Source organism: Zunongwangia endophytica, assembly GCF_030409505.1.
Taxonomy (GTDB): Bacteria; Bacteroidota; Bacteroidia; order Flavobacteriales; family Flavobacteriaceae; genus Zunongwangia; species Zunongwangia endophytica.
The window spans coordinates 2,941,616-3,056,958 of the sequence record NZ_JAUFPZ010000002.1 but is presented as its reverse complement, the minus strand read 5'-3'; the positions used below and the strand labels follow the sequence as shown (position 1 = coordinate 3,056,958).

The 115,343-nt window shown below is 35.7% G+C and carries 105 protein-coding genes, 2 tRNA genes and 2 pseudogenes (2 of these 109 running past the window's edge); 65 read left to right on the top strand and 44 right to left on the bottom strand.

The genetic code is table 11. The annotated features are described in order from the left end of the window. The 4 genes from QWY91_RS13350 to recA form a co-directional block, all read right to left on the bottom strand. On the bottom strand, positions 1–519 hold the 5' portion of the coding sequence (locus QWY91_RS13350; RefSeq protein WP_290235882.1) for a porin family protein. Its footprint begins 969 nt before the window's first position; the window shows 519 of its 1,488 coding nt (coding positions 1–519); it begins with the start codon at positions 517–519; the stop codon falls past the left edge of the window. After that, on the bottom strand, positions 516–1,058 hold the full coding sequence (locus QWY91_RS13345) for an RNA polymerase sigma factor (RefSeq protein ID WP_290235880.1): 543 nt from the start codon (positions 1,056–1,058) through the stop codon (positions 516–518). The genes QWY91_RS13350 and QWY91_RS13345 overlap by 4 nt, the downstream gene beginning before the upstream one ends. A gap of 274 nt (positions 1,059–1,332) precedes the next feature. Continuing rightward, complete coding sequence (locus QWY91_RS13340; RefSeq protein ID WP_290235878.1) at positions 1,333–1,839, bottom strand: hypothetical protein; 507 nt, start codon at positions 1,837–1,839, stop codon at positions 1,333–1,335. A 119-nt stretch (positions 1,840–1,958) separates the two neighbouring features. Continuing rightward, positions 1,959–2,978 carry a recombinase RecA gene (recA, locus tag QWY91_RS13335; protein WP_290235876.1) on the bottom strand — a complete coding sequence of 340 codons (1,020 nt, stop codon included), beginning with the start codon at positions 2,976–2,978 and terminating at the stop codon, positions 1,959–1,961. Between the two features lie 266 nt (positions 2,979–3,244). On the opposite strand from recA, the gene trhO reads away from it, so the two are divergent. The 7 genes from trhO to QWY91_RS13300 all read left to right on the top strand — a co-directional run bounded on the left by trhO (position 3,245) and on the right by QWY91_RS13300 (position 10,471). Then, a complete protein-coding gene (gene trhO, locus QWY91_RS13330; protein WP_290235875.1) occupies positions 3,245–4,276 on the top strand; it encodes an oxygen-dependent tRNA uridine(34) hydroxylase TrhO in 1,032 nt (343 codons plus the stop codon). A gap of 213 nt (positions 4,277–4,489) precedes the next feature. After that, a complete protein-coding gene (locus QWY91_RS13325) occupies positions 4,490–5,662 on the top strand; it encodes a PSP1 domain-containing protein (RefSeq protein WP_290235874.1) in 1,173 nt (390 codons plus the stop codon). Further along, on the top strand, positions 5,652–6,143 hold the full coding sequence (locus QWY91_RS13320) for a gliding motility lipoprotein GldH (protein ID WP_290235872.1): 492 nt from the start codon (positions 5,652–5,654) through the stop codon (positions 6,141–6,143). Before QWY91_RS13325 ends, QWY91_RS13320 begins: the two co-directional genes overlap by 11 nt. 5 nt (positions 6,144–6,148) lie before the next feature. Further along, on the top strand, positions 6,149–8,467 hold the full coding sequence (locus QWY91_RS13315; RefSeq protein ID WP_290235870.1) for a penicillin-binding protein 1A: 2,319 nt from the start codon (positions 6,149–6,151) through the stop codon (positions 8,465–8,467). 144 nt (positions 8,468–8,611) lie between these two features. Then, positions 8,612–9,304 (top strand): CoA transferase subunit A, encoded by a 693-nt coding sequence (locus tag QWY91_RS13310; protein ID WP_290235868.1) that lies wholly within the window; start codon positions 8,612–8,614, stop codon positions 9,302–9,304. A gap of 110 nt (positions 9,305–9,414) precedes the next feature. Next, a complete protein-coding gene (locus tag QWY91_RS13305; RefSeq protein WP_290235866.1) occupies positions 9,415–9,864 on the top strand; it encodes a four helix bundle protein in 450 nt (149 codons plus the stop codon). Beyond that, positions 9,818–10,471: a CoA transferase subunit B gene (locus tag QWY91_RS13300; protein ID WP_290235864.1), complete on the top strand. Its 654-nt coding sequence runs from the start codon at positions 9,818–9,820 to the stop codon at positions 10,469–10,471. Before QWY91_RS13305 ends, QWY91_RS13300 begins: the two co-directional genes overlap by 47 nt. Here the strand turns inward: QWY91_RS13300 and QWY91_RS13295 are convergent. Both QWY91_RS13295 and QWY91_RS13290 read right to left on the bottom strand, forming a co-directional pair. After that, positions 10,466–11,188 carry a 3'-5' exonuclease gene (locus tag QWY91_RS13295; protein ID WP_290235863.1) on the bottom strand — a complete coding sequence of 241 codons (723 nt, stop codon included), beginning with the start codon at positions 11,186–11,188 and terminating at the stop codon, positions 10,466–10,468. The two genes, QWY91_RS13300 and QWY91_RS13295, sit on opposite strands and share 6 nt — an antisense overlap. Positions 11,189–11,276: 88 nt before the next feature. Further along, positions 11,277–12,104 (bottom strand): ankyrin repeat domain-containing protein, encoded by an 828-nt coding sequence (locus QWY91_RS13290; RefSeq protein ID WP_290235861.1) that lies wholly within the window; start codon positions 12,102–12,104, stop codon positions 11,277–11,279. Between the two features lie 162 nt (positions 12,105–12,266). Here QWY91_RS13290 and QWY91_RS13285 point away from each other — a divergent pair, with 162 nt between their 5' ends. After that, positions 12,267–14,177: a S9 family peptidase gene (locus QWY91_RS13285; protein WP_290235860.1), complete on the top strand. Its 1,911-nt coding sequence runs from the start codon at positions 12,267–12,269 to the stop codon at positions 14,175–14,177. A 73-nt stretch (positions 14,178–14,250) separates the two neighbouring features. Here QWY91_RS13285 and QWY91_RS13280 read toward each other — a convergent pair whose 3' ends face one another. The 15 genes from QWY91_RS13280 to hemA all read right to left on the bottom strand — a co-directional run bounded on the left by QWY91_RS13280 (position 14,251) and on the right by hemA (position 25,915). Continuing rightward, positions 14,251–15,399, bottom strand: coding sequence for a serine hydrolase domain-containing protein (locus QWY91_RS13280; RefSeq protein ID WP_290235858.1), 1,149 nt, complete (start codon positions 15,397–15,399; stop codon positions 14,251–14,253). Between the two features lie 36 nt (positions 15,400–15,435). Then, a complete protein-coding gene (locus QWY91_RS13275) occupies positions 15,436–15,912 on the bottom strand; it encodes a methylated-DNA--[protein]-cysteine S-methyltransferase (RefSeq protein WP_290235856.1) in 477 nt (158 codons plus the stop codon). Beyond that, a complete protein-coding gene (locus tag QWY91_RS13270; RefSeq protein ID WP_290235854.1) occupies positions 15,860–16,999 on the bottom strand; it encodes a CNNM domain-containing protein in 1,140 nt (379 codons plus the stop codon). Before QWY91_RS13270 ends, QWY91_RS13275 begins: the two co-directional genes overlap by 53 nt. A gap of 127 nt (positions 17,000–17,126) precedes the next feature. After that, positions 17,127–17,609, bottom strand: a complete 483-nt coding sequence (locus QWY91_RS13265) for a hypothetical protein (protein WP_290235853.1) — start codon at positions 17,607–17,609, stop codon at positions 17,127–17,129. A 103-nt stretch (positions 17,610–17,712) separates the two neighbouring features. Continuing rightward, complete coding sequence (locus QWY91_RS13260; RefSeq protein ID WP_290235851.1) at positions 17,713–18,066, bottom strand: hypothetical protein; 354 nt, start codon at positions 18,064–18,066, stop codon at positions 17,713–17,715. A gap of 225 nt (positions 18,067–18,291) precedes the next feature. Then, positions 18,292–19,278 (bottom strand): porphobilinogen synthase, encoded by a 987-nt coding sequence (gene hemB, locus QWY91_RS13255; protein WP_290235850.1) that lies wholly within the window; start codon positions 19,276–19,278, stop codon positions 18,292–18,294. Positions 19,279–19,330: 52 nt separating this feature from the next. Continuing rightward, positions 19,331–19,693, bottom strand: coding sequence for a four helix bundle protein (locus QWY91_RS13250; RefSeq protein WP_290235849.1), 363 nt, complete (start codon positions 19,691–19,693; stop codon positions 19,331–19,333). Positions 19,694–19,784: 91 nt separating this feature from the next. Continuing rightward, positions 19,785–20,687 (bottom strand): oxygen-dependent coproporphyrinogen oxidase, encoded by a 903-nt coding sequence (gene hemF, locus QWY91_RS13245; protein WP_290235848.1) that lies wholly within the window; start codon positions 20,685–20,687, stop codon positions 19,785–19,787. 1 nt (position 20,688) lies between these two features. Next, on the bottom strand, positions 20,689–21,087 hold the full coding sequence (locus tag QWY91_RS13240) for a hypothetical protein (protein WP_290235847.1): 399 nt from the start codon (positions 21,085–21,087) through the stop codon (positions 20,689–20,691). A 3-nt stretch (positions 21,088–21,090) separates the two neighbouring features. Then, complete coding sequence (locus QWY91_RS13235; RefSeq protein WP_290235845.1) at positions 21,091–21,519, bottom strand: DUF6973 domain-containing protein; 429 nt, start codon at positions 21,517–21,519, stop codon at positions 21,091–21,093. Positions 21,520–21,569: 50 nt separating this feature from the next. Next, entirely contained in the window at positions 21,570–22,598 is a 1,029-nt protein-coding gene (gene hemE / locus QWY91_RS13230; RefSeq protein ID WP_290235843.1) for a uroporphyrinogen decarboxylase, read from the bottom strand. A 192-nt stretch (positions 22,599–22,790) separates the two neighbouring features. Continuing rightward, positions 22,791–23,048, bottom strand: a complete 258-nt coding sequence (locus QWY91_RS13225) for an endonuclease domain-containing protein (protein WP_290235840.1) — start codon at positions 23,046–23,048, stop codon at positions 22,791–22,793. Between the two features lie 52 nt (positions 23,049–23,100). Beyond that, positions 23,101–23,745, bottom strand: a complete 645-nt coding sequence (locus QWY91_RS13220; protein WP_290235839.1) for a uroporphyrinogen-III synthase — start codon at positions 23,743–23,745, stop codon at positions 23,101–23,103. Positions 23,746–23,750: 5 nt separating this feature from the next. Continuing rightward, positions 23,751–24,665 carry a hydroxymethylbilane synthase gene (gene hemC, locus QWY91_RS13215; RefSeq protein ID WP_290235838.1) on the bottom strand — a complete coding sequence of 305 codons (915 nt, stop codon included), beginning with the start codon at positions 24,663–24,665 and terminating at the stop codon, positions 23,751–23,753. Beyond that, a complete protein-coding gene (hemA, locus tag QWY91_RS13210; RefSeq protein WP_290235837.1) occupies positions 24,662–25,915 on the bottom strand; it encodes a glutamyl-tRNA reductase in 1,254 nt (417 codons plus the stop codon). The genes hemC and hemA overlap by 4 nt, the downstream gene beginning before the upstream one ends. Before the next feature lie 202 nt (positions 25,916–26,117). On the opposite strand from hemA, the gene QWY91_RS13205 reads away from it, so the two are divergent. From QWY91_RS13205 to QWY91_RS13170, 8 genes are all read left to right on the top strand, one after another. After that, a complete protein-coding gene (locus tag QWY91_RS13205) occupies positions 26,118–27,014 on the top strand; it encodes an AraC family transcriptional regulator (protein WP_290235836.1) in 897 nt (298 codons plus the stop codon). A gap of 164 nt (positions 27,015–27,178) precedes the next feature. Beyond that, positions 27,179–27,886, top strand: coding sequence for a ThuA domain-containing protein (locus QWY91_RS13200; RefSeq protein ID WP_290235835.1), 708 nt, complete (start codon positions 27,179–27,181; stop codon positions 27,884–27,886). A 118-nt stretch (positions 27,887–28,004) separates the two neighbouring features. After that, positions 28,005–29,039, top strand: a complete 1,035-nt coding sequence (gene hemH, locus QWY91_RS13195) for a ferrochelatase (protein ID WP_290235833.1) — start codon at positions 28,005–28,007, stop codon at positions 29,037–29,039. Continuing rightward, entirely contained in the window at positions 29,039–30,394 is a 1,356-nt protein-coding gene (locus tag QWY91_RS13190; protein WP_290235831.1) for an MATE family efflux transporter, read from the top strand. Before hemH ends, QWY91_RS13190 begins: the two co-directional genes overlap by 1 nt. Then, positions 30,391–31,086, top strand: a complete 696-nt coding sequence (locus QWY91_RS13185; protein WP_290235829.1) for a ZIP family metal transporter — start codon at positions 30,391–30,393, stop codon at positions 31,084–31,086. Before QWY91_RS13190 ends, QWY91_RS13185 begins: the two co-directional genes overlap by 4 nt. A gap of 54 nt (positions 31,087–31,140) precedes the next feature. Then, a complete protein-coding gene (locus tag QWY91_RS13180; RefSeq protein ID WP_290235827.1) occupies positions 31,141–31,689 on the top strand; it encodes a CopD family protein in 549 nt (182 codons plus the stop codon). Positions 31,690–31,787: 98 nt separating this feature from the next. Further along, on the top strand, positions 31,788–33,242 hold the full coding sequence (locus QWY91_RS13175) for a sensor histidine kinase (protein WP_290235825.1): 1,455 nt from the start codon (positions 31,788–31,790) through the stop codon (positions 33,240–33,242). A 60-nt stretch (positions 33,243–33,302) separates the two neighbouring features. Then, positions 33,303–34,085 carry an enoyl-CoA hydratase/isomerase family protein gene (locus tag QWY91_RS13170; RefSeq protein WP_290235823.1) on the top strand — a complete coding sequence of 261 codons (783 nt, stop codon included), beginning with the start codon at positions 33,303–33,305 and terminating at the stop codon, positions 34,083–34,085. A 52-nt stretch (positions 34,086–34,137) separates the two neighbouring features. On the opposite strand, the gene QWY91_RS13165 is transcribed toward QWY91_RS13170, so the two are convergent. After that, a complete protein-coding gene (locus QWY91_RS13165) occupies positions 34,138–36,531 on the bottom strand; it encodes an erythromycin esterase family protein (protein ID WP_290235821.1) in 2,394 nt (797 codons plus the stop codon). Between the two features lie 173 nt (positions 36,532–36,704). Here QWY91_RS13165 and QWY91_RS13160 point away from each other — a divergent pair, with 173 nt between their 5' ends. From QWY91_RS13160 to QWY91_RS13145, 4 genes are all read left to right on the top strand, one after another. Beyond that, complete coding sequence (locus tag QWY91_RS13160; protein WP_290235819.1) at positions 36,705–37,781, top strand: PA0069 family radical SAM protein; 1,077 nt, start codon at positions 36,705–36,707, stop codon at positions 37,779–37,781. Positions 37,782–38,179: 398 nt separating this feature from the next. Next, a complete protein-coding gene (locus tag QWY91_RS13155; protein ID WP_290235817.1) occupies positions 38,180–39,145 on the top strand; it encodes a hypothetical protein in 966 nt (321 codons plus the stop codon). 281 nt (positions 39,146–39,426) lie between these two features. Beyond that, positions 39,427–40,218: an Fpg/Nei family DNA glycosylase gene (locus QWY91_RS13150; protein ID WP_290235815.1), complete on the top strand. Its 792-nt coding sequence runs from the start codon at positions 39,427–39,429 to the stop codon at positions 40,216–40,218. A gap of 89 nt (positions 40,219–40,307) precedes the next feature. Then, positions 40,308–42,596 carry a S9 family peptidase gene (locus QWY91_RS13145; protein ID WP_290235813.1) on the top strand — a complete coding sequence of 763 codons (2,289 nt, stop codon included), beginning with the start codon at positions 40,308–40,310 and terminating at the stop codon, positions 42,594–42,596. 54 nt (positions 42,597–42,650) lie between these two features. On the opposite strand, the gene QWY91_RS13140 is transcribed toward QWY91_RS13145, so the two are convergent. The 4 genes from QWY91_RS13140 to QWY91_RS13125 all read right to left on the bottom strand — a co-directional run bounded on the left by QWY91_RS13140 (position 42,651) and on the right by QWY91_RS13125 (position 44,983). Further along, positions 42,651–43,307 (bottom strand): HD domain-containing protein, encoded by a 657-nt coding sequence (locus QWY91_RS13140; protein WP_290235811.1) that lies wholly within the window; start codon positions 43,305–43,307, stop codon positions 42,651–42,653. A gap of 1 nt (position 43,308) precedes the next feature. Then, positions 43,309–44,040, bottom strand: coding sequence for a lysophospholipid acyltransferase family protein (locus QWY91_RS13135; RefSeq protein ID WP_290235809.1), 732 nt, complete (start codon positions 44,038–44,040; stop codon positions 43,309–43,311). A 56-nt stretch (positions 44,041–44,096) separates the two neighbouring features. Then, a complete protein-coding gene (locus tag QWY91_RS13130) occupies positions 44,097–44,474 on the bottom strand; it encodes a hypothetical protein (protein ID WP_290235808.1) in 378 nt (125 codons plus the stop codon). 98 nt (positions 44,475–44,572) lie between these two features. Beyond that, positions 44,573–44,983, bottom strand: a complete 411-nt coding sequence (locus tag QWY91_RS13125) for a BrxA/BrxB family bacilliredoxin (RefSeq protein ID WP_290235805.1) — start codon at positions 44,981–44,983, stop codon at positions 44,573–44,575. Between the two features lie 178 nt (positions 44,984–45,161). On the opposite strand from QWY91_RS13125, the gene QWY91_RS13120 reads away from it, so the two are divergent. Then, on the top strand, positions 45,162–45,899 hold the full coding sequence (locus QWY91_RS13120; protein WP_290235803.1) for a TerB family tellurite resistance protein: 738 nt from the start codon (positions 45,162–45,164) through the stop codon (positions 45,897–45,899). 205 nt (positions 45,900–46,104) lie between these two features. After that, positions 46,105–46,617 (top strand): hypothetical protein, encoded by a 513-nt coding sequence (locus tag QWY91_RS13115; protein ID WP_290235801.1) that lies wholly within the window; start codon positions 46,105–46,107, stop codon positions 46,615–46,617. Positions 46,618–46,629: 12 nt separating this feature from the next. Here QWY91_RS13115 and QWY91_RS13110 read toward each other — a convergent pair whose 3' ends face one another. Both QWY91_RS13110 and QWY91_RS13105 read right to left on the bottom strand, forming a co-directional pair. After that, the gene (locus QWY91_RS13110) at positions 46,630–47,109 is read right to left on the bottom strand and encodes a thioredoxin family protein (protein WP_290235799.1); all 480 of its coding nucleotides are present in this window, start codon (positions 47,107–47,109) and stop codon (positions 46,630–46,632) included. 401 nt (positions 47,110–47,510) lie between these two features. Further along, positions 47,511–49,874, bottom strand: coding sequence for a TonB-dependent receptor (locus tag QWY91_RS13105; RefSeq protein ID WP_290235797.1), 2,364 nt, complete (start codon positions 49,872–49,874; stop codon positions 47,511–47,513). Between the two features lie 100 nt (positions 49,875–49,974). Here QWY91_RS13105 and QWY91_RS13100 point away from each other — a divergent pair, with 100 nt between their 5' ends. The 4 genes from QWY91_RS13100 to QWY91_RS13085 are packed head-to-tail and all read left to right on the top strand — an operon-like array spanning position 49,975 to position 53,828. Continuing rightward, the gene (locus QWY91_RS13100; RefSeq protein WP_290237102.1) at positions 49,975–50,637 is read left to right on the top strand and encodes a metal-dependent transcriptional regulator; all 663 of its coding nucleotides are present in this window, start codon (positions 49,975–49,977) and stop codon (positions 50,635–50,637) included. Next, positions 50,630–52,522, top strand: a complete 1,893-nt coding sequence (locus tag QWY91_RS13095) for an Nramp family divalent metal transporter (protein WP_290235796.1) — start codon at positions 50,630–50,632, stop codon at positions 52,520–52,522. Before QWY91_RS13100 ends, QWY91_RS13095 begins: the two co-directional genes overlap by 8 nt. A gap of 11 nt (positions 52,523–52,533) precedes the next feature. Continuing rightward, a complete protein-coding gene (locus tag QWY91_RS13090) occupies positions 52,534–53,358 on the top strand; it encodes a ZIP family metal transporter (protein ID WP_386270340.1) in 825 nt (274 codons plus the stop codon). 50 nt (positions 53,359–53,408) lie between these two features. Then, a complete protein-coding gene (locus tag QWY91_RS13085) occupies positions 53,409–53,828 on the top strand; it encodes a hypothetical protein (protein WP_290235794.1) in 420 nt (139 codons plus the stop codon). Positions 53,829–54,011: 183 nt separating this feature from the next. Here the strand turns inward: QWY91_RS13085 and feoB are convergent. From feoB to QWY91_RS13070, 3 genes and pseudogenes are all read right to left on the bottom strand, one after another. Further along, positions 54,012–56,116, bottom strand: a pseudogene (gene feoB, locus QWY91_RS13080) (ferrous iron transport protein B). After that, positions 56,113–56,343, bottom strand: a complete 231-nt coding sequence (locus QWY91_RS13075) for a FeoA family protein (RefSeq protein ID WP_270059643.1) — start codon at positions 56,341–56,343, stop codon at positions 56,113–56,115. Before QWY91_RS13075 ends, feoB begins: the two are co-directional and overlap by 4 nt. Before the next feature lie 81 nt (positions 56,344–56,424). Continuing rightward, a complete protein-coding gene (locus QWY91_RS13070) occupies positions 56,425–57,099 on the bottom strand; it encodes an SCO family protein (RefSeq protein WP_290235789.1) in 675 nt (224 codons plus the stop codon). A gap of 153 nt (positions 57,100–57,252) precedes the next feature. Here QWY91_RS13070 and rseP point away from each other — a divergent pair, with 153 nt between their 5' ends. Next, a complete protein-coding gene (gene rseP, locus QWY91_RS13065) occupies positions 57,253–58,572 on the top strand; it encodes an RIP metalloprotease RseP (protein WP_290235787.1) in 1,320 nt (439 codons plus the stop codon). Positions 58,573–58,686: 114 nt separating this feature from the next. Here rseP and QWY91_RS13060 read toward each other — a convergent pair whose 3' ends face one another. The 5 genes from QWY91_RS13060 to QWY91_RS13040 form a co-directional block, all read right to left on the bottom strand. Further along, positions 58,687–59,586, bottom strand: coding sequence for a carbohydrate kinase family protein (locus QWY91_RS13060; RefSeq protein ID WP_290235786.1), 900 nt, complete (start codon positions 59,584–59,586; stop codon positions 58,687–58,689). Further along, a complete protein-coding gene (gene map, locus QWY91_RS13055; RefSeq protein WP_290235784.1) occupies positions 59,586–60,350 on the bottom strand; it encodes a type I methionyl aminopeptidase in 765 nt (254 codons plus the stop codon). Before map ends, QWY91_RS13060 begins: the two co-directional genes overlap by 1 nt. 26 nt (positions 60,351–60,376) lie before the next feature. Then, positions 60,377–61,957 carry a glycoside hydrolase family 32 protein gene (locus QWY91_RS13050; protein WP_290235782.1) on the bottom strand — a complete coding sequence of 527 codons (1,581 nt, stop codon included), beginning with the start codon at positions 61,955–61,957 and terminating at the stop codon, positions 60,377–60,379. Positions 61,958–62,141: 184 nt separating this feature from the next. Further along, positions 62,142–62,215, bottom strand: a tRNA-Asn gene (locus QWY91_RS13045). 56 nt (positions 62,216–62,271) lie between these two features. Then, positions 62,272–62,345, bottom strand: a tRNA-Asn gene (locus QWY91_RS13040). A gap of 536 nt (positions 62,346–62,881) precedes the next feature. Between QWY91_RS13040 and QWY91_RS13035 the strand changes: the two genes are divergently transcribed. Genes QWY91_RS13035 through QWY91_RS13025 form a run of 3 tightly spaced genes read left to right on the top strand, consistent with a single transcriptional unit; the run spans position 62,882 to position 65,512 of the window. After that, entirely contained in the window at positions 62,882–64,291 is a 1,410-nt protein-coding gene (locus tag QWY91_RS13035) for a nicotinate phosphoribosyltransferase (protein WP_290235781.1), read from the top strand. A 5-nt stretch (positions 64,292–64,296) separates the two neighbouring features. Then, positions 64,297–64,899 carry a bifunctional nicotinamidase/pyrazinamidase gene (gene pncA, locus QWY91_RS13030; protein ID WP_290235779.1) on the top strand — a complete coding sequence of 201 codons (603 nt, stop codon included), beginning with the start codon at positions 64,297–64,299 and terminating at the stop codon, positions 64,897–64,899. After that, the gene (locus QWY91_RS13025; protein ID WP_290235778.1) at positions 64,889–65,512 is read left to right on the top strand and encodes a hypothetical protein; all 624 of its coding nucleotides are present in this window, start codon (positions 64,889–64,891) and stop codon (positions 65,510–65,512) included. Before pncA ends, QWY91_RS13025 begins: the two co-directional genes overlap by 11 nt. 3 nt (positions 65,513–65,515) lie before the next feature. Here the strand turns inward: QWY91_RS13025 and QWY91_RS13020 are convergent, their stop codons facing one another. Continuing rightward, positions 65,516–66,274 (bottom strand): THC0290_0291 family protein, encoded by a 759-nt coding sequence (locus QWY91_RS13020; protein ID WP_290235777.1) that lies wholly within the window; start codon positions 66,272–66,274, stop codon positions 65,516–65,518. 201 nt (positions 66,275–66,475) lie between these two features. Between QWY91_RS13020 and gdhA the strand changes: the two genes are divergently transcribed. The 10 genes from gdhA (at position 66,476) to QWY91_RS12970 (ending at position 75,858) form a co-directional block, all read left to right on the top strand. Further along, positions 66,476–67,819: an NADP-specific glutamate dehydrogenase gene (gdhA, locus tag QWY91_RS13015; RefSeq protein WP_290235775.1), complete on the top strand. Its 1,344-nt coding sequence runs from the start codon at positions 66,476–66,478 to the stop codon at positions 67,817–67,819. Between the two features lie 109 nt (positions 67,820–67,928). Beyond that, positions 67,929–68,648, top strand: a complete 720-nt coding sequence (recO, locus tag QWY91_RS13010; protein WP_290235773.1) for a DNA repair protein RecO — start codon at positions 67,929–67,931, stop codon at positions 68,646–68,648. After that, the gene (locus QWY91_RS13005) at positions 68,648–71,044 is read left to right on the top strand and encodes a TonB-dependent receptor plug domain-containing protein (RefSeq protein ID WP_290235771.1); all 2,397 of its coding nucleotides are present in this window, start codon (positions 68,648–68,650) and stop codon (positions 71,042–71,044) included. Before recO ends, QWY91_RS13005 begins: the two co-directional genes overlap by 1 nt. Positions 71,045–71,129: 85 nt before the next feature. Continuing rightward, positions 71,130–71,591, top strand: a complete 462-nt coding sequence (locus QWY91_RS13000; protein ID WP_290235769.1) for a hypothetical protein — start codon at positions 71,130–71,132, stop codon at positions 71,589–71,591. Positions 71,592–71,703: 112 nt separating this feature from the next. After that, complete coding sequence (locus QWY91_RS12995; protein ID WP_290235768.1) at positions 71,704–72,459, top strand: GLPGLI family protein; 756 nt, start codon at positions 71,704–71,706, stop codon at positions 72,457–72,459. Between the two features lie 80 nt (positions 72,460–72,539). Next, positions 72,540–73,250: a GLPGLI family protein gene (locus tag QWY91_RS12990; RefSeq protein WP_290235766.1), complete on the top strand. Its 711-nt coding sequence runs from the start codon at positions 72,540–72,542 to the stop codon at positions 73,248–73,250. A 1-nt stretch (position 73,251) separates the two neighbouring features. Next, positions 73,252–73,917 carry a GLPGLI family protein gene (locus QWY91_RS12985; protein WP_290235764.1) on the top strand — a complete coding sequence of 222 codons (666 nt, stop codon included), beginning with the start codon at positions 73,252–73,254 and terminating at the stop codon, positions 73,915–73,917. 39 nt (positions 73,918–73,956) lie between these two features. Beyond that, positions 73,957–74,367 carry an ExbD/TolR family protein gene (locus QWY91_RS12980; protein WP_290235762.1) on the top strand — a complete coding sequence of 137 codons (411 nt, stop codon included), beginning with the start codon at positions 73,957–73,959 and terminating at the stop codon, positions 74,365–74,367. Continuing rightward, positions 74,364–75,083, top strand: a complete 720-nt coding sequence (locus QWY91_RS12975) for a GLPGLI family protein (protein WP_290235760.1) — start codon at positions 74,364–74,366, stop codon at positions 75,081–75,083. The genes QWY91_RS12980 and QWY91_RS12975 overlap by 4 nt, the downstream gene beginning before the upstream one ends. 34 nt (positions 75,084–75,117) lie before the next feature. Next, complete coding sequence (locus tag QWY91_RS12970; protein ID WP_290235758.1) at positions 75,118–75,858, top strand: GLPGLI family protein; 741 nt, start codon at positions 75,118–75,120, stop codon at positions 75,856–75,858. A 1-nt stretch (position 75,859) separates the two neighbouring features. On the opposite strand, the gene QWY91_RS12965 is transcribed toward QWY91_RS12970, so the two are convergent. Continuing rightward, positions 75,860–75,988: a hypothetical protein gene (locus tag QWY91_RS12965; protein ID WP_290235756.1), complete on the bottom strand. Its 129-nt coding sequence runs from the start codon at positions 75,986–75,988 to the stop codon at positions 75,860–75,862. 229 nt (positions 75,989–76,217) lie between these two features. Between QWY91_RS12965 and QWY91_RS12960 the strand changes: the two genes are divergently transcribed. The 10 genes from QWY91_RS12960 (at position 76,218) to QWY91_RS12915 (ending at position 86,790) form a co-directional block, all read left to right on the top strand. Then, positions 76,218–76,460, top strand: a complete 243-nt coding sequence (locus QWY91_RS12960; RefSeq protein WP_290235754.1) for a hypothetical protein — start codon at positions 76,218–76,220, stop codon at positions 76,458–76,460. A gap of 80 nt (positions 76,461–76,540) precedes the next feature. Then, positions 76,541–77,200, top strand: coding sequence for a GLPGLI family protein (locus QWY91_RS12955; protein WP_290235752.1), 660 nt, complete (start codon positions 76,541–76,543; stop codon positions 77,198–77,200). A 93-nt stretch (positions 77,201–77,293) separates the two neighbouring features. Further along, entirely contained in the window at positions 77,294–77,470 is a 177-nt protein-coding gene (locus tag QWY91_RS12950; protein WP_290235750.1) for a hypothetical protein, read from the top strand. 155 nt (positions 77,471–77,625) lie between these two features. After that, positions 77,626–77,826 (top strand): hypothetical protein, encoded by a 201-nt coding sequence (locus tag QWY91_RS12945; protein WP_290235748.1) that lies wholly within the window; start codon positions 77,626–77,628, stop codon positions 77,824–77,826. A 59-nt stretch (positions 77,827–77,885) separates the two neighbouring features. Next, complete coding sequence (locus tag QWY91_RS12940) at positions 77,886–78,602, top strand: GLPGLI family protein (protein WP_290235747.1); 717 nt, start codon at positions 77,886–77,888, stop codon at positions 78,600–78,602. Positions 78,603–78,645: 43 nt separating this feature from the next. Next, on the top strand, positions 78,646–81,276 hold the full coding sequence (locus QWY91_RS12935; protein WP_290235745.1) for a TonB-dependent receptor: 2,631 nt from the start codon (positions 78,646–78,648) through the stop codon (positions 81,274–81,276). Positions 81,277–81,650: 374 nt separating this feature from the next. Beyond that, complete coding sequence (ileS, locus tag QWY91_RS12930) at positions 81,651–85,055, top strand: isoleucine--tRNA ligase (RefSeq protein ID WP_290235744.1); 3,405 nt, start codon at positions 81,651–81,653, stop codon at positions 85,053–85,055. A gap of 4 nt (positions 85,056–85,059) precedes the next feature. After that, positions 85,060–85,443 (top strand): TraR/DksA family transcriptional regulator, encoded by a 384-nt coding sequence (locus tag QWY91_RS12925; protein ID WP_290235743.1) that lies wholly within the window; start codon positions 85,060–85,062, stop codon positions 85,441–85,443. Positions 85,444–85,510: 67 nt separating this feature from the next. Continuing rightward, positions 85,511–86,146 (top strand): DUF4097 family beta strand repeat-containing protein, encoded by a 636-nt coding sequence (locus QWY91_RS12920; protein WP_290235740.1) that lies wholly within the window; start codon positions 85,511–85,513, stop codon positions 86,144–86,146. A 35-nt stretch (positions 86,147–86,181) separates the two neighbouring features. Next, the gene (locus QWY91_RS12915) at positions 86,182–86,790 is read left to right on the top strand and encodes a lipoprotein signal peptidase (RefSeq protein WP_290235738.1); all 609 of its coding nucleotides are present in this window, start codon (positions 86,182–86,184) and stop codon (positions 86,788–86,790) included. A 328-nt stretch (positions 86,791–87,118) separates the two neighbouring features. Here the strand turns inward: QWY91_RS12915 and QWY91_RS12910 are convergent, their stop codons facing one another. From QWY91_RS12910 to QWY91_RS12895, 4 genes and pseudogenes are all read right to left on the bottom strand, one after another. Then, complete coding sequence (locus tag QWY91_RS12910) at positions 87,119–87,682, bottom strand: 5-formyltetrahydrofolate cyclo-ligase (protein ID WP_290235736.1); 564 nt, start codon at positions 87,680–87,682, stop codon at positions 87,119–87,121. Then, a pseudogene (locus QWY91_RS12905) lies at positions 87,675–88,660 on the bottom strand (succinylglutamate desuccinylase/aspartoacylase family protein). The gene QWY91_RS12910 and the pseudogene QWY91_RS12905 overlap by 8 nt, the downstream one beginning before the upstream one ends. A gap of 8 nt (positions 88,661–88,668) precedes the next feature. Continuing rightward, positions 88,669–89,541 (bottom strand): 30S ribosomal protein S6--L-glutamate ligase, encoded by an 873-nt coding sequence (gene rimK, locus QWY91_RS12900; protein ID WP_290235734.1) that lies wholly within the window; start codon positions 89,539–89,541, stop codon positions 88,669–88,671. After that, entirely contained in the window at positions 89,531–89,977 is a 447-nt protein-coding gene (locus tag QWY91_RS12895; protein WP_290235732.1) for an ATP-dependent zinc protease family protein, read from the bottom strand. The genes rimK and QWY91_RS12895 overlap by 11 nt, the downstream gene beginning before the upstream one ends. A gap of 187 nt (positions 89,978–90,164) precedes the next feature. On the opposite strand from QWY91_RS12895, the gene uvrC reads away from it, so the two are divergent. Genes uvrC through QWY91_RS12880 form a run of 3 tightly spaced genes read left to right on the top strand, consistent with a single transcriptional unit; the run spans position 90,165 to position 94,554 of the window. Then, positions 90,165–91,967, top strand: coding sequence for an excinuclease ABC subunit UvrC (uvrC, locus tag QWY91_RS12890; RefSeq protein ID WP_290235730.1), 1,803 nt, complete (start codon positions 90,165–90,167; stop codon positions 91,965–91,967). 2 nt (positions 91,968–91,969) lie between these two features. Further along, positions 91,970–94,186, top strand: coding sequence for a patatin-like phospholipase family protein (locus tag QWY91_RS12885; RefSeq protein ID WP_290235729.1), 2,217 nt, complete (start codon positions 91,970–91,972; stop codon positions 94,184–94,186). Further along, entirely contained in the window at positions 94,177–94,554 is a 378-nt protein-coding gene (locus QWY91_RS12880; protein ID WP_290235727.1) for a ribosomal maturation YjgA family protein, read from the top strand. Before QWY91_RS12885 ends, QWY91_RS12880 begins: the two co-directional genes overlap by 10 nt. Here the strand turns inward: QWY91_RS12880 and QWY91_RS12875 are convergent, their stop codons facing one another. Continuing rightward, entirely contained in the window at positions 94,555–95,571 is a 1,017-nt protein-coding gene (locus QWY91_RS12875; protein ID WP_290235724.1) for an LLM class flavin-dependent oxidoreductase, read from the bottom strand. It lies immediately after the preceding gene. Between the two features lie 201 nt (positions 95,572–95,772). Between QWY91_RS12875 and QWY91_RS12870 the strand changes: the two genes are divergently transcribed. The 11 genes from QWY91_RS12870 (at position 95,773) to QWY91_RS12820 (ending at position 112,702) form a co-directional block, all read left to right on the top strand. Further along, positions 95,773–96,942 (top strand): homogentisate 1,2-dioxygenase, encoded by a 1,170-nt coding sequence (locus QWY91_RS12870; RefSeq protein WP_290235723.1) that lies wholly within the window; start codon positions 95,773–95,775, stop codon positions 96,940–96,942. An 87-nt stretch (positions 96,943–97,029) separates the two neighbouring features. After that, complete coding sequence (gene hppD / locus QWY91_RS12865) at positions 97,030–98,172, top strand: 4-hydroxyphenylpyruvate dioxygenase (protein ID WP_290235721.1); 1,143 nt, start codon at positions 97,030–97,032, stop codon at positions 98,170–98,172. Between the two features lie 296 nt (positions 98,173–98,468). Then, the gene (locus tag QWY91_RS12860) at positions 98,469–99,245 is read left to right on the top strand and encodes a DUF3108 domain-containing protein (RefSeq protein ID WP_290235719.1); all 777 of its coding nucleotides are present in this window, start codon (positions 98,469–98,471) and stop codon (positions 99,243–99,245) included. A gap of 1 nt (position 99,246) precedes the next feature. Beyond that, positions 99,247–100,206 (top strand): tryptophan 2,3-dioxygenase family protein, encoded by a 960-nt coding sequence (locus QWY91_RS12855; RefSeq protein WP_290235717.1) that lies wholly within the window; start codon positions 99,247–99,249, stop codon positions 100,204–100,206. Positions 100,207–100,215: 9 nt separating this feature from the next. Further along, positions 100,216–101,448: a peptidoglycan DD-metalloendopeptidase family protein gene (locus tag QWY91_RS12850; protein WP_290235716.1), complete on the top strand. Its 1,233-nt coding sequence runs from the start codon at positions 100,216–100,218 to the stop codon at positions 101,446–101,448. A gap of 68 nt (positions 101,449–101,516) precedes the next feature. Next, positions 101,517–103,151: a glucose-6-phosphate isomerase gene (gene pgi / locus QWY91_RS12845; protein ID WP_290235714.1), complete on the top strand. Its 1,635-nt coding sequence runs from the start codon at positions 101,517–101,519 to the stop codon at positions 103,149–103,151. 262 nt (positions 103,152–103,413) lie between these two features. Next, positions 103,414–106,032: a TonB-dependent receptor gene (locus QWY91_RS12840; RefSeq protein ID WP_290235712.1), complete on the top strand. Its 2,619-nt coding sequence runs from the start codon at positions 103,414–103,416 to the stop codon at positions 106,030–106,032. Positions 106,033–106,207: 175 nt separating this feature from the next. Next, positions 106,208–108,754, top strand: a complete 2,547-nt coding sequence (locus QWY91_RS12835; RefSeq protein WP_290235710.1) for a TonB-dependent receptor — start codon at positions 106,208–106,210, stop codon at positions 108,752–108,754. 10 nt (positions 108,755–108,764) lie between these two features. Continuing rightward, positions 108,765–110,477, top strand: a complete 1,713-nt coding sequence (locus QWY91_RS12830; protein WP_290235709.1) for a hypothetical protein — start codon at positions 108,765–108,767, stop codon at positions 110,475–110,477. Between the two features lie 107 nt (positions 110,478–110,584). Next, a complete protein-coding gene (locus tag QWY91_RS12825) occupies positions 110,585–112,231 on the top strand; it encodes an Ig-like domain-containing protein (protein ID WP_290235707.1) in 1,647 nt (548 codons plus the stop codon). Positions 112,232–112,258: 27 nt separating this feature from the next. Next, entirely contained in the window at positions 112,259–112,702 is a 444-nt protein-coding gene (locus QWY91_RS12820) for a hypothetical protein (protein WP_290235706.1), read from the top strand. Positions 112,703–112,741: 39 nt separating this feature from the next. On the opposite strand, the gene QWY91_RS12815 is transcribed toward QWY91_RS12820, so the two are convergent. After that, positions 112,742–113,773 carry an endonuclease/exonuclease/phosphatase family protein gene (locus QWY91_RS12815; protein ID WP_290235705.1) on the bottom strand — a complete coding sequence of 344 codons (1,032 nt, stop codon included), beginning with the start codon at positions 113,771–113,773 and terminating at the stop codon, positions 112,742–112,744. Positions 113,774–113,876: 103 nt separating this feature from the next. On the opposite strand from QWY91_RS12815, the gene QWY91_RS12810 reads away from it, so the two are divergent. Next, positions 113,877–115,343 carry the 5' portion of a TonB-dependent receptor gene (locus tag QWY91_RS12810; RefSeq protein WP_290235703.1) on the top strand. Its footprint extends 1,353 nt past the window's final position, so 1,467 of the gene's 2,820 nt are visible here — the first part of the coding sequence; it begins with the start codon at positions 113,877–113,879; its stop codon lies off the right edge, out of view.

Below are 115,343 nucleotides of genomic sequence, written 5' to 3'. Positions count from 1 at the left end.
CGCTAATTGTTGCTCTTTTTTTGATTGATGTAAATTGTTGTTTTTTGAATTTTTTTCTGTTTTTGCTGAAATGCTATTATCTGAAGATGAGTTTTGATTATTTCTAATAGCATTATTTTGGTTTGCAATTGCGCCTGAATTATTTGTGGAAACCTTATCTTCAGTATTCGAATACTCAGAACTTTCAGAAAGCTCATCAAGCGTTTTATTAGCGCTTCTTAAAGTAGAATCTACTGGCATTTCGATATTTGGTAGCGCTGATTTTTCAATATCAATGGTGATTTGAGGTTCTGTAATATTTGCAACGTTATTTTGGTAAAAATAGGCACCGGTTATAATGAGCGCTAAAATAGCTGCTACACTGCCAAGCTTAAACCAAAATGGTAAAATAACAGGCTTTTTTTCTTCCTTTTCCTGTAATTTCTGCGCGATATTTTTCCATACTTCTTCTCTGGGAGTTTGTTCAAAATCTTTGAACTTCTCCTGAAAAAGGCGATCTATATTCTTTCTCTCTTTCATAGGGTTTTTGCAGAAGAATTAATTTGACTTTTCTCGATATTATCCTTCAAAATATGTCGAGCTCGTGATAAATTAGATTTAGAAGTACCTTCTGAAATCTGAAGCATACTCGCAATTTCTTTGTGGGAATGGCCATCTAAAACATATAGGTTGAATACTTCTCGATAGCGTTGCGGTAGCTGTTGTACAATCTTTAATAAAAAATCTAAGGGTAATGAAGATTCTTCGTATTCCACTGAAGGTTCTTCTACCTGATCTTCGTTTGTGATACTGTATAATTTTTCTTTTCGGTGCTTTTGTAAAGCGGTATTTATTACAATTCTCTTCATCCAACCTTCAAACGATCCTAAATTATTGTATTGACCAATTTTGTCAAATATGGTCATAAAGCCATCCTGCAGATTATCTTCGGCCTGCTGGTAGCTATCAGAATATTTTAAACATAAGCCGAACATCTTCCCCGAGTATAACCGGTAAAGTTCTTCTTGAGCTTTTATATCCTTTTTTTTACATCTTTTTATGAGCTTTTCTAGCGTCAAAAAATCATGTGAGTTTAGTTGGTTACTTATGCGTTGGTTATCTGGTTTTCATCAGATTTTTATACAAACTGTAATTTAATAAAAACAAGCTTACTCTATTCTTCTAGATAGGTTGTTAGGATAAAGATTCTTGCAGTTATTTTTCTTTTTGCTGAATACTTCTATTTATGGTTTATAATGTATAGATACACTGAAATCTAAAAGGTTGCGTAGCTGAAAATAAAAAAAGCTGAAATTATATAATTTCAGCTTTTTAAAATGGACTATTAATCTTTTATTCTGCCGGTTCTTCAGGAGTAGGTTCTGTTTCTGGTTCTCCAACTGGGACATTTACAGTCATAAACTCATATTCATTTGTTGCAGTATTAATGCCGTTTACAAAACGAAATCTAACAGTATCATAGCGATCTTCATTTTGGGTAACAGTATTTAGTTTGAAGCCATTTCTGAATAAAGATTCAGTTTCAGATAAACTAGTTGCTTGCTCTGTACACTCTGTAACATTTGGATCGTAGGATGTTAAAGCCACAATATCATAAACCAGGATATTTTCTTCATCTTCATTTTCGTAAGATTTTCCATCGAATGCATAAAAAGTATGGCAGGCATCAGGTAGCGTAAAAGTTGCTTTTATATCGTAGCTTTCTTCATAATCAATAAAAGCAGGCAAGTTGTGGTTGGTGATTCTGGCGTACTGGTATGCGATGCTTGGACCGTCGTCATCACTATTACAACTAATAAGAGTGATGGCAAGAACTAATAATAAACTAAGCTTTTTCATCTTTGTATTTTTGGGTTTTATGTTGCTTAGATGAAAAAAATTAGAAAGGGTTGCGTGATATATTCATAAAAAAATCCCCGAAGTTGGGGATTTTATATAGAAAATTGATTTTAAGCTGTTTAAGCTTCTTCTTTCGCAACCTTTATAGCATCTTTTATTTTTACTTCTAGCTCATCCATTAAATCTGGATTGTCTTTTAAGATGGTTTTTACCGCATCACGACCTTGACCAAGCTTAGTATCCTCGTAGCTAAACCAAGAACCACTTTTCTTGATGATTTCGTAGTCTACACCGATGTCGATAATTTCTCCAATCTTAGAAACTCCTTCACCATACATAATATCAAATTCGGCAGTTTTAAATGGCGGGGCAACTTTGTTTTTCACCACTTTCACCCTGGTTTTATTACCCATTACTTCACTACTGCTGTTTTTAATCTGGGTAGATCTTCTAATATCTAAACGTACTGAAGCATAGAATTTAAGTGCGTTACCACCAGTAGTTGTTTCAGGATTTCCAAACATCACTCCAATTTTCTCACGAAGCTGGTTAATGAAAATCACTGTACAGTTCGTTTTACTGATTGTAGAAGTTAATTTTCTAAGCGCCTGAGACATCAAACGAGCATGTAGCCCCATTTTTGAGTCTCCCATTTCTCCTTCGATCTCACTTTTTGGAGTAAGTGCTGCAACCGAGTCGATTACAATAATATCGATAGCTCCAGATCTAATTAAATTATCCGCGATCTCTAGACCTTGTTCTCCATTATCTGGTTGAGAGATAATTAGATTTTCTATATCTACACCTAATTTTTCAGCATAAAATCTATCGAAAGCATGCTCTGCATCAATAAAAGCAGCAATACCGCCATCTTTTTGTGCTTCAGCAATAGCATGTAATGTAAGCGTTGTTTTACCAGAAGATTCAGGACCATAAATTTCAATAACCCGTCCTCTTGGGTAACCGCCAACACCTAGTGCTAAATCTAAACCTAAAGAACCGGTAGAAATAGAAGGAACATCAACAACTGCCTGATCTCCCATTTTCATTACCGTACCCTTACCGTAGGTCTTATCCATCTTATCCAGGGTAAGCTTTAGTGCTTTTAATTTCGCTTCTTTTTCTTTATCGTTACTCATGTTATTCTCCTGTTTTTTGCAAGTTGCTAAATTACTATAACTTTTACTAGGTCACAATTAATAATTGGCTAGTAATCATAAATTTTTTGATGCAATAAGATACAAAATCAAGCTACTGAAAACAAACCCTGGCATAGGTTGAGGTATTCAATTTTTTCTTCAATTTTAAAAAAATGGAACTTTAGATTTTTCTTAACGCTTGTTGTTTAGTTTTAAGCTTCTAGTATCTTTGCAAAAAAATCTTTAATTCTTAAAATTAGTATAGCATGCAACTGTACAATAAACTAAGCGCTAAAGAAAGAGAAGCTTTGATCGAGGAAGCCGGTGAAGACAGGCTAACGCTCTCTTTCTATGCCTATGCCAAAATAGGTAACCCTAAACTTTTTAGAGACCATCTTTTCGTTGCCTGGAATGGTATGGATGTTCTAGGAAGGATATATGTGGCTAACGAAGGTATTAACGCACAACTTTCGGTTCCTGCCAAAAAATTCAACGAGTTTAAAACATTTTTAGATAATATTTATTTTCTGGAAGGTTGCCGCTTAAACATTGCGATCGAGCAGGATGCGAAATCTTTCCTGAAACTAAAAATAAAAGTACGTAAAAAAATTGTAGCTGATGGCTTAAATGACGCAAGCTTTGATGTTACAAACAAAGGAATTCATGTTGATGCCGCAACTTTTAACCAGTTGTTAGACGATCCTAAGACAGTTTGCGTAGACATGCGAAACCATTATGAAAGTGAAATTGGTCATTTTCAGGGAGCTGTTACACCAGATGTAGATACCTTCAGAGATTCGCTTCCTATTATCGAACAGGATTTGGAAGAGCATAAAGAAGATAAAAATCTTTTGATGTATTGCACCGGTGGGATTAGATGTGAGAAAGCGAGTGCATATTATAAGCATCGTGGTTTTCAAAATGTTTACCAATTAGAAGGCGGAATTATAGAATATGCCCGCCAGGTTAAGAATCAACAATTAGAGAATAAATTTATTGGTAAAAACTTTGTTTTCGATCATCGTCGATCAGAGCGTATTACCGAAGATGTGATTGCACATTGTCACCAATGCGGTAAGCCTTGCGATCACCATGTAAATTGTGCTAACGAAGCGTGCCATTTACTGTTTATTCAGTGCGATGATTGTGCTATGGAAATGAATAATTGCTGTAGTGAAGATTGTATGAAAGTTCATGATCTACCTTACGAAGAGCAAAAAGAGCTTAGAAAAGGAAAAAGAAACAGCAATAAAATTTTCAAGAAAGGTCGCTCTGAAGTTTTAAAATATAAGAGTTAAGATTTCGTTCTAAATGGTGATGCCAATTAATATTGGTATCTTTACTGTTTAAGAACTGATTTATAAACCTAAAGAAGCTGAATTAGAAAGCAAATTTTTGAAATAGATCTTTGAGGTCCCGCAATTTAGGATAGAATGATGGTCGGGATATCAGATTTTTTCAACTAAATGAACTTGTTTTTTTAAAGCTTCTTATCAAGATATATAACATTTATGGCGTGTAGCAGTTGCTCTACCGGTGAAGACGGTAAGCCTAAAGGATGTAAAAGTAACGGAACCTGCGGAACAGATAGTTGTAACAAACTAACCGTATTCGATTGGCTTTCTAATATGTCCCTTCCTAACGGAGTAGAACCTTTTAATTGTGTTGAAGTACGTTTTAAGAACGGAAGAAAACATTTCTTTAAAAATAATGAAAATCTAACCCTAAGCATGGGTGATGTGGTTGCTACAGAAGCTTCCCCAGGTCACGATGTAGGGATTGTAAGTCTTACCGGAGAATTGGTGCGAATCCAAATGAAAAAGAAAAAGGTAAGCATAGATAGCGAGGAGGTTTTAAAAATCTACCGTAAAGCGACCCAAAAGGATATTGATATTTGGGAAGAAGCTAGAGGCAGAGAAGAAAAAATTAAAACAAGAGCTCGGGAAATTGCAATTCGCTTAAATCTTAGTATGAAGATAAGCGATATTGAATTTCAGGGAGATGCCTCAAAAGCGACATTTTACTACACTGCAGATGATCGTGTTGATTTTCGCCAGTTAATAAAAGAATTTGCGCGAGAGTTTAGTACGCGAATAGAAATGCGCCAAATTGGGCTTCGGCAAGAGGCTGCAAGACTTGGTGGTATTGGTTCTTGCGGGCGTGAATTATGTTGCTCTACCTGGTTAACAGATTTTAGATCGGTAAGTACTAGTGCAGCGCGCTATCAGCAATTATCTTTAAATCCGCAAAAACTCGCAGGACAATGTGGTAAGCTTAAATGTTGTCTTAATTATGAGTTAGATACGTATTTAGAGTGTCTTAAATCTTTCCCCAAAACAGACATCAAACTCTACACAAAAAAGGGTACCGCAGTATGCCAGAAAATCGATATTTTTAAAGGATTTCTTTGGTATGCTTATGAAGGGGAGTGGATGACGTGGCATAAACTAACTGCAGAGCAAGCAAATAAAATTATCGCTGCGAATAAGAAACGAGAAAGTATAGGAAGTCTTGAAGAATTTGAAGTAGTACTTCAGATGGAAGAAGAAAAGCCAGACTTCAATAATGTGGTTGGTCAGGATAGTTTAACTCGATTTGATAAACCACAACAGGGCAAAAAGAAACGTAGAAATAAAAAAAGAAGAAAGAAAAATAATCCATCTTCCTCAAATAATGCGAAGTAATTTTATTCTGATTTTTACCATTTTCAGCTTGTTGTTATGCAGTTGTGACTCCAAAAGGGTTTACGACGAATATAAATCTGTGGACGAGTGGAATAAAGATTCTATAGTTACGTTTAACATTGGAGAATTAGATTCTTTAAAAGCCTATAATCTGTTTATTGATATAAGAAACAATAGCAAGTTTAAGTATAGCAATTTGTATTTAATTACTGAAATTCAATTCCCAAAAGGAAAGGTGATCAGTGATACTTTAGAATATAAGATGGCTGAACCGAACGGAGAATGGCTTGGTACAGGTTTTGGCGATGTAAAAGAAAATAAACTCTGGTACAAAGAAAATGTGAACTTCAAAGAACCAGGGGAATATCAGGTGAATATTAGACATGCCATGCGTAAAAATGGTGATGTTGACGGAATAGACAATTTAGAAGGAATCACAGATGTTGGTTTCAGAATAGAAAAAACGACACAGAATAATTAGAGCAAATGGCTGAATCTCGTAAAAAGCAAACTAAACCCAAGCAAAGTAATCGCAAATATATCGTAGGATTTTGGACCCTCTTTAGTGTCGGAGTTCTTGCGATCGTTTTCTTTTTTCTATTAGCAGGTTGGGGGGTATTTGGTAAAATGCCAACCTTTGATGAACTGGAAAACCCGGAAACGAATCTTGCAACAGAGCTTATCTCTTCAGACGGGAAAACGCTTGGTAAATATTACCGAGAAAACCGTACTCCAATAAAATACGAAAGTCTTCCGCAGCATTTAGTACAAGCGCTAGTTGCTACAGAAGATGAGCGTTTTTACAAACATTCTGGTATAGATGCCCGTGGTACCGCGCGTGCAGCAATCTATATGGGATCTAAAGGTGGAGCAAGTACAATTACGCAGCAGTTAGCTAAGCAATTGTTTACCGATGATTTCTCTACAGAAAGTACTTTTGAGCGTGTTCTTCAGAAAATGAAAGAATGGGTGATTTCTACTCGTTTGGAAAGACAATATACAAAGGAGGAAATTATTACCATGTATTTAAACAAATACGATTTCCTTTATCAGGCGGTAGGTGTGCGATCTGCATCTAGAATTTATTTTGATAAAGAACCTGCCGATTTAAAATTAGAAGAATCGGCTGTTTTAGTAGCGATGCTAAAAAACTCGGCGTTGTACAATCCTGTTCGTCGTCCAGATTTAGTAGAAAAAAGAAGAAATCAGGTGTTTGTTCAGATGTATAAAAATGGATTTTTGACAGAGCAGCAAAAGGATTCTTTGCAACAGGTTGAAATGAAAATTGAATTTTCTCCTGAAGGTCATGATGATGGTATCGCAACTTATTTTAGGGAATATACCCGTCAGTTTTTATCAGATTGGACAGAAGAAAACCCTAAGCCAAATGGTGAAAAATATAATTTATATAAAGATGGTTTAAAGGTCTACACCAGTATCGATTCTAAAATGCAGGAGTATGCTGAAGATGCTGTACAAAGACATTTGACAAAACTTCAAAAGGAATTTGATCGCCAAAACGAAAATCAAAGAACTGCTCCTTTTAGAGATATCGATCAAAGTATGATTGATAATATCATCAAAGGATCCATGAAAAGATCTGCGCGGTACAAAAAAATGAAGAAGGAAGGAAAGTCTGAAGAAACCATTATGGCGTCTTTCGACAAACCTCGCGAAATGAGAGTTTTTTCTTGGAAAGGGGATATCGATACTACAATGACGCCACGAGATTCCATTAGATATTATAAATCTTTCTTTCAGTCTGGTTTAATGTCTATGGATCCAACCACGGGAGAAGTAAAAGCTTGGGTTGGCGGAACAAACTTTAAGCATTTTAAATACGATCACGTAAAACAAGGAAAACGTCAAGTAGGTTCTACCTTCAAACCTTTTGTGTATGCGACAGCGATCGATCAATTAAAAATGTCTCCTTGTGATACCTTACCATTAAATAGGTTTACAATTCCGGCAGGGAAATTCGGGAATATTAAAGATTGGTCTCCTAGAAATTCAGGTAGTGGCGATAAATATTCAGGGATGATGAGCTTGAAGGAAGCGCTGGCAAACTCTGTAAACACAGTTACCGCTAGAGTTATCGATAAGACTACTCCTGGGAATGTGATCAATTTAATTACAAAATTGGGGATTGATACCGATAATTTCCCAACAGGCCCCGCTATTGCATTAGGAACTGCAGATATAAGCCTTTATGATATGGTGGGTGCTTATAGCACTTTCGCAAATAAGGGCGTTCGCGTTAAACCTGTTTTGATTACACGAATCGAAGATAAAAATGGAACCGTTTTATTCCAAAATGTTCCAGAAACGCATGATGTGATGAGTGCAGAAGCGGCGTATGTAACGGTAAACCTGATGGAAGGTGTAACTAGATATGGATCTGGAGCACGTTTACGAGGAACAGGTAGAGAAGTTAGACTAGATTATAAGCGAGCGGTAACAGGTTATCCTTATGACTTTAAAAATCCTATTGCTGGAAAAACCGGAACTACACAAAATCAAAGTGATGGTTGGTTTATGGGAATGGTACCAAATCTCGTAACTGGTGTTTGGGTAGGTGCTGAAGATCGTGCAGTACATTTTCCTGGGATTACATACGGTCAGGGTGCTACAATGGCATTACCAATTTGGGGAATGTATATGAAGAGCGTTTATGCAAATGAAGATCTAAATATCTCCCAAGATGACTTTGAACGACCTGAAAATCTATCCATTTCTGTAGATTGTGATTCTTACGGGAAATCTAACAACGCCGATAGCGGAGTAATAGAAGAATTAGATTTCTAAAAAATATAACTTAAATTCTAAAAGCTCAGATTGGTCATTCAGTCTGAGCTTTTTTTGTTTTACTTCGGAAGTTAATATTGAAGACTTTTTAAAATATTGGAATTATCTTGAAATTTCTTTATTTTTAGAGGAAAATAGTAGTCGATGATTAATAAAACGGTAGATAATGTTGCTGAAGCTTTAAAGGGAGTTCATGATGGGATGACTTTTATGCTTGGTGGATTTGGATTAAGCGGAATTCCCGAGAATGCCATTTCAGAACTTGTTCGGTTGAATACTAAAAACCTAACCTGTATTTCCAACAATGCTGGTGTCGATGATTTTGGATTAGGACTTCTACTTCAGAAAAAACAAATTGATAAAATGGTGTCTTCCTATGTAGGCGAGAATGCTGAATTTGAACGACAAATGTTGAGTGAAGAATTGGAAGTTGAATTAATTCCGCAGGGGACATTAGCAGTACGATGCCAGGCAGCACAACAGGGATTTCCAGCAATTTATACTCCCGCTGGCTACGGAACTGAGGTTGCGATCGGAAAAGAAACTCGTGAGTTCGATGGGAAAATGTACGTTTTAGAAGAAGCTTTTAAAGCCGATTTTGCTTTTGTAAAAGCCTGGAAAGGGGATAAGGCCGGTAATCTGATCTTTAAAGGAACAGCACGAAATTTTAATCCTGTGATGTGCGGCGCCGCAAAAGTTACCGTCGTTGAGGTTGAAGAACTAGTAGAACCCGGCGAACTGGATCCTAATTTTGTACATATTCCGGGGATATTTGTACAACGAATTTTTGAAGGCAAAAACTACGAAAAGCGAATAGAAAAAAGAACAGTGAGGTGATGGGATAATTTGACGATTAGAAAATGTGCTGATGTGTTAATTTGATGATTTGACAATTTGAAAATGTGTTGATAAGATAATTTGAGAATGTATAGACGTTGTAAATTTCTATGGAATCTAAAAAAGAAAATATAATTTTAAATTTATCTGTAGAGTTTGCACTCAGTATAATTGATTATTCTAAAACACTCAGAGTTCAACAGCATTACGATATTGCTTCCCAACTTGTGAGAAGTGGTACTTCTGTAGGAGCAAACATATGGGAAGCACAATCCTCAGAAAGTCGAAAAGATTTTGTTCATAAATTGAAAGTCGCAGATAAAGAAGCAAAAGAAGTTGAATATTGGCTTTTATTATGTAAATCATCAATACATATCACAAATTATGATATTTCTATGGATGACAAATTACTCTCGATCCAAAAATTATTAAGCCGCATCATTTCAACAAATAAGAAAAAAATGTTATTTCTATTCACACATTATCACATTAACAAATCAACATATCAAAAGCATGTTAGACAAAAACGGAATAGCACAACGAATTGCCAAAGAGGTTAAGGATGGATTTTATGTGAATTTAGGAATTGGTATTCCAACCTTGGTAGCCAATTTTGTACGCGATGATATTCAGGTAGAATTTCAGAGTGAAAACGGAATTTTAGGTATGGGACCTTTCCCAATTGATGGTGAAGAAGATGCCGATCTTATCAATGCGGGGAAACAAACCATTACCGCATTGCCGGGTGCAAGTTTCTTCGATTCTGCTTTAAGTTTCGGGATGATTCGCGGTAAACATGTCGATCTTACGATTTTGGGAGCGATGGAAGTTTCCGAAGAAGGAGATATCGCCAACTGGAAAATTCCGGGTAAAATGGTAAAAGGAATGGGCGGTGCGATGGATTTAGTAGCTTCCGCAGAAAATATCATCGTTGCGATGATGCATACCAATAAAGCCGGAGAATCAAAGTTGCTTAAGAAGTGTAGCTTGCCGCTAACCGGTGTTGGTTGCGTTACGAAGATCATTACAAATCTTGCCGTAATTGAAGTTACCGAAAACGGATTTAAACTTTTGGAACGAGCGCCCGGAGTTCCGGTAGAAGAAATAATCGCTGCTACAGAAGGTAAATTAATTATAGAAGGTGAAGTTCCAGAAATGAGTTTATAAAGAAACAGAACTAATTTCTGAGTCTTCTAAGAGCTTGTGCTGCTTCAGTCTTAGAACTATCTGAGCAATGGCTATGACATCACGCTCACAATATTCGATAATTCGCTGTATATTTTTTTCGTGATAGAAAACTTCGTAAACCTGAGAACCACTAATATCGTTTTTGGGAGAAGGAATTCCCAACACGTGCGTTAATAGTTTAAGCGAAGTAAAATGCTTGTAATCGCCAAAGCGCCACAATTCCATCGTATCTAGATGCGGAATTTCCCATGGGCGTTTGCCGGTATTGTTTAATTTCTGCGGAAGTTTTAACTGGTGGATAATCATTCGGCGAGCGATAAACGGAAAATCAAATTCTTTACCATTATGAGCACAAAGCAAATGATAAGCCTTGTTGAAATGGTCATTTAAAAGCTGACTGAAATCTTCTAAAATCGATTGCTCTTCACCAGCAAAAGTTTTGAGTCTAAAATCTCTTTTCTCATCTTTCAAACTTAAAAATCCTACCGAGATACATACAATCTTACCAAACTCGGCCCAAATTCCTGCTCTTGGATAATATTCCTCCGCAGAATAGTCATCTTTCCGAATATACTTGGTTTTTTCAGCCCAAAGTTCTTGCTTAATGTCCTCTAATTCTTCAAAAGAAGCATATTCCGGCACTGTTTCAATATCCAGAAATAATACGTGTTCTAAGTTTAGCTTTTCTAAATTCATTTTAGTCTGAAATTCAGTATTTTAAATTACTATTTTAATGCTGAAATATCAAAATGAACATATAAATTTCTAGAAGATCATCTTTTGCTTATTCAAATAATGCAATTAAAGCATCATTTTTAGTTTCTAAAGCAATATCGTAAGCGGTTTTCTTGTTTTTTAGTCCTTTAATAGTTTGGTCAACTTCAGGATAGCCTAGTAATTGAGCGACTACCGCTGTTTTTTCAAATAGCGTAGCGATCATCAAAGGCGTGTATTGATTTATAGTAAATTCTGTAGGCGTGAAATTCGGGTTGTCTTTCCAGGAAATCGCTTTTATATTCATATCTGCTCCATTTTTATAAAGCAATGAAATCAAATCAGAATTAGCGAAATAGCAGGCTAATATAAGTGCACTGGCACCGGTTCTATCTTTTAAGTTCGGATTCATTCCGTGTTTCAATAATTCTCTAAAAAGCTTAATATTCTTATCATCTTCATTAACTAGAAACGCCGCTTTTACATTCAAGGGGTCCGGATTTTTAACCATCTTATTTTCTACGGAAGCATCAAAACCACTGTTCAATAATAATTCAGCGAATTTAATGCGATCGGTTTCTAAAGCCCAGTGCATTACAGTTCCGTAATTCGAAATGTAATTAACATCGGCTCCATTTTTCAATAGAAATTGGGTAATTTCCAGGTTATTTTTTCCAACAGCTTTAAATAATAATGTTGTGCCGCGATTGGCATGATTGGGTTGAAAGTTACTTTCTTCAAACAGATTTTTAAAAGCAGCAACCGAGTCATTTTCGATAAATGAGAGCAGTTTTTTATGTGTTTCCTGAAGTTGATTTTCATCCACTTTTTCGATCTCGGCAGTTTTACAGGCGGCAAGGGAAATAATAAGAAAGAAGAATATTAATTTTCGAAGCATTACGGGTAGTTTTGAGGCTGCAAAAATATTCTTTTACTATGATCTTTCATCTTCTAAAGCGTTAAATTAGAATTGATCTTTTTACGTAGTAAATTAATAGACGAAGACTTAAATTTGTGACTTGTATCTGGTATTAAGACAGATGTAATAATTTATAAATCTATGAAAAAATTAGTGCTATTTATGAGCTTAGTGGTTAGTGGGTCGATTGGTTTTGCACAACAGAGAATGACTCCCGAGAAATTATGGCAAGTAGAACGAATTAGCGTTTTAGGCCTAGATAAAAATGGCGATCAACTATATTACAAAGTTTCGATCCCAAATATCGAGGAGAATGATATGGCTACCAAATACTACCAAATTCCTGCGGAAGGCGGAACAGCCAAAGAGATTACCAAGGATGAGGTGGCAATTGGGAAAGACAGAAATATTTCCCCAAATGGTGAATATAAGCTCTTTCATAAAGAGGTGCATTTAGAAGATGTAAAATCTAAAGATCTTTACAAGAACCTTGATAAATCTGATGCGTATGTATTTTCAGATTTAGATATTCGTCATTGGGACACCTGGCAAGACGGAAGCTTTACTCATGTTTTTTACAAAAAAGTGACTGAAGAAGATAGTGCTGGTGTAGATATTATGCCTAACGAGCCATATTATAGTCCGCAGAAACCTTTTGGCGGCGAAGAAGATTATTGCTGGTCTCCAGACGGGAAGAGCATTTATTATGTCTCTAAAAAATTGAAAGGTAAGGAGTATGCTACAAGTACAAATACCGATATTTATAAGTATAATTTAGAAACTAAAGAGACCGAAAATATCACCAAAGAGAATAAGGGTTATGATACTAATCCTGCTTTCTCTTCGGAAGGCGCTTCAGCCTGGTTACAAATGAAACAAGATGGCTATGAGGCTGATAAAAATGATATCGTTGTTTTAGACAATAGCGTAAAACAAAATCTTACCGCCAATTGGGACGGTACAGTGAATAGCTTTTTATGGGCTAAAAACGCTAAGGAAATCTATTTTACGGCTTCGGTAGATGGTACCATTCAGTTATTCAAAGTGAATTATCCCGGAAGAACAAGAATGGCAGCGGTAGTTGAGCAACTTTCTGAAGGACAATTTGACGTTACCGGAATTATTGCTGAAAAGAAAAATGAACTATTGGTGACCAGAACCGATATGAATCATGCAGCTGAAGTATTTAGTTTCGATTTGAAGAAGAAAACCTTTAAACAAATAACGAATTTAAATACAGAATTATACGCAGAATTAGATTTACCGAAAGTAGAAAAGCGATACGTGAAAACTACCGACGGCAAAGAGATGTTAGTTTGGGTAATTTTACCACCTAATTTTGATGCTTCTAAAAAGTATCCAACTTTATTATATGCTCAGGGTGGACCGCAATCTCCACTATCCCAATTTTATTCTTTCCGATGGAATTTTCAGGTCATGGCATCACAAGGCTATATTGTAGTGGCGCCAAACCGTCGTGGTATGCAGGGACACGGCGTTGCGTGGAATGAAGAAATAAGTAAAGATTGGGGAGGCCAGGTTATGGATGATTATCTTTCTGCGATCGATGAAGTCGCTAAAGAACCTTACGTCGATAAAGAACGTTTAGCCGCAGTAGGAGCAAGTTACGGAGGATATTCGGTGTTTTATTTGGCCGGAATTCATAATAACAGATTTAAAACTTTTATAGCGCACGATGGTGTTTTTGATACACGAAGTATGTACGGCACCACCGAAGAAATATACTTTGTGAATCACGATTTTGGAGGCCCATATTGGGAAAAAGATAATGCTGATGCGCAGAAGGCTTATAACGAATTCAACCCGATTACTAAAGTAGCCAATTGGGATACCCCAATTTTGATTTATCAGGGAGGAAAAGATTATCGTGTGCCGATAGAGCAAGGTTTAGGTGCTTATCAGGCCGCTCAATTATTAGGTTTAAAAAGTAAGCTGGTATATTTTCCAGATGAAAATCACTGGGTACTAAAACCACAAAATGCTTTAGTATGGCAAAGTGAATTTTTTAAATGGTTAGAAGAAACTCTTTAAATAACTTATAATCTTGATTAAAAAAGCCTTGCAATTTTTGTTGCGAGGCTTTTTTTAGATTTGATTAGAAATTTTATTTTTCTTCCAACATTTTATAAGCTTCATCGATATACTGGTAAAAGTCTGGGCTATGTTTTGCTTCTCCTTCACGCTTTTTTAGCCCTTGTCCCAAACGAACAATAATCAGGTCATCTTCAGGAATTGCTATAACGTATTGCCCTAAAATACCGCGCATATAGAAAATCTCTTTGTCTTTATAATAGCTAAGCCAAAGTCCGTATCCGTAATAAGGAGCATCCTCAAAACGTGGATTTTTCATTTTGCGAACAAAAGATGGATTCATAAGGCGACGACCATTCCATTGGCCATTTTGCATAAAAAGCTTCCCAAATTTTGCAAAATTTCGGGCATTACTGGCGATACAACAATAGGCTTTTTCCATTCCACTTTCTTCGCTGTCCAATTGCCATAAGGCATTGCTTTGCATTCCTAGTGGTTGCCAAAAGCTTTCACTTAAATATTGTGATAAAGTTTTGTTTGTAGCTTCTTCTAGAACCATACCCAACAGCTCTGTATTTCCGCTTAAATATTTAAATTTCTTACCGGGTGTATCTACGACTTCGAGATCTAAGATTAGTTTTCTGATATTATCATCTAAATATGCTCTTGCTGTTTGCCCAAAGGGATTGTAATAACTTTCGTCCCAGTTAAGACCAGAAGACATCGAACCTAAATCGCCAACAGTTAGTCTTATATCAAACTGTGGAAAAAAATGACTCACCGGCTCATCGATGCTCGTAATATACCCATCGCGTATAGCTTTACCTAAAAGTGCTACCACAACACTTTTAGCCATCGAAAAGGAATTTGTTTTACTGTTTGCCGAATATTGATTGTAATATTTTTCGAACCAGATACTATCATTTTTGATAATTAAAAACGCGGCCGTATTCAGTTCTCGATTAAGACTTTCTAAAGAATCACTGGCGCTAACGGAGTTATAAGCGCTGCTTTCTGGCCAAGGTTGCGGATTCAAACTATCTGCTTTTATTAGACGATTATCAAATTCGGTATAATCATCAATATAAGCTGTTTTATGTCCTTTAAGATAAGTAACTCGTATTCCTTTAAAAATATAATTATAATCTAAAGCATAGATTAGAATGACGAGTACGATTATAATTCCGATGAGGTATTTTAGAAAATGTAGTAGTTTTTTCATTTTCTAAAATTAAGAATTATGTAGAAATTATTTCTATTAAAATAAGCTTTGTTGCGGTGCCGGACTTTCTAACTCTAAAAGCCATTTTTTACGATGAAGTCCGCCGGCATAACCGGTTAATGAACCATCGCTTCCAATTACCCGGTGACAGGGAATCACAATCCAAAGCGGATTCTTCCCATTTGCAGCGGCTACCGCTCGTATTGCTTTAGGATCACCAAGTTTTTTTGAGAGTTCTAAATAAGAACAGGTTTTTCCAAAAGGAATTTCAGATAAAGCTTTCCATACTTTTTGCTGAAAAAGCGTTCCGTTCGGATTCATCTTAAAGCTGAAGTTTTGAAGGTTCCGATTAAAATATTCCGCTAATTCAATTTCTGCCTGTACTACACACTCCGGGAGATCGTCGTCAGGATGAAGTTCAGCTTCTTCTGTAATCTTAATTTCAGAAACACCTTCTTCGTTACCCGTTATCTTTGCTGTCCCCAGAGGAGTTTTCAGGTACGTGCTTTTCATTTTCTAATTCTTCTGGTTGTGCTTCTTCTCTTCGTTGGATTAAGCCAATACGTTTTGCTCTTCGCTCCCAGTTTTTACGGGCAAGTTTTTGCATATCCTCAATACTGTCGCTCTCGTCCATAATCTCTAAACCAAGTAAGGTTTCGATAATATCTTCCATGGTAACAAGACCAACAACATTTCCAAATTCGTCGGTTACGATAGAAATATGAGTACGTTTTCTTATAAAAATATCAAACAAGTCGGGGATGGGAACTTCAGCAGTAGTCACAAAAACTTCTCGTTTTAAAGAATCTAGCTTCGATTCACCGTTTTGCTTTATCATTTCTTCCAGCACATCATCCTTCAGAATAAAACCTGAAATATTATTCGATTTCTCCTTATAAACCGGGATTCTGGAAAACTTCAGGTTTTTATGAGAATGATGAAAATCTGCTATGCTCATCGATTCGTCTTCTGTGATCGCTACAGAAAACGGCGTCATAATATCCTTCGCTTCTACAGATTTAAAAACCAACATGTTTTTAATTACCGTACTTTCGTTCTCTTCAAAAACACCTTCTTCTTCGGCAGCCTCGGTAATTGCAGCAAATTCTTCCCTGCTCATGGTATTCACTTTTGCCGATTTACCAATCAATCTTGTGGTAAGCATCAACAACCATAAAATTCCGGTGTATTTCAATGGAGCAATCATCACCCTTAGCGTATTTGCAGTAAACGATCCCATTCGATCCCAATAGGTTGCTCCAAGGGTTTTTGGTATAATTTCAGAAAGAATTAAAATCCCTAAGGTTAATATACCAGATACGATTCCTACCGCATTTCCACCATCACCAAAAGTTTTTTCGGCCTGTACACCTACCAATATAGATCCTACGGTGTGAGCCACAGTATTTATGGTTAGAATCGCAATAAGCGGTTTATCAATATCTTTTTTGAAATTCGCTAAAACCTCGGCATATTTTTTCCCTTCATGTCGTTTCATTTTTATGAAAGAAGGGGTGAAGCTTAGAAGTGCAGCCTCTAAAATAGAGCACATAAAAGAGAAAAATATCGAAAAAGCAGCAAATAGCAGGAGTAATCCCATTTGAAATTTTAGTTTTTAAAAAATCTAAATTAGGAATTAAAAACTTAATTAGTTTGAAAGAAATTATAAAATAAAAAAAGCTGTAATTGAATTCTAAATTACAGCTTTTTCTCAATGGATCAATAAATTATAGGCTGGCCTGGATAAGATCATTCCATCGGGAAGCCGTGAAAAGTCTTGTTTCCATATCATCGTTTTCTACGCCATCCTCGTCGTAAAATAAAATCTCTGTAATCTGTTTTAAGTCACTTTTGGCCTTTAGTTCTACACTAATTTGGATCACCTTATTTTTTCGGGTATCATTTTCCAGAAATGAAACACTGCGTTTAATAATCGAACTTTTAGTAACCTGAGAAAGGTCGATAATTTGATGTTGCATCGCATTAATAGGTTCTAAAACTAAAAGTTGATGTTTATTTTTATCCAAACCTAGCACTAGCGAATTCGAAATCTCGGTGTAATCTAAATTCAAATTGTGCTCTTTGGCTAAAGCTTTTAAGGCTTTTCTATTGCGCATATCTTTAGCGCCTTGTCGGTAAAGTACGAAAAGAATTGGTCCTATAAATAGTACTAAAAGGCCAACTCCGATTATTGTTGAAGAAGTATCCATTTTTATATTGAATTATTAATATTATCGATTTGTGCATCTTTCTCAATTAAGGCACTGCACGTGATTTTTGCTGAAGAACAGCACCGAAGAAGAAAAACTCAACTTATGTGAAAAAATGAAAAGGAAATATCTGAGTGGCTAATTTACTCTTATGATCCTGAAGATAAGTCCAGGAATTCTGAGAAGGAATGATATGAAAATCTGCGGAATCTAACTTAAAATAAGTACCGTAAACCGAAGTAAACGTGATCTGATCTTCCTGATCAAACTGAAGGTTATAATTCCCAGATTCTTCAAATACAAAAGCTTTAGAACTATCGTGTTTTCTAAGATGATGCGAAGTTTTTTGAGCAGCATCATAAATGAAAGCAGAAGCGTTAGGTTGTGAAATTCCTGTAGCGCTTAACAAGGCGATAAGCACCAACGAAAAAGAGATATGTAGTTTATTGAATTTCACAAAGTAAATTTACGAAAAAGTAGAATCTGAATTACAAATGGGATAGCCTATTTTTAAGGTTGGTGAAGACAATTTTAAACTTCTTTTGAGATTAATAATTCGTAAGCATGTTTCGCTTAAAAAAGAAACCCTCACAGATTTTGAGGTCTATGAGGGATTTACTTCTGAATTAAAATATAAGTTGAAATTATATATTCTGAATTATAAAACTATAGCTTACTATACTTACTTCTGAATCACTTGTGCAGCATGTTTTGCAAAGTAGGTCGCAATAAAATCTGCACCGGCTCTTTTAATAGCAGTAAGCTGTTCCATCACCACAGCATCATGATCCAGCCATCCTCTTTCTGAAGCGGCTTTAATCATCGCATACTCTCCACTTACCTGGTAAACCGAAATTGGAACATTCACATTATTCTTAATATCTCTTACAATATCTAAATAGCAAAGACCTGGTTTTACCATAACGATATCAGCACCTTCTTCAATATCCATAAGTGTTTCCTTAATCGCCTCATCTCTATTAGAAGGATCCATTTGATAGGTCTTTTTATCTTTCGGGATGTCTTTAGCGTCTACAGGAGCAGAGTCTAACGCATCTCTAAAAGGACCGTAAAATGCCGAAGCATATTTGGCGCTGTAACTCATAATCCCGGTATTGGTATATCCGTTTTCTTCCAGGATGTTTCGCATGGCCAGAATTCTGCCGTCCATCATATCACTTGGCGCCACAAAATCGGCACCGGCTACCGCGTGTGATAATGCCATTTTTGCTAAAACTTCAACAGAAGGATCATTTAATACTTGCCCTTTTTCAATAATTCCGTCGTGACCAAATTCGCTATAAGGATCCATAGCAACATCGGTCATAACGATCATTTCAGGAAGGATATCTTTAACGGTTTTTACAGCACGCTGCATCAATCCATCTGGATTAATAGCTTCTGTACCTTTATTGTCTTTTAGGTTTTCCTCAACCTTTACAAAAAGCAATACCGATTTAATTCCCAGGCTCCATAATTCCTGAACTTCCTTTTTCAATAAGTCTAAGCTGTAACGAAAGTATCCCGGCATCGAAGCAATTTCTTGCTTTACACCTTTACCTTCTACAATAAATAGCGGCGCCTGAAAGTCGTTAGGAGTTAATTGATTTTCTCGTACTAAACTTCTAATGGAATCATTAGTTCGTAATCTTCGGTTTCTTCTAAGCATAATGTAATAGTTAACGGTTTACAGTTAACGGTTTTCAGCCAACTGCTAACTTTTAATTTATTGTTGAATTTATTTTTCGGATAAGCGAAGCAAGCATTTTTTTGATCTCTACGATCGTTGCTGTCACGCCATCATATTTTTCTTGATTTATATATTTTAAATCCTTCGAGAGGAGGAGTAAGTATTCAAGTTCGTGAGCAGATCCTGAAGAGATATATAAGAATCTAATAAGCTCTTTTTGTGTTTCCCTGCCACAACCTTCAGCTATGTTTGTAGGTATAGAAACCGAAGCACGATTAATTTGGCTAACCAGATTAAATTTTTCAGATTCTGGAAAATTACGCGTAAGCGAATACATTTCAAGAACTAATTGGTGTGACTTCTGCCAAACTTTATATTTTCTATAATCTACCATCTAATCAAAGCTATTTTTTTAAATCTAGCAGCTTTTGACTGTAAGCTGTCAACCGTCAACTGTCAACCGTTCACTATTCACCAACAACTACCTAAACCCAATCTTTTGGTTTCTCGAGCACTTCAATAATTTTAGCTTCTTCGCTGCCGGGTTCTGAATGGTGATCATAAACCCATTGCACATGCGGTGGTAAACTCATTAGAATACTCTCAATTCGGCCATTGGTTTTTAGTCCGAATAGCGTTCCTTTATCATGTACGAGATTGAATTCTACGTAGCGACCGCGACGAATTTCTTGCCAGTTGCGGTGATTTTGGTCGTATTCTAGCTCTTTTCTTTTCTCGACAATTGGCACGTAAGCTTCCAGAAAACTATTACCAACTTCAGTTACAAAATTATACCAGTCGGCAATGCTGTGTTCTTCAGAATCCTTTAAGTAATCAAAAAACAATCCGCCAATACCTCGTGCTTCATTACGATGCGCGTTCCAAAAATATAGATCACACCTTTTTTTGTATTCTAGGTAAAAGTCGGGATCATGTTTGTCGCAGGCATTTTTAGAAACCTGATGAAAATGAATCGCATCTTCTTCAAAAAGATAATATGGCGTAAGATCCTGCCCGCCACCAAACCACTGGTCTAGCGTCGTTCCATCTTTATCGTACATCTCGAAATAGCGCCAATTGGCGTGTACTGTAGGAATCATCGGACTTTTTGGATGAATCACAAGACTTAAACCGCAGGCGAAAAAGTTAACATCGCCAACGCCAAAATATTCTTGCATTGCAGGATTTAAAGGGCCGTGTACCGCCGAGATATTAACGCCACCTTTTTCGAAAATAGCCCCATTTTCAATAACGCGCGTACGACCACCGCCGCCTTCTTCACGTTCCCATAAATCTTCTTTAAAAGAAGCTTTGCCGTCTATTTGCTCCAGTTTAGAAGTTATCGTGTCCTGGAGGTTTTGTATATAGTTGTAAAATTGATCTTTCATGCTATTCATTATTATAGCTTCTTGCTTCATTCATCTTTTGGGTGAGGCTAAATGAAAAGGTTTTATCTATTTGTTGAGCGGTTTGGTAAATGCGCAGCGTTTTTTTAGCAAGATCGTCTTGCTTTTCTTCGGGTTCTAAAGCGATACTTCCAAGCAGAATATCACCCAGCGCTTCGTAATGCGAAAATTCAAGATTAAGATCGGCTAAAAGCTCCATTACCTTTTCTTCAGGTAGATTCTGGATTTCATCAAGACCAATACCTAAAGCTTCTTTTAGTTTTCGATCCAGATCCAACCGAATCGCTTCCCACTCTTCAGGAACGTGTCCCATTTCCATTATAGATCGCAACATGGCGTCGATCCGTTCTTTTTCTTCGTCTCGGTAATTTTTATTCAGCATAACTTAATCTTCTATAAAAACGAGTTGATTTTTATCTAATTTTAATGCTATCGGCTCGCTAATTTTTACTGCGGAAGTCATCATGTATTGAAGTTTAGAAACCGCATTATCTTCAGGATTATTACTGAAGATCTTTCGTCCTACTTCGTTATTATGCAAATCCATAAATTGAGCAAGCTTTTTATTGGGCGCTAAGCGTTCATGTAAATCGGTAATTTTCTTAGTCCAGTTTAGCGATTTTTCAACCGAATTATTTCTTCGGAAAAGCTTTTCAGCAATAAGAAAATTCCAATAGGCATGTCTAAAAGCGTTTTCCTGTGTATCGCGATAATGTTTTTTTCCAAAAAGCCGATCGCAAGATTTTAGAGTTTCTCGAGTAGCTTTATAGATAGGAAAAATATAAGATGGTTTGGGCAAGAATAACTTCAGCAAAATAAAAATTTCTTTAAAATTAAGCTGCCGTATTCTTGCCCCAATTGCCATTATCTAGGGCGATATTCTTTAACAGCATCTACAAATGCCTGTGCATTTCTTACAGGAATGTCTGGTAAAATACCATGACCCAGATTCGCGATATAACGATCTGTACCAAACTCATCGATCATTTGGTTAACCATTTTCTTAATTTCCTGTGGGCTGGAATATAATCTTGAAGGATCAAAATTTCCTTGCAATGTTATTTGCCCGCCACTAAGATATCGTGCATTTGTTGCAGAACAAGTCCAATCTACACCTAGTGCAGCCGCACCAGATTCAGACATTTCTTTTAACGCAAACCAACAACCTTTACCGTAAGCGATCACAGGAATTTCATCCTTCAAAGCATCAATAATTTGCTGCATATATTTCCAGGAATAGATTTGATAATCTGTAGGCGATAATAAACCACCCCAAGAATCAAATAGCTGAACAGCGTCTACTCCTGCTTTTACTTTTCCTTTTAAATAAGCGATCGTGGTATCGGTAATTTTCTGAAGTAAAACATGGGCAGCATCGGGACGCTTAAAACAAAATTCTTTGGCCTTATCAAAGTTCTTAGAGCCTTGTCCTTGTACTAAATAGCATAAAATTGTCCAGGGAGAACCAGCAAAACCAATTAAAGGAACTTCATCATTTAATCGCTCTTTGGTCATTTTTATGGCATCATAAACGTAACCAAGTTCTTCGTTAACATCAGGAACGATGATGTCGTTTACATCAAGCGGACTGCGAACCGGCTTTGGTAAAAATGGTCCTACGCCCGGTTTCATTTCGATTTCTATTCCCAAGGCTTGCGGTACCACTAAAATATCGCTAAAGAGAATAGCAGCATCGGTACCAACCTGTTCGATGGGCATCACTGTAATTTCTGTAGCAAGCTCTGGCGTACGACAGCGAGTAAAGAAATCGTATTTTTCTTTTAGCTTCATAAAATCAGGTAGATATCTTCCTGCCTGGCGCATCATCCAAACTGGTGGGCGCTCTACAGATTCTCCTTTTAAAGCTTTTAAGAAAAGATCGTTTTTAATCATGTTTTTATAGTTTATCCTCTTAATTATCCCCTCTAAAAAGAGGGGAAGATTTTTATAAAATAAAAATCAGGGGTGTGTATTAATTATTTGCTTCAAAATTAATGATATAATTTTCAATGCCACGAATTACATTGGATATATCATTGATAATCATTTCGTCACTAAATCGAAGTATAGCAATCCCTAACTCATTTAATCTTTGTTCTTTTTTACATCTTTTTCCCACACCTCTGGTAATTGATGAGAATATCCATCACACTCGATGGCTAATTGTAATTTATTACAGAAAAAGTCTACGATGTAATTATCGATTGGTTTTTGTCTGTGGAAATCGTAATCATACATCCTTCTACCTTTTAACTGTTGCCAGAGTTTTATTTCTGATTTCGTAGCATTATTTCGCAATTGACGGGCTAACTCTTTTAGTTTTGGATTGTAATAAATTTTCATATTGTAATTTTTACACACCCCTCAATCCCCTCTTTTTTAGAGGGGAGGTTAATTAATTATATTTCTTAACTACCTGTACAATTACATTTTCGATACTGGGCTGGGTAGCAATTTTAATATTTTCAGTATACTTTTTTACGGCTTCTGCTGTGGTAGAACCAATACAAAATGCAATGGCGTTACCAATTTTATTTTTGCTGAAAAAACTTTCTACTCCGCTTGGACTAAAGAACAAAACACCATCAAATTCCTGCTTAAATTCAGCATAATTAAGTTTGGTTTTATAAACGGTAAATTCTTCAAAAGATACTTCTTTTTTTGAAAGCTGAATTGGAAGTTCGTCGCGGCGTTTATTTCCGCAGAAAAAAACAAAATGCTTATTTTGATGATTTTCGATAATTTTTTCAGCTAATTCTGAAGCATTATCCGCAATTTCTAAAACCTGAATGTTATTCTCTTGGAGTAGCGAAGCCGTTTTGCTGCCTACGACAAAAGCATTTGTAATACTAACTTTTTCTTTGATTGCTAAGAATGCATTTTTGCTGGTGATAATGGCGTTCTCTATACATGGTGGAGCAGTAGCAATATCTATTTTTTCAATTTTAATAGCATCGTACTCTACGAAACTCATCTTTGCACCAAGCAATAATTGCTTTTGCGAAACACTGAGTTTTTTAGTGGAAAGTACAGTTGCCATAAGGCTTAGTTTAAAACTTCCTTGATTTTTGCCATTAGCTCTGCGCCTCCATTTTCTAAAACTTCCTGAGCGCAAAGTTTCCCGAAACCTGCAACCTGATCTGCTGCGATTCTTTTTTCTACTCCAATTTTATGTTTGCCGTCCAGGCTAAAAAGAGCGCCTTTAAAATGCACAATATTATCATTATCGATTTTGGCTAATCCACCAATTGGTGCCGTACAGCCGCCTTCTAAAGTTTTTAAGAACTCTCGTTCTACGTGAACTTCAATATCGCTTTTATAATGATTTAAAGCACCAAGTGCGTTTCTTGTAAACTCATCTTCGGCTAAAGCAACGACAAGCATTGCTCCCTGCGCCGGTGCCGGGATCATCCAGTCTAGATCGATAAAATTCTCTGGTTTTATCTCGATACGCTCTAAACCGGCAGCTGCAAAAATAGCTCCGTTCCAGTCGTTATCTTCTAATTTCTGCATTCGAGTATTCACATTCCCGCGAAGATCGGTTACGTTATGTTTAGGATAACGATGTAACCATTGTGATTTTCTACGTAAACTTCCGGTAGCAATTGTACCGTCGCCATCTAGAAAATCGATGCCTTTATGAATAAGAATATCACTTGTATTTGCGCGTGTAAGCACAGCAGCTTCTACAATACCTTTTGGTAAAGCGGTGGGTACATCCTTCATAGAATGCACCGCAATATCTACTTTGCCGGTAAGCATCGCAACATCTAATGTTTTGGTGAAAATCCCTGTAATTCCCATTTCGTAAAGTGGAACATCCAGATTTAGATCTCCAGTAGATTTTACTGGAACAAGTTCGGTCTTATGGCCTAACTTTTCTAGTGCCGATTGTACAGTTTTTGCCTGCCACAAAGCCAGCTCGCTGTCTCGTGTTCCTATACGTATCACTTTATTCATCGTGCTTGTTCTTCTAACTGAAAGACTTTTTGGATAAGCTCAAGACTCTCATCGGTGGTGTTGGAGTCTTCTTTAAGATGATTGGCAAAATGCTTCATGATCTTTTGGATGATCCTGTTGCTTACAATTTCTGCCTGCTCATCATTAAAATCTTCTATTTTTTTACGCTGAAAGTCAAGCTCTGCATCTTTCATCATTCTTAGCTTTTTCTTTAGCGCTTTAATTGTAGGAGCGAATTTTCTGGTTTCTAACCATTTGCAAAATTCTGCCTGAACTTCAGTAATAATAACTTCAGCTTCAGGAATAAACTTTTTACGACGTTGTAATGTTTCGTCGGTAATTTGAGAAAGATGATCTAAATGAACCAATTTCACATTCTCCAATTCCTCTACATCTTCGGCTACATTTTTAGGAATCGAAAGATCCAAAATCAATAAATCCTTTTTACAATATAAAAGTTCTTTACTGATAGTTGGATTTTGTGCTCCTGTGGCGACAATTAGAACATCTGTGTTTCTAATTTCTGCCTGTAGATCTGCATAATCTTTAACCGTTAAACTGAATTTTCCGGCAATTTTTTCAGCCTTATCTTTCGTTCGGTTAATTAGGGTAATGTGTTTATTCTGGGTGTGTTTAATTAAATTTTCACAAGTATTTCTTCCAATTTTACCCGTTCCGAAGAGTAAAATATTTTTGTTAGAAACATCCTCGATATTTTGCAATATGTACTGAACGGAAGCAAAAGAAACAGAAGTAGCTCCTGAAGAAATCTCGGTTTCGTTTTTAATACGTTTACTTGCCTGGATTACCGCATTCACTAAACGCTCTGTAAACGCATTAGCCAATCCCACTTTTTTAGACTGTGCAAAAGCCAGTTTTATTTGACTAATAATTTCAAAATCTCCAAGAATTTGACTGTCTAAACCAGTGCCTACACGAAAAAGATGTGCAATGGCCTGTTTACTTTTATAAACATAAGCCACCTTTTCAAACTCTTCTACAGTACCGTGCGTATGTTCGCAAAGAAGTTTTATAAGTTGGAAAGGGTGTTCTGCAAATCCATAAATTTCAGTTCGATTACAAGTAGAAGTAAGTAAAACACCATCGATGCCTTCTCGCTTTGCCTGATTAAGTATCTTAGACTTCGCATCTTCAGTAAGACTAAAATGTCCTCGAATTTCGGCATCTGCTTTTTTGTAGCTTAAACCAATAGTATAAAAATGTCTTCCTTTAGAAATTGAACTTTCCATGAACTCGTTAGGGATTGCCGGGCAAAATTAAATTATTGTTAACGTAAAAAATAACGCTCAAAGTACTATTTGTGTCGCTCACAGGGATTTTGTATATTTTATCACTGTAAATTAGCCAAATAGCTTATTTTTGTAGTACTGGCAACAGGTTTAAATAGATTAGTTTAGACTGTTTCTAAATAAATAATTAGTTTTTAATATCATGGAAGAGGGAAAAAATATCGCTATAAGTTTATCTGAAGAGACAAAAGTTGAAGATGGATTTCATATCATTAAATTTCAAAATGAAACATCTGATAGTCAGATTGTTGAGCGTGAAATTGATAGTAGTTTTATACAATTTCACTTTAATGTAAAAGGAGAGAGTAAGTTTATTTTTAATGATGGTCGTTACGAATTACCTCTAGCTGAAGAGAAATCGCTATTGCTCTATAATCCGCAGCAAAATCTACCTCTAAATGTTGCGTTGGGACCTAAATCGTGGTTGGTGACATTGGTGATTTCTATTAAGAAGTTTCATGCGTTATTTTCTGAGGAAGCCGATTATATTACCTTTCTAAGTACCGATAATAAAGATAAAAAATACTATAAAGATTCGCCAATATCGCCTTCTATGGCAATTGTGCTGAATCAGGTGATGAATTTTAATTTAACACCAACCATTAAAAGTTTGTATTTTAAGGCAAAAGCTTACGAGTTGTTGAGTCTGTATTTTAATAGAGCGGAAGATGCAAATATTGAGCAATGTCCTTTTTTAAGTGATGAAGAAAATATTCTGAAAATTAGAAAAGCCAAAGACATTGTGATTTCCAGAATGGCAGAACCACCTTCGCTTCAGGAGCTGTCAGATGAGATCAATCTAAGCTTGAAGAAACTAAAAGAAGGATTTAAGCAGATCTATGGCGACTCGGTGTATAGTTTTCTTTTCGATTACAAAATGGAATATGCCCGTAAATTGTTGGACAGCGGAGAATACAATGTAAACGAGGTTGGCCTGCGAGTGGGATATAGTACTTCAAGTCATTTTATTGCAGCTTTTAAGAAAAAGTTCGGCACAACACCCAAAAAGTACGTAATGTCATTACCGGCGGCGCATTAAATCATTTTCAATTGAGAAGTATTCAGAATATAGATCGCTACTTTTTTAGAAAATAGAATATAGAACAAAGGCAGGAAGAAAGAATCAAGAAAAAGAATTTTTGAGATGCTGGAAAAAATCACCTCTAAAAATCTCTAATTTGAATTAAATCTGAAAAAACCAAAATGAAACGAATTCACTTATTATTTCTACTGTTATTTTTGGGAGGTAGCATGCTTCATGCGCAGCAAAATATCTTGATTTTTTATAAAACGGAAGGTTTTAAGCACGAATCAATTCCTACTGGAATCAAAGCTTTAAAAGAAATTGCTGAAGAAAATACCTGGGAGGTTACTGCTACCGATAATGCTGAAATATTTGTTTCAGAATTGTCAAAAATTGATGTTGTTCTATTTCTAAATACAACAGGTGATGTTTTTAACGAATCTCAGCAAAAGGATTTCAGAAATTATATTGAAGAGGGCGGAAATTTCTTCGGAATTCACGCAGCGACAGATACTGAATTCGATTGGCCTTGGTATGGAAAGTTTATAGGCGCTTATTTTGAAAGTCATCCACATATTCAGCAAGCAAAAATCAATATTGAAAAGCCAAACCATCTTACGGTATCTCATCTTCCTGAAAACTGGATTCGAACAGACGAATGGTATAATTTTAAAAATATAAATCCTGAAATCCAGATATTATTAACTTTAGACGAATCTTCTTACGAAGGCGGAAAAAATGGGAATGATCATCCTATTGCTTGGTTTCAGGAATTTGAAGGTGGCGGTAAAATGATATATACCGCTGGCGGTCACTCCAAAGAATCCTATAGCGAAGCTTATTTTCGAGAACATTTAGAACGATGCCTTAAATATTTGATCGATTAGATTATTTCTTCTTTCAGCTAACAAGTAGTTTTAGCTATTGTTTAATAAAAAAGTATAATACTTCTTTACAGGCGAACAAATTTATAGGCTTAACTTTGTAGTGCAAAATGATATAGAAATGAGCAAAGGTGTACTTCTTGTAAACTTAGGATCTCCCGATAGTACAGATCCAAAAGACGTAAAAAAATATTTAGGTGAATTTTTAATGGATGGTCGGGTAATCGATCTGCCTTATTTTTTCCGTGCTTTATTGGTTAAAGGAATTATCCTGAATACCAGACCTAAAAAGTCGGCAGCGGCTTATCAAAAAATTTGGTGGGAAGAAGGTTCTCCTTTAATTGTTCTTTCTGAAAGGTTACAGAAAAAAGTAGACGATCAAACTGCGGTACCAATAGCTTTGGCGATGCGCTACGGCACACCAAATATTTATGATGGTTTAAAAGAATTGAAAGAGCAGGGCGTAGACGAGGTTTTACTTTTTCCGCTATACCCACAATTTGCGATGGCCACTACAGAAACTATTATAGTTTTAGCTGAAGAATTGCGCCAGAAACATTTCCCGGAAATGCAATTTACTTCTGTTCCCGCTTTTTATAATCACCCAGATTATGTGCGTGTTTTAGCGAATAGTATTCAAGAAAAACTGAACGGTTTAGACATCGAGCATTTATTATTCTCATATCACGGTGTTCCAGAACGTCACATCCGTAAAAGTGATATTACAAATTCACATTGTAAAATTGATGGAAGTTGTTGTCAAACAGCATCTTCAGCACATCAATTCTGTTATCGCCACCAATGTTATGAAACCACAAGGTTGGTAGCAGAATATCTTCAGCTTAAAAAAGATTCTTATAGTGTTAGTTTTCAATCTCGATTAGGATTTGATCCATGGTTAAAACCGTACACCGATCGTACGATCGAGCGTTTCGGAAAACAAGGAATTAAAAAAATGGCGGTAGTAACTCCGGCTTTCGTTTCCGATTGTTTAGAAACATTGGAAGAAATAGCCATGGAAGGAGAAGAGATTTTCCACGAAGTTGGCGGAAAAGAATTTACTGTTATACCATGTTTAAACGATCGCGAAGACTGGGTGAAAATGTTATCTCGTTGGGTAGACGAATGGGCGCACCAAAAACCGGTTGAGGCATAATGGCGAAAGTAAGCTCAGAGGCGCTAGGAAATGAGTCTATAGGAAAACTTTTAATTAGGCAGGCGGCACCGGCATCGATAGGGATTCTGGTGATGTCTCTCAATATCTTAGTAGATACCATCTTTGTAGGAAACTGGATTGGTTCTACTGCCATTGCTGCCATCAATGTAGTGTTGCCTATATCCTTTTTTATAGCCGCTTTAGGGATGTCTATCGGTATTGGTGGATCTTCTATTATCTCTCGAGCACTTGGAGCTAATAACGATAAAAAAGCACTAAAAACTTTCGGAAATCAGATCACACTTACACTATTGCTTTGTGTGAGTTTGGTCATTTTAGGCCTTGTTTTTATTAATGAGCTTATTCCGGCTTTTGGCGGTAAGGGCGATATTTTTGAACCGGCTAAAATTTATTATCGTGTTGTGTTATATGGGGTTCCAATCCTCGCGTTAAACATGATGGGTAATAACGTGATTAGAGCTGAAGGAAAACCAACCTTTGCCATGGTTTCCATGATTATTCCTTCTGTAGGGAATATTATAGGAGATTATCTGCTTATCAACGTGATGGATTTGGGAATGTATGGTGCCGCATGGGCAACAACAGGATCATATTTTGTCTGTTTTCTATACGTATTGTGGTTTTTTACATTCTCCGGAAAATCAGAATTAAAAATTGATTTTAGCCATTTTAGGCTGCATTTACCCATTATTAAAGAAATTGGATCTTTAGGATTTGTCACCTTAGCGCGACAAGCGGTAGTGAGTATTATTTATTTATTGATGAATAATATCCTTTTTGATCTTGCTGGTGAAGATGGTGTCGCCGTTTATGCAATTATTGGCCGAATGCTAATGTTTGCGCTATTTCCTGTACTGGGAATTACACAAGGATTTTTACCTATCGCCGGCTATAATTATGGCGCAGAAAAATATCAGCGGGTAAGAAGCGCTATCAACAAAGCGATCTTATATGCTTGTTTAATGGGGGTGGTAATTTTTGGGCTAATCATGGAATTTTCGAGAGAGATTGCCATGGTCTTTACCCAAAATGAAGGAATTATCGAAAGAACACCTTCGGCTATGCGTTGGGTATTTGCTGCAACCCCGATTGTTGCCTTGCAATTAATTGGCGCTGCTTATTTTCAGGCGATAGGAAAAGCTGTTCCGGCGCTATTGCTTACCTTATCTAGACAAGGCTTCTTCTTTATTCCATTAGTGCTTATTTTGCCAAAATATTATGGTGAATTAGGAGTTTGGATTAGTTTCCCAATAGCCGATTTACTTTCTACTATAGTCACCGGTTATTTTCTAAATCGTGAAATAAAAAAGAACTTGAATCTCACAGAGAAATGACAATAATCGTAGTTTTAGTAGTATCCTTCGCTTTAATACTTGGAGCAGTTTGGGGTATTTATGGTAATTTATCTGATAAGCTAGAAGGTTTCCTAGTTGCTTTGGCAGGTGGAGCATTAATTGTTTCAGCAATCATAGAACTTATCGATCCAGCCACCAAAGAAGCTTCTTTAGCTTTGGCATTGGCATTTGTTTTTGCTGGCGCATCTGTATTCGTATTTTTAGATTATTTGGTTAAGAAAAAATGGGGAGCTAACGGTGGTGGAGGTCTGCTTGCTGCAATTACTTTAGATGGTATCCCAGAGAATCTAGCCCTAGGAGTGGCGCTTATTGGTGCGGGTCCCATGCAGGTCGCCGCCCTTGCAGGATCAATTTTTCTATCTAATTTGCCAGAAGCTGCTGGCGGTGCCAAAGGAATGGTAGAAAATGGAAGGTCAACAAAAAGTGTTCTAATCTTATGGGCAGGAACTGCTTTTATTTTGGCGCTTGCGGCCATTCTTGGAAATTATTTTTTGGCAGATGTATCAAATGATATTCTTTCGTATATAAGGTGCTTTGCAGGCGGTGCTGTTGTGGCAAGTTTAGCTACAGAGGTTTTTCCAAAAGCTTTTAAAAAGGACGATTATTTTGCTGGGCTTGCAACAGCCTTAGGGTTAATTCTTGCATTTTTATTAAATAGCCTTAAGAAATAATCTGTTTTCAACTTACTCTTTTTACTTTTGAAAAATAAAATAAAAAAACGCTAATTGGAATATTATAATTATATAAAATCGCTTCATCTTATTTTTGTGATCACCTGGTTTGCAGGTCTTTTTTATATTCCGCGTTTATTTATTTATCAAATCGAAGCTTTCGACAAACCTGAACCAGATAAGTCGATTTTAGGAAACCAGCTAAAGTTAATGGCTAAGCGTTTGTGGTTTATTATTACCTGGCCATCTGCTGTTTTGGCGACTTTGTTTGCTGTGATTCTGTTAATTATGCAGCCGGTTTGGTTGCAGCAAGGTTGGATGCATGTAAAACTTGGGTTTGTTATTTTATTAATAGCCTATCATTTAAAAACGCATCATATTTTTAAACAACTTCAGGTAGATAAAGTAAAATATACATCCTCGCAAATGCGCCTTTGGAATGAAGGAGCTACAGTTATCCTTTTTTCAGTAATATTTCTAGTGATTGTTCGTAGTGCGCTTAATTGGATTTTTGGCGTGCTGGGGATATTTGCACTCGGTATATTATTGATGCTGGGAATTAAATTGTACAAAAAGATCAGATCTAAAAACCCCGATGCTTAATTGGTGTGATAATTGATTCTTCAGTAAAAAATTATTGCGATTAGGATTAGCGATTATTATCCCAATGATTTTAACTAATTTGCAGTAACGGGAAGTTTATGAAGCTTTTAAAATTATCCTTACGTACTCGTATTTTTATCTCCATGATTCTTTTGGTGCTGGGAGCTTCTATTTTGATAGCCGGGGTTACGGTATATCAATATAAAGAAGAAGCCGAAGATTATCACCGCGAGCGTTTAGAACGAAAAGAGCAGGCCATTAGAGAGAATATTAATTTTGTGTTGGCAAGTACCACTTATGTGGTCGATACTGAAAACATTTCTCCTATTTTTAAGCAGAACCAGAAGATTTACGAAATGTCTCAGGTTCACGAAATGCAGATTAATATTTACGATCTTGAAGGGAAATTATTAATAAGCTCAAAAGAAAATTTTTTTAAGGATACCACAGATTATACAATTTCCGCCCCTATTCTTAAAAAGCTTGAAGCTTCTTCTAACAGACGTTATTTATTAAAAGGGGAATCCGATGGCGAGAAGTTTCAGTCATCTTACACCTATATTACCGATCAAAAGTTTAAACCTTTAGCGATACTTTATCTTCCGTACCTTCAGGATGATAGTGTGCTTAATCGTGATTTAAATGATTTTTTAATGCGCTTGGGCGAGGTGTATCTTTTTATGCTGGCGATCGCGATAATCATGTCTTATTTTCTTTCAAAATATATTACAAAGTCGCTTAAGATTATTTCAGAAAAAATTAATCAGACTCGTCTGGATAAGAGAAACCAAAAAATCGAACTGAGCAATGCTTCCGAAGAGATTTATGCGCTTATTTCAGCTTACAATAGTATGATCGACGAGCTCGAAGAAAGTGCGGTGAAGCTGGCGACTAACGAGAGAGAACAAGCCTGGCGAGAAATGGCCAAACAGGTAGCACACGAAATTAAAAATCCGCTTACACCAATGCGATTAAGTGTGCAAAGTTTTGAACGTAGATTTGATAAAGATGATTCTGAAATCGAGCATAAGGTAAATGAGTTTTGCGACACCTTGATAAATCAGATCGATACGATGAGTTCGATTGCTTCAGCCTTTTCCAATTTTGCTAAAATGCCGGCGCAGCAAAACGAGACACTCAATGTGCCTAAAATCACCAAATTAGCGCTGGATATTTTTAATGAAAACTATATTGTATTTCATTCAGAAAAAGAAGAAATCCTTGCGAAGTTCGATCGTACGCAGCTTATTAGAGTGATTACCAATTTGGTTAAAAATGCCATCCAGGCGATGGATGATGTTAGCGATCCAAAAATTGTTGTGGATATCCAGGAAGAGGAAAAAACGGTGTGTATAAGTATTTCTGATAATGGCCACGGAATTACAGAAGAAAATCGCGAAAAGATCTTCGAGCCTAAATTCACCACAAAATCTAGCGGTATGGGTCTGGGCTTGGCAATGGTTAAAAATATCGTAGAAACTTATAAGGGAACTATAAATTTCATCTCAAAACCAGGGAAAGGTACTATCTTCAAAGTTCGTTTTCCTAAGTAACTATCACTGTTCCTTTGGAAGATGAGATTAAAATTTTAACTTTAAGAAAAAACGAAAACGATGAGTTATCAAAATATTTTAGTTGAAGAAGGAGATGCGATTTTATACATCACGATAGATAGACCCTCTAAACTGAACGCTTTAAATAAAGATACCATTCAAGAACTTCACGAGGCTTTTGTTGAGGCTGAAGAAGATGAAGATATCAAAATAATTATTCTTACCGGAAGTGGGGAAAAAGCTTTTGTTGCTGGTGCAGATATTAGTGAGTTTGCTGATTTTTCTCCGGAAGAAGGTAAAAAGCTTGCGGCTGAAGGCCAGGCAAAATTGTTTGATTTAGTGGCTAATTTTCCGAAACCTGTAATCGCAGCGATTAATGGATTTGCGTTAGGTGGCGGATTAGAATTGGCAATGGCAGCACATTTTAGAACGGCTTCAGAAAATGCAAAAATGGGATTACCAGAAGTTTCTCTTGGCGTGATTCCTGGATATGGAGGAACGCAGCGCTTATCTCAAATAGTAGGGAAAGGTCGTGCAATGGAAATGATTATGACTGCCGGAATGATCGATGCCAATCAGGCTCTACGATATAATTTAGTGAATCATGTAACTCCGCAAGGCGAGCTTATAGAATTTACGGAAAAGTTGGCTTCTAAAATTATGAATAACTCGATGGTCGCTATCGAAGGCGCCATTAAAGCTATAAATGCCAGCTGCGAAAAAGGCGTAAATGGATTTGAGATTGAAATTAACGAATTTGGAAATGCATTTGGAACCGAAGATTTTAAAGAGGGAACTTCAGCCTTTTTGAACAAACGGAAAGCCGATTTTCCTGGGAAATAAAGAGATTTTCTAATAGTTATAAACTAAAAGTCCGCATTTAATATGCGGACTTTTAGTTTTTTAGGGTTTTAGATTCAAAATCATTCCAAAACTCAGGATCATAATCTATACGGTTTAAAAGCGTTTGCTCTTCCTTTCCAAAATATTCATAATTTATTTCCTCTACATCCTCAAATTCATAATCGTATAGATAAGATTCGATTTCAAACACGTTACTTACTTTCTTTCCGTTGTTATATTCTCCTTCCTTATAATTACGTCTAAGATATTTGGATGGGTAATGTTTACCATTATAGATTTTATTATAATAAGCTATATTTTCTTCTTTTATAATGAGGCTTTTTTCATCTTGGTGATCTCTCCTATAAGAATAGTGCTTTTCAACTTCTTTTTCATCTAAATGGGTTTCCCAGTTTTCCACCACCTTGATTATGGCAAAACTAGCTTTATCGATATAAACTTTGCCGGAATAGGCGGTAGGATAGCCTCTATTGGTGTAATTCCATTTATTTCGGCTGGTTCTGAATGCAATAATATAATTGCCTTTATCCTCCGCTAATCCTGAGCTTACAAACTCTAAATCGAACTTTTTATATTTTCGTTTATGCAAAATGTTAGCATAACGAATAGGATCTTCTCGAAAACTGAAAAATTGCCATGTATTTTTATAAACATTTTTAGCTAAATTTTTATTCCATCGTATTTGTTCTACTCGTTTAGTAGTTCGGTTTTCAGATTTGAAACCATTGTCGTGATTCGCTGTAATCAGGTCTACATCAATAAAAGTAGTGTCTTTGGCATTCAGTATAATATGGCTATAGCGTTGATAATTAAAGTCCTCTTTTGTATGATTTTTATACTTTGCTTTAACTGCTTTTTTTAATACAGAAATTGGAGTTAAATGAGCTGAAATGACAACTTCAGCTAAACTCTCAAAGCTAGGCTCAAGTTGTATTTCCTTTTGTAATTCTTCTAAAGCAATAATTTTACTTTTATAACCCATTGAAGAAATTTCAACAGAAGATTCTTTAAACATTCTTTCGTTTACGCTAAGCTCAAAATGACCATTCTCATCGGCAACTCTATAAATTTGCTCCTCCTTCATAATCAAGTTTGCAAAAGCTACCGCTTCGTTATTTGTAGCGTCTATAAGTTTTCCTTTTAATGTGATGATTTTACCAGACTTTTCTTTTTCAGCCTTAGGCGAAGCAATTTTACTTTCTGTTATAGTATCTTCTTTAGCCTTAGTTATTGCTTTACTTTCGCTTTTAGGTAAGGTTGCCTGTTTCAAGAATATATAGCCATCATGAAATTCATTTAATCGAAGCTCATAAAAATTTATAAAACTTAATAACCGAGAATCGTAAGATTTATCCATTGCTTTTTGATGAGCATCTATAAACAAATAATCCGCTTGTTTTTTACGAAGTATATCCTCAAAAGAGCCAGTTTTTATAGGTGTTTTTTCCCATTTCCTTCTTCCATCATCATATAGAGAGTCGTTAGCATGAATTGTTGCTAGACTGTAAACGTTGTCTCGAAGTTTTTCCTTGATATAAGTTCCTGCGGAAATAAACCCTCCTATTATTGGTTCATTTATGGAAGAATTATCTAGCATGATATGAATATTATCTGCCCAAACTATAATTTTCTCCTTTGGATTTCTTTCAACATAAGAAATTAGGTTGTCTGCCATTTGAGCATCCCTGAAATTATGTTGTTTATTTATGAAATCTTCGGAAAGAATGGGCTTCGAATTTTCATAAACGTCGTTTGCGGAAGCTAATAGACTTTTAGTGAATTGCACCCAATAATAGTTAGTTTCAGTGTTTGTTCGTTTTTCAATTTGCCGAATTATAGATTCAATTTCTCTTTTAAACTGACTAAAATTTAGGTCTGAATCATCGAAAGTTGAATTTTCTAAAATCCCTTCAATTATAATTCCTAAATCATTTTCATCGAGTTTTAAACGTAGATTATTTTCTTCAATGAAATCAAAAAAATCGTCAGTGAAATTTGAGGTGTTCATGACCTGAGAATCAACTCCGATAACTTTAAGGTCATTCGTTTCAATATAATTTACCAGGCGCTGGAATTCTTCATTATTTCCCCAAACTCCCCATATGGCCTTGTTAAACTTATAGGGTTCAAATCCCGTTTGGTTCATTTTCCAGATATCATAAATTGGAGATTCCATAGCAATGGTATTATAGCCTAATTCCTGATGCAGGTATTCAATAATTCGAATTTTCATTTCGAAGATACTCGCATACATATGGGTTTGTTCCCCCAGCATGACGATATTTTTATCTTGAAGCTTTTCTTTTAGAAAATCTAAATTATCATATGTATTACTTCCGGGCGCTAAAAGCGGAATTGTTTTTAATTGCTGAGCATTTATGATAAATGATAGCATTAAAAGGGCTAAAGTGAATATTCTGGTCATTTAATATGATTAATGATAGTTTCTATTTATTAAGACGCAAGAATGTCTTAAATGGTTGCCTGACTCTAAAATTTAGTAAATATACCTCTCAACGCTTAGGTGTATATATTTATTTTACATTTGATTATTAGTATTATTTCCTTAAATAAGGAAAAATTCCATATTTTTGAAAAATGTCGAATGCACAAGATTACATAAAAGGAAGAGGAGCACAGCGTAATGTTTCCAATCGGTTTGATGCAAATAGTCATGAATTTAGAGATGATTTTTTAAATTACTGCGCTGCGGAAGGGGATGATTTTGAGGAACGCAAGACTACCACGATCGATACTTTTGCAAAAACGATTGTGAATAAAGTTGTAAGTCCAGATGTTGGGATGGAATATTCTTTAAATCCTTATCAGGGTTGCGAACATGGCTGTATTTACTGTTATGCTCGAAATTCTCACGAATACTGGGGATACAGCGCAGGCTTAGATTTTGAACAGAAAATTCTAGTAAAAAGAAACGCTGTTGAATTGCTCGAAAAGAAACTACGAAGCAAAAGCTGGGATGCGGTGCCTATTGTGCTATCCGGAAATACCGACTGTTACCAACCAATAGAAAAGCAACTACAAATAACAAGAAAGTTATTACAGACGTTTTTAAAATATCGTCACCCGGTTGCGATCATCACTAAAAATGCGTTAGTGCAACGCGATTTAGATATTCTAAAAGAATTGGCGCAGGACAATCTAATTACTGTAAATCTTTCGATCACCTCGCTGTCTGAAGAAACTAGAAGAATCCTGGAACCAAGAACAGCCAGTATTAAAAAACGCTTGGAAACTATAGAAAAACTTGCTGAAGCAAATATCCCCGTAAGTGTAATGATGGCACCAATTATTCCGTCGATTAATAGTCATGAGATTATGCCTTTAGTTAAAGAAATAGCCAATCGAGGAGCGCTAAGTGTAGGGTATACTATTGTTCGCTTGAACGGTGCTATTGGTGGAATTTTTACCGATTGGATCAAAAAAACTATGCCTGATAGAGCAGAAAAAGTATTAAACCAAATTGAAAATATACACGGCGGAAGTTTAAATGACAGCCGTTTTGGAACCAGGATGAAAGGAGAAGGCGAATTTGCCAATCAGGTAAAACAACAATTTAAAATTGCTAGAAAACTGTATCTAAAAAATAGAGAAAGAAAGCCGTTAAATTGTGACTTACATGAGCAATACAAAGATGGGCAGATGAAGTTGTTTTAATAATAGGCTGAAAATATTATAGTTGGAGTTTCGTTATTTAAAGGAAAGCTTTTTCATTAAGACTTAAATCATCAATCAAAAATTATGAAACTCAATTCCTTTGGCGAAGAATTGCTGAAATATGTAGTTCTGTTTTTCTTTATTTACTCGGTCCTTTATATTTTCCCGTTTCCGCTAAACTCATTTACTCCTCTATACTTTTTTGAAAGAATATTTGATCGAAATACATGGCATGTTATAGTTCCTTGGTTCTCTGAGACTTTTCTGAATAACTCAGATGCTCTTCATGTTCAAAACACAGGGAGTGGAGATACTTTATACGACTTTGTGAGATGTTTATTGATAGGGATTTTAGTTTTATGCTTTGCACAGTAATTTTCTTACTGTTCCGAAGAAAAATGAATTCAAAGAAACTCATTTATATAGGAGGACAATATGTTCGTTATTACCTAATATTTGTATTAATCACTTACGGAATTATTAAAGTCTTTAAGCTTCAGTTTTGGGAGCCATATTTAATAAGGCTTGTAACTCCTTTTGGTGAAATGTCACCAATGGGGCTGGCCTGGAGTTATATGGGTTTTTCTAAAACCTATACCATATTTGCAGGCTGGTCTGAAACTATTGCTGCTACTCTGCTAATATTCAAACGAACTAGAACATTAGGGGCCGTTTTGAGTTTTGGAGTGATGCTAAATGTTTTTATGATGAATATCTCTTATGATATTCCCGTAAAATTATTTTCCCTGCATTTATGTATTTTTTCAGCCTTTTTGATTTTGATCGACGGCAAAAGATTATTAAATGTTTTTATCCTTAATCGTGATGTATCTAAATTCGAATACGTAAAACCATTTTCAGAAAAATGGAAAAATTATACCATTCAAATTGCCAAGTTTTCATTCTTAATTTTATTTGTTGTTTTAAAACTGATTTCTACAATACGTAGACAAGATACTTATGGTGACCTTGGTCCTAAGCACGAGTTATACGGAATTTATGAGCTAAATGAATTTCAGCTGAATCATAAGAAAAGATCGGTACTATTAGATGATAGTTTACAATTTAAGCGACTTATTTTTGATCAGCCAGAGCTTTTGTATCTTCAAAAAATGAACGATGAAGGTTTTTATTACGTTGCTGAAATAGATACCGTTGACCAAAAGATCTATTTAAAGGAACGTGATTCTAGTAAAGTTGGGTTTTTTGATTATAAAATGAAACCCGAATCGAATGTTTATGAGTTCGAAGGTATTTTTAAAGGTGATAGTATCTATTTTAAAACCGAAAGAAAAGGACGTGAAGATTTCTTACTGAACAATAGAGGTTTCCATTGGATCTCTAAATATCCATTTAATCGATAAATTTATATTTTTCCAAAATTGTAGTTTTTTCAAATAGATTTTTATTGTTCTTGATATGTTGAAGTTTTAAATTTTAGCAGGAATTTAGCGAATTACGGTTTTAGGATTTTTAATTTTAGATTGGTTAGAATTGAGATGTTAGAATTTAGAAAAGAGACAAGATAATTTGAAAATGTGACTAAATTATTTTGAATTCTAATTGCTCAATTTGAATGAGCCAATAGCTGATAGCTGAAGGCTGAACGCTCAACCGAAAACCTTAAATCTTAAACCAAAGCACAATGCCAGAATTACCAGAAGTTTCTTACCAGAAAAAATATGCAGATGCTACGATTTTGCATAAAAAGATTGTAGAGGTAGAAACCGGCGATAAAAAGATCTATCAGTCGCCAAAGACAGATTTTGAGAAAGCATTAAAAAATAACGAATTTGAGTCTACCGATCGATTGGGGAAATATTTATTTCTGAAATTAAAGAATGGCGGTGGTTTGGTAATGCATTTTGGGATGACAGGCAAACTCGATTTTTACCAGCATGACGATACTCCAAAATATACACAATTGAAGCTGATTTTTGAAGATCATTCGAAGCTCGCTTTTACCTGTCCGCGTAAATTTGCAAAACTGTATTTAGCCGAAAGTCTGGAAGAATTTCAAAAAACTCATAAGCTAGGAAACGATGCCTTGAATTTAAAAGAATCTGAATTTTTGGAACTTACAGAGGGCCGCTCCGGAACGATAAAAGGCTTATTGATGAATCAGAGTATAATTGCCGGTATTGGGAATATGTATGCCGATGAGGTTTTATTTCAAACTAAAATTCATCCCAAAACCAAAGTTAATACCCTTAGCCAAAAACAACTAACATCAATTTTTAAAAGTATAATTGAAATTTTAGAACTTGTAAAAGAAGTTAGGATAGAAGGAAAACGAGTTCCGGAATCTTATATTACTTCCATCCGGAAAGAAGGAGAAGGTGCCGATTGCCCACGTAATAATGGAAAAATTGCACAAACCAAAGTTTCAGGAAGAACAACCTATTACTGTCCCGTTTGTCAAAAAGAGACAGTTTAGTTTTTATAATTGTCTAAATATTAAAGTGATATGTTGGTTTGAAGTGTAACAAAAAAATTTTGTTTCTACTAATTAGTAAACCAACTATCATGAAAAAACTAATAACTACTTTATTTATCCTGATCCTAGGAACTTCCTTACAGGCACAAGATCTTAACGGTTCCTATAGCGGAGAACTGGCAGTGCAGGGAATGCAACTGGAACTTATTTTTAATATTTTTCCTTCCGAAGATGGCTATACTGGCACTTTAGATGTTCCTGCCCAGGGCGCTTCAGGAATCGAATTAGATTCGGTAATTTTGCAAGACGATACGTTGACGATCAAGTCGGCTAAAATGAAAATGACTTATACCGGGAAGCTTACCGGCGAAAGCATTGAAGGAACTTATGAGCAAATGGGGCAAGAGTACCCGCTAAAATTAAAGAAAACTTTGAAGACAAAACCAGGAAATACATCATTAGCATCTAGCGAAGAAGCATTAAAAAAACTTGCTGCTAAAGAAACCGGAAATTATAACTATTCCGTAGAAGACTATTTTAGAACACCAAAGGCATTTGCGTTTCAATTATCTCCCGATGGAAAATTTATCGCTTACATGAAGCGTAGAGAATCCGGTGAGCGAGATTTATACTTAATGGATACCGAAACCAGAGACGAACGCCTATTGAAGAAACAAGAGGAAGATTTAATACGCGGATTCTCCTGGGCTAATAATGGCCGTATTTTATATATGCAAGATAAAGGTGGCGATGAAAATTACCATGTTTATGGAGTAGATGTAAATGGTGAGAATGATAAAGAATTAACTCCTTTTGAAGGCGTAAGAGTAAATATTCTGGAATCTTTAAAAGAAGATGAAGCGCATGTAATTGTGCAGATGAATAAGGATAATCTACAGCAAGAAGAACCTTATCGTCTTAATATTAATACAGGTGAAGTTACCAAATTATACACGGTTAAGGAAGGTGAACCACCGGTGGCTGGTTACGATTTTGATCGTAAAGGAAACTTAAGAGCAATTACTCGAATTGTAGATGGAGTAAATACAGAGTTGCTGTATAAAATAGATGGCGAATACAAACAAGTGAAATTAACTGAATTTGGAGATAATTTTGGTATTTCTTCTTTTAATCCAGGTTCAGATAATCCTGATGATGCTTATGTAATCTCGAATTTAGAAGGTGATAAAACCGAGATTCAGCATTACGATTTAAAAAAGAATAAGAAGATTAAAACGGTTTTTAGCAACGACACGTTTGATGTTTCTGGAATGGCACTTTCTAGAAAAAGAAATTACGAAATCGACTATTTCTCGTACACGGGAGAAAAAACAAATATAATTCCGGTAAGTGATACTTATAAAAAGATCTACAATCGATTAGAAAAAGAATTTGGTGACAAACAATTCTTCACTGTAGGCAGAACCGATGATGAATCTAAATATATGGTTGCAGTAACCAGCGATAAAATAGTTGGCGAATATTACCTATACGATGTAGAGAAAGATACGGTTACATTGCTATATAAATTACTACCACATCTTAAGGCTGAAGATATGGCAAGTATGAAACCTATTTCTTTTAAGAGTAGAGATGGGCTAGACTTGCACGGCTATATTACCTTACCACACAATTACGAAGAAGGCAAGCAAGTTCCTTTAGTTGTAAATCCTCACGGTGGGCCACAGGGAATTCGTGATAACTGGGGCTTTAATCCAGAGGCGCAATTATTTGCAAGTCGAGGATATGCTACTTTGCATGTTAATTTTAGAATTTCAGGAGGTTACGGTAAAGAGTTTTTAAAAGCAGGATTCGGGCAAATAGGCCGTAAAGCTATGGATGATGTTGAAGATGGTGTAGATTATGTCGTAAATCAAGGTTGGATAGATAAAGACCGCGTAGCAATTTATGGTGGAAGCCACGGAGGTTATGCTGTTTTACGCGGAATGACTAAAACTCCAGATAAATATGCTTGCGGAGTAGATTATGTTGGAGTTAGTAACCTAAATACTTTTATGGAAACTATTCCGCCGTATTGGGAAAAGTACCGTGAACTATTATACAAGATCTGGTATAATCCTGGAGTTCCAGAAGAAAAAACGATTATGGACGAGATATCTCCTGCATTGCAAGTAGAAAAAATAAAACATCCATTGTTTGTGGTGCAAGGTGCTAATGATCCTCGTGTGAATATTAATGAAGCCGACCAGATCGTAGAAACCCTTCGCGAAAAAGGCGTTGAAGTACCTTATATGGTAAAATACGATGAAGGACATGGCTTTGGTAAAGAAGAAAACCGATTAGACTTGTATAAAGCGATGATGGGATTTTTCGCAGAACATCTGAAAGTAGAACAGGTAGCCCCGGTTAAAGGGTAACTTTCTGTAAATATAATTTTGATAATATGGCCAGTGTAATTTGCACTGGCTTTATTATTTTGAGCCTTCCCACTCCGCATAAAACTGATCTAAAAACTGCTCCATAAATTCATGGCGTTTTTGGGCAATTTCAGCACCTGTTTTAGTATTCATGCGATCTTTCAGTAATAATAATTTTTCGTAAAAATGATTTACTGTTGGGGCGTTAGAAGCTTTATATTCTTCTTTGGTCATGTTTAATTTCGGTTCGATTTCTGGATCATAAAGCGATCTTCCTTTAAAGCCGCCGTAATTAAAGGTTCTGGCAATTCCTATCGCTCCAAGCGCATCAATACGGTCGGCATCTTGCACGATATCCAATTCATCAGAATGAAATTGTTGTTCGATATTTCCACCTTTAAATGAAATATTCTGAATTATATTAACGACATGCTCAATCACTTCCGAAGAAACATTTTGAGAGGCTAAAAATTCAGAAGCTAAATTAGGGCCCACAGTTTCATCGCCATTATGAAATTTCGAGTCGGCTATGTCGTGAAGCAAAGCGCCAAGTTGCACTATAAAATAATTCGCATTCTCGGTTTGAGCGATAAGTTCAGCAGTATTTAACACGCGCTGTATATGAAACCAATCATGCCCACCTTCGGCATTTTTAAGGGTATCTTTTACAAACTGAATGGTATTTTCTATAATTAAATCCTCATTCTTCATATTATCTAATATCAGTAATTATAGTTCGTTCTACCAGAGCGACCAGACTTTCAGGATCGCTAGTATTAATTTCTATTGGTTCGTGAACCTTCATGTGTAGCTTAACACCTGTCGTAAGCGGGAAACTTCCGTTTTTTAGTAGTTGCCAACAATTATTTATAGTGATGGGAACAACCAGTGCGTTCGGCATTTGCTTAAAAAGCATTTGCATTCCACTCGCAGCGAATTTTTTTGGCTGTCCTGTTCTGCTTCGGGTTCCTTCAGGAAAAATTACGGCAGATCGATTCGTTTCTTTCAAATATTTGGCGAATTTGGCCATTTTGAGTAAACTTTCTCTTCTGTTTTTACGATCGATTAGTACAGAACCGCCATGTCTTAAGTTGAAAGAAATACTAGGAATTCCTTTACCTAGTTCTTTTTTACTTACAAATTTTGGGTGGTGATTTCTTAGATACCAGATAATCGGCGGGATATCGTAAACTCCCTGGTGATTGGCCACAAAAATGCAAGGTCGTTCTAGCGGGATGTTATGCTTGTTTTCTACAATGATTCTAGTTCCCAATAAGTTAAGGCAGCGTAAAAGAAAGAAATTAAAAATGTCTACGCTTTTTTTGTGCGCTTTATAACCGCCTAATTTTAATGAAATCCATTGAATTGGATGAAATATTAGTAGGGTTAAAAAGAAGAAAAAATAAAAAATTACCGTTAACGGATAGGATAGTAGTTTTTTCATTATTCATTTTAAAACTACAAAAATAAGTTTTTACAGGGAAATGAGCCGTAGTTTTCTTATTCGATCATCTTAGCACACTTATTATCCAGGCAGCCGGCGATAAAATTGGGACTTACAATACTGCAATCTGAAAAGCTATCGAACCTTTCGAAGTATTCAACTTTAAGCTCATTATAATCCTCAATCATTTCTTGTAAGGCTTCAGTATTAATGCTTGTTGAAAAAACTACGAATCCTTCTGGTCCACCACAAGCTTTTCTTCCATAAGGTAGATAATCACAATCTGTATCTTCGCTGCAATTTCCAGAAATAGCAAATTGCTCAATAGCTTCAAATTGTTCCTGCAATTGCATTTCAAATACAGCTCTATCTGCATCATCATCTGCACAAGAGACCAAACTAAAAAGCGATAGTATACGCACTAATTTTTTCATATATTTTTTAGATGCAGCTCTTAAAAAAGGTTGCGTTATAAACAAAAAAAACCGACATCTTGAATGTCGGTTTTTGATATTTTTAATGTGAATTCTATCTAGCAGAACTCATCGTAAGCACCGGTAAGGTTTTCTGCAATCATTTCAGCAGGACGACCTTCAATGTGATGGCGCTCTAACATGTGCACTAATTCGCCATCTTTAAATAAAGCCATTGATGGAGAAGATGGTGGGAATGGTACCATAAATCCACGAGCTAAATCTGTAGCTTCACGATCTACACCTGCAAAAACAGTAAAAAGATTATCTGGTTTTTTTGCATTTTGTAAAGACATTCTAGCTCCTGGTCTTGCATTCGCTGCAGCACATCCACAAACCGAATTTACTACAACAAGCGTAGTGCCGTCTTTTTTCATTGCCGCTTCAACATCTTCTACGGTATGTAATTCTTCAAAACCTATGCTTGTAAGATCTTCTCGCATTGGTTTTACTAAATCTGCTGGATACATATATTGTAATTATTTATATTAAACGTTATTAGATACAAAGATATTAAATTAAGTTCAGCTTAATGAATATCAATGCTTAAACCTAAATTTCTAATCAAGTTGTCGGGTAGAAAACCTGTGCCTTACAATAAAAGCTTTTAGTTTTGTAAATGTTATCTTTGCTAAAAATTTGCAATCTATGATAAAGTGGCTTCTAGCTGTTTTAGGTTTTATGTACATGCGATTTCCGGGAGCGATCCTAGGATTTATTATTGGGACACTTTTAGATAATTGGAACCGTAATAGCGGTGGTTTTCTACAATCCATGATGGGAAAACAGGAATCTAAGGTATCTCCCGGCGATTTCGAACTCAATTTACTTTCGCTATGTGCACTGGTTATTAAGGCCGATGGGAAAGTCTCTCAAAGTGAACTCGATTACGTACGTTCTTATTTTGTGCGTGCCTATGGGAAAGAGCGTGCCAACGCAACCTTTAGAACTTTTAACGATGTAATTAAAGATAGACAATTATCGGCTTCCCGCATTTCTCAGTATTTAGCCAGCCGCACCCAATATCCAACACGATTACAAATCACTCATTTTCTATTCGGGATAGCTCAGGCCGACGGCACGGTAAGTAGTGCAGAGGCAAATATGATTCAGCAAATAGCCAGTTTTCTAAAAATTGGCGCTAAAGATTTTGAGAGTATAAAAGCGATGTTCTTTAAGCAATCGCCAGAGAATGCTTACAAAATTTTGGAAATCGAGAAATCAGCATCAGATGCCGAAGTGAAAAAAGCTTACCGAAAAATGGTCAAAAAATATCATCCCGATAAACTTTTGGATATGGATGAAGCCTATAAAAAAGGTGCCAGAGAAAAATTCGATAAAGTGCAAGAAGCCTACGAGACCATCCAAAAAGAGCGCGGTTTATAACACGCATTGCGTCTCTTAATATAATTGCTTCAAACTTTCTAAGATAAATAACATTTTTGGGCGTTGCCTGCGGCCGGGCTTTACGCTACAATCTTTTGCTCGTGCCTCCCAAAAGGATTTTCACTGCAATCCCTAACGCAAATTATTTTTGTATAGTTACGCAACCATTTAGTATTTTAGGTATCTATCTATTAAACAATACTTTATGAAGGTTACTTTGCGATATTTATTTTTATTGGTATTTCTGGTAGGTTGCGCAGGTGATGATGATGGGGAAACCGAATGTTCTTCACGACAAGATGTATTACTAGATTCTTATTATTCTCCGCAATGTTTGATACGACTGGTCGATGCTTCGGGAGAAAATCTTATTGAAAACGGAAGTATAGATCCAGAAACTATTAAGATAGAATCAGATTTAGGGGATCCTGGATTTGTTTATATTCCCGAAATCGAATACGCAGAACCTAATTCTAAACTTAGTGAAGCTCAATATTCTCTGGGAGTATTTTTGCTCGGCTATACGGAAACTTTTCAATATCAAATTAGTATTGATGGGTATGAAACAGTCGATCTGGTTTTACAGGCAGAACAAATAGAAGAACCTTGCTATTCTTATATTATTCCGGTGGGAGCATCGGTAAATGGTGAAGTTTTAGAGGAGATAGAGATTTCTGAATTTGAACTTCTTGTTGTTTTACCATTGGCAGCGCAATAGTAAGCACTTAGCTTAATGTGCAATGATCAGTTGCAACATTTTTTTACTCGTCAAATACTCAAATTCGCGTTTTTTAAGGTTAAATTTTTCATCTAAAATCAAAATTGCAGGTAAGCTAAATTCCTTATTTTTTCGACTCGCCAAAAGCAACGGAATTTGATGAATGCCGTTTCGCTGTGTCTCAGCTTGTAGATTGTAGAATTTTTGACCTTCAAAAGTGATCGTATCGGTACTTTCTGCATTCATTTTTACTGCATAGTAATCTGAATTCAATTTTGTAATGATTTCAGGGTTTTTAAACGCATTTCGATCCATTTTTTTGCAATACACACACCAATCTGCATAAAAATAGACAAATGTTTTCTTAGGTTTTACGCTAAGAGAATCCTCCAATTGCTCAAAATTGATCCAATTTATTTTATCGTTTTCCTGACTATGCCCTAGTAAGGGAAGCGCTAGGAATAAGATTAAAATTTGAAGATTTTTAGTCATATTTTGGTTCTATCTATTCAGATTTAATTAGTTAACTATTTTAGGAAAACCATTAGTCTTCATATTTTTTTATTCAAAATTCAGCATTCTCACTCTATTTTCTAATCAGTATGAGATGCTGAATCAAGTTCAGCAAGAAGACAGCAGAGGCATTCAACTGAAATTAACCTATCCACCAGTCAGCATTCAAAATCTCTTACCTCTTCTCTATTTCTAAGAATGCAGCGATCTAAATTCTTATTTCGCATTAACGCATTTTCAAATTATCAAATCTTCAATTTGAATATAAATTAGTCCTATCTCCAGATTCTTCAGTCTATATTCGTCTCTTTAATATCCTAAGCGGTCTAACTTCTTTGCCAACTTGCAGTTGCACATCATCACATTAGCAAGTTTTCAAATTATAGATTATGCAGGTTTCCAAACTTTATTCCGAAGTAAAAAGTACGGGGCTGCGCTGGGCCGTAAACATAATCAGAATCTCGAGTCGCGCCAGTATCAAAGTCATCTTGATACGCATTAAAAATATTCTGAACACCGCCATAAACATTCATCTGAAAATTTTCAGTAATATCGATATGATGACTCAGCTTCAGGTTAATGTCATAAAAAGAATCACTTTCATTCAATTGTAAAAATCCTGAATCGCTCACTACCAAAGGTACCGTCATTGGTCCCGTGTAGGTTCCGGTAAGATCCAGACTTGTTTCTTCAAATAAAGCAATATTGGTGTTCAAATAGCCATAAACATTCGGGTTTCTAACAAATTCTGAAATTACAATATCATTTTCATTTTGGGTGTTTCCATCACTTTCAAACAAAACCTGATCTTCTTTATATTTGGAATTCTGAAGGGTTCCGCCCATTTGAAAGCTAAATTTTGAAGAAGGAGAAATCCCAATTTCAACATTCATACCGCTAACGTAAGCGCCGCTACCATTTCTTACTTCTTCTAAAATCGATCCATTAGGTAGACTCGCTCCGGTACTAATGGTTGTAAAAGGATTTTCAAGATCAGTATAAAAACCTTCTAGCAAGAAGTTTGTTTGCAGTTTATTGAAATTCTTAGAATAGTTAACTGAGGCTGTGTAGGCGTTAGAATATTCAGTTTCCAGATCGTTAGATAAGATCACAAATTGTGGTTCGCCGCCAACCGAGGAAACGTGTAAATCTTCATTAAAAGCTTGCGGAGCTCTAAAACCACGAGCGTACCCTCCTCTAAACTGCCAATCGTCTGACGGTTTATATCGTAATGTTAACCGCGGACTAACAACGGTTTGATCGATTTGAGAATTACGACTTATATTTTGGATAGAATAACTACCGTCAACATCAACATAATCCAATCGTCCACCAATTAATGCGGTAAACTTTTCTGACGGTTTCCATTCGTATTGCGCAAAAGCGCCAACAGAATTTACTTTCTGATCGATATATCGATTATAGCCGGGAATATTATCTTCGGTATTGCTTAGATTATATTCGGTTCCAACAGTTAAAATATCATCATTACTTTTAAAATTCCTGGTAAATTGACCACCAAAAAGTAGCGCAAGGTCATCGGTGTTTCCGTAAGCATTCGCCGCAGAAATTGAATCTTGTCGCGTGCGGCCACCGCCTAAACCGCCGTAAAAGCTTTTACGATCGGTATGCTGCCCAGAGGTATATACAGAGAAATTATTTCTTAAGTCTTTATTGTGAAATTCATAAGTAATTCCGCCAATTACGGTATTATGGTCTAGCTCTTCAGTAATGTCGGTAAGATGCGGTGCTAAATCAAGTCGGTCGCCACCACGACGATATTCTTCTAAAGCTGTAAGATCTAAGGTAATTTTACTGTTTTCATTCGGCTTTAAAAATGCTTTGGCTCCCAGGCTGGTATTGGTAAGTTCGGTAAGTTCAGAAAATCCATCACCGTTGGCATCATAACTATCGCGGTCGCGTTTCATCCCAAAAACCGTGATACCGCTGTTTAAATCTTCACTAACTACCGATGCATTTAGGTTAAGTGTTCGATCTGGCGTCTTTCCTTCGATCAAACCAAGATTAGAAGAAACCTGCCATGAATTCAGCACAGGATCTTTTGTAATTATATTTACCGTTCCTGCGATGGCGTTAGAACCATACAATGCAGAACCACCGCTTCGAACCACTTCTATGCGATCCAGGATTGAGGTTGGTATTTGCTCTAATCCATAAACACTATTTAAAGCTGAAAAAACCGCTCGGCTATTTATCAAAACCTGAGTATAACTTCCGTCTAAACCATTTAAGCGAACCTGAGTAAATCCGCAATTTTGGCAATTGGTTTCTACCCGAACACCGGGTTGGTAATTAAGACTTTCTGCAACCGAGATTGATTGTGTGGCATTAAACAGTTTTGGACTCAAAACATTTACAATTACGGGAGCTTCTTTGATGTTTACTCTATTTCTTGTAGCGCTTACTACAATTTGATCTAAACCTAATTGGTCTTCACTAAGAGTGATATTTAGCGCTTTATTTTGTTCTTCTTCTACAATAAAAGAGATGGTTTCAGTCCTATAACCAATGGCTTGGATTTTCAAAGTTTGTTTTCCTGCGGAAAGATCTATACTGAAAAAACCATTTTTATCTGAAGAAGTTCCCTGAGTCTTACCAACTACTGAGATATTTGCAAAAGCTACACCACGGCTGTCGCTTGTTATTTTTCCATTAATCTCGATTTCCTGTTGGGCTTGTAAAATCATCGGAAAAATAAATAGTAACAGTTTTAAAATCTTCATATTACAAATTAAATTAGTTCGGTTAAATATTATTTTTAGACAAATCTAAAAATTTGTTTTTAAAATAAAAAATGTATTTTTGCATGTAATTAAATTTGAAATGACGCTTTCCGAAGAAAACTATCTAAAATCGATTTATCACTTACAGAAAAAGTATGTTCGTGGTGTAAGTACCAATGCGCTCGCCGAAGAAATGGAAACCAAAGCTTCATCGGTAACCGATATGGTAAAGAAGCTTTCAGAAAAAGAATTGGTAAACTATAAAAAGTATCAGGGCGTAAAGCTTAGCGAGAAAGGGGAGCATATTGCCATTCAGGTGATTCGTAAACATCGCTTGTGGGAATATTTCTTGGTAGAAAAGCTTCAGTTTAACTGGGATGAGGTTCACGATATTGCCGAGCAATTAGAGCATATTAAATCTGATGAGCTTATAGATAAACTCGACAAGTTTTTAGAATATCCTAAACGCGATCCTCACGGTGATCCCATTCCAGATGCTAAAGGTAATTTTGTGAATCTGGAGAAGAAAATTTTAGCTGAATTCGATCAGGGAGAACAAGGCGTTTGTGTAGGTGTAAAAGATTCTTCCGCAGCATTTCTTCAGTATTTAGACCGCAATAAGATTAAATTGGGTAAAACCATAAGTATCCTCGAAAAAGAACAATTTGATGGTTCTATGCTATTGCAGATAAATAATAAAGAGCTTACGATCTCTAAAGTTGCGGCAAATAATATTTACTTAAAACCGGCCAAAGTTGAGTAAAATCAACCAAAATAAATCGCTGGGGGAAGTTCATCATTCTGTAAATACTTCAGGAAAAAAATCGCCATGGAAGCGTATTTTGGCATTTTTAGGTCCGGCATATTTAATTAGTGTTGGTTACATGGATCCCGGCAACTGGGCGACCGATCTTGCTGGTGGTAGCCAATTTGGTTATTCCTTACTTTGGGTGCTTTTAATGTCTAACATAATGGCTTTGCTGTTGCAAAGTTTAAGTACAAGACTTGGCGTGGTTAGAGGTATGGATCTTGCCCAAGCTTCTAGAGAAGAATATCCTCCTTTTGTAAATTTTATACTTTATATTTTTGCTGAAATTGCCATAGCAGCCTGCGATCTGGCTGAAGTTGTAGGGATGGCGATTGGACTGCAGTTATTATTTGATATTCCGTTGCTGTGGGGAGTTTCAATTACAGTATTCGATAGTTTTCTATTGCTTTTTTTACTGAATAAAGGCATGCGAAAAATGGAAGCTTTTATCGTAGCACTTATCGCGATTATTGGTGGATCATTTTTACTGGAAATGTTTTTAGCAAAACCAGATCTTCCTGAAATTGCAAGCGGCTTTATTCCTAAAATACCAAACAGTGATGGTCTTTACATTGCTATCGGCATTATCGGGGCGACAGTAATGCCCCACAATTTGTATTTACATTCTTCGCTGGTACAAACTCGTAAAATTAAAAGAACCAAAAGTGGTATTCGCCAGGCTCTTCGATATAATTTTATCGATTCTGCCATAGCTTTGAATCTTGCTTTTTTTGTAAACGCTGCGATTTTAATTTTAGCAGCTTCGGTATTTTTTAAAAATGGAATGTTTGAAGTTGCCGAAATTCAGGATGCACATCAATTACTAGAACCTCTTTTAGGATCTTCTTTAGCGCCAATTCTTTTTGCGTTAGCACTTATTGCAGCAGGACAAAGTTCTACACTAACAGGAACGCTGGCAGGACAAATTGTAATGGAGGGCTATCTGAATTTAAGAATTCAGCCTTGGGTTAGACGTTTAATTACACGATTACTCGCTATAGTTCCCGCATTTCTAACGATTATTTATTTTGGGGAGCGAGCAACGGGAGAGCTTTTAGTGCTTAGTCAGGTAGTTTTAAGTTTACAACTAGGTTTCGCCATAATTCCTCTTATCCATTTTGTAAGTGATAAAAAGACAATGAATGGTTTTCATATTAAATGGCCAATTATCATTGCTTCCTGGATTATCAGTGTAATCATTGTTTTGCTGAACGCTAAACTTGTTTTTGATGAATTAAAAAACTGGATTGCTTCCTCGAATGATGCTACTTATATCTGGATTTTTGTCGTGCCCATCGTCATAGCTACCGCATTGCTTTTACTATTTATTTCTTTCTGGCCACTTTTTAAAGAGAGAATGGCAAAGGAGTGGATTAAAAATCATGCGCCACATAAGGATCCAGAAACGATCGATGATATTTCAGAAAAAAACTTCAAACATATAGCGATTGCAATAGATTTTTCAGCTTCAGATAAAAAAAGTATTTCCGCAGCTTTGAATCTTGGAGGCAAGTCTTGTAAATATACGCTTTTACATACTGTTGAAACTCCCGGTGCAGTTATCTACGGAAAGCAAATTCAGGACTATGAAACCGATAAGGATACCGAATTTTTGAAAAATTACAAGAAGCAATTAGGAGATTTAGGCTATATCGTTGAAATAAATCTTAGCTTCGGTACGCCTAAAAAAGCTATTCCGCAGTTATTAAATTCTGAAGGGAATACCTGCGATTTATTGGTAATGGGGCGCCATGGTCATAAAATGTTTAAAGATATACTATTGGGAACAACCGTAGATGAAGTAAGACATCGTATAGAAATTCCCATATTTATAATATAAAGATTAGATAAATGATAGAGAATATTATTAGTTATTTAGAAGGTATAGATCCTGTTTTAGCAGCATTATATGCTACACTTTTTACCTGGGGCGTTACTGCTGCAGGTGCCGCTTTGGTTTTCCTTTTTAAGAAAATGAATCGGATGCTTTTTGATGGGATGCTTGGTTTTACCGGTGGAGTAATGGTGGCAGCGAGTTTTTGGAGTCTGTTAGCGCCTGGTATAGAAATGAGTCCCGGCGAAGGTTTTGAAAAGACGATACCTGCGGTAGTAGGCTTTGGACTTGGCGCATTATTCATTTTTGGCTTGGATAAAATTTTGCCGCACCTACACGTTAATTTTAATAGTGAAGAAAAAGAAGGTATAAAAACTCCCTGGCATAAATCGGTATTGTTGGTTTTAGCGATAACATTACATAATATTCCAGAAGGTTTAGCTGTTGGTGTTTTATTTGGCGGTGCAGCTGCAGGATTCGAAGGGGCTAGTATTGCCGGTGCGGTAGCCCTAGCAATAGGAATTGGATTACAAAACTTCCCAGAAGGTTTTGCGGTAGCCATGCCCTTAAGGGGCCAAGGCTTTAGTAGATGGAAGAGTTTTAATTATGGTCAGCTTTCTGCAATTGTAGAACCTGTGGCGGCTGTTTTAGGGGCATGGGCAGTGATGACTTTTCAGCCAATTTTACCTTATGCCTTAGCTTTTGCTGCGGGAGCGATGATTTTTGTAGTGGTTGAAGAAGTTGTGCCAGAATCTCAACAAAGTAAATATACCGATGTAAGTACTTTAGGCTTTATAGGTGGGTTTATGGTGATGATGACTTTAGATGTAGGGCTTGGGTAAGATTTGCAACATTTTTTAATATTAATCGTCTTTAAGTAAAGAAGCCGGTTATGAAGAGACTTTTGCCAGTAATTTTAATCGTATTTTCCATTTTTAGCTTATCAGCTCAAATAGATTCTACTGCCGTGCTTGTAACTCAGGTTGGCTTGAAGATAGGACAGGAATTTGATAATGGTGATTATAAAGTAATTCTGAAAGAAGTGATCTCAGATTCTCGATGTCCTAAAAATGTGACCTGTATTTGGGCAGGAACTGCTGAGGTTTTAATTCAACTTAAAAAGGGAGAAATAAGCTGCGGAGAATATCTTCTCGAAATCGGAAGTTCTGTAGATTTCAATCTTAAAAAGCTACCGCAATTGGCCAATATTAATTTGAAAGTTAAAGGCTTATCCCCTTATCCAGAAACACCTATAAAAATTAAAGAAGAAGATTATAAGTTGTTATTACAAATATCAGAAACGATAAATTAATGACAACCGCAATCGCTCATACCGCAAGCTTTGTCGTTTTTGGGTGTTTTTTTTAGGAAAGCAGGTTTCCATACAAACTTAGTTATCAAATATCCAACAGCGATTAGAAAAGTTAGAAAGACTAAAATATGTTGTATCATTTCCATAGATTTTAAGTCGAAATTTTACAAATTACTTACGTTTTTATTTCAATACCTGAAATGCAATTAGCGCTACTACATATGCAAACACACTCATAATTATAAGTTGTAAAGTTGGCCATTTCCAGCTATTGGTTTCTTTTTGAACGATAGCCAGCGTACTCATACACTGCATTGCGAAAGCATAAAAAAGCAATAAGCTCACACCGCTAGCCAAAGTAAATAGAGGCCCGCCAAGCACAGGGTTGGTTTCTGCAGCCATTCTGTTTTTTATCGTTTCTTCTTCGTCACTACCAACGCTATAAATAGTTGCCAGTGTACCTACAAAAACTTCACGCGCTGCAAAAGAACTTATAATAGCAATACCAATTTTCCAATCGTAGCCTAAAGGAGCTACCACAGGCTCGATACCACGCCCCATAATGCCTATGTAAGAATGTTTCAGTTTATAGCTGGCGATTTCTTGCTCTAATTCGGCATTTTCTGGCGCTGTTTGTTCGGTGTAATTATCACGAACAATTTCTTCAGCTTTATTAAAATTATCCCCGGGTCCATAGCTGGCTAGTACCCATAGAATAATGGAGATTGCCAAAATGATTTTACCGGCACCAAGTACAAAAGATTTTGTTTTTTCAACAACATTAATTCCGATGTTTTTAAGCATAGGAAGTTTGTAGTTGGGCATTTCTATCACGAAATAACTTTTGGTCTTTATTTTTAAAATTGAATTTAATATCCAGGCCGAAACAATGGCAGTTCCAAAACCTAATAAATAAAGGAACATAAGCATTAAGCCCTGTAAGTTGAAACCTAAAAAGGTATCATCGGGAATTACAAGTGCAATGATAATTAGATACACGGGCAATCTTGCCGAACAGGTAGTAAAGGGAACTACCAAGATGGTGATTAGACGTTCTTTCCAGTTCTCTATATTTCTTGTAGCCATTACAGCCGGGATAGCACAAGCTGTTCCCGAAACTAAGGGTACCACACTTTTACCACTTAAACCAAAGCGGCGCATTATTCTATCCATTAAAAATACGACTCGACTCATATAACCGGTTTCTTCCAGAATCGATATAAAGAGGAATAAAAATGCAATCTGCGGAATAAAAATTACGATTCCGCCTAAGCCTGGTAAAATTCCTTCTGAAATAAGATTAGTAAAAACTCCTTCAGGTAGATTAGTTTTTGCCATCTCACTAAGTGAGGCAAAAGTACTATCAATAAGATCCATAGGATAACTGGACCAGTCGTAAATCGCCTGAAATATTAATAAAAGAATACCAAAGAAAATAACATAGCCCCAAACTTTATGAGTAAGCACGCGATCCAGTCTTGATCTTAGATCTTTGGCAGCGTGAGCATTTACGGTTAGTGTTTCTTTTAAAACTCCGTTTATAAATTGATAGCGGTGTATGGTTTCTTTTTGCTGAAGGCGTTTCAGTTCAGAAACGGGCTTCGTACTAAAGCTAGAATTTTTGCTGAGTTCATTTCGGTTTATATTTCCGAAGTTAACATCCTGTGTAATTACCAGCCAGAGTTTATATAACGATTGCTTCGGAAATGCTTTTCTCAAACTATCAAAATAGTCTGGATCGATAACAGAAGCATTTACACAAGGCGTTGTTGAAATATTGCGGTAATTGATAATAAGCTCTTTTAGCTTATCAATTCCCATATTTTTTCTGGCACTTACTAAAGCAATACTCGTATTTAATCGCTCTTCTAAGGCATCAATGTCTAAAGAAATACCTTTGCGTTCCATACGATCGGCCATATTGATAACCAATATTGTAGGAATTCCGAGATCTTTTATTTGGGTAAAAAGAAGAAGGTTTCTTTTAAGATTTTCAACATCACTAACAACTACGGCAACATCTGGATAGTCTTTGTCGTTTTTGTTCAGTAATAATTCAATCACCACATTTTCGTCTAGCGAAGATGCGTTAAGGCTATACGTTCCGGGAAGATCAAGAATGTGTGCTTTTAAACCACGAGGAAGTTTACAGATTCCTTCCTTCTTTTCTACTGTAATCCCGGGTAGTTACCAACTTTCTGGTTTAGGCCGGTTAACTGATTAAACACTGAAGTTTTACCGGTATTAGGATTTCCAATTAGCGCTACATTAATCTGTTTGCCGGTCATTTGATAAGCTCTATTTCAATTTGTAAAGCAGTTTCTTTTCTGATGGCTAAGTGACTTCCGTTGATGTTAAGGTACATAGGGTCTTTGAAGGGTGCGGTTTGTACCAACTCGACCTCGTTACCGGGAAGACATCCCATTTCGAGTAATTTTAACGGTACATTATCTGCGGAAAATTCTTTGATTATCCCGCGTTCGCCTCGATTTAATTGAGCTACTGTAACCTTCAAATTTATTTAGATTGAATTTAAACAACGCAAAAATAGTGGAATTTGAGCAGTAACAAAAGTTTAGGCGTTAAAATGTACTTTTCAGTCTTGGTATTCCTGTTTAAGGATGTTGATATCTGCCATTAAATCTTCAATAGCTTCAGGATTAGTGCCATCGTAAAAACCTCTTATTTGTCGGTTTTTGTCTACTAACACAAAATTTTCGGTATGGACCATATCATATTTACCACCATCGCCTTCACTTTTAGCGGCGAGGTATGATTTTCTAGCCAGATCGTAGATTTGCTTTTTATTGCCAGTAACAAGATTCCATTTTTCATCAATCACTCCTTTTTCTTCAGCATAACGTTTTAATTGCGCCACAGTATCTGTGCGTGGCATCACCGTATGAGAAAGCAATAAAACCTCAGGATCATCCTTAATTCGGTTTTGGATTTTCACCATATGATCGGTCATTATTGGGCAAATCGTTGCGCAGGTAGTAAAAAAGAAATCGGCAATATAGATTTTGTCGTTGTAATTCTTATTGGTAATAGTATCGCCGTTTTGATTGATTAGTTTAAAATCGGCGATTTTATGATACTTGCGAACGTATTGCATCGTAGTATCTACAAGTTCATTATTCACCATATCTGGTTGATAAATGGCTAATTTCTTTTCGGGCTTCAGTAAAGAATAAATAGACCACATGATTACGACGCAGAGTATCCCGAAAGTGATAATGAAAATCTTATATCTGGAAAGAAATTTACGCATAGCAAATTTTTATGCAAAATTAAAGCCTGATGCTGAATTAGCCACAAGAAATAAGCAAAAATTTTGGCAGGATAAATGCGAACTGATATTCAGACTTTTCTAGGTCTTTTGAAAAGACTACTTTTGTGCGATTTTAAATTTGAATTTTAGCGAATGGATCCATTTATTATTAAGGCAATACAACTTCTACTTAGCTTGTCATTGCTTATAGTGCTGCATGAGTTTGGACATTTCATACCGGCAAAATTATTTAAAACAAGAGTTGAAAAATTCTTCTTGTTTTTTGATGTAAAGTTTGCCCTTTTTAAGAAGAAAATAGGAGAGACCGTTTACGGTATTGGTTGGTTGCCTTTAGGAGGTTATGTGAAAATCTCTGGGATGATCGACGAGAGTATGGATAAAGAGCAAATGGCTCAACCACCGCAAGATTGGGAGTTTAGAAGTAAGCCAGCCTGGCAACGTTTAATTATCATGCTTGGTGGTGTTACTGTAAACTTAGTGCTAGGTTTCCTTTTGTTTATGATGATTCTATTTGTTTGGGGTAAAAATTATATTGGCCCAGATGAAATGCCTGAAGGTTTTGCAGTTGTAGACCAATTTAAAGCTTACGGTTTTGAAGACGGTGATCGTGTTCTACAAGTGAATGGCGATGAATTTAAGAATAGCGTAGATATTAACCGAAATCTGTTTATGCGTGATGTGAAAACAGTAACGGTACTACATCAAAATGGTGCTGAAGAAACGATCAGTATTCCAGAGAATATTGGTCAGCAGATGTTTCAGGAGGGTATCATGCAACCTTTTATCCCGATACAAAGACCAATTTTAGACAGTGTAGCTCCAGAAACTGCAGCGCAGATCGCGGGGCTTAAAAAAGGAGACAGTGTCATTTCTATCAACGATCAAGAAACGGGATACTGGCACGAAATGACTAAAGTGACCAAAGAGCATAAAAACAAAGAAATGGAAATTGTTTTTGAGCGCGATGGTGAGATTAAAAGTGTAATGGCTACGCCAGATGAGGATGGGATTTTAGGAGTAACCCCAAGAAGAGATTTTGAAGTTAAAACCAGAGAATATGGTCTTGCAGAAAGCGTTTCAGCTGGTTTTAATGAATGTTACTGGACTTTGCATGACTATGCATATCAATTTAAATATGTGTTCACTAAAAAGGGTGCTACGCAGGTTGGTGGTTTTGGTTCGATTGGCGGACTTTTCCCTGATGCTTGGAACTGGAAGGCATTTTGGCATACTACAGCCTGGATTTCTATAATTTTAGCATTTATGAATATTTTACCGATCCCTGCACTAGATGGTGGTCACGTAATGTTCCTACTTTATGAAATTATTACCGGAAGAAAACCTAACGAGAAATTTATGGAATATGCTCAAATGGTAGGATTCTTTATTTTGATTGCTTTGGTATTATACGCTAACGGAAATGATATCTATCGCGCGATATTCGATAAATAAGACTGAAAATTTATAAAAATAAAAAGCCCGAAATCGTAGAATTTCGGGCTTTTTATTTTTGATAGTATTATAAGTGATATTCCTTTTTTCGGAGCTGAAAAAATATCTACAGTCTTAATCAACTTCGGGAAACATAAATACTTCAATTTCCTCGGAAGAAAATTTAGGGTTGGCACCTTCTTTTGAAGCAACCAGAGCGCCCATTGCACAAGCGTAATTCAGTGCTTTTTGTGGCGCTTCATTCTTCAGTAATTTTGAAATTAATGAAGCTAAAAAGCTATCTCCAGATCCTACGGTATCGGCAACTTTTACTTTGTAACCGCTATTATAATATAACTTTTCTTCAGTAAAAAGAACTGCGCCATGGCTGCCTTTAGTTACACAGATAGATTTGGCATTAGTGATCTTCGCCATATAGCTAAGATTTTGTTCTAAAGAATGGAAAGGTGAATCGAACATTTCAGCAATTTCATATAATTCATCATCATTAAATTTGATGAAATCTGCCTGCATCATTAAATCTTCAATAACCTCCTTGCTATAATGGGGTGGCCGTAAATTAATATCAAAAACGCGGAATTTCGCATGCTTTAAAAGCTGAAGTAAAGTTTCTCTACTCTGTGCATCACGACACGCCAAACTTCCGAAGATAAAAGCATTTGACGCTTTTACAGCTTCCTTCATTTTTTCAGAAATCTCGATTTTATCCCAGGCTGCAGGATGCTCGATAGTATAAGAGGCAGATCCGCTGTTATCGAGAGTGACATTTACCACTCCGGTAGGATAATCGGGGGTTTTAGCAACTAAAGTGTTATCGATGCTTCTAGAATCTAAAAACTCTAGTAGGTTTTCTCCTTTTTTATCTGCGCCAACGCTACTTATCATAGCGGTTGGTATATTGTTAGCGCGAAGCCGAGATGCTACATTTAAAGGTGCGCCTCCAATTTTCTCTGAATTCGGAAAAATATCGTACAATATTTCTCCAAAGCATACTGCGTTTAATTGCTGTGACATTAATTCCAAATTTCGTTAGCAGCGGTTAAAATTACCGGTAGTTTATCGGTAACTAAAATGGTGTGTTCGTGTTGTGTTACAAAGCCTCCTTTATTGCCTACCAGCGTCCAACCATCATTTAGTTCTACGGTCTCAGTCGATTTTGTCGAAATAAAAGTTTCGATAGCTACCGTAGTATTTTTTCTGAAACGCTCTTTATTGGTTTTAATACGATAATTAAGAATGTTTTCAGGTTTTTCATGAAGACTGCGTCCCACCCCGTGGCCGGCTAGATCTCTAATAACTTTAAATCCCGATTTTTTAGCTTCTGTTTCCATTAAATGTCCAATATCTGCGATTTTCACTCCACCACGAATTCTATTAATAGCTTTTTGTAGGATATCTTTAGAAGCATCTACAAGTGGCTGATGGTCATTAAGATCTTGACCAACAATAAAAGAACCACCGTTATCTGCCCAAAATCCATTTAATTCAGCCGAAACATCGATATTAATTAAATCACCTTCTTTTAGAATTTTTTGTGCTGAAGGGATTCCGTGTGCTGCTTCATTATTTACACTAATGCACGTATATCCAGGAAATCCATAAGACTCGTAAGGAGCAGATTTAGCGCCGTATTCTTCCAGAATTTTACCGCCATAATCATCAATTTCTTTTGTAGAAATCCCTGCTTTAGTAAATTCTCTCATTAATTTTAGTGTGGTAGCAACTACCTCACTAATCTTCTTCATTCCTTCTAATTCGGCTTCAGAGCTTATAGACATATCTGTATATTTATGAGTGTGTAAATTTAGTCAAAATTAAATTCAGCAGCTTCAATATCGATTACCGGTACGCCCTCATTAATTTTTAAACTTGTATAAGGTTGCTTCGGAAAAAAGATTTCGGTCATTACTGTTTTTCCATCATCATAGAAAATTTCAACACTCATATTATCCAAAATCATCCTCACTTGTAAAGAATCTGAAGTTGAAATGCGCTGTCCGGTAGACACGGTAGAGGCAAATTCTTTTCCGAAGTCGGTAATCCCAGACGCTGAGCGATCGATATAAAACTCATTTTCTTCCTTTTTGAAGCCAAATTTAAATTGGTCATCTCCCTCGCTTATCAAACTGAAATGAACATCTTTAGTAATTTTAGGAATTAAAAATGATACCTGCGCTTTGGTAAGATCCAGGTCGTTATGATCGACAATAGCATGATCCTCGTCGGTTAATTTCCATTTGGTAATGGTTTCTCCAACATACTTTTCTAATTCTTCAACAGGGTGCGAAGTAATGATATAATCATCATTTTCTTCAATAAGCCGGAGTTCTCTGGCGATAGTCATCGCACTTCTCCAGGTCTCTGTAGGAACTTCTTGGGCATAAAGCCAGTTAGACATCCACCCTACAAATAAGGTTCTGCCATCTTCTTTTGGAATATTAGACCAGGTAACACCCGCATAATTATCTTTACCAAAATCCAGCCAATAGGGATGGTTTATATTCTTACCGTACAAATCGGCTTCGGGGGTAAAATTTTTACCATCCCAATCGCCCACAAAATATTGTGTTCCCGATCCGCCATTATAACCGCCGGGATTTGTACTTTGGATAAGTACCCATTTGGTTTTATTAGTTCCTTCAACCTGCATTTTGAAAAAATCTGGGCATTCCCAAACGCCATCCTGAGCAGCGTAATTTTCGCCAAATTCAGATACTTTTTTCCAATCTTTTAAATTTTTTGAAGAATAAAAATATGCTCGATCTTTTGCCGAAAGCACCATAAGCCATTGCTTATGATCTTCGTTCCAGGTTATTTTCGGGTCCCTAAAATCCTGTAATTTGGGATTTTCGATTACCGGGTTAGCCTCGTATTTAGTCCATGTTTTACCCTCGTCTAAGCTATAAGCAATTGCCTGGGATTGATAATCAATGCGCTTTTCTTCTTCGCCTTTAGGATCGTGATATGTAAACATCGCGACGATTGGCGTGTTTAAGCCATCTCCAAAGCCGGAAGTATTGTCGTGATCTACCACTGCGCTTCCGCTAAATATATAGCCTTTTTCATCTGGATAAAGAGCGATTTCCTGCTCTTCCCAAGTAACCATGTCTTTGCTGGTAGCGTGCCCCCAGTGCATTGGTCCCCAAACATTATCTTCTGGATAATATTGAAAGAAAAGATGATAAGTTCCATTAAGATAAAACATCCCGTTAGGATCGTTCATCCAATGTTCTTTTGGAGAGAAATGGAATGAAGGTCTAAAATCTTCATTTTCTTGTGAAGCTAAAGATGTCGTTTTCTCCGGTTTTTTTTCTTTGCCAGTTTCTTTGCAAGAAAACACGATTAATAATAAAACAAGAAGCGCTGCAGGTTTATAAATCTTCATGGCGTTTACATTTAGCATTAAGTGGCAGCTAGTTATTAGGTTTTATAAAATAATTAAAAATTCAGCGAAAAACCTATTAATATTTTAAACGCATTTGGTTGGCGAAATTTGTTAGGTTGTAGAAAAGGTTTGTTTTTACTTCCAGAAAACAAAAAAGCCACACTAAAAATAGCGTGGCTTTATGCTCCCCCTCTTGGACTCGAACCAAGGACCCTCTGATTAACAGTCAGATGCTCTAACCAACTGAGCTAAGGAGGAATTTATCAATATGTCTTCAGCATTCTCGGCAGCTGAATTTGCCCTAAAAATTAATGCTCCCCCTCTTGGACTCGAACCAAGGACCCTCTGATTAACAGTCAGATGCTCTAACCAACTGAGCTAAGGAGGAATTTGCAATCAATTTTGCGGATGCAAATATAACCGAATTTTTATTTATCGCTAAATAATATTCAAAAAAATGAAAAAGTATTTCAAATAATTTTCAGTGATTGAGAAATATACTCCCTATTCTGTTGAAAATCTACATTTTATAATTCAGTTTTTAAAAAATAAATATTTTAGGAATCTCTAGCTCTCGTGGGCATATTGAATCATGAAAATAGTATTTGGTGGTTTTGAGCAGTTCTTATAATTTCAGTAAAAAGACAGAAATGCTTAATTATTACATTCTCGATTGTTTAAATATATTGTTTTTAAGTCCAAGATTGGAGTTAGGCATGTTGTTTTAATACAATTTTGAGGAATGCGAATGTGCTAAAACATTTTCAAAGCCTTAAATTTGTTGACAAGTCAGGCATATTCAAGAATTGATAAAATAAGCCTGACTTTAAAACGAATGAAATGCCTTAAACATCAATAGGTGTTTTATTTGAAAATTTTTAATTCGGGATTCACAATTTGGATTATCGAGTAAAAACCAAACATATGTTCGATTTTACGGCTACCTATACCGATCAATACCAGCTTGCCATGTCGCAGGTATATTTTAAAAATGGAAAACGAAATTCTAGAGCGGTCTTCGATTATTATTTTAGAAAGATTCCCTACGGAAGCGGTTTTGCCATTTTCGCGGGTTTAGAGGATTTACTTGAAATTATTACCAATCTGCGTTTCAGTAAAAAAGATATTGAGTTTTTAAAGCATTACGACTTCGAAGACGATTTTCTAGAATATTTGGAGAACTTTAAATTTTCGGGAAATATTTACTCAGTACAAGAAGGTGATATTGTTTTTCCGACAAGACCTGTTTTACAGGTAGAAGCCAATTTGATCGAAGCACAGATCATAGAAACTATTCTGTTGAACTTACTCAACTTCCAGACATTAATCGCCACCAAAGCGAGTAGAATGCGATTGGTTTCTGGATCACGAACTTTATTAGATTTTGGTTTACGACGTGCGCAGGGACCGGGCGGATATTACGCTTCCAGAGCGGCAATGATTGGTGGTTTTAATGGAACTAGTAACGTTATTGCAGGTCGTGATATGGACATTCCTGTTTCGGGAACGATGGCTCATTCTTTTATCCAAAGTTACGACGACGAACTAACTGCCTTTCGAGAATTTGCTAAAGGAAGACCAAAAGGTTGCGTGCTTTTAGTAGATACTTACGATACTTTAAAAAGCGGAGTTCCTAATGCGATTATCGTGGCTAAAGAAATGGAAGCGAAAGGACAAAAGCTACTTGCAATACGCCTTGATAGTGGAGATTTGGCTTATTTTGGTAAAATGGCAAGAAAGCAGCTTGATGATGCAGGTTTGGAATATGTGAAAATTGCGGCTTCTAATCAGTTAGATGAATATGTGATTAAAAGTTTACAAGAGCAGGATGCGCCAATCGATATTTATGGAGTAGGAACGAATCTAGTAATCGGTAAACCAGATGCTGCCTTGGACGGTGTTTACAAATTGACCTTTTCTGACGGGCAACCACGGATAAAAATTTCAGAAAGTTTAATTAAAACCACACTTCCGCATCGTAAGCAGGTGTACCGAATGAAAGATAGCCATGGAGAATGCGCCGGTATCGATATGATTGCTATGGAAAATGAAACTGAAACGAATATTTCGAAAGTCTTTCATCCTTCAGAACCTTATAAATTTTTAGATGTTTCTGCATATAAAAAAGAAGCCTTACTAAAGCCTGTAATGGAGGATGGGAAGATGACCATTAAAAGAAGAACACTTACTGAAATTGCCGAATATAGCAAATCAAGATTGGCCGAATTGCCTTTGGAATATAAACGTTTTAATAATCCACATATTTATAAAGTCAGCATTTCAGAAAAACTGAAAGAAGAAAGAGATCGATTGATTAGCGAACACAAAATGTAATTTTTATGAAGGCTTTAGTGCTTATAGATGTACAAAACGACTTTATGCCGGGTGGTGCTTTAGCGGTTTCCGATGGCGATCAAATTGTGCCGATAATTAATAGGCTTCAGGATAAATTTGATTTGGTAATTGCGACTCAGGATTGGCATCCTGCCGGGCACGCAAGTTTTGCTAGTACGCATCATAAAAAAGTTTATGAGGTTATCGATCTAAATGGAATCGATCAGGTAATGTGGCCAGATCATTGCATCCAGGGTAGCGACGGTGCAGCATTTCATGAAGATTTGAAATTGGATAAAATTGAAGCTATTTTTAGAAAAGGAACAGATCCTGAAATTGATAGTTATAGCGGTTTTTACGATAATGCACATTTAAAATCGACCGGATTAAGCGGCTATTTAAAAGAAAAAGATGTTACCGAGCTTTATTTTGTAGGTTTAGCGGGTGATTTTTGTGTTGCTTTTAGTATCAAAGATGCGTTGAATGAAGGTTTTAAAACTTTTTTAGTTGAAGATGCTACTCGAGCGATAGATGCTGAAGGTTTTGGAAAAGCAAAAGCTGAAATTGAAGCAAATGGAGGTAAGATTTTAAATTCAGATGAAGTATAAATTCTCTTTTGTATTAATAGTGTTGTTGGCTATTTTGAGCTGTAAAAATGACGAAACTCAAAAAACACAAACAGCGATTATACCTGAAGAACCTTATATTATTCCGTCTGATAGTATTCCCGAGCGTACAAAGGCTTCAGCTTTAAATCTCGAGAAATATCAGTTATTTATTGATACCACCAAGACTTCAAAATTTTACGAGAATTTAGCTTCAGAAGTCTCTTCAGAAATTAAAAATCAAGCTAAAGCCATTTATCAGTTTATCGAACTAAAGAAATATAATGATCGCTTTGTGATCTATAAGCCCTGTAAGGGAAAAGTGCCTCGCTATTATATTTCAAAAGAAAAGATCGTCAAAAAAGGGAATCTTGAAAATATAGAATATCCTTTAAAGGATTTTATGCTTTCTGCCGGAAACCGTGTGTTGTTTAAAGATGAAGAAAACGTATCAGTAAGCCTGAAAGAAATTAACGAGCAGGTGGTGCGACTGAAATATGATCAGTTTGAAGCTGAGGTTTATTTAACTTCAGTAGAAAACTTAAGGAATTTTGAAATGATGATTAATAATTGCCTGGGTGAAAAAGTAAGAGAATTCGACAATTTTCAGGAATAACTTTTAAAAATTAAGGTAATAAATATAACCGAAGTTAAACCAAATCGACCAGTCATTTGATTGGTTTTGTGGCCCCTGTACGTCTAGCCCTTCAATATAATCGCTACCGTAATATTGCCATTTAATTTCAGCAACTAAATCGCTATTTCTTCCTAAGCGATAACGCGTTCCGCCACCAAAAAGAAGATTGTAGGTAATACCATTGTCCAAATTTAATCCATCAGTAAAAGAGGGGAACAAAACTCCTGGGCGATCGAGGGGACCAAGATCACTATATGCATCGGGCATATAATATGCTAAGTGTGCTCCAACAGTCACGTAAGGTGAAAATCGATAAGAAAAGATAAGGAATTCTCTTATTTGCGTAAAATGCCATTCTAACTGACTTCCAAACTCTATAAGTTGCGCTTCACCGTGCATAGCACGCAACATCTCTCCTCTCGGGTTGTTTTGGTAAGATATAGGACCGTAGTGATCTAGATAAGTGTGGAAATAATCAATTTCTGTACGTACTCTAAAAAAGTCTTTAAAATAGTTGGTTTGGTTGTTATTCCCAGTAAACACAAAGTTCATATAATGCTGAAAACCAATCCCAAAACCAGTGTTTTGATAAAAGTTTCTAAACTCACCGCGCTGTCCATAATCGGTAGTGATAGCAAGTGGGCCTGCTGTTACACCAATTTCGTGCAGCACTTGCCCATATCCAAAATCAGATAAAAGGCATAAAAAAACGATCAAAAAACTAATACGAATCCGCTTCAATACAGGGGTTTATAGAATATTTCAGCAAATATATGAAAAGAAGGTTAGGTACAATTTAATTTGAATTTTTCTTTTTTTTAAGAAATGTCCAGAAAGTTAATATTATATGAAAAACTAAATTTTAAACGCTATTTTTTATATATCTCATATATTTGCACCTCGAAACAACATATTCTTTAAAACAAATTTAAGCGACACCATATGGAAAAAAATATACAAGATTTCTTGGATAAAGTGTCTCAAAGAAATCAAAACGAACCAGAATTCTTACAAGCGGTTCATGAAGTTGCTGAAACTATTATACCTTTTATAGAACAAAATAAGAAATATCAAAATGCTAAGTTATTAGAGCGCATGGTAGAGCCAGAGCGCGTTGTCATGTTTAGAGTAACATGGTTGGATGATAATGGTGATATACAAATAAACCGCGGATATCGTATTCAGATGAATTCTGCAATCGGACCTTACAAAGGTGGTTTGCGTTTTCATCCTTCAGTAAATATAAGTATTCTTAAGTTTTTAGCCTTCGAGCAAACGTTTAAGAATAGTCTTACAACATTGCCTATGGGTGGTGCAAAAGGAGGAGCAGATTTTAATCCAAAAGGAAAATCTGATAACGAGGTGATGCGTTTTTGCCAAAGCTTTATGACAGAGCTTAGCAAACATATAGGATATAATACCGATGTTCCTGCCGGAGATATAGGAGTAGGCGCAAGAGAAGTAGGCTATATGTTTGGACAATATAAGAGAATCCAGAACGAATTTACCGGGATATTAACGGGTAAAGGACTTTCTTATGGAGGATCTTTAATTCGTCCTGAAGCTACTGGTTATGGAAATGTATATTTTACTCAAAATATGCTGAAAACTAAAGGCGAAAAGCTAGAAGGAAAAACAGTTGTAATTTCGGGATCTGGTAATGTTGCTCAATATGCAGCAGAGAAAGCGATCGAACTTGGTGCTAAAATCGTAACCATGTCTGATTCTGGTGGATACATTTATGATGAAAATGGTATCGATTCAGAAAAGCTTCAGTTTATCATGGAGCTTAAAAATGAGAAGCGTGGTAGAATAAAAGAGTATACTGAAGAATATAATAATGCCAATTTTTACGAAGGTAAAACACCATGGGACGTTAAATGCGATGTTGCTTTGCCATGTGCAACCCAAAATGAACTTGAAGAACAAGATGCTAAGAAATTAGTAGAAAACGGTTGTATGTGTGTTGGTGAAGGAGCAAATATGCCATGTACACCAGAAGCTGTAGAAATTTTCCGTGATGCGAAAATCTTATTCTCGCCTGGTAAAGCTTCAAATGCTGGTGGTGTTGCTACTTCAGGATTAGAGATGACGCAAAACTCAATGCGTTATAATTGGACGGCAGAAGAAGTAGACAAAAAACTTCACGAAATCATGAATGATATTCATGAGAAATGTGTAGAATATGGTACAGATAAGGAAGGTCATGTAGATTACGTAAAAGGAGCAAATATTGCCGGTTTTGTTAAAGTGGCCGATGCAATGCTAGCACAGGGAGTTGTATAAACTTCCGTTTAGATAAATATTTAAGAGCCGCTTCTAGAAGCGGCTTTTTTTATACCTTAATCCGCTAAATGCAGTGAACAATTTAGATCACAAGTCTATTTGAAATCCTATGCTGATTAATACAAATGCAATAGTTATTAGTGCGCTAAAATACGGTGAAGCCGATCTTATCGTAAACCTCTACACGTTAGAAAGCGGTTTGCGCACGTATATGCTACGCGGAATTTTAAAATCGAAAAAAGGAAAATTTAAGGCAAGTCAATTTCAGCTTTTAACGCAGCTTGAGATTGTGGCAAACCATAAAAATAAGGGTGCTTTAGAATATCTAAAAGATGCTAAAGTGATCAATACGTATGCTACGCTGCATACCAATATGATTAAAGCGAGTGTAGTCATGTTTATTGCTGAAGTTTTAAAAAGTGCGGTAAGAGAAGAAGAAGCCAATCCTGCTTTATATAATTTCTTAGAAACCGCCTTCAGTTGGATGGATTTACATGATAAGATTGCGAATTTTCATATCATGTTTTTGCTGAAATTATCTGGGTTTTTAGGTTTTCAGCCTGATAATTTAAATACAGAGCAACCCTTTTTCAATTTGTTAGAAGGTACTTTCGAACCTATTAAAACCAACGATTATTGCATACAAGACGAAAATCTTGATATTTTGCGTGCATTTTTAAACGTAGGCTTTAACGATATGGAGCAGGTGAAGTTAAGCAGTTCACAACGATCAGACTTTTTAAAAATGATGCTCTTGTATTACGAACTACATATCGATGGCTTTAGAAAACCAAAATCGCTAACCGTCCTCAACGAAATATTTAATTAATGCGCTATTTAATACTTTTCTTCTTTATTGTTATTAGCCAAAATCTATTGGGACAACACATCATTGTTCTCGATAAAGCTACGGAAGAACCTTTAAGCGACGTCGTAATTTTTAATGCTGAAAGAACCAAAAGCAGTTTAAGTAATTTTAAAGGGCGCATAGATATTTCAAAATTCGATTCAGCTGAAGTACTTTTTTTTCAGCATGTTTCGCATGAATTGTTTGAAATTAGAAAATCCGACATCAAAGATCAGATTGTGTACCTTCAGGAAGATCAAAATAAACTGGATCAGGTAGTGCTTTCCGTAGCGAAATTTCAACTTCAAAAGGATGAAATTCCGCAGAAAATTGTGAGTATGGATCGAGGAGATGTTATTCAAAACAGTCCGCAAACCGCAGCCGATCTTTTAGAAAGCACCGGGCAGGTTTTTGTTCAGAAAAGTCAGTTAGGTGGCGGTAGCCCAATGATTCGGGGTTTTGCTACCAATCGCGTGTTAATTTCAGTAGATGGAGTTCGTATGAATACCGCCATTTTTAGAAGCGGAAATCTTCAAAATGTCATAAATATCGATCCTTTGGCAATTGAAAGATCAGAGGTTATCTTGGGGCCGGGATCGATGGTGTATGGTAGCGATGCGATTGGCGGAGTTATGAATTTTTATATGCTAAAACCTCGATTTTCGTTTGGTGCAGAAACTTCGGTTAGCGGTAATTTCTACGGAAGGTTCTCTTCTGCCAATAACGAACAGACGTTGCATGCCGATGTAAATGTAGGAAGGCGAAATTGGGCATTTCAGACTTCAATTTCTTATTCCGATTTTGATGATTTAGAAATGGGAGAACATGGCCCCGATTCGTATTTGAGGCCGGAATATACTTCAACAGAAAACGGGCAGGATATAATTTTGCAAAATGAAGATCCACTAATCCAGAAACCTACCGCTTATAGGCAGCTTAGTTTATTAGAAAAAGTAAAATATATGCCCAATGAAAACTGGAATTTCAATTTAGGGCTTATTTATAGTGAAACTTCAGATGTTCCAAGATACGATCGTTTATATCGAAAGAGAGGCGGGGAGCTGCGATCGGCAGAATGGTATTATGGGCCACAACGATGGTTTTTAGGTGATTTTAAAATTAATAAAAAAGGAAACGGAGTATTTTACGATAAAGCGCAGTTTACACTCGCATATCAGTATTTTGAAGAGAGTCGTCACGATCGTGATTTTGGCGATGAAATTTTATTTAATACGGAAGAAAATGTAGGCGCTTATTCTGCAAATCTTGATTTTGAAAAAGCATTTGCAGGTAGTAAATTATTTTACGGTTTAGAATATGTAAATAATCAGATTACTTCTGAAGGTTTTCAGGAAAATATTGATTCAGGTGCTCGGCAGCAAACCACTTCTCGTTATCCCGATAATTCCAGCTGGCAGTCGTTAGCGGCTTATGCTACTTACCAGTGGAAAATACAAGAGGCACTCAATTTTCAGTCTGGATTACGCTATAATCACGTTATTTTAAATGCGAGCTTCGATGAAAATCTCTATAATTTTCCGTTTCAGGATGCCGATAGTAATAGCGGAGCATTAACGGCAAGTGCTGGAATAAACTGGAAACAAAATCAATTTTTGCAATGGCGCGTTAATGCATCGACAGCTTTTAGAGCACCAAATATCGATGATACGGGGAAGATATTTGATTCTGAACCCGGCTCGGTTGTAGTCCCCAATCCCGATCTAAAATCCGAATATGCTTACAATGCTGAAGTTGGCGTAAATTGGACACCAGCTGAAAATATTAGGTTTTGTTTTACAGGATTTTACACCTGGTTAGAAGATGCGATGGTACGCCGTGATTTTAATTTGAATGGCGAAACAGAGATCGATTATCAAGGTGAACCTAGTAATTTACAGGCGATACAAAATGCATCGAAAGCGCATGTTTATGGTTTTGAAGGAAATGTTGAGGTCGATTTTTCGGTGGCTTTACGACTGGCTTCAAAAATTTCTATAACCGAAGGAGAGGAAGAATTAGATGATGGCTCGGTAGCACCTTTAAGACATGCAGCGCCACTATTTGGGAATACACATTTAATTTGGCATAAAAAGAAAGTAAAACTCGATCTTTTTGCAGTATATAATGGAAAGATCAGTTATGATAATTTAGCTACTTCAGAGCAGGGAAAAGCCTATTTGTATGCGATCGATGCGAACGGAAATCCATATTCGCCATCCTGGTATACTTTAAATTTAACCGGGCAATATGATTTAGATGAAAACTGGTTGCTTACCGCTTCGGTCGAAAATATTACCGATCAGCGTTACCGAACCTATAGCTCTGGAATCGCTGCTGCTGGCCGTAACTTGATAATTTCAGCAAGATTTAGTTTTTAGGGGATTTTCACTTATAGCGCTTAGCTGAAAATTTTCTATATTTAAATAGAATTAAACTTCTCTAGTTTTGTAATCTTACTTTCGCATGAAAAAACTAGTTATTTTAATGATTTGCCTATTAGGTACGCTGGCTGCAAGCGCACAGGTTACACGTGTTAAACTTGCCAAGGATACTTCAGAAAAACCTTTGCTCATTATCAATGATGCAATTATTGCTGGAGAAAGTGAGTTGAAGGTTATTCCTAAAAATTCGATTTCAGAAATGGAAATTATCAAGGATAAATCTGTAGGTACTAAAAACTTATTTGCAGATCATGAAAATCCGGGACTTCTTTTCTTAACCGTTCAGGACGAATTTGTAACTAAATCACAATCTGAAGTAAATGAATTCTTTGGTCTGGATAGCAAAATTGATGTTTACATAAATGGCTATTTAGTTGAAAACAAAAAACTAAAAATACTAAGCAGAAGTATCGATAAAGTCGAAATTATGGAAAAAGATCAATTAAGGCTTAAAACTGCCGTTTTGAATATTTCGCTAATCTGATTTGGATAGCATTATATGAATGCTAATATTAGGGGTTTTCACCCTAATTTTCTGTTATTAACTTATTTCAAATTTATTATAGTGTACCTTAAGAGGTATTAATCTCACAGTCATGAAAAAAGTGCTTTTGATTTCTATTATTTTGAATTTATGCTTTTGTGCGACTGCTCAAAGTCTAAAAATCACCTATAAAATGGATTATTCTGAAGGGCAGAAAGATCTTTCGAAGATTGAAAATATGATGGTGCGTAAATACCGAAAGAATGAAATTGCCGCTCTTCCTTATGTAGAATTAATTTTGCTGATACAAGGTAAATCTTCAAAGTTTTATACCGAAAATATAATGCCTTTTGAAAATAGGGATATGCAAAGTGGTTATAGTGCAGCTTTAGTGTCTGCCAATGGTAAAAGAGTATTCTATAAAAGTGATAGCTCAAAATTTAATTTTGAAGATATTGATGGAAAGAGTTATAAAATTTTAGCTAATAGAGAGAAGTATAACAGATGGAAGATTACTAAAGAACATAAAATGATCTTAGGCTATAAATGTTTTAAAGCTGAAATGGAGTACAAAACTTTCGATAAATATATGGAGCCGTTATGGGTGCCCGTCGAAGCCTGGTTTACTCCAGAGATTTCTGTTTCTACCGGTCCGTTAGATTTTGATGGGCTGCCGGGATTAATTTTGGAAGCTACAAGGGATAACAGAGTCACATATTTCGCAACAAAAATAGAGAACAGAAATGATATAAGTATAGAAATTCCAAGCGCTAAAAAAACAATTACATATCAGGAAAGAGATACAATTGCGAAGAAGCAACTTCTGGAAATAAAAAGAAGAAGTGAAATGTATGGAACAGAATTTTAGTCTATACCGTTAATTCTTGTATGGTTTAACTAATCATTTAGTTTTATTTGGTATATTAGGTTTTCATCCATCAAAGATCTATGCTTCGCCAGTCACTATTTTATTTCTTTATCATATCTCTATCCTTAAGCAGCTATGCTCAAACTGGCACAATCTGTCATTACAAGATCGTAGAATTTAAAAAGTTTGAGATTAAAAAGCCGGGTGATGAAACCCATCGCTACGCTGTAGAAACTTTAAATAAAGCCAGAGAAGCCGCTTTAGAATTTGAATTTGTACTTCAGTTTAACGATTCTGTTTCTTCATTTCAGCTGGTAAATCAAATGAATAATGATGTCAATAAGCCGGGAGTTGCTGCTATAGGTCATGCAGTAATCGGAAAAGGTAAATTTTACCAGAATTCGAAAAAAGGTATTTGGTTAAAAACTTCGAAAACTGCTGGTAAAAAATATACAGTTCAGGATTCGATAAATTTTGATTGGGTAGTTACTAAAGAGACCAAAATTATCAATGGTTTTACCTGCTATAAAGCTGAGCTTCCAGAAAATGGCACAATTGAAGAGGTTTGGTTTACGCCACAGATTACGGCATCTTTTGGACCCTTAGGTTTATGCGGTTTACCTGGTTTGATAGTTGAAGTGAAGCGCGGAACTTTTGTTCTTTCTTTAGTCGAGATCAGCACGAACGAAATTGTTGATATTGAAAAGCCAGATTTTGGTAAATTAATTTCCGCAGAAAAATATAATAAAATGATGGATAAAATTCGCAGTACAATTTTTGATAAGAATTGAGATGAAATCTTTACTCTGTATATTTTTTATTATAAATGTTTTGGCCGGTAACGCACAAGACTCTGGAATCGTAACCTATAAAAAGGAGTGGAAAAATTTATATTCTGAATCTGAGTCGGGGAAGCAGGATAAAGTTTCAAATCCGCAAAAATATAGAGAATACCGTGAGTTGGAAAAACTTCAGAAAGAACTTACAAAGCAGCTAGCTTATAAACTGAAATTCGATAAAGATCGAAGCTTTTTTTATTTGGAAGACTTGCTGAGTATCGAAAATCAATCCGACTTAGCCTTGGCTAAAGGACCTTTTCAGGGAGATTATTATTATGATCGAAAGGCAGATTCCGTGATCTGGGCGATTGAAGCTCTGGGAGAAAAATTTCTTGTGAATTTAGATAAAATCGATTGGAAACTAGAAAAAAAGCAAAAAATGATTAGTGGTTATTCCTGTTTTAAGGCTTCAGCAAAAATTCCATTAGATAATGGTGAATTTGAAAACGTAAATGCCTGGTACGCTCCAGAAATTCCGCTCAGTTACGGCCCTTTACAATATAATGGTCTGCCGGGATTGGTTGTGCGGTTTGAAACGGGGAGTGAGCGATATACACTTGCCCAAATTAAGCAAAAAGAGATAAAATTTAATTTTCCGAAAAAAAGGAACTTCTATTAGTGAATCTGACTTTTTTAAGCAATTTGAAAATTTTAAATTATGAGAATTATAATGAATAAAGTTTATGTTTTACTGTGCCTTTTAGGCTTTTCAATGGGTGTGAATGCGCAGTCTTCGGGAGAGAATAACAAAGTGTTTTATCTGAATGTCTTTATAAATGCGAATAAAATTGTTTATGTTGAAGAAGAAAAAACTTCGTTCAAAAATATAGAAGATCAGGTTACAGAGATGCTGCGCAAGCAGCCTTTTAAAATAGATCAGCAAATTATTTTTAGAATTTTTGGCGATAAAGATCTTGATATGGGCTATATCATAGATGTAAATGCTGAAATGAGAAAAGCAATTCGAGAAAATATAAAAACAGAGCGTTACCTTTTAGAAACAAAAAAGTTAAATATCGATGGTGAACACTGGTTTCAGAAAATCGATCTAAAAGCGCTAAAACAATGAAGAATTTAAGGTGTTTTTTATTAATCTGTTTTTTTGGATTTTCTTTAAATGCACAAAGTCTGGAGGTGGTTTACGGGGTAAGTACAGAACTTTCGTTAACAAAAGAACAACTCGAAAAAATACCGGCGCAAATAAGAGAAGATTATAAACAATCTTTTACGAATCTAAAACACATTAAATACATACTTCAAATTAAAAATACTACAAGCCTGTTTAAAATGCAGGAATCCATGAAAAATGAGGCCTTACGCGGATTTGCATTTACCAAGGTTATGGCAGGTTTTAGTGGGACTTACTATAATAACTATCAAAAAGATATAGCCTTAAATCAGGTAAATGCTTTTGGTAGGGATTTTATAATAAGGTCTAAAATGAAAAATATGAAATGGAAACTCAGTAAAGAGCAAAAAACCATTAAAGGTTTTAATGTTTATAAAGCTAGAGGATTTGAAACCATTAAAAATAATTCAGGAGAGCACGAAATACCGATTATTGCTTGGTATACTCCAGAAATAAATTTACCGGTTGGCCCGGCCAATTATGGAAATTTACCGGGGCTTATTTTGGAATTGGAAAGGAACAAGAAAACCTATACTGTTGAAAGTATAGAAGAAAAAGAAAACATAGAAATCGAAAGACCAAGCAAAGGTAAGCGGGTCACGCAGGCAGAGTTTGAAGAGATCGGCGCTAAAGTGATGAAGAATTTAGGCAATTAATTGCACCTTTAATTACAATTTTTAACTAAAAGTTATGCTAAAAAGAAAGATTATAATACTTTTTCTCTTCGGACTGAAATTCTCAGCTTTTAGTCAGAGTTTTTCAGGAGAAATCACCTATAATGTGAAACTTGGCTATAAACCACTGAATGATAAAGATGAAAAATATAAACGAGGTTCGTCTATTATAGCCGATATAGTTGAAAGCTCTCAAAAAGATATTGAAGCTATTAAAACCAAGCTGAAGTTTAATTCTGTGGTTGCCGTTTATTCAATGGAACAGCAGATGGAAAGGGATGTATCATCAAAATTTGAGGCTGCAACCGCAATGTTAAAACTAAATAATACATTTTATCAATTTCAAAAAGATAAATTACTACTGAAACAAACAGAGGCATTTGATAAAACTTTTCTAATTAAAAGCTCATGGGATATGAATTGGGAGATTAGTAAGGAAACCAAAAGCATTAATGGTTATAGGTGTTTTAAGGCAACAACAACAGAAGTTGTTAAAAACCGAAGCGGAGTTTTCGAATCACCAGTAGTTGCATGGTTCACCCCCGAAATTCCTAATGAATATGGACCTATAGGTTATGGTGGATTGCCTGGTTTAATTTTAAAACTTGAAGTGAAATCGAATTTCCCTGCTCAATACGAAGCGGAATCAATTGAAATAAGCAAAAAGGCATTAAAAATTAAAAAACCGTCTGGGGAAGAAATCTCAGAAAAAGAGATGAATAAAAAGTATGAACAATCTGTTGGTAATCGTCTGTAATTTAATTAATAAGCTTTTTATTGAAACTAAACTCATACTTACTTTTTATTTTAGGATTGTGTATGTTTGGCGCTAATGCCCAAACAATCCATTCCGGTACCGTTAAGATTCTACTAATGCGCCACTCCATGGCGCTAAGCTTATTGCGATCTCAGATAGTGATGTGCTTAATATGGCGTTTTCAATTTCTGATGAAAATATTAAAGGGTGTTTTTCCCCTATTTTAGACCAGGACGTTAAATTTAACAGTTTTGATTTGCTCCCCCCCCCTTAAAAAGGTGTAGATTCATGTTATTCAACGATTTATTGCGCAGTTTGTCGGTTGATTATTATTTTATTAACCTTTAAATTTTTTATTTATGAAAAGCAGATTTATATTTTTAGCGATTGGTATTTTTTTCTGTTCTATTTTTAGTTTGGACTTGAATGCTAAAGATGAGGTTATTGAGAATCAGATAACATGTTTTGATTTAGCAGAGAATACAGCTGGAGATTATCAAAATGACATGTTGAATGAATTCACTACTGTAATAACTTATGATGAGTTCATGACAATTTGGTATGAAGCCTATGATACATGTATAGCTCATGGTGGATATTAATTTAAAACTCAGTTCAATTTTTCAGTATTTTAAATGAATACAAAAACTTCCCTTGTTGTTATTTTAATGGTATTAACCTCTTGTTTTTTAAGGGGCAGAACGGTTATGCTTATTATAAGAAAAGATTATTAAACGATGCCAACAAGGAGAATGTTAACTCTAAATTTCAAAAAGCGATTAAAATGCTTCATGAACAAGATTTTATATTGTCATTTAATACACAAAATGCTTTGTTTAAAAAAGTTGATAATATGAGCATTGAAACTAATAAATCATTTGAAGCATATACGAGAGCTTTATCTGGGTTTACTGGTCAAACATATTTCGATAGAAGAAAAAAAAATGTTATTCATAAAAAAGAGTTTTTAGGGAATTTTTTTTTAATTAATAAGAAGAAAATTAATTGGACACTGACTAAAGAACAATTAAAAATAAGCAGTTTTGAATGTTATAAGGCTGTGGCGAAGGAAACAATTAATAGTCCTACAGGGTTTCATGAAATTGATTTAATCGCATGGTATGCCCCTGATATTTCTTTACCTTATGGGCCAGATGGGTATGGTGGTCTACCGGGATTGATTATATGCTTGAAGAATAATGGTAGAGTAACTACTTTGAAAAAAATAGAATTACTGAATGATAAAGAATTAGTTAATATCAATTTTATTTTGGAAGGTAAGTATGTAACAGAAAATGAATATGACAAAATGGTGATAAAAGCATTTGAAAATAGGTTTTAAAGCTGTTAAGCTTATTATATCCGATGTCTCTTTATCTTTTTTGAAACATATAATCAAGATCTTTTAGATTGTTACATTTTTAATTAATTTTATTTGACAAAATTCCTGTCCATAATTGCTATAGTTGCAATTAGTGCACTCAAAACTTCGGCCCAAACCTACACCGGCACTGTAAAGGATTCCGCTAATGCGCCGCTTCATGGTGCTAAGCTTATTACGATCCCAGATAGTAACAATCTTAATATGGCTTTTTCTTTGTTCGTGCAATAAAGATTGGATAGGGTGTTTTTCCCCTATTTTAGCTCAGGACGTTAATTTTAACAGTCATGATTCCTCCCCCCATAAAAAGATGTAGGTTTATGTTATTCAACGATTTATTGCGCAATTTGTCGGTTGTTTTTTTATTTATCACTAAAATTTTTTTAATGATGAAAAGAATAACATTTCTATTTACGATGTTTTTAGCATTTGCATTAAATGCATCAACCTCATTTATGCCAAGGAAAGTCGAGCAAACCTGTTTTGAAAAAGCTGATGAAGAGTTCAATGAAACAGATGGTACTCATCAAGAAAAATATGATGCATTCATCAAAGAGTATGACGAATGTATGGAAGAAGGAAATTAATTTAGCAAACATAAGAATTATGGATACTCTCATTTTAGAGTATCCATATCTTTATAGGTATGAAATATTTATTTATTACTTTATTTTTATTTCTGAGTTTTAAAGCAACAGCACAATCTCTACAAGTTGTTTATGGAGTAAGTACTGATGGACTTTTAGATGAAGAACAAAAGAACCGGGTTTCTCAAAGAACAAAAGAATCTTTCTTAAAATACGAGCAAAATTTTAAGTATATTTCGTATACTTTAAATGTATTGGGTAGCGAAAGTGTTTTCCAGATGAATAGTTCGATGAAAAATGATGGCATCGATGGTTTAGAAGCTGCAAAAATACAGGCAAGTTTAAGGGGTATTTATTATAATAATCTTGATGAAAATCTATCACTGTATAAAACTCTTGCTTATGGTAAAACCTACATTATAAAGTCAAATTTGGACGCAATAGATTGGAATTTAAAAAAGGAATCTAAAACGATAGATGGAATAAAAACCTATAAAGCAACAGCTGTCCAGGAATACGAAACCGGTAAGGGTAAAAAGCAATGGAATTTAGTGGCTTGGTATGCTCCTGAAATTAATATTCCTTTTGGCCCTGCTAATTATGGTAATTTACCAGGTTTGATCTTGGAATTGAAAAGAGGTAAGAAGACCTATACCGTTAAAAAAATAAAAGAAATCAAAGTAAATAAAATACACAGACCAATTGATGGGGATATTATCTCTTTAAAGGAATTTGATGAAATTGGTAAAGAAATGACTAAGGATTTAGGCAATTAAATTGAAATTAAACTCACTCTTACTTTTTATTTTGGGATTGTGTATGTTCGGGGCTAAAGCCCAAACCTTCACCGGCACCGTTAAAGATTCGGTTAATGTGCCGCTTCATGGCGCAAATCTTATTGCGATCCCAGATAGTGACGATCTAAATATGGCGTTTTCCATTTCCGATGAAAAAGGACGTTATCGCCTTAACCTGGAAAAAGACAGTAGTTACGTAATCGAAATTAGTTATTTAGGCTATCAAAAAATTATCGATTCGATTATTGCCCGCCGTGATGTTCAGAAAAATTATACCATGCAGGCCAGTAACGAAAGCCTGGAAGAAGTGCTCATCAAAAAGAAAATGGCGGTGGTAGTTAAAGAAGATACCATAATTTACCGTACCGATGTTTTTAAAACCGGCGCCGAACGTAAACTCCGTGAAGTCTTAAATAAACTACCGGGCGTGGAAGTCGACCGTGAAGGAACTATTACCGTAAATGGTAAAAAGGTCGATAAACTAATGGTCGACGGAAAAACTTTTTTTACCGGAGATTCTAAACTAGCCGTAGAAAATATTCCTGCCGATGCTGTAGATGAGGTCGAGGTGCTCGATAATTATAGTGAAATTCCATTTTTAAAAGGGCTAGAGGATAGTGATAAAATGGCAATGAACATCAAATTATCTGAAGGCAAAAAGAATTTTGCTTTTGGCGATATTGAAGCCGGGGGAGGTGTGGAAGATCGCTATACCATTCATCCAACCTTATTTTACTACAGTCCTAAAACTTCAGTAAACGTCATAGGCGATTTTAATAATACTGGGCAAAAGTCGTTTTCTATGCAGGATTATATCAATTTTGAAGGTGGTTATTTATCACTAATGGATCGCCCAAATGCAAGTAGTATTTATAATGACGACTTCGCCCAATTTTTACAAAATGAAGATTTTACGTATAACAAAAATGAATTTGGAGCTTTTAATATCGCCCAGCAAATATCCAACAATTTAGATCTGAATGCTTACACCATTATTTCGAATAACAAGCTTGAAACACGGGAAGAATATAACATCACTTATATTGATGAAGATCGCGGGCTGGATGAATCTCGGGAAACGCAAGAAAATAACGACCTGTTTTTTACACTGAATAAATTGCAGCTGCGTTATCGCCCAAATGCCGATGAAGATCTTACTTACGATGCCTATGTAAAAACATCTTCGGCCACTAGCGACGGAATTTTAAATTCGGTAACTCCGATTGATTCCACGTTTATTAGCACAACTACGAGTCCGCAGGGGCTCGATTTTACTCAAAATTTAAGTTATAGTAAACAATTTTCTTTTGAGCATACGTCAACAGTCAATTTCGATTATAAATTTTCAAAGAATGAAAACGATAAAGATTGGTTATTCAATCAGCCTATTTTTAATACGATTATTCCGTTTGTAGAAGAAGATAGTCTACATTTATTTCAGCAAGTAAACACTACGGTCAATCAGGCAAATTTGGATATAAAACATTATTGGGTTCTTAATAACACCAATCATATTTATCCTGCTTTAGGTGTTAATTTCTCAGATCAGCGTTACAGCACACTCGATGAACAACAATTGGATTCAGGAGAAATTAATAATTTCAATGAAGCCGGTTTTAATAACGATGTTCATTATCGATTGGTCGATCAATATGTAGGTTTTCAGTATAAAACCATGTTTGGTGATCTTATTTTAAAACCTGGATTGTTTTATCATTATTACTTATGGCAGGTTACTCAGTTTTCAGAAAATATTTCAAATGAAACAAAACCAGTAGTATTGCCAGAATTCGAGAGTGAATACAAACTTGGCGGTTCAGAAAAATTACGCTTAAATTATAGAATGCGGTCTAGTTTTAATAATGCTTCAAGCTATGCAAATCGCTATCGGTTGAGTAGTTTTAACCGCATTTATCGGGGCAATGAAGATCTTGAAAATCAATTATACCACACGCTGTTATTAAGCTATTACAAGTTTAGCCTGTTTAAAGGCATCAATTACAATTTCTTTTTTAATTATTCCAATCGGGTAAATTCCATTTTAAATACCACTATTTTAGAAGGAATTAATCAGATTTCAAGTCCGGTGTATACCGATTTACCAAATGAAACTTATAGTTTTCGTGGTTCTTTTACTAAGCGTATAAGCGATTATCGTTTTACTGTCGATGCCAATGCATCTTTAGCAAATACTAGCCGAATTATAAACGAGAATACCATTGATTATGATTCAGAAAATTATGGTTATGGGTTGCGGGCGCGCACTACATTTAAAAAATTACCGAATCTCGATATAGGATACGATCATGATTTTAGTGCTTTTGGATCGGATACTTTTCAGAATAGATTTGTAAAGTTTACTCCGTTTGCACGATTAGAATATGATTTTTGGGACGGATTTATTCTGAAAGCTGATTATGAATATAATTATTATAAAAATCAGGAAACCAATCAGGTAAATAGATTTCAGGTAGGAAACGCCTCTTTATTTTACAATAAGATGGATAGCCCGTGGAGTTTTGAAGTTGAAGCGCTTAATATGCTAGATGCTAACTTCCGTAGAGAAAATTCATTTTCAGAATTTATCGTCACCGATCGTCGAGTTTATTTGCAACCAAGAGTTCTGCTATTTAAAGTGGCTTATAAACTGTAGTTGGATATTAGATCGATGCGCTTTTAGAATCTAGACTACAGAGCATAGAAAAATAGATATTTTTATGTTGAATTTTGAAGAATGAAATTCGGTATCATCTCGACCGAGCTGAAATTGAGAAATCTCTCCGCTCCGGTTGAGATGACACTTTTTTATGTGAATTCAAATCATGCTGAAAGTTGATCGCCACAAGCTAATAGCTAAAGTCTTAACTACTTTAAAAACAACGTAAAAATCAAGCTGTTATATTACGTTTTGTTTAATTCGGTTTTACCTGTGGGTTATTATTCCCAAGATTGGCTAATTTAAGCAGATAGCAACGGCTATTTTAGCAAAATTCCTTATTTTCGCACATCATTAGAAATTTTGAGGAAATGAGCACAAAGTTCCCTGAATATAAAGGACTTGACTTACCAAAAGTTGCAGAGGAGACATTAAAATATTGGAAAGAAAACCAAATATTTGAAAAGAGTATAACTTCACGTGAGGGTGAAAAGCCATTTGTGTTTTTTGAAGGCCCGCCATCAGCAAACGGATTGCCGGGAATTCACCACGTGATGGCAAGAGCAATTAAGGATATTTTTTGTCGCTATAAAACTCAAAAAGGATTTCAAGTTAAACGTAAAGCAGGTTGGGATACTCATGGTCTTCCGGTAGAGCTTGGTGTTGAAAAAGAACTTGGAATCACCAAAGAAGATATAGGCACTAAAATTAGTGTAGAGCAATATAACGAGGCTTGTAAGAATGCGGTAATGCGTTACACCGATGTGTGGAACGACCTAACTGAAAAAATGGGATATTGGGTAGATATGGACGATCCATATATTACCTACAAGCCAAAATATATGGAGACGGTTTGGTATTTGCTAAAACAGATCTATAACAAAGGTCTTATTTATAAAGGCTATACCATCCAACCCTATTCTCCAAAAGCAGGAACTGGTTTAAGTTCTCATGAGCTTAATCAGCCGGGAACCTATCAGGATGTTTCGGATACTACGGTAACCGCAATGTTCAAATCTAAAAAAGAAACATTACCTGCGGGATTAAAAGAATTTACTGAAGATGTATTCTTAATTGCCTGGACAACTACTCCTTGGACGCTTCCTAGTAACACCGCGCTTACTGTTGGTCCAAAAATCGAATATGTAGCGGTAAAAACCTACAATCAATATACGTTCGAGTCTATTAATATTTTGGTAGGTAAACCGCTTGTAGCGAAACAATTCGATAAGAAATTTAAGCAAGTAGAGAGCGAAGAAGAACTAAAAGCTTACAAAGAAGGCGATAAAAAAATACCTTTCTTAATTGGAGAAACTTACTTAGGGAAAGATCTAGTAGGAATCGAATATGAGCAATTATTGCCATATGCGCTGCCTTATGAGAACCCAGAGAATGCATTCCGTGTAATTTCAGGAGATTTTGTAACTACAGAAGATGGTACCGGTATTGTGCATACTGCGCCTACTTTTGGTGCAGACGATGCTATGGTTGCCAAACAAGCAACTCCTGCAGTGCCGCCAATGTTGGTGAAAGACGATAATGATAATCTAGTTCCACTAGTTGATTTACAGGGGAAATTTAGACCAGAAATGGGCGAATTTGCCGGTAAATATGTGAAGAACGAATATTACGATAATGGTGAGGCGCCTGAAAAATCTGTAGATGTAGAAATCGCTATTAAGCTGAAGGAAGAAAACAGAGCTTTTAAGGTTGAAAAATATGTCCATAGTTATCCAAACTGTTGGCGTACCGATAAGCCAATTTTATATTACCCGTTAGATTCCTGGTTTATTAAAGTGACCGATGTTAAAGATCGTATGCACGAGCTGAATACGGGTATTAACTGGAAACCTAAATCTACCGGAGAAGGTCGTTTTGGAAACTGGTTGGCGAATGCTAACGATTGGAACCTATCTAGAAGCCGATATTGGGGAATTCCACTACCAATTTGGAGAACCGAAGATGGTAGAGAAGAAAAAATAATTGGTTCTGTTGAAGAATTAAAAATAGAAATCACCAAAGCTGTGGAAGCCGGAGTGATGGACAAAGATATTTTTTCCGATTTTAAAATCGGTGATATGAGTGAAGAGAACTACGCCAATGTAGATCTTCATAAAAATGTGGTAGATACAATTACGTTGGTTTCTGAATCTGGAAATCCAATGAAGCGTGAAGCCGATCTTATCGACGTTTGGTTCGATTCTGGCTCTATGCCGTATGCGCAATGGCACTACCCATTCGAAAACAAAGAAAAAGTAGAGAAAGACTGGCGTAAAGCCGATTTTATTGCAGAAGGTGTCGATCAAACTCGTGGTTGGTTCTATACTTTACATGCAATTGCAACCATGACTTTTGATGATGTTGCTTATAAAAATGTAGTTTCAAACGGACTTGTTTTAGACAAAAACGGGCAGAAAATGTCTAAGCGTCTTGGTAACGCAGTAGATCCTTTTGAAACACTTGCCGCTTACGGTCCAGATGCGACACGTTGGTATATGATTGCCAATGCGAATCCTTGGGATAACCTAAAGTTTGATATTGAAGGAATAGGAGAGGTAAGCCGTAAATTTTTCGGAACACTTTATAACACGTATTCGTTCTTTACGCTGTACGCAAACATCGATAACTTTACGTATGCAGAAGCCGATGTTCCGTTAGAAGAACGTCCAGAAATAGATCGTTGGATTCTTTCAGAACTACATACGCTTATAACGAAAGTAGATAAGTTCTATGCAGAGTACGAGCCAACTAGAGCAACTAGAGCAATTTCAGAATTTGTTCAGGAGAATCTTAGTAACTGGTTTGTACGTTTAAGCCGAAGAAGATTTTGGAAAGGTGATTACGAGCAGGATAAAATTTCAGCATACCAAACTTTATATACTTGTCTTGAAACTGTAGCGAAGCTTGGAGCTCCTGTAGCGCCATTCTTTATGGATACTTTGTATAAAGATCTAAACAGCACTAGTAATAAAGAAAATTACGATTCAGTTCACACTGCTTTGTTCCCGATTTACGACGAGAAGTTTGTAGATAAATCTTTAGAGCGTAAGATGGAGAAAGCACAAACTGTTTCAAGCTTAGTGCTATCGCTACGTAAAAAAGAAATGATTAAGGTAAGACAACCACTACAACGCATTATGATTCCGATATTAGATAAGCAACAGGGAGAAGAAATTCTTGCCGTTCAAGATCTAATCAAATCTGAAGTGAATGTAAAGGAAATAGAGCTTATCGATGATGCTTCAGGAATTTTAGTGAAACAAATAAAACCGAATTTCCGTGTTTTAGGACCTCGTTTCGGAAAAGAAATGAAGCATGTTGTAGCGAAGATCAATCAGCTTCAGGCCGAAGATATTGCACACATCGAAAAAGAAGGAAAGATAGCTGTTGAAGTAAATGGAGAATTGATTACTTTGGATGCTAGTGAAGTAGAAATAAGTTCACAGGATATCGAAGGTTGGTTGGTAGCTTCCAGCGGAAATATAACCGTAGCTTTAGATGTGAGTATTTCTGAAGAATTAAAGAAAGAAGGTGTCGCTAGAGAATTGATTAATCGAATCCAGAATATGAGAAAAGATAGTGGATTTGAAGTAACCGACACCATTAATGTGACCCTACAAAAGGACGGTATTATCGAGGATGCCGTTAATGACAATATAACCTATATCAAAACTGAAACTTTAACTGCAGCACTCGAACTTGCAGAAGTAGTAAACGATGGAGTAGATGTTGAATTTGATGATGTTACTACTAAATTATTAATCACAAAAAACTGAGCCTATGTCAACCGATGTAAAAGAGCGTTTTAGCGATGCAGACCTGGCTGAATTTAAGCAGCTAATTCAAGGTAAAATCGCGAAAGCCAAAGAACAACTAGAGATCTACCAAAATGCGTATAAAAACGATGGAAATAACGGTACAGATGATACCTCTCCTACGTTTAAAGCTTTTGAAGAAGGTAGCGAAACAATGAGCAAAGAAGCGAACTCTCAATTAGCTATCCGTCAGGAAAAGTTTATAAGAGATCTTAAAAACGCTTTAACGCGAATAGAGAATAAAACTTACGGAATTTGCCGTGTAACTGGTAAGTTAATTAATAAAGATCGCTTAAGGTTAGTGCCCCACGCAACACTAAGCATCGAAGCTAAAAACATGCAAAAATAATCTTTGTATAAGATCAATAAAAAACGCTCCTTTTATTTTGGGAGCGTTTTTTGTTGCTTTATAATTGATGAGTCGTTCACAGAAATATGTGGTTTTAATAGCACTATGTTTTTTTAGTAGCTATGGTGTTCTTTTTGCACAAAAAGACACGCAAAATATTCTTAGCTCAGATTTTGAAGAAATTATCTTTGAGGCTGATGAGGTTTTTAAAATCAATGTTTATAGTGAGGATCGAGAAACAGTAAAATTTAATACCCATTCTGAAGGGGAGTATTATAACAACATCCAATTAAGAACAAAGCTTGAAAACGGAATCTTGATTTTAGAAACTCAATATCCAGAGCGTTTAGTTGGAGGTTTTGATAAGCTGAGTGCACACAAAGTGTTTTCTTTTGAAGTTGATCTTTATTTACCGGAAGGAAAAAAGGTCAGTATAAGCTCAAATTCAGCTTCGATCATTGTGAAAGGCAAATTCGATAATTTTACGGCCAATCTTCAGCGAGGATATTGTATTTTGGAAAACTTTGATGGAAACTGCACGGTTAATACCTATAAAGGAGATATTACTGCGCAGGTAATCTCTGGAGAAATAAACGCTAAGAGTCGACATGGTGAGGTTTCAGTCGCCAAAGATCTCTTCGGAATGCATCAAATTAAATTAACTTCTATTAATGGTGATATAAGCGTGCGAAAAACTAAATAATTACTATTTTTGGTGCGTTTTTAACAAAAAAAGAAATGTCTTTAAAGAAAGCAGGCTTAATTATATTTATTGTTCTTTTAATCGATCAAATTTCGAAGATTTATATAAAAACCAGCTTTATGCTTGGTGAAGAAGTAAAGGTCTTAGATTGGTTTAGTATTCTATTTGTTGAAAATGAAGGGATGGCCTGGGGAACTAAAATTCCCGGTCAATACGGCAAACTTGCGCTTACCTTATTTAGATTAGTGGCAATTTTTGGTATCGGTTATTGGCTGGTAGATTCTATTAAGAAAAATGGAAGCCGAATTTTGATAACCTCTATTGCTTTAATTTTTGCCGGTGCTTTTGGGAATATCATTGATTCTGTTTTCTACGGAATAACTTTTAGCGATAGCTATAATAAAGTAGCAACGTTTTTACCTGAAGGCGGCGGCTATGGTACGCTTTTCCACGGAAAAGTGGTAGACATGCTTTATTTCCCTTTATATGAGGGATATTTGCCAGATTGGATTCCGTTTTGGGGTGGCAAATTTTTCACCTTTTTCGAACCTGTTTTTAATATTGCAGATTCTTCGATAAGTATTGGAGTAGTTTTATTGCTGCTTTTTAATAAAAGAGCTTTCCCGAAGGAAGAGAAAGAGTAGTTTAGTTAGCAGTACACAGTGCACTGAGCACAGTTTACAGAAATGCTAGTTTTAGTAGCGTAAGCTTTTAGCGGCCAGCTATCGGCCTTATGAGATGCGGAATCAAGCTTGCCTGCCGGCTGGCAGGGTCAAAATGATAACAATTCTTTATTAAAAATTTATATTGATACTTCAATCCTGATTTCTTCTGCCGTATCCTTTTTTCTAAAAAGAAATTGATACAGAATAATAGCAATTATCAAATCGTCACATTACCACATTTTCAAATTGAAGAATTCTATAGTCTAAAAGCGAAGCGATCTATATTCTCTATCCTAAATGCGATGCTCTAAAAGCTATACACCTGCTTCGGAGTAACGCAATAGTCTAACGGAATATCACTGTTATAAACATCTTCAAAAGCATCTTCAGCTTCGTAAAAAGAAAGCCCAATTTTAATAATATCGGTTTTGCAAGAACTTAAAAACTTGTCGTAATATCCTTTTCCGTAGCCAATTCGATGTCCGGTTTTATCGAAAGCTAGCAACGGCACAAAAACGACATCTATTTTATCTGGAGTGATTTCAATACCATCAACAGGTTCAGGGATATTCCAGCGATTTTTTTTGATTTTGGTTGTGTCGGTAAGTAAATAATTAATCAGCGCGTTTTGCTCAATATCAGTTCTGGGAATCACCACATTCTTATCTTTCCCTTGTAGAATATGTAAGATGAATTCGGTATCCACTTCTTTCTGTTCAGCAATGCTCAAAAACAAATGGTAAAATTCGTTCTCCCAAATGTCTAATTTCAGCAAATTGTTGGCAATTTCTAAACTGAGTTCTTCAATAACCTCCGTAGAAAGTTTTAATCGTAAGGATTTGTATTTTTTTCGTAATTCGTGCTTATTCATCTATAATTTTTGACACCGATGAAACATGAAAAATGGCATCTCCTTGATAAACTATTGGAGCTTCATTAACATTAATAATATAACCCTGACTTCTGGATTTTATCTTATGCCTAAATTTACCGTAGGGATCGGTAATGGTGCCAATGTATTCTCCTTTTTCAACATGTTTTCCACAAGGAACTTTTAGATGTAGAAGTCCGCTGTATTTTGCACGCATCCAGGAGGTATTTTCAATTAAAATAGACTCGGCATGCGCATCTGGTAGGTCAAATCTGGATTTCAGCATATTAAGGTGATCCAGTATTCTCATGGTGCCTTCAACGCCATGTCTTGCAATATCTTTATTGCTGTCCTGCGATTTACCCCCTTCAAAAAGTAAAATAGGAATTCCCATTTTCGAGCAGGTTTCTCGATATGACTTGGTAATCGTTGTAGAAACCACCGTAAATGGCGCTTTAAAAATATTAGCAAGTTCTATACTCTGTTTGTCGCCTTTTTTCACTCGAATTTGAGCTACGTTAAATCTACTAGCGCCCCGGTATGAAAATCTAAACAGAAATCGGCAATCGGTAAAATTTCCTGCACAAACTGAAAAGCAAATCTTCCTGCTAGCGAACCATTTTTCGTTCCCGGGAACATACGATTTAGATCACGCCCATCAGGAAATTCCCTCGCCATATTTAGAAAACCAAATACGTTTACAACCGGAATGCAAATGGTTGTACCGCAGGTAGGTTTATTAATGCCCTTGCTAATTAATTGGCGTACAATTTCTACCCCGTTTAATTCGTCACCATGAATCCCCGCAGTAATTAAGACAACAGGGCCAGGATTTTTAGATCGCTCGATAATCACGGGAACTTCTACCGATGTTGTGGTATAGAGCTTAGCCATGTTTAGGTTAATCGTAGCGCTTTTACCGGGTAAAATCTTTTTACCCAGAATTTCCAGGACGTTATCTTTTGTGATTTGAGGCATAAATAAGTTTAGGCGTGTTTTTCGATATATCGAATAATAGTTTTAGCAATGTCTTTTCCGGTAGCTTTTTCGATTCCTTCTAAGCCGGGAGAAGAATTCACTTCAAGAATAAGCGGTCCTCGGGAACTTTGTAACATATCTACACCAGCAACACCAAGACCCATTGCTTTGGTAGCTTTTACCGCAGCAATTTCTTCGTCATCACTAAGTTCTATAGATTCTGCGCTACCACCACGATGCAGGTTAGAACGGAATTCACCTTCTTTACCTTGTCGTTTCATAGCCCCAACTACGTGACCATCTACTACAAAAGCTCTAATATCTGCTCCTTTAGCTTCTTTAATAAACTCTTGCACAATTACACGAGCTTGTAAACCGTTAAACGCTTCAATAACAGATTCTGCTGCATTTTTGGTTTCAGCAAGAACAACACCCACACCTTGTGTTCCTTCTAAAAGTTTAATTACTAACGGTGGCCCACCAACCTGGCTAATTACACCAGAAACGTCTCTAGAATAGTTTGTAAAAACCGTCTTAGGAAGTCCTATTTTGGCTCTAGATAGAACCTGTAAACTTCTAAGCTTATCACGGCTTCGTACCAAAGCTTCACTATCTGTGGTGGTGAATGCACCCATCATTTCGAATTGGCGAACTACGGCAGTACCATAAAAAGTAACCGAAGAACCAATTCTCGGGATAATCGCATCTACATCTTTTATATAATTACCCTTATAATAAATATTCGGGTTTCTCCTTTCAATCACAATATCACACTTTAAAGGGTCTACGACCTCTACCGTGTGTTTGCGTTTCTGGGCGGCTTCGATAAGTCGTCTTGTTGAGTAAAGTTGTGAATTTCTGGAAAGGATTTTAATATTCATCTGTTTGGTGTTGCTGGTTAAATGATAAATCTATCAATTGTGGGTCTACAATAAACTTGCTGCTTAAGAATTTTCGCCCTAGTAAAACCGGGAAACGCATTTCCTGGCGCGAGGACAAAGAAAGTGAAATTTTATAAATTTTATTAAAAAGCTTAATTTTAGATTCAATCTGGTAACGTTTCTGGATTATGCCGTTGCTACTGCGAACGTAAATTATTTCGTAATCCTTAAAAATGAACTCTTTGCCATTATATTGATCATGCTCATCGTCAAGAAATTTACAATATAATACATCATCTTTTTCAATAATTTCGTCACAATGTATGGAAGAAGTATAAGCACCGGTATCCACTTTTACTGAAATCTGTTCAAGATCAAGAATAGGAAAATCTGCTTTATCAAAACGACCAATAGTTATTTTTTTGCTTTCGCCCATATTTCCAAGATAGCCAAAATAAATGTTTTAAAAATTTACTGAATTATAAAATACTTTTAAATCTGCTAATTTCTAAGATTCAGTTGAATTTCAGAAATAATAAATGTATGATACAAGCTGCTAAAATTACTGCAAATTTTAGCTAAAATATTCAAATTAGCCCTAAAGATATTTTAAATTTGAAGTAATGGAAATACCTGCTCTGGATGTACAATTAAAGACTTTGCCAAATAGTCCCGGCGTTTATCAATATTTTGATAAAAACGGGAAGATACTTTATGTGGGTAAAGCTAAGAATCTTAAAAAAAGAGTTACTTCTTATTTTACGAAACGTCACGATAGTCATCGTATTGGTGTGATGGTAAAAAAGATTCATGAGATTAGGCATATTGTTGTTTCTTCTGAAACCGATGCATTATTATTAGAAAACAACCTCATTAAAAAACTTCAGCCGCGTTTTAATGTGCTGTTGAAAGATGATAAAACCTATCCCTGGATTTGTATTAAAAACGAGCGTTTTCCGAGAGTATTTCCAACCCGAAGACTTGTTAAAGACGGTAGTGAATATTACGGCCCTTTTACCAGTTTTAAGACTGTGAATACGTTACTCGATTTAATTAAAGGCTTGTATAAACTGCGAACCTGCAATTATGATCTTGCTGAAGATAAAATTAGAGATAACAAATTTAAATTGTGTTTAGAATATCATTTGGGTAACTGCAAAGGCCCATGTGAAGGCTACCAGGGCGAAGCAGAATACAATCGGAATATCGATCATATTCGCCAAATTGTAAAAGGAAACTTTAAAGACTCATTAAATCAGTTTCGAGAGCAAATGCAAGAGCATGCCGAGAAAATGGAGTTTGAAGATGCGCAACGAATAAAAAATAAGATTGAAGTTTTAGAAGGCTATCAATCCAGATCTACGGTGGTAAATCCCAAAATCAATAATGTAGATGTATTTTCTGTAATTAGTGACGAAGGCTATGGTTACGTGAATTTTCTTCAATTAATGCATGGATCGATTATCCGTTCGCATACTATAGAGATGAAGAAAAAGTTGGATGAAACCGATGAAGAATTATTAGAACTTGGTATTACTGAAATTAGACAGCGTTTTAATTCTAAATCTCCTGAAATTTATGTGCCTTTTAAAGTTGATGCCGGCGACGATGTAAAAGTTACGATTCCTAAATTAGGTGATAAGCGTAAGATTGTGGAACTGTCTCAGCGAAATGCTAAATATTTCCGTCAGGAACGATTTAAGCAAATGAAGATTGTCGATCCAGATCGCCATGTAAATCGTATCATGGCACAAATGAAAGAAGATCTTCGACTAAATGTGGAGCCAAGGCATATCGAATGCTTTGATAACTCTAACATCCAGGGAACAAATCCCGTAGCAGCCTGCGTTGTTTTTAAGAACGGAAAACCAAGTAAAAAAGATTATCGTAAATTTAATATCAAAACTGTTGAAGGGCCCGATGATTTCGCATCGATGGAAGAGGTGGTTTATAGACGCTATAAGCGATTGTTGAATGAAGGTGAAGAATTACCGCAATTAATTATTGTCGATGGAGGGAAAGGACAACTTCGCAGTGGTGTAAAAGCTTTAGAAACTTTAGGCTTGCGAGGTAAGATTGCCATTGTAGGTATTGCTAAACGTTTAGAAGAACTATTTTATCCTGGCGATCCAATTCCATTGTATTTGGATAAAAGATCGGAAAGCTTAAAGATTATTCAGCAATTAAGAGATGAGGCCCATAGATTCGGAATCACCTTTCACCGAAATAAAAGAAGTAAAGCCGCGTTAAATACAGAGCTGGAAGCTATAAAAGGGATTGGAGAGAAAACGGTGGTGGAATTACTTAAAAGCTTCAGATCGTTAAAACGTATCAAAGAAGCTCCAGAGAAATCACTGGCCGATGTTGTGGGAAGTGCTAAAGCTAAAATTGTTTACGACTATTATCACGCAGAACCATCAGATTAAAAATGAAAAACGTCCTCTGTCTTTTACTCTTATGTAGTTCGCTTTTAAGTTTTTCTCAAGAAGAAAAATTAAAAGTAGGGCTAGTGCTGAGCGGAGGAGGGGCAAAAGGCTTAGCTCATATTGGAGCGTTAAAGGTTATAGAAGATGCCGGTGTGCATATTGATTATATAGCCGGTACAAGTATGGGGGCGATTGTTGGTGGTTTGTATGCTTCAGGATATACAGCTACCGAGCTGGATTCTATTGTAAATCATACCAATTTTAATTTGCTAATTCAGGACGAGATTCCAAGAACAGCAATGACCTTCTACGAAAAAGAAAATACCGAACGTTATGCACTAACGCTTCCTTTTGATAATTTTAAGGTTGGTTTTCCTTCCGGTTTAAGTAAAGGACAAAATATCTATAATTTGATGTCTGGCTTAACCGTTCATCTGGATAACAAAACCGATTTTTCTAAATTACCCATTCCATTTTTTTGTGTGGCCACTGATATTGAAACTGGTGAAGAAGTTATTTTAGATCGGGGATCGCTGGCAAAATCTGTAGCAGCAAGTGGCTCTATACCGTCATTAATTGCTCCGGTAAAAATTAATGGCAGGCTATTGATCGATGGCGGGGTGGTCAATAATTATCCGGTTGAAGAATTACGAAGACGTGGTGCCGATGTTATTATCGGTGTAGATGTTCAGGATTCTTTGATGAATCGTAATGATTTAAAAGGTGCGTTCGATATTTTTACGCAGGTAAGTAACTTCAGGACAATTAACGACATGAAGGAAAAAATTCCGAAGACCGATATTTATATTCGTCCTGATATTGGTAAATTTTCGATTCTATCTTTTGAAGAAGGTAAAGCAATTATCGATTCTGGTAAAGTTGCAGGTGAAAGACAAGTTGAAGCATTACAAGCATTGGCTAAAAAGCAAGGTGAGCACAACCATCCTTTTAAACGAAAACCTCTGGATTCTTTAAAGTTAAGCCGAATTGATCTTGCCGGTAACACCAATTATCCCCGTTCTTTCATCTTAGGACGCTTGCGTTTGTCAACCCCTGGTAATTATAGTCTTACTGAAATTAATTCTAGTATCGATTTCTTATCGGCCTCTGGAAACTTTGATAAAATAAATTATTTTTTAAGCCCCGATGAAGACGAGTCGTATGCGTTGAATATTAGTTTAGATGAAAGTGAAAATAAAACGTATTTAAAGCTTGCCCTGCATTATGACGATCTTTACAAAAGTGCGGCGTTGGTAAATTTAACCCGAAAAAGTTCGATTTTCACTAACGATGTGACTTCAATGGATTTAATTGTTGGAGAAAATCTTCGGTATAACTTTCAGTATTATATCGATAAGGGATATTATTGGAGTATCGGTGTGAAATCGCGTTTTAATACTTTCGATACCGGGGTGAATTATAGTCTTATTCAGGATGATATATCTCAGCAACAATTAAATATCAATAAAATTGATATCGATCTTAAGGATTTTACCAATCAATTTTATGTAGAAACACTTTTTAAGCAGGTTGCATCTTTAGGAATTGGTGCCGAGCATAAGTATATTAAAGTATCTTCAGAAACTATTAATAGTGAGACCGAAGTAGATATACAAGGAACAGAGTTTGAAAATAACGATTATTACAGTGCTTTTGGATATTTAAAATATGATTCTTTCGATAACAAATATTATCCAAAAAAAGGAATCTATTTTAATGGAGATTTTCATATTTATCCATTCTCATCTGCAGACGATTTTACCGAATTTTCGATTGCCAAGGGGAAAATTGGTTATGTGTTTACGCCAATCACTAATGTTAGTTTTCGTTTATTTTCTGAAGCAGGATTTAAAATAGGGAAGGGCAATCAGCAAACATTGGATTTTCTTTTAGGCGGCTACGGAAATAATTTTATTAATAACATGGTGCCGTTTTACGGTTATGATTTTATAAGCATTGGTGGCGACAGTTATATAAAAGGTTTAGCTGAAGTTGATGTGGAACTTTTTAAAAATAATCATATTACTTTAAGTACTAATATTGCTAATGTAGAGGAAGATTTATTTTCTACCGGAAACTGGTTGTCGTTACCAGATTATACCGGTTATGCTTTAGGTTACGGTATAGAAACCTTTTTGGGTCCTATGGAAGTAAAATATTCTTACTCTCCTGAAGTAAATTCGTCGCAGTGGTTCTTTAGCTTAGGATTTTGGTTTTAGTTAGAATTTCGAGAAAATATTTGCTAATCGCAGCGATGCTGTTTGCTTTAGAGGTTCTAATCGCAGGCTTTGAAAATGGTGGATTTATAAGAAATGTGCTAGGCGATTATATTGTAGTATTTTTAATCTATTATTTCTTTCTATCCTTTTTAGAAATCTCCAGAATAAAACTCGCCATATTCGTATTATTTTTAGCTTACACTATCGAATTTCTGCAATATGTAAACATCTTAAAGCTTCTAAACATAAAAAGAACCACAGCCACAACTATGATTTTGGGTTCTTCTTTCGATTGGTTGGATATGCTTGCTTATACTTTGGCTTTTTTGACTCTAATTTTAATAGCCAGGTTTAAACATTATAAGTAATTACACTTCAACATTAATCATATTAAAAGCTTCTGCAACAAGCTCAAAACTTCTAAAACGTAAGTCTCTATCGAAACTAATGGTAGAAATAATCACTTCATCTACATCAAAATCTTTAGCAAGCGCACTAATTTTCTCTCTTACACGATCGGGAGTTCCAGAAATTAGTCTGCCGGCATTATAATGCAAACGTTGTTTTTCGAACGACGTGAAATTATGATTTCTAATATCTTCAAATGCCGGAAGTTCCTGATAATTACCTTTGTCAAATTGCAACAAAATATAATCAATATACTTTCGCATTTGGTTTGCTTCTTCTTCGGTTTCGCCGCACATTACAAAAGAAGAAACTAAAGCCTTAGGCTCTGGTTTATCTTCCGTAGCAATAAAATTTTTACGATAGGTTTCCACAACGCTGGGAGAAATACTCCCATTTATAAATTTTGCCACGGCCAGATTTAGTCCGAGATCTGCAGCAATTTTTGCGCTGCCACCGCTACTACTTAAAATCCATTGCTGTGGTGTTGTTTCAACCTGCGGAACGGCATAAATTGCTCCTGAATTTACCCTGGCATCGTCTTTAAAAAATTGATTGATATGCTGAATCTGATTTATATAATCTTCTTCCTGAAAAGTGTTCGAAGGATTTAAAAGATTGGCACTTGTTTGGTCTCCGCCTGGCGCACGTCCCATTCCCAGATCAATTCTTCCTGGATATAAAGCCTCCAACATTCTAAAATTTTCGGCTACTTTAAAAGCACTATGGTTAGGAAGCATTATTCCTCCGCTCCCCAATCTAATATTCGAAGTTTCAGCACCTAATCTTGCCAAAAGAACCTCTGGAGTAGAGCCAGCGATAAATTTGGAATTATGATGTTCTGAAATCCAAAAACGATGAAAACCTAAATCTTCAGCAAAAATAGCAGTATCAATAGTTTCCTGAACCGCTGCTCTTGGTGTCGCATTGGTTCTAACGACTGATTGATCTAATATTCCAATCTTTATATCACGCTCCATGTTCAAAATCTTTTTAAGTTATTCGGAATTTAGAATAAAATCTTACAAGCTAATTAAGGTATTGATTTTCATATTTACGTTTCATTTAAGAAATAATAGCTCTTTTTTATATAAATTTATCAATAAGCTAATTTTAGGCAATTTTGTTGATAATTTTATAATTTCAACAGTGATAACTAACGTTTAATTAAATCTTTGACTATGCCTTTCTATCATAAATTGGGGAAGATTCCGCATAAACGCCATACGATTTTTAAAAAACCAGATGGTAATCTTTATTACGAGCAGGTTTTTGGAACTATTGGTTTCGATGGAATGTCTTCTATTGCTTACCACGAACAGCGACCTACTCAGGTTAAAGAGGTTGGAGCAGGATATTCCGTGAAACCTAAAATCGCCAAAGAGAATAACTTAAAATCTTACCGATTAAAAGGGTTTCGGGTGAAACCAGAAGCTGATTATCTAAAAAGTCGCAAGGTTATTTTGACTAATACCGATGTGGATATTATACTGGCAGCACCACAAAAATCTACTGATAATTATTTTTATAAAAATGCGGATAGCGACGAGCTAATATTTATTCATAAAGGAAGCGGAAAATTAAGGTCCCATTTAGGGAATCTTAATTTTAAGTACGGAGACTATATACTTATTCCACGAGGAACAATCTATAAATTGGATTTTGAAGATGAAAATAATAGATTATTTATCGTAGAATCCAGGCGACCAATCTATACGCCAAAAAGATACAGAAACTGGTTTGGACAACTTTTGGAACATTCGCCTTTTTGCGAAAGAGATATAAGACAACCTTATGAGCTAGAAACAAATAATGAAAAAGGTGATTTTTTAATCAAAATTAAAAAGCAGGGAGAAATTTTCGACACCGTTTATGCTTCACATCCGTTTGATGTGATAGGTTACGATGGTTATAACTATCCTTATGCGTTTTCGATTCATGATTTTGAACCAATCACAGGAAGAATTCACCAGCCACCACCAGTTCACCAAACTTTTGAAACTGATGCATTTGTGGTTTGTAGTTTTTGCCCTCGAAAATACGATTATCATCCAGAAAGTATTCCTGCGCCTTACAGCCACAGTAATATTGATAGTGATGAGGTACTTTATTATGTAGATGGCGATTTTATGAGTAGAAATGATATTGAAGCAGGGCATATTTCCTTGCATCCTGCCGGTATTCCGCATGGACCGCATCCGGGAGCTGTAGAAAGAAGCATCGGAAAAACCGAAACAGAAGAATTAGCTGTGATGGTAGATACTTTTAAGCCTTTAAAACTAACCGAAGACGCCATGGCAATCGCTGATGAAACATATTATAGATCTTGGTTAGAAAAAGAAGATAAGTAGACTTTGGATTCGGCGTAATCGAATTCAGAGTAAACAAGTTCACGCTTGATTAAAATTTATTCAGAAAAAAATAAAGAAAATATAAATATGTCTAAAGATAATTCCTCTTTACAATTAGAAAAAGTAATTCCTGAAGCAGAAGATTTTCTTCCAATTTTAGGGACAGATTTTGTTGAATTATATGTTGGCAACGCTAAGCAATCGGCCTATTACTATCAACACGCTTGGGGATTTCAGCCGGTAGCTTATTCTGGTTTAGAAACCGGAAGAAAAGACAGCGTTTCTTATGTAATGCAGCAAGGGAAAATAAGAATTGTACTTACATCGCCATTACAACCTTCCGGAGAGATTAATGCGCATATCGATAAACATGGTGATGGCGTTAAGGTTGTAGCACTTTGGGTAGACGACGCGACAAAAAGTTATAAGGAAACGACATCTAGAGGTGCAAAAAGTTACGTGGAACCTTACGAGTTAGAAGACGAGCACGGTAAAGTGGTAATATCAGGTATTCATACTTACGGTGAAACTGTTCACCTGTTTGTAGAGCGCGGAGCTTATCAGGGCGTATTTATGCCAGGGTATAGAACTTATACTACTAAAGCCAAATCTTCTGAAGTTGGTTTGAAATATATCGATCACATGGTTGGTAATGTAGGATGGAACGAGATGAACAAATGGTGTGAGTTTTATGCGAATGTGATGGGTTTTGCCCAGATGGTTAGTTTTGATGATAAAGATATCTCTACCGATTATACGGCTTTAATGAGTAAAGTTATGAGTAACGGAAATGGTCGCATCAAATTCCCCATTAACGAGCCTGCGGAAGGAAAAAAGAAGTCGCAAATCGAAGAATATATCGACTTTTATAATGGTGCTGGAGTGCAGCATATTGCTTTAGCTACCGATAATATTATCGAAACGGTAACTGCATTACGAGATCGTGGCGTAGAATTTTTATATGTTCCAGAAACTTACTACGATGATGTGTTGGATCGTGTTGGTGAAATAGATGAAGAGCTAGCGCCATTAAAGGAACTAGGTGTGCTTATTGATAGAGATGACGAAGGTTATTTACTGCAAATTTTTACAAAACCAGTACTAGATCGACCAACGATGTTTTTTGAAATAATCCAGAGAAAAGGAGCACAATCTTTTGGTAAAGGAAACTTTAAGGCTCTTTTTGAAGCAATAGAAAGAGAGCAAGATTTAAGGGGAACACTAAATTAATCGAAAAATATTGATTTTTAGGAAATTAAAAAGCGTCTTCTTTATTTAAAAATCAATGATTTAGTTAAAGTTTATTTTCGACTTTTTTTAACGGAAGAAAATCCAGAATTTTGCGCTCGCATTTTTGGAGTGGTTACCAAATTTGTTTTTTCATAATTTAAGTTTTAGTTGGTTAATAAGATAAAAAACCTCGTCATTAATTTGATGGGGTTTTTTGTTTTGATACTTTTGGAATAGTAATTGTATTTTTCGTAACAGTTAGTCATTTAAAATGAAACTATTTCAAATCTAAACCGATGATTAAAAAACTTACAATTACGATATTCCTCTTTTTTGTAGCACTTTCTTCGCATGAAGCACAAACTGCTTACGATGCCGGAGAATGGTTTAAATTCAGAATTCATTACGGTCCTTTTAATGCCAGCTATGCAGAGCTTCAGGTTAGCGAAGATTATTTAAGTAGTACACCGGTTTACCATATTGTTGGTACAGGAAAATCTACCGGAATGATGCATTGGTTTTTTAAAGTAGACGATAATTACGAAACTTATATAGACCGTAAAACGGGTAAACCATTAAAATTTATTCGTAAAATCGACGAAGGTGGGCACACTAAAGATCTGGAGATCAATTTTGACCAAAAGGCCAATACAGCCTATGTATATGATAAAAAGCACAATAAGAAAAAGACCTATTCTACAAAGGAAAATATCCATGATATGTTGTCGGCATTTTACTATATTCGCAGCAACATAAATGAGGAGGCGCTGCAGCCCGGTTACGAACTTCATCTAAATCTTTTCATTGATGATGAAAATATGGATTTTAAGGTGAAATTTTTAGGTCGGGAAAGTATAAAAACAAAATTTGGAAAAATAAACGCGCTTAAGTTTAGGCCTTATGTAATGGCAGGTAGAGTTTTTAAAGAGAAAGAAAGTCTTACTTTTTGGGTAAGCGACGATAAAAACAAAGTGCCTTTAAAAATCGAAGCCAATCTGGCGGTAGGATCTTTAGATGCAGATCTTGAAGCTTACAAAGGTCTAAAATATCCCTTCAGGATTATTGTAGATTAGCATGGAAATTAAACCCGAAATAGCCGAAAGAATAGAATTACTTGAAGAAAAATTCAAAAATTCTGGTCAGGATATGGGTTCTTATTTAGACGGTCTACTTTACGATCGTTATTTAACATACTGGGATTATATAAATCTGGATACACTTTTGAGCTTGCAAAAACCGGCAACTCATTTTCCCGACGAAGAAATTTTTATTACCTACCATCAAATAACCGAGTTATACTTTAAGCTGATTATCCACGAGCAAAAGCAGGTAATCGATAACCCTAATTTAACTGCTACGTATTTTGTGGAAAAGCTAAATAGGATGAATCGTTATTTTAGAGTGCTTATCAATTCTTTTGATGTAATGATTAAAGGAATGGAGCGAGAGCAGTTTCTAAAATTTAGGATGGCTTTGCTGCCGGCAAGCGGTTTTCAGTCGGCGCAATTCAGGATGATCGAATTTTATGCGACTCCGGTTCAAAATCTGGTAGAATATAAAATTAGAAAAAAGTTCAATTTAGATAATTCCGTAGAAGAATTATTTGAAAATATATACTGGAAAAAAGGAGGTATCGACCTAAAAACCGGCGAGAAAACGTTAACCTTAAAGCAGTTCGAAAAAAGATATACGCCCCGATTTTTAAGAATTGCGAATGAAGTTAAAGGTAATACACTTTACGATTGCTATCAGAACTTAGCGCCAACTGATAAAAACAATCAAAATTTAATTAATGCTTTACGTACTTTTGATACCAGTGTAAACGTTAATTGGTTGCTTATGCATATTGGTGCTGCTCATAGATATTTAGATAAAGGGAAAAAAACGGTGAAAGCAACCGGAGGAACAAATTGGAAAGAATTTTTACCACCGGGATTTCAAAAAATATCATTTTTTCCTGAATTGTGGAGTGAAGATGAGCATAATGAATGGGGCAAAGATTGGGTGAATAATATGTTTAATACTGAAAATTAAAAATAAGAATTGAAGAAATTTAGTTTTTTATTCCTGCTATTATTAATTTTTGCAGGATGTGGAGAAGATACGAAAGATCAGGCAGTAGTAAAAACTAAAAAATCAGAGCCTAAACCTGTTGTAAAAGAATATGGTTTTGTTTTGGATGATTTCGATGTGGTTGTAGATACCATAGAGCGAGGAGATAATTTTGGATACATTTTAGATCGTCATGGTGTAGATCGTGGAAAGGTTTTCGAAATATCGCAGACTGTAAAAGATACTTTTAATCCTGCGAGAATTACTGCAGGAAAGAAATATGTTATTTTAAAAGCAAAAGATTCAGCACATACGCCGCTTCATTTTATTTATCAAAATAATAAAATTGATTATACGGTTGTGAATATGGGCGATAGTATTTCAGCTTTTACAGCGAAGAAGCCTGTTTCAATAAAAAGAAGAGAAGTTTCTGGAGTGGTAACTTCATCCTTATCTGAAGCAATGCAAGCTCAGGGGTTAAGCAATCTTTTGGTATATCAATTATCTGATATTTATCAGTGGAGTATTGATTTCTTTAAACTTCAAAAAGGAGATCAGTTTAAAATGATATATAATGAAAAATATATCGACGATACGATCTTTGCAGGAGTAGAAAGTGTAGATGCAGCAGTTTTTAAACATTCGGGCAGGCCATTTTATGCTTTTAGTTACGAAACGGATTCTCTTACAGGACAAGCTAGTTTTTACGATGAAGATGCTAAAGCACTACAAAGCTTTTTCCTAAAAGCGCCTTTAAACTATAGCCGAATTTCATCTAGATATCAAAAAAGGAGATTCCATCCTGTACAAAAACGCTGGAAAGCACATTTGGGGACAGATTATGCAGCACCAACAGGAACGCCAATTACAACAACGGCAGATGGTACAGTAATCGCCTCAAGTTATACTTCGGGAAATGGTAATTATGTAAAAGTACGTCACAATAAAAAATACACCACCCAATATTTGCATATGAGCAAGCGGAATGTAAGAAATGGACAGGCCGTAAAACAGGGTGATGTAATTGGCTTTGTGGGTAGCACCGGCCTTGCAACTGGGCCACATGTATGTTATAGATTTTGGGTAAACGGAAAGCAAGTAGATCCTTATCGTCAAAATTTACCCACAGCTAAAAAAATCGAGGGTGCTAAGAAAGATGACTATTTTGCATTTATAGCACCGCTCAAAGAAGAATTAGATAATATTTCTTATAAAAAGATCTAAAAATAAGTTTCTGGCGGTTAGAATTATTATTTTAGGATATAATCGTCTGATACCAAAAAACCAGAAAAATGAAAAACATTAATCCAACTACAACAGAAGCCTGGAAAAAATTAGCGTCTCATTATGCAGAGACAAAAGATCAGTCTTTAAAATCTTTATTTGAAAAAGATCAGGATAGAGCTTCTAAATTCACCGTAAAGTGGAGCGACTTTTACGTAGATTTCAGTAAAAATAAAATTACAGAAGAAACTAAATCACTTCTTATTGATCTTGCTGAAGAATGCGGACTTAAAGAAGCAATGGATGCTTATTTTGGAGGAGAGGCTATAAACCAAACAGAAGGAAGACCAGTATTGCATACCGCATTGCGCGCTTCTAAAAATGCTGAGGTTAAAGTTGATGGCGAAAATGTAATTAATGAAGTTGAAGAAGTTAAAGCTAAGATTAAAGCTTTTTCTTCGGAAATTATTCAAGGTATCAGAAAAGGATTCACCGGAAAGAGCTTTACTGATGTTGTAAATATTGGTATTGGTGGTTCAGATCTGGGTCCAGTAATGGTTACTGAAGCATTAGAGTTTTATAAAAATCACTTAAATGTACATTTCGTTTCGAATGTAGATGGTGATCACGTTCACGAAACAATTAAGGATCTTAATCCTGAAACTACACTATTTGTTATTGTTTCTAAATCCTTTACTACTCAAGAAACATTAAGCAATTCAACTACTATTAGAAACTGGTTTATGAAAACCGCTCCTGAAGGCTCGGTTTCTAAACATTTTATAGCAGTTTCTAGTAATGTAGAAAAAGTAAAAGAGTTCGGAATTGATGAAGACAATATTTTCCCAATGTGGGATTGGGTTGGTGGTCGTTTCTCTTTATGGAGTGCGGTTGGATTATCGATTAGTTTAGCTATCGGATATCCTAATTTTGATGCGATGCTAAGTGGAGCTCAAAAAATGGACAAGCATTTTAAAGAAACTGAATTCGAAAATAACATACCTGTTCTTGCTGGTCTTTTAAGTGTATGGTATAACAACTTTTATAAGGCAGAAAGTGAAGCAGTGATTCCTTACTCACAATATCTGCACCGATTACCAGCGTATCTGCAACAGGCGGTTATGGAAAGTAACGGTAAAAGTACTGATCGTAACGGTGATAAGGTAGATTATCAAACAGGTTCGATAATTTGGGGAGAGCCCGGAACAAATTCTCAGCATGCGTTCTTCCAGTTGATTCATCAGGGAACTAAATTAATTCCAGCCGATTTTATTGGTTATAAAATTTCTTTGTTTGATGATAAAGATCATCACAAAAAATTGATGGCAAACTTCTTTGCGCAGACCGAAGCTTTACTGCAAGGTAAAACTGAAGATGAAGTTAGAGAAGAACTTACTTCTAAAGGCATGAGCGAAGAAGAAATTAAAGAATTGCTTCCATTCAAATTATTTGATGGAGACAAACCAACAACTTCTTTCCTTATCGATAAGCTTACTCCAGAGAGTCTAGGTAAACTCGTAGCGATGTACGAGCACAAAATTTTTGTGCAGGGTATCATTTGGAACATTTTTAGTTACGATCAATGGGGAGTAGAACTAGGTAAGCAATTAGCTAGTAATATTCTGAAAGATATAGATAGCAAAGAAATCGAAAATCATGATTCTTCTACACGTAATCTATTAAAGGTTTTTCTAGCGAAATAGATAAACTATTTTTAAAGTATTTGATAAAAAGCACTCTTTTATAAGGGTGCTTTTTTATTCTATTATAGAAATCAAGTGTTAAAATTAAGACTTTGTTAACTATAACCTTTGCGTTGCAATAGCATATTTTTTTACCAGTTAAATTGTTCTAATTTCGCCCGAAATTGTTAAAACTATCCTTCTTAACATTGGGTTAAACTTGCAATGTTTGGATTTTTTTTCATTTGCAAAAAATAGGAATTAAAACAAATTAAACTTACTGATGAGGAAATTAATTACCCTACTTATGTTGCTTTTTACAGCAACAATCTTTGCTCAGGGAACTATTACCGGTACGGTAATGGACGCTGAAATGAATGCACCGCTACCCGGTGCAAATGTTATGATCGTGGGAACTAATACCGGTACCACTACAGATTTCGATGGTAATTTTACTTTGGAGGCCCAAAAGTCTTCAGGAACCGTTAGAGTAACATTCGTTGGATTCGAAAGAAAAGATATCAAGTTCGATCTTAGCCGAGGAACTCAAGATCTTGGAGATATTATGCTTACTTCTGATGCTGATGCATTATCTGAAGTGGTTGTAATAGGATCTGGTATTATCGATTTAGAAGACGATAGAAAAACACCTATCGCTGTTTCAACTATTACAAAATCTGAAATTCAGAAAAGAGCTACAGGAAACGTAGAGTTTCCACAAGTATTGAAAAACACTCCAAACGTATATGTTACTGCTGAATCTGGTGGTTTTGGAGATTCAGAAATGTTTGTTCGTGGTTTCGATCAAAGTAATACTGCATTCCTTTTAAATGGTCAGCCTATTAACGGTATGGAAGATGGTAACATGTACTGGTCTAACTGGCAAGGTATAACTGATATTGCAAATGCAGTACAGGTGCAAAGAGGTCTGGGATCTTCAAAATTAGCAATATCATCTGTTGGTGGAACAGTAAATATTGTAACGAAAGCAACTAATAAAACTGAAGGTGGATTTGCTCGCTTTATGGTTGGTAATGGTAGCTACGTAAAAGGAACTGCTTCCTATGATACGGGAGTTAACGAAAATGGCTGGGGATTCTCATTCTTAGTGGATTATTGGAGAGCTCATAGTAAATGGGCTAATGGAACAAAAGGGGAAGGTCAAAACTACTTTTTCTCAGTAGGAAAAGAGGCAGGAGATCATACGTTTAATTTCTTAGTTACCGGGGCTCCACAATGGCACGATCAAAACTTTTCTAAAGATGCGGAACTTTATGATCAATATGGTTTAAAATACAATAATAATTACGGATTTAGAGACGGTGAGTATTTGTCCTATAGAAGAAATTATTATCATAAACCAGTTGTCAATTTAAACTGGGATTGGGATATGAGTGAAGTTTCAAATCTATCTACAGTAATGTATGCATCTTTTGGTCGCGGAGGTGGAACAGGAACCTATGGTAATGGACTCGGAAAGGTTGATAATGGTATCGATTCTTCTCCAGAAGGTGCTTATACTAGAAATGGTTTAGTAGATTGGGATTATATCGTAAACGGATCTAATATAGATGTAGAAGATGGATTTCAATCAGGAAGTAACGGAACTCTTATTAGAGGTTCTGTGAATAACCATGCCTGGTATGGTGGCGTAACAAATTACGAATTTACAGGTTTAGAAAATATCACTATAAATGCCGGTGCAGACATCAGATTTTATAAGGGAGATCACTTTCGTCAAATCGTAGATCCGCTTGGATTAAACGGAGTTAGAGAAGATTTCGGAGGAAACCCTAATAATACAGTAACTGCGACTTTCGATGCAGATCCATGGAGTGCGTTATTCGATTTTGCAGATGAAGGAGAGCGTATCGATTATGACTATTCAGAGGACATTAATTATCAAGGTGGCTTTAGTCAAATTGAGTATGCTAACGATATATTTTCTGTTTTCGCTCAAGGAGCAATCTCTAACCAATCTTACAAGCGTTACGATAGAGGAAATTTTGAAGGTGAAAGAGAGTCTGAAACTGAAAATAAATTTGGTTACAATTTAAAAGCAGGTGCTTCATTTACATTTGTAGAAGGCAATACTATTTTCGGTAATGTAGGTAAATATTCTAGACAACCTTTCTTGGATAATATCTTCCCAAGCTATAGTGATAATACTGCTTTTGCAGATCCAGAAGTAGATAATGAAGAAATCACAGGTTTTGAAGCCGGTTATGCTTTTGAAAGCGGTAGTTTTTCAGCTAATTTCAATGCATACTATACAAAATGGGAAAATCGATTCTTAAATTTTTCAGGTAACTATACAGGAAACGGCGCTAATGTTGAAAATGCAGCATTCTTATTCTCTGATATTTCACAACTTCACAAAGGTTTGGAAATCGATTTAAAATGGAGACCTATTATGGATTTAACTATCCGTGGATATGCTACAACTGGTAATTGGGAATATGATGGTTCTTCGCCAGTTAGAATCCGTAATAATGACAACTCCGAATTCGTAGACCAGCTAGATGTAGATCTTTCAGGAACTAAGGTAGGTGGTGCGCCTCAAAATTCAGCAGGTTTAGGAATAGATTACGACGTGATCTCAAGAAAACTTTCGTTATCAGCCAATTGGAATTATTACGATAATTTATATGGATTGGTTGAAGTAGAAGATGTAGCTGAAACTTCTTTGGCAGGAGATACATACCAACCAGAACAATTAAATTCGTATTCATTATTCGATATTGGAGCAAGCTATACATTTGATCTGGGAGAAAATGATATTCAATTGATAGGTAACATTTACAATCTACTTGATCATGAATATATCACTCAAAAAGATAATTATGGGTACTTTTTCGGTAATGGTACTACATGGAACATTGCTGTGAAATACAATTTCTAATAAGTATCTAACCATATAAATTCAAGGGCCCCCTATTTTTAGGGGGCTTTTTTGTTAAAGGTAACTTCTGATTGCTAGAGTATAACAATTATTTGTTAACCTTGCGTTAACGTTAAAAACAGTTTTATTAACTTTTTTTGCGGCGAACTAAAATCAAATCAAACAAATTTTACACATGAGGAAATTAATTACCTTATTAATTCTGTTTTTTACGACAGGAATTTTTGCTCAAGGGACTATCACTGGTACGGTGATAGATTCTGAAATGGTTGGTCCACTTCCGGGAGCGAACGTAATGGTTGTAGGATCAAAGAAAGGTACAACTACAGATTTTGATGGGAACTTCTCTTTGGATGTTAATAGCTCTACAGGGACTTTAAAAATCAGTTTTGTAGGTTACAAATCTAAGCAAGTTCAATTCAGTCTTTCAGGAGGTTCTCAAGATTTGGGAGATATAATTCTTGTTGGAGATGATAATGCTTTAGATGAAATTGTAATTACTAGTTTTTCTTTAGCAATTGATAGAAAAACACCTGTTGCAGTATCAACTGTAAAAGCTGAGACGATTGAAACTAAATTAGGAAACCAGGAATTTCCTGAAATTCTTAAAAGTACACCGGGTATCTACGTTACGAAACAAGGTGGTGGATTCGGAGATGCTGATATCAGAATGCGGGGATTCAACTCAGAGAATATTGCTGTAATGATCAATGGGGTGCCTGTAAACGACATGGAAAGTGGTCGTGTTTACTGGAGTAACTGGGCAGGGCTTACAGATGTTACTAAAACAATGCAAACACAAAGAGGTTTAGGGGCTGCTAAAGTTGCTGTACCGTCTATTGGTGGAACAATAAACATTGTTACAAAATCTACAGATGCCGAGATGGGCGGTAGTGTTATCGCTTCTACAGGTAATGATGGTCTTCAAAAATTTGGAGCTACAGTATCTACTGGTAAATCGGAAAATGGCTGGGCAGCTACAATTTCTGCATCAAAAACTAGCGGTAGAAGATTTGCTGATGGTCTTGAATTTGAAGGCTATAACTACTTTTTAAATATTGCAAAGGAAATAAATGAAAATCATGAACTTTCTTTAACTGCCTTTGGAGCACCGCAACGTCACGGTCAGAGAGAAACGCTACATACTATCGAAGATTACAAGAGAAGCGACAGAGATATTAAATTTAATGGAGACTGGGGTTACCGCAATGGTCAAGTAGTTAATGTGCAAGATAACTTTTATCACAAGCCACAAATATCTTTAAATCACTATTGGGATATTAGTGATAGAACAGAATTATCGACAGCAGCTTACGTATCTTTTGGTACTGGTGGTGGTGGTGGTTATACTGGTAATGCGGATCTTCGAAGTGTTGATTCAGATTATAGGTCTGCTCCGTACCAACCATTGAATTTAGATCGCGTGGTAGATGAAAACGCCGCTAACGGTGCAGATGGTTCTCAAACTATCCTATATGATTCAAGAAACGATCATTTTTGGACAGGGCTTCTTTCAACTGTTTCTACAGAAGTAGGAGAAGGATGGGAACTGTTAGGAGGAATAGATTTAAGGTATTATAAAGGCGAACATTTCCAAGAAGTGAAAGATCTTTTAGGAGGACAATATTGGGCGGATGACAGTAATGTTAATGATCCAAATAGGCTAACAAGAAGCGGCGATAAAATTAATTATTACAACGATGGATTAGTTCTATGGGAAGGTGGATTCGCCCAGGCAGAATATTCTGATGATAATATCTCTGGATTCCTTTCGGTTAGTGCATCTAATACATCTTATAAAAGAAAAGATTATTTTCAATATTCAGGAGATGAAAAAGAGACCGATTGGATAAACTTTTTTGCATATGGTGCTAAGGGAGGCGCTAACTATAATTTAGATGATAACCATAATATTTTTGCTAATGTCGGCTATTTTGAAAGAGCTCCATTTTTCAATACAGTATTCTTGAATAATAAAAATATAGCAAATGAAGATGCAGAAAACCAAAAGATTTTTAGTGCCGAATTAGGATATGGGTTTAGAACTCAAAATCTAAGAATCGATTTTAACCTTTATCGCACAATTTGGAAGGATAAAACATTAGCAAGATCTTTTATTCAGGGGAATCAGCAAATCTTTGCTAATATTTTGGGTGTAGATGCGCTTCACCAAGGTATAGAATTAGAGTTTCAATACAAAGCAACCGAAAGACTTAACGTTACTGGTATGATGTCTCTTGGTGATTGGAAATGGGATAACAACGTTGATAATGTAGATGTTCTAGCCGAAGATGGAACTACTGTATTAGGTACGATTAATGTAGCCATTGATGGTGTCGAAGTTGGTAACTCTGCACAAACGACTGCGGCATTGGGACTAAATTATGAGGCTTTCCCTGGAACTTTTATTAGAGGTGATTTTACATACTATGATAGATATTTTGCAGACTTTGATCCTACTGTAAGAGATTCCAATGATATACCTGCACCTTTTGAATTACCAGATGTAGGATTGTTAGACTTAGGTTTAACTCATAATTTCCAATTTGGATCTTTTGAAGCAACTTTAAATGCAAACGTATTCAACGTACTAGATACTCAGTATATTTCTGATGCTAGAGAAGGAAATGTGAAAGATCCAGATTACAATGGGTTAGTTGATTCTAATGTATGGTACGGTTTTGGGCGTACGTATAGTGTAGGTGCAAAAATTAAATTCTAAAAAATAGAAGATGAAAAATATTTATTACATACTAATTCTTTTTCTTGGATTATCATTCATTGGCTGTGAGCCTATGGAAGATATCCACGATGATATTAACGATGAAATTGACGGTAGTGGTGCATTGGCTGATAAATCATATACCCTTACAGAAGATGATTATGAATCATTAGGTAGTAGTTTTCCTAACTTCAATAGTGAGGAAGATGCACGAACTTTAATTCCTGATTTTCTTGATGCGCAATATCCATTTTACGGTGAAGGTTCTTCTATCAACGTAACATTCGATATTTATGATCCTATTCGTGTAGAAGATTATGAAGTAACTTCTGATGATTATAACGAAGCTGGATTGGATGTTGATTATTTTACAGGTACATCTCAAATATACGATGTATTAGAAACTGTATTTCCACAAGCAGATAATGGTGACTATATAAATCTAATGTACGAAACAGTTGCAGAAGAAATCCCATATGCAATTACTGCTGAAGATTTTGATCTAATTGGTGATAATTTAGGAGAAACCTACCCTGATGAAGCATCTAGTGCTGCTCAGTATAGTAATTTTGATAGGCGTGAAGATCGAGATGCCTATTGGAGCAATGATATGATTCTTGAAGCAATCAATGTTGTTTTAGATGATAATTTCGATGATGTAACAAACCAGATTTACAATGTTTCTTATGCTGTTTATGATGGAAGTGCTGGTACAGAGAGTATGACTGTTCAATTTAATGGGAATGCTTATGTGGCATTTGGAGGAACATCTTATGAAGTTTCTGCTGCAGATTTCGATGAAATAGGAAATGAATTTGCTGAAGAATTCCCACAGCCAGCTTCTAGTGCAGCTCAATACAGTAATTTCGAAAGAAGAGACGGAAATGCTTCAGCATGGACGGAAGCCATGATTCTTGAAGCTATAAACTTTCTCTTGGATTCAAAATTCCCAGATGCATCTGAAGGAACTCAATTTGCAGTTACTTACGCTGTTTATACAGGTGCGGCAGGTTCAGAGGTTATCAATGTTGTTAAAGTGGATGGTGATTATGAGTTAGATTTAAATGCATCTGTATCTACAATTACTACCACAGAAGTTTTTGCTTTCACAAATGGTAGCTGGGGAATGCCTTTTACATTAGCTATGGAAGATTATGAGGCATTAGGACAAAGCTATCCAAATTTCTCTAATGAAGATCAAGCTTTATATAGAATAGGTATTTATTTGGGTATGCAATTTCCTTATGCAGAAGAAGGAGACATTACAGCTGTTGCTTATGATTTATATAGTTCAGGAGAAACATCAACAGAATATGTAAATTATATTTTTGAAGATGGAGAATTTAGTCTGATTCCTTCTACTAGAACAAGTTCTTTGAAGTTTGGACTAAATGATGGTTTGTGGGTTCCTGATAACACCATAAGATATTCTTTAACAGGGGATGATTATGTAACTATTGCTACAGCTTTGGAAGATACTTATCCTACCCCTGCTAGTAGTATGTTACGTTACAGTAATTTCGATACCAGGTCTGATAATGATAATTATTGGAGTCCTGATATGATTTTGGAAGCTGTAAATATCCTACTAAACGATATCAATCCTAGCGCAGCGGTTGGCCAGAAATATATTGTAACATACGCAGTTTACAACGGATCTAACACTACTAATAGCCTTAGTGTGATAAAAGTTGAAGATGGAAGTTGGGTGCTGAACGAATAACCTGCTCTTATTCAATATGATAATAAAACCTTCTGTACTTTAGCAGAAGGTTTTATTTTTGATTATTACTTTTACAAGATTCAAATTAGAATTAAAAATCAGATTTAATGAAGAAGAATATCCTTTTAGCATTCATTTTAGGAAATTTTATCCTTGGGTGTAGTAGCGATGACAGTTCTCAAGATAATCCCGTAAACCCTCAAGCAGATGATCCGATTGCGGTAGATGACGAATTGAGAACTATAGAAAATGAAGAGCTTACTTTTGATACAGATGATCTTTTACAAAATGATGAAGTTGTAGATAATGCTCGTATTTTTTCTATAGATTCAGAAAGTAGCGAAGATGGAAGTATAATCGATAATCGTGATGGTACATATACATACATACCGTCTACAGATTTTCAGGGTGAAGATACTTTTATGTATTCACTTTGTGTACCTGGCGATTCCGATAGATGCTCTGAAGCTACTGTGACTGTACAGGTAGATCAACCAGGACCGCCAATTGCAAATGATGACTCTTATGAAATAGATGAGGATGAGATCTTACTAATTCGTAATTATGGAGATAACGACAGTCTTATTGGGGGTGCAGTAATTACATCAGTCAATTCAGAAAGCGGTAATGCTACGGTAACTATTAATGAAGATAATAATATTGTTTACGTTCCAATAGAAGGTTATGCAGGAATAGATACTTTTACCTATACAATTTGCAATGATGATGAGGAAACCTCTTGCGATACTGCTATAATTACAGTTACAGTAGTTGATGAAGGTAATCCAACTGCAGAAGATGATACAGTAATAGTAAATACCAATAATTCCCAAACTATTTTGGATGATCTTTTAGCTAATGATAACGTTATTGATAGTGCAGAAATAACTAGTGTAAACAATTCAGGTACACAGGGAACTGTAACTTTAAACGAAGATGGTACCGTAACTTATACTCCTTCTAGCGGATTTACCGGAGAAGATAGTTTTGAGTATTCACTATGTGATGATGATCAACCTGAAGCATCTTGCAGTATTGCAACTGTTACAGTTCAGGTAGTAAATCCTATTGCTTTTAGTATCCCTAACGATATTCAGGATTACTATCAAAACATGACTTTTGCCGAAAATTCAGAGTTTTTGCAATTAGCTCTTTCTAATTTTACAGTAGCTAAGCATACCAATATTTTGGTTTATACAGATCGTCACGACTATCTCTACGATGCAGATGCCGATTCAGATAATCCGGACAATGTTGTTTTAATGTATTCAGGAGAAACTAGATATTGGGAAGAATATACTTCAGGGAGTAATTCATATTCACCACAAACTTTTAATACAGAACATATTTATCCGCAATCTAAATTATCAGCTGAAGACGCTGTTACAGACTTGCACCACTTAAGAGCTATCGATGATGGAGTGAATAGCGAAAGATCCAATTATCCATTTGTAGATGGTAGCGGTGAATATCAACTTGTTGGCAGTAATCAGTGGTATCCTGGCGATGAGTGGAAAGGTGATGTTGCTCGAATGGTCTTCTATCTAAATATTCGTTATGGTGAAAATATTGAAACTGTAGGAAACTTAGATCTTTTCCTTAAATGGAATAGAGAAGATCCTGTATCAGAATTCGAAATGCAAAGAAATAATGTAATCGAAGCTGCACAAGGTAATCGTAATCCATTTATAGATAATCCATATCTTGCAACTCTTATTTGGGGAGGTAGTGATGCAGAAAATCGTTGGGAATAACCTATTTTTGTAAAAAAGATATTTCTTATGTACCAAACTGTTCAATTTATACATTCTTACTGGGCTTATCTAGTTGTAATTATGCTAACCGTAGCTGCTGTTAGCGCTATCATTGGCTGGGTTTCAGGTAAAGAATATAGTGCCGGAAACTTTCGAATTTCACTATTTACGCTTATCGTCTCTCATATTCAATTACTTATTGGTATCGTATTGTTTGTTGTTTCAGATAAAACAGTATGGTTTTCAGATAAGGTATCGGTAAGTGAAATTATGGGTGATCCCGTTCTAAGATTGTATAATCTAGAACATCCACTTATGATGATTATTGCTATAGTTTTAATCACCGTAGGATACTCTAAACACAAGAAGAAACTTACATCAACACCAAAATTTAAAACTTTAGCGATATTTTATACGATTGCATTATTGGTACTTTTATCAAGAATTCCATGGACTGCATGGTTATCGTAAAACAAAATTGAAGTTTATAAGTATTGAAAATCCTCGCTTTTAGCGAGGATTTTTCTTTTTAATAAGGTGTAGATATACAGGAAAATGATCACTAAAACCACCTAAATAGCCATTATAACCATAACTTCGGAAGGGATATCCTTTATACTGTCCGCTTGAAGTAACCAGATAATCCTTTTTGAAAATTCCGGCTTTGTAGTATTGAAAATGTTCATAATCCTTACTTTTCATTGCTCCCGAAATTAGAATCTGATCGAATAGATTCCAATTATCTCTAAAAGCTAAACTTCCGATTCCTTTTTTATATAATTTCAACATTGGATTGTAGAATTCAAATAGATTTGGTTTTGCTGAATTGTTGAGAATAGTCCTTACATTACTATTTTTGGGATCATCGTTAAAATCTCCCATATTAATAATTTTAAAAGCCGAGTCAATTGCCCAAAGTGAATCGCATATCTTGCGATTCGTTATTGCAGCAACTTTTCGATAATTTCGACTCTTTTTTTCACCACCACTTCGGGAAGGCCAATGGTTTACTAGAAAGGCGAAATTTTCATCTTCAATCTTCCCTGTACAGACCAATATATCTCTCGTATAAATTCTTTTTCCATTCTTTTCTATTAATATCTGAATAGGTTTAGAAGAATTCGGCTTGAATACACGTGTGTTATAGAGTAAAGCATTATCTATTCCACGGCGATCTGGCGAATCGTAATGGATAATTTTATAATCTTTATTACGAAGTGGCTCTGTATTCAATAAATCTTCAAGAACAGTATAATTTTCTATTTCACATAAACCAATAATTTCTGGACTATTGCTAGAGATTTCTGCACCGATTTCAGAAAGAACCCGGCCGATATTATTCAATTTTAGCTGATATTTTACTTCAGTCCACGCATCTTTACCTTCAGGTGTACGGTCATCATCAAATGTGAAATTATCATTTTCAGTATCAAATAGGTTTTCAGTATTATAAAATGCTATGGTTAAAACTTCATAGGTAGCTTGATCTTGCGCGATCAAATTTCCGCAGAAAAATAGAAATATATAGTGTATTAGTTTCATTTTCAACTTTATAAGATATCAGAAATCAATGTTAAAATAACAATATTAAATACGGTTTAGTATATAATTTACTAATTTAACGAATATAAGTAATTGGCTATCAATGCGTAGTGTGGTTTTTGTTTGGGTGATGGTGTTTTCTGTCGGCTTTCTTCAGGCTCAGGAAATAATAATTTCAGGAAAAATAATTCACGCTAATGCCCAAAATGTAGTTGGTGGCGTTGCGATTCGTTTAGACAATCAATTTTTAGAAGTTCGAAGTAATGCTAGCGGAGAATTCAATTTAAACTTTAAAAATTTAGAAATGGGAAATTATATATTGCATATTTCTAAATTGGGTTTTCAGTCGCTAAGACTTCCTATTCTTGTAGATCAGCCGACTTTAAATTTAGGAGTCATCAGCTTAGTACCCGATATAACTCAACAGCAAGCGCAATTAGGAAGTGTTAATCTTAGCGAAAACGAATTGGATGACGACCAGATTGATGCCGGTTTTTCTTCAATTTTAAATGCAGGGAAAGATGTGTTTTTAAACGCAGCCGCTTACGATTTTAGTCAGACTTATTTTAAACCGCGTGGGTATGATAGCCAGCACGGGACAGTAATGATCAATGGCATTCCTTTAAATAAAACGCAAAACGGCAGGCCGCAATGGAGTAATTGGGGCGGGTTGAACGATGTGCAGCGCAATCAGGATTTTAATTTTGCGGTAAGTACTGTGGATAATAACTTCGGAAGTTTGGCGGGATCCACAAATTTTGTAATGCGAGCTTCCAAATTCTCGAAAGGTGGTAAGCTTTCACTTTCTGCAGCCAACAGAAGTTACCGTTCCAGAATCATGGCGACTTATAGTTCTGGAGAACAAAAAAATGATTGGTTTTATACAATCTCGATTTCAGGAAGATTTGCTGAAGAAGGATATATTGAAGGAACCACTTACGATGCAAAATCCATTTTCCTCTCCGTAGAAAAGAAAATAGGCGATAAGCATAGCCTGAATTTCAGCGGGATTTACACACCTAATATTCGTGGTAAATCGGCTGCGATAACCGATGAAGTTTTCGAATTAAAAGGAAGAGAATATAATAGCTATTGGGGTTTGCAAGAAGATGAAATTAGAAATTCCAGGCAGCGGCGTGTAAAAGAACCAATCTTTATGCTGAATCATTTTTGGAATTTTTCAGAAAAGACAAAAATTCAAACCAATCTTGCCTATCAATTTGGGAGTTTTGGCAATACGAGAATCGATTACGGAGGTACGAATCGAGTGCGATTTAATGATCAGGTTTCTTACGATGGTGGCGGCAAAAATCCGGATCCCGCGTATTATCAAAATTTACCAAGCTATTTTTTACGTTTCGAAGGAAGTGAGAATTACGAAGCTGCCTATAGAAACGCGGCTGCATTTAAAGAAAATGGCCAGCTAGACTGGAATTCTATTTATGAAGCTAATCATGTAGCGTCTGATACTGGAGATAATGCCATCTATGCGCTGACTGAAGATAGGAACGACGATAATACAGCTTATTTTACTTCGGTTTTAGATCATATTTTCAATTCAGAATTTAAG

Excerpts from the sequence above, each read along its gene's own strand:
- QWY91_RS13340 (WP_290235878.1), bottom strand. The coding sequence starts at position 1,839 with ATGAAAAAGCTTAGTTTATTATTAGTTCTTGCCATCACTCTTATTAGT.
- recA (WP_290235876.1), bottom strand. The coding sequence starts at position 2,978 with ATGAGTAACGATAAAGAAAAAGAAGCGAAATTAAAAGCACTAAAGCTT.
- trhO (WP_290235875.1), top strand. The coding sequence starts at position 3,245 with ATGCAACTGTACAATAAACTAAGCGCTAAAGAAAGAGAAGCTTTGATC.
- QWY91_RS13325 (WP_290235874.1), top strand. The coding sequence starts at position 4,490 with ATGGCGTGTAGCAGTTGCTCTACCGGTGAAGACGGTAAGCCTAAAGGA.
- QWY91_RS13320 (WP_290235872.1), top strand. The coding sequence starts at position 5,652 with ATGCGAAGTAATTTTATTCTGATTTTTACCATTTTCAGCTTGTTGTTA.
- QWY91_RS13315 (WP_290235870.1), top strand. The coding sequence starts at position 6,149 with ATGGCTGAATCTCGTAAAAAGCAAACTAAACCCAAGCAAAGTAATCGC.
- QWY91_RS13310 (WP_290235868.1), top strand. The coding sequence starts at position 8,612 with ATGATTAATAAAACGGTAGATAATGTTGCTGAAGCTTTAAAGGGAGTT.
- QWY91_RS13305 (WP_290235866.1), top strand. The coding sequence starts at position 9,415 with ATGGAATCTAAAAAAGAAAATATAATTTTAAATTTATCTGTAGAGTTT.
- QWY91_RS13300 (WP_290235864.1), top strand. The coding sequence starts at position 9,818 with ATGTTAGACAAAAACGGAATAGCACAACGAATTGCCAAAGAGGTTAAG.
- QWY91_RS13295 (WP_290235863.1), bottom strand. The coding sequence starts at position 11,188 with ATGAATTTAGAAAAGCTAAACTTAGAACACGTATTATTTCTGGATATT.
- QWY91_RS13290 (WP_290235861.1), bottom strand. The coding sequence starts at position 12,104 with ATGCTTCGAAAATTAATATTCTTCTTTCTTATTATTTCCCTTGCCGCC.
- QWY91_RS13285 (WP_290235860.1), top strand. The coding sequence starts at position 12,267 with ATGAAAAAATTAGTGCTATTTATGAGCTTAGTGGTTAGTGGGTCGATT.
- QWY91_RS13280 (WP_290235858.1), bottom strand. The coding sequence starts at position 15,399 with ATGAAAAAACTACTACATTTTCTAAAATACCTCATCGGAATTATAATC.
- QWY91_RS13275 (WP_290235856.1), bottom strand. The coding sequence starts at position 15,912 with ATGAAAAGCACGTACCTGAAAACTCCTCTGGGGACAGCAAAGATAACG.
- QWY91_RS13270 (WP_290235854.1), bottom strand. The coding sequence starts at position 16,999 with ATGGGATTACTCCTGCTATTTGCTGCTTTTTCGATATTTTTCTCTTTT.
- QWY91_RS13265 (WP_290235853.1), bottom strand. The coding sequence starts at position 17,609 with ATGGATACTTCTTCAACAATAATCGGAGTTGGCCTTTTAGTACTATTT.
- hemB (WP_290235850.1), bottom strand. The coding sequence starts at position 19,278 with ATGCTTAGAAGAAACCGAAGATTACGAACTAATGATTCCATTAGAAGT.
- QWY91_RS13250 (WP_290235849.1), bottom strand. The coding sequence starts at position 19,693 with ATGGTAGATTATAGAAAATATAAAGTTTGGCAGAAGTCACACCAATTA.
- hemF (WP_290235848.1), bottom strand. The coding sequence starts at position 20,687 with ATGAAAGATCAATTTTACAACTATATACAAAACCTCCAGGACACGATA.
- QWY91_RS13240 (WP_290235847.1), bottom strand. The coding sequence starts at position 21,087 with ATGCTGAATAAAAATTACCGAGACGAAGAAAAAGAACGGATCGACGCC.
- hemE (WP_290235843.1), bottom strand. The coding sequence starts at position 22,598 with ATGATTAAAAACGATCTTTTCTTAAAAGCTTTAAAAGGAGAATCTGTA.
- QWY91_RS13225 (WP_290235840.1), bottom strand. The coding sequence starts at position 23,048 with ATGAAAATTTATTACAATCCAAAACTAAAAGAGTTAGCCCGTCAATTG.
- QWY91_RS13220 (WP_290235839.1), bottom strand. The coding sequence starts at position 23,745 with ATGGCAACTGTACTTTCCACTAAAAAACTCAGTGTTTCGCAAAAGCAA.
- hemC (WP_290235838.1), bottom strand. The coding sequence starts at position 24,665 with ATGAATAAAGTGATACGTATAGGAACACGAGACAGCGAGCTGGCTTTG.
- hemA (WP_290235837.1), bottom strand. The coding sequence starts at position 25,915 with ATGGAAAGTTCAATTTCTAAAGGAAGACATTTTTATACTATTGGTTTA.
- QWY91_RS13205 (WP_290235836.1), top strand. The coding sequence starts at position 26,118 with ATGGAAGAGGGAAAAAATATCGCTATAAGTTTATCTGAAGAGACAAAA.
- QWY91_RS13200 (WP_290235835.1), top strand. The coding sequence starts at position 27,179 with ATGAAACGAATTCACTTATTATTTCTACTGTTATTTTTGGGAGGTAGC.
- hemH (WP_290235833.1), top strand. The coding sequence starts at position 28,005 with ATGAGCAAAGGTGTACTTCTTGTAAACTTAGGATCTCCCGATAGTACA.
- QWY91_RS13190 (WP_290235831.1), top strand. The coding sequence starts at position 29,039 with ATGGCGAAAGTAAGCTCAGAGGCGCTAGGAAATGAGTCTATAGGAAAA.
- QWY91_RS13185 (WP_290235829.1), top strand. The coding sequence starts at position 30,391 with ATGACAATAATCGTAGTTTTAGTAGTATCCTTCGCTTTAATACTTGGA.
- QWY91_RS13175 (WP_290235825.1), top strand. The coding sequence starts at position 31,788 with ATGAAGCTTTTAAAATTATCCTTACGTACTCGTATTTTTATCTCCATG.
- QWY91_RS13170 (WP_290235823.1), top strand. The coding sequence starts at position 33,303 with ATGAGTTATCAAAATATTTTAGTTGAAGAAGGAGATGCGATTTTATAC.
- QWY91_RS13165 (WP_290235821.1), bottom strand. The coding sequence starts at position 36,531 with ATGACCAGAATATTCACTTTAGCCCTTTTAATGCTATCATTTATCATA.
- QWY91_RS13160 (WP_290235819.1), top strand. The coding sequence starts at position 36,705 with ATGTCGAATGCACAAGATTACATAAAAGGAAGAGGAGCACAGCGTAAT.
- QWY91_RS13155 (WP_290235817.1), top strand. The coding sequence starts at position 38,180 with ATGAATTCAAAGAAACTCATTTATATAGGAGGACAATATGTTCGTTAT.
- QWY91_RS13150 (WP_290235815.1), top strand. The coding sequence starts at position 39,427 with ATGCCAGAATTACCAGAAGTTTCTTACCAGAAAAAATATGCAGATGCT.
- QWY91_RS13145 (WP_290235813.1), top strand. The coding sequence starts at position 40,308 with ATGAAAAAACTAATAACTACTTTATTTATCCTGATCCTAGGAACTTCC.
- QWY91_RS13140 (WP_290235811.1), bottom strand. The coding sequence starts at position 43,307 with ATGAAGAATGAGGATTTAATTATAGAAAATACCATTCAGTTTGTAAAA.
- QWY91_RS13135 (WP_290235809.1), bottom strand. The coding sequence starts at position 44,040 with ATGAAAAAACTACTATCCTATCCGTTAACGGTAATTTTTTATTTTTTC.
- QWY91_RS13130 (WP_290235808.1), bottom strand. The coding sequence starts at position 44,474 with ATGAAAAAATTAGTGCGTATACTATCGCTTTTTAGTTTGGTCTCTTGT.
- QWY91_RS13125 (WP_290235805.1), bottom strand. The coding sequence starts at position 44,983 with ATGTATCCAGCAGATTTAGTAAAACCAATGCGAGAAGATCTTACAAGC.
- QWY91_RS13120 (WP_290235803.1), top strand. The coding sequence starts at position 45,162 with ATGATAAAGTGGCTTCTAGCTGTTTTAGGTTTTATGTACATGCGATTT.
- QWY91_RS13115 (WP_290235801.1), top strand. The coding sequence starts at position 46,105 with ATGAAGGTTACTTTGCGATATTTATTTTTATTGGTATTTCTGGTAGGT.
- QWY91_RS13110 (WP_290235799.1), bottom strand. The coding sequence starts at position 47,109 with ATGACTAAAAATCTTCAAATTTTAATCTTATTCCTAGCGCTTCCCTTA.
- QWY91_RS13105 (WP_290235797.1), bottom strand. The coding sequence starts at position 49,874 with ATGAAGATTTTAAAACTGTTACTATTTATTTTTCCGATGATTTTACAA.
- QWY91_RS13100 (WP_290237102.1), top strand. The coding sequence starts at position 49,975 with ATGACGCTTTCCGAAGAAAACTATCTAAAATCGATTTATCACTTACAG.
- QWY91_RS13090 (WP_386270340.1), top strand. The coding sequence starts at position 52,534 with ATGATAGAGAATATTATTAGTTATTTAGAAGGTATAGATCCTGTTTTA.
- QWY91_RS13085 (WP_290235794.1), top strand. The coding sequence starts at position 53,409 with ATGAAGAGACTTTTGCCAGTAATTTTAATCGTATTTTCCATTTTTAGC.
- QWY91_RS13070 (WP_290235789.1), bottom strand. The coding sequence starts at position 57,099 with ATGCGTAAATTTCTTTCCAGATATAAGATTTTCATTATCACTTTCGGG.
- rseP (WP_290235787.1), top strand. The coding sequence starts at position 57,253 with ATGGATCCATTTATTATTAAGGCAATACAACTTCTACTTAGCTTGTCA.
- QWY91_RS13060 (WP_290235786.1), bottom strand. The coding sequence starts at position 59,586 with ATGTCACAGCAATTAAACGCAGTATGCTTTGGAGAAATATTGTACGAT.
- map (WP_290235784.1), bottom strand. The coding sequence starts at position 60,350 with ATGTCTATAAGCTCTGAAGCCGAATTAGAAGGAATGAAGAAGATTAGT.
- QWY91_RS13050 (WP_290235782.1), bottom strand. The coding sequence starts at position 61,957 with ATGAAGATTTATAAACCTGCAGCGCTTCTTGTTTTATTATTAATCGTG.
- QWY91_RS13035 (WP_290235781.1), top strand. The coding sequence starts at position 62,882 with ATGTTCGATTTTACGGCTACCTATACCGATCAATACCAGCTTGCCATG.
- pncA (WP_290235779.1), top strand. The coding sequence starts at position 64,297 with ATGAAGGCTTTAGTGCTTATAGATGTACAAAACGACTTTATGCCGGGT.
- QWY91_RS13025 (WP_290235778.1), top strand. The coding sequence starts at position 64,889 with ATGAAGTATAAATTCTCTTTTGTATTAATAGTGTTGTTGGCTATTTTG.
- gdhA (WP_290235775.1), top strand. The coding sequence starts at position 66,476 with ATGGAAAAAAATATACAAGATTTCTTGGATAAAGTGTCTCAAAGAAAT.
- recO (WP_290235773.1), top strand. The coding sequence starts at position 67,929 with ATGCTGATTAATACAAATGCAATAGTTATTAGTGCGCTAAAATACGGT.
- QWY91_RS13005 (WP_290235771.1), top strand. The coding sequence starts at position 68,648 with ATGCGCTATTTAATACTTTTCTTCTTTATTGTTATTAGCCAAAATCTA.
- QWY91_RS13000 (WP_290235769.1), top strand. The coding sequence starts at position 71,130 with ATGAAAAAACTAGTTATTTTAATGATTTGCCTATTAGGTACGCTGGCT.
- QWY91_RS12995 (WP_290235768.1), top strand. The coding sequence starts at position 71,704 with ATGAAAAAAGTGCTTTTGATTTCTATTATTTTGAATTTATGCTTTTGT.
- QWY91_RS12990 (WP_290235766.1), top strand. The coding sequence starts at position 72,540 with ATGCTTCGCCAGTCACTATTTTATTTCTTTATCATATCTCTATCCTTA.
- QWY91_RS12985 (WP_290235764.1), top strand. The coding sequence starts at position 73,252 with ATGAAATCTTTACTCTGTATATTTTTTATTATAAATGTTTTGGCCGGT.
- QWY91_RS12980 (WP_290235762.1), top strand. The coding sequence starts at position 73,957 with ATGAGAATTATAATGAATAAAGTTTATGTTTTACTGTGCCTTTTAGGC.
- QWY91_RS12975 (WP_290235760.1), top strand. The coding sequence starts at position 74,364 with ATGAAGAATTTAAGGTGTTTTTTATTAATCTGTTTTTTTGGATTTTCT.
- QWY91_RS12970 (WP_290235758.1), top strand. The coding sequence starts at position 75,118 with ATGCTAAAAAGAAAGATTATAATACTTTTTCTCTTCGGACTGAAATTC.
- QWY91_RS12965 (WP_290235756.1), bottom strand. The coding sequence starts at position 75,988 with ATGGAGTGGCGCATTAGTAGAATCTTAACGGTACCGGAATGGATTGTT.
- QWY91_RS12960 (WP_290235754.1), top strand. The coding sequence starts at position 76,218 with ATGAAAAGCAGATTTATATTTTTAGCGATTGGTATTTTTTTCTGTTCT.
- QWY91_RS12945 (WP_290235748.1), top strand. The coding sequence starts at position 77,626 with ATGATGAAAAGAATAACATTTCTATTTACGATGTTTTTAGCATTTGCA.
- QWY91_RS12940 (WP_290235747.1), top strand. The coding sequence starts at position 77,886 with ATGAAATATTTATTTATTACTTTATTTTTATTTCTGAGTTTTAAAGCA.
- QWY91_RS12935 (WP_290235745.1), top strand. The coding sequence starts at position 78,646 with ATGTTCGGGGCTAAAGCCCAAACCTTCACCGGCACCGTTAAAGATTCG.
- ileS (WP_290235744.1), top strand. The coding sequence starts at position 81,651 with ATGAGCACAAAGTTCCCTGAATATAAAGGACTTGACTTACCAAAAGTT.
- QWY91_RS12925 (WP_290235743.1), top strand. The coding sequence starts at position 85,060 with ATGTCAACCGATGTAAAAGAGCGTTTTAGCGATGCAGACCTGGCTGAA.
- QWY91_RS12920 (WP_290235740.1), top strand. The coding sequence starts at position 85,511 with ATGAGTCGTTCACAGAAATATGTGGTTTTAATAGCACTATGTTTTTTT.
- QWY91_RS12915 (WP_290235738.1), top strand. The coding sequence starts at position 86,182 with ATGTCTTTAAAGAAAGCAGGCTTAATTATATTTATTGTTCTTTTAATC.
- QWY91_RS12910 (WP_290235736.1), bottom strand. The coding sequence starts at position 87,682 with ATGAATAAGCACGAATTACGAAAAAAATACAAATCCTTACGATTAAAA.
- rimK (WP_290235734.1), bottom strand. The coding sequence starts at position 89,541 with ATGAATATTAAAATCCTTTCCAGAAATTCACAACTTTACTCAACAAGA.
- QWY91_RS12895 (WP_290235732.1), bottom strand. The coding sequence starts at position 89,977 with ATGGGCGAAAGCAAAAAAATAACTATTGGTCGTTTTGATAAAGCAGAT.
- uvrC (WP_290235730.1), top strand. The coding sequence starts at position 90,165 with ATGGAAATACCTGCTCTGGATGTACAATTAAAGACTTTGCCAAATAGT.
- QWY91_RS12885 (WP_290235729.1), top strand. The coding sequence starts at position 91,970 with ATGAAAAACGTCCTCTGTCTTTTACTCTTATGTAGTTCGCTTTTAAGT.
- QWY91_RS12875 (WP_290235724.1), bottom strand. The coding sequence starts at position 95,571 with ATGGAGCGTGATATAAAGATTGGAATATTAGATCAATCAGTCGTTAGA.
- QWY91_RS12870 (WP_290235723.1), top strand. The coding sequence starts at position 95,773 with ATGCCTTTCTATCATAAATTGGGGAAGATTCCGCATAAACGCCATACG.
- hppD (WP_290235721.1), top strand. The coding sequence starts at position 97,030 with ATGTCTAAAGATAATTCCTCTTTACAATTAGAAAAAGTAATTCCTGAA.
- QWY91_RS12860 (WP_290235719.1), top strand. The coding sequence starts at position 98,469 with ATGATTAAAAAACTTACAATTACGATATTCCTCTTTTTTGTAGCACTT.
- QWY91_RS12855 (WP_290235717.1), top strand. The coding sequence starts at position 99,247 with ATGGAAATTAAACCCGAAATAGCCGAAAGAATAGAATTACTTGAAGAA.
- pgi (WP_290235714.1), top strand. The coding sequence starts at position 101,517 with ATGAAAAACATTAATCCAACTACAACAGAAGCCTGGAAAAAATTAGCG.
- QWY91_RS12840 (WP_290235712.1), top strand. The coding sequence starts at position 103,414 with ATGAGGAAATTAATTACCCTACTTATGTTGCTTTTTACAGCAACAATC.
- QWY91_RS12835 (WP_290235710.1), top strand. The coding sequence starts at position 106,208 with ATGAGGAAATTAATTACCTTATTAATTCTGTTTTTTACGACAGGAATT.
- QWY91_RS12830 (WP_290235709.1), top strand. The coding sequence starts at position 108,765 with ATGAAAAATATTTATTACATACTAATTCTTTTTCTTGGATTATCATTC.
- QWY91_RS12825 (WP_290235707.1), top strand. The coding sequence starts at position 110,585 with ATGAAGAAGAATATCCTTTTAGCATTCATTTTAGGAAATTTTATCCTT.
- QWY91_RS12820 (WP_290235706.1), top strand. The coding sequence starts at position 112,259 with ATGTACCAAACTGTTCAATTTATACATTCTTACTGGGCTTATCTAGTT.
- QWY91_RS12815 (WP_290235705.1), bottom strand. The coding sequence starts at position 113,773 with ATGAAACTAATACACTATATATTTCTATTTTTCTGCGGAAATTTGATC.